General features: G+C 46.6%; 94 protein-coding genes (2 of these 94 only partly in view). 26 read left to right on the top strand and 68 right to left on the bottom strand.

Going from position 1 to position 115,343, the window contains the following annotated elements:
• The 9 genes from GO493_RS16295 to GO493_RS16255 all read left to right on the top strand — a co-directional run.
• A protein-coding gene (locus tag GO493_RS16295) for a hypothetical protein (RefSeq protein WP_232538869.1) crosses the window boundary here: on the top strand, positions 1-164 show its 3' portion. Its footprint begins 64 nt before the window's first position; only the last 164 of its 228 coding nucleotides appear in the window; the start codon falls outside the window, past its left edge; its stop codon occupies positions 162-164.
• 57 nt (positions 165-221) lie between these two features.
• Positions 222-1,976: an ABC transporter ATP-binding protein gene (locus GO493_RS16290; protein ID WP_157307267.1), complete on the top strand. Its 1,755-nt coding sequence runs from the start codon at positions 222-224 to the stop codon at positions 1,974-1,976.
• A gap of 44 nt (positions 1,977-2,020) precedes the next feature.
• Positions 2,021-3,364, top strand: coding sequence for an NAD(P)/FAD-dependent oxidoreductase (locus GO493_RS16285; protein WP_157307266.1), 1,344 nt, complete (start codon positions 2,021-2,023; stop codon positions 3,362-3,364).
• Between the two features lie 139 nt (positions 3,365-3,503).
• A complete protein-coding gene (gene xseA / locus GO493_RS16280; protein WP_317165432.1) occupies positions 3,504-5,003 on the top strand; it encodes an exodeoxyribonuclease VII large subunit in 1,500 nt (499 codons plus the stop codon).
• Positions 4,981-5,187 carry an exodeoxyribonuclease VII small subunit gene (xseB, locus tag GO493_RS16275; protein WP_157307265.1) on the top strand — a complete coding sequence of 69 codons (207 nt, stop codon included), beginning with the start codon at positions 4,981-4,983 and terminating at the stop codon, positions 5,185-5,187. Before xseA ends, xseB begins: the two co-directional genes overlap by 23 nt.
• A 369-nt stretch (positions 5,188-5,556) precedes the next feature.
• Positions 5,557-6,804, top strand: a complete 1,248-nt coding sequence (locus GO493_RS16270) for a TolC family protein (RefSeq protein WP_157307264.1) — start codon at positions 5,557-5,559, stop codon at positions 6,802-6,804.
• Positions 6,805-6,808: 4 nt separating this feature from the next.
• Complete coding sequence (locus GO493_RS16265; RefSeq protein ID WP_157307263.1) at positions 6,809-7,819, top strand: efflux RND transporter periplasmic adaptor subunit; 1,011 nt, start codon at positions 6,809-6,811, stop codon at positions 7,817-7,819.
• A 17-nt stretch (positions 7,820-7,836) separates the two neighbouring features.
• On the top strand, positions 7,837-8,142 hold the full coding sequence (locus tag GO493_RS16260) for a DUF190 domain-containing protein (protein WP_157307262.1): 306 nt from the start codon (positions 7,837-7,839) through the stop codon (positions 8,140-8,142).
• Between the two features lie 16 nt (positions 8,143-8,158).
• Positions 8,159-11,299: an efflux RND transporter permease subunit gene (locus GO493_RS16255; RefSeq protein WP_157307261.1), complete on the top strand. Its 3,141-nt coding sequence runs from the start codon at positions 8,159-8,161 to the stop codon at positions 11,297-11,299.
• 255 nt (positions 11,300-11,554) lie between these two features.
• On the opposite strand, the gene GO493_RS16250 is transcribed toward GO493_RS16255, so the two are convergent.
• The 32 genes from GO493_RS16250 to GO493_RS16100 form a co-directional block, all read right to left on the bottom strand.
• Positions 11,555-12,373, bottom strand: coding sequence for a hypothetical protein (locus GO493_RS16250; RefSeq protein ID WP_157307260.1), 819 nt, complete (start codon positions 12,371-12,373; stop codon positions 11,555-11,557).
• Between the two features lie 115 nt (positions 12,374-12,488).
• Positions 12,489-12,938, bottom strand: coding sequence for a response regulator (locus GO493_RS16245; RefSeq protein ID WP_157307259.1), 450 nt, complete (start codon positions 12,936-12,938; stop codon positions 12,489-12,491).
• Between the two features lie 67 nt (positions 12,939-13,005).
• Entirely contained in the window at positions 13,006-14,508 is a 1,503-nt protein-coding gene (locus GO493_RS16240) for a S41 family peptidase (RefSeq protein ID WP_157307258.1), read from the bottom strand.
• A 373-nt stretch (positions 14,509-14,881) separates the two neighbouring features.
• Complete coding sequence (locus GO493_RS16235; RefSeq protein WP_157307257.1) at positions 14,882-15,646, bottom strand: hypothetical protein; 765 nt, start codon at positions 15,644-15,646, stop codon at positions 14,882-14,884.
• Positions 15,647-15,782: 136 nt separating this feature from the next.
• The gene (locus tag GO493_RS16230) at positions 15,783-16,733 is read right to left on the bottom strand and encodes a hypothetical protein (protein WP_157307256.1); all 951 of its coding nucleotides are present in this window, start codon (positions 16,731-16,733) and stop codon (positions 15,783-15,785) included.
• A 27-nt stretch (positions 16,734-16,760) separates the two neighbouring features.
• Complete coding sequence (locus tag GO493_RS16225; protein WP_157307255.1) at positions 16,761-17,495, bottom strand: DUF5018 domain-containing protein; 735 nt, start codon at positions 17,493-17,495, stop codon at positions 16,761-16,763.
• A gap of 12 nt (positions 17,496-17,507) precedes the next feature.
• A complete protein-coding gene (locus GO493_RS16220) occupies positions 17,508-18,293 on the bottom strand; it encodes an HmuY family protein (RefSeq protein WP_157307254.1) in 786 nt (261 codons plus the stop codon).
• A 31-nt stretch (positions 18,294-18,324) separates the two neighbouring features.
• Positions 18,325-19,023 (bottom strand): HmuY family protein, encoded by a 699-nt coding sequence (locus GO493_RS16215; RefSeq protein ID WP_232538868.1) that lies wholly within the window; start codon positions 19,021-19,023, stop codon positions 18,325-18,327.
• A gap of 8 nt (positions 19,024-19,031) precedes the next feature.
• The gene (locus GO493_RS16210; RefSeq protein ID WP_157307253.1) at positions 19,032-21,155 is read right to left on the bottom strand and encodes a TonB-dependent receptor plug domain-containing protein; all 2,124 of its coding nucleotides are present in this window, start codon (positions 21,153-21,155) and stop codon (positions 19,032-19,034) included.
• Positions 21,156-21,363: 208 nt separating this feature from the next.
• Complete coding sequence (locus GO493_RS16205) at positions 21,364-22,386, bottom strand: HmuY family protein (RefSeq protein ID WP_157307252.1); 1,023 nt, start codon at positions 22,384-22,386, stop codon at positions 21,364-21,366.
• Positions 22,387-22,435: 49 nt separating this feature from the next.
• Positions 22,436-24,508 carry a TonB-dependent receptor plug domain-containing protein gene (locus GO493_RS16200; RefSeq protein WP_157307251.1) on the bottom strand — a complete coding sequence of 691 codons (2,073 nt, stop codon included), beginning with the start codon at positions 24,506-24,508 and terminating at the stop codon, positions 22,436-22,438.
• A 256-nt stretch (positions 24,509-24,764) separates the two neighbouring features.
• Positions 24,765-25,082, bottom strand: coding sequence for a DUF6686 family protein (locus tag GO493_RS16195; RefSeq protein ID WP_157307250.1), 318 nt, complete (start codon positions 25,080-25,082; stop codon positions 24,765-24,767).
• Positions 25,083-25,187: 105 nt separating this feature from the next.
• Positions 25,188-26,558 carry a S8 family serine peptidase gene (locus GO493_RS16190; RefSeq protein ID WP_157307249.1) on the bottom strand — a complete coding sequence of 457 codons (1,371 nt, stop codon included), beginning with the start codon at positions 26,556-26,558 and terminating at the stop codon, positions 25,188-25,190.
• A 5-nt stretch (positions 26,559-26,563) separates the two neighbouring features.
• Complete coding sequence (locus GO493_RS16185; RefSeq protein ID WP_157307248.1) at positions 26,564-27,205, bottom strand: hypothetical protein; 642 nt, start codon at positions 27,203-27,205, stop codon at positions 26,564-26,566.
• Positions 27,206-27,257: 52 nt separating this feature from the next.
• Positions 27,258-29,426 (bottom strand): TonB-dependent receptor, encoded by a 2,169-nt coding sequence (locus GO493_RS16180; protein WP_157307247.1) that lies wholly within the window; start codon positions 29,424-29,426, stop codon positions 27,258-27,260.
• Between the two features lie 32 nt (positions 29,427-29,458).
• Complete coding sequence (locus tag GO493_RS16175) at positions 29,459-30,400, bottom strand: hypothetical protein (RefSeq protein WP_157307246.1); 942 nt, start codon at positions 30,398-30,400, stop codon at positions 29,459-29,461.
• A gap of 6 nt (positions 30,401-30,406) precedes the next feature.
• Positions 30,407-30,679, bottom strand: coding sequence for a hypothetical protein (locus GO493_RS16170; protein ID WP_157307245.1), 273 nt, complete (start codon positions 30,677-30,679; stop codon positions 30,407-30,409).
• Entirely contained in the window at positions 30,663-31,649 is a 987-nt protein-coding gene (locus GO493_RS16165) for an ATP-grasp domain-containing protein (protein WP_157307244.1), read from the bottom strand. Before GO493_RS16165 ends, GO493_RS16170 begins: the two co-directional genes overlap by 17 nt.
• Positions 31,646-32,674 carry a lysophospholipid acyltransferase family protein gene (locus GO493_RS16160; protein ID WP_157307243.1) on the bottom strand — a complete coding sequence of 343 codons (1,029 nt, stop codon included), beginning with the start codon at positions 32,672-32,674 and terminating at the stop codon, positions 31,646-31,648. Before GO493_RS16160 ends, GO493_RS16165 begins: the two co-directional genes overlap by 4 nt.
• 12 nt (positions 32,675-32,686) lie before the next feature.
• Positions 32,687-33,997: a phenylacetate--CoA ligase family protein gene (locus GO493_RS16155; protein WP_157307242.1), complete on the bottom strand. Its 1,311-nt coding sequence runs from the start codon at positions 33,995-33,997 to the stop codon at positions 32,687-32,689.
• A 5-nt stretch (positions 33,998-34,002) separates the two neighbouring features.
• The gene (locus GO493_RS16150; protein ID WP_157307241.1) at positions 34,003-35,013 is read right to left on the bottom strand and encodes a beta-ketoacyl synthase chain length factor; all 1,011 of its coding nucleotides are present in this window, start codon (positions 35,011-35,013) and stop codon (positions 34,003-34,005) included.
• Positions 35,010-36,224 (bottom strand): beta-ketoacyl-[acyl-carrier-protein] synthase family protein, encoded by a 1,215-nt coding sequence (locus GO493_RS16145; RefSeq protein ID WP_157307240.1) that lies wholly within the window; start codon positions 36,222-36,224, stop codon positions 35,010-35,012. The genes GO493_RS16150 and GO493_RS16145 overlap by 4 nt, the downstream gene beginning before the upstream one ends.
• Positions 36,225-36,258: 34 nt before the next feature.
• Positions 36,259-36,528, bottom strand: coding sequence for a phosphopantetheine-binding protein (locus GO493_RS16140; RefSeq protein WP_157307239.1), 270 nt, complete (start codon positions 36,526-36,528; stop codon positions 36,259-36,261).
• Positions 36,512-37,174, bottom strand: coding sequence for a 3-oxoacyl-ACP synthase (locus GO493_RS16135; RefSeq protein WP_157307238.1), 663 nt, complete (start codon positions 37,172-37,174; stop codon positions 36,512-36,514). The genes GO493_RS16140 and GO493_RS16135 overlap by 17 nt, the downstream gene beginning before the upstream one ends.
• Positions 37,175-37,178: 4 nt before the next feature.
• A complete protein-coding gene (locus GO493_RS16130; protein ID WP_157307237.1) occupies positions 37,179-38,312 on the bottom strand; it encodes a beta-ketoacyl synthase N-terminal-like domain-containing protein in 1,134 nt (377 codons plus the stop codon).
• Positions 38,313-38,343: 31 nt separating this feature from the next.
• A complete protein-coding gene (locus GO493_RS16125) occupies positions 38,344-39,933 on the bottom strand; it encodes an HAL/PAL/TAL family ammonia-lyase (protein ID WP_157307236.1) in 1,590 nt (529 codons plus the stop codon).
• A 4-nt stretch (positions 39,934-39,937) separates the two neighbouring features.
• Positions 39,938-41,158, bottom strand: a complete 1,221-nt coding sequence (locus GO493_RS16120; RefSeq protein WP_157307235.1) for a site-2 protease family protein — start codon at positions 41,156-41,158, stop codon at positions 39,938-39,940.
• A gap of 114 nt (positions 41,159-41,272) precedes the next feature.
• A complete protein-coding gene (locus tag GO493_RS31260) occupies positions 41,273-41,395 on the bottom strand; it encodes a hypothetical protein (RefSeq protein ID WP_262885967.1) in 123 nt (40 codons plus the stop codon).
• Between the two features lie 53 nt (positions 41,396-41,448).
• On the bottom strand, positions 41,449-41,625 hold the full coding sequence (locus GO493_RS16115; protein WP_157307234.1) for a hypothetical protein: 177 nt from the start codon (positions 41,623-41,625) through the stop codon (positions 41,449-41,451).
• A 94-nt stretch (positions 41,626-41,719) separates the two neighbouring features.
• Entirely contained in the window at positions 41,720-41,857 is a 138-nt protein-coding gene (locus tag GO493_RS16110; protein WP_157307233.1) for a hypothetical protein, read from the bottom strand.
• Positions 41,858-41,950: 93 nt separating this feature from the next.
• Positions 41,951-43,123 (bottom strand): lanthionine synthetase LanC family protein, encoded by a 1,173-nt coding sequence (locus GO493_RS16105; protein ID WP_157307232.1) that lies wholly within the window; start codon positions 43,121-43,123, stop codon positions 41,951-41,953.
• Between the two features lie 13 nt (positions 43,124-43,136).
• Entirely contained in the window at positions 43,137-43,292 is a 156-nt protein-coding gene (locus tag GO493_RS16100) for a hypothetical protein (protein WP_157307231.1), read from the bottom strand.
• A gap of 190 nt (positions 43,293-43,482) precedes the next feature.
• On the opposite strand from GO493_RS16100, the gene GO493_RS16095 reads away from it, so the two are divergent.
• The 3 genes from GO493_RS16095 (at position 43,483) to GO493_RS16085 (ending at position 48,555) form a co-directional block, all read left to right on the top strand.
• Positions 43,483-44,604: a sensor histidine kinase gene (locus GO493_RS16095; protein ID WP_157307230.1), complete on the top strand. Its 1,122-nt coding sequence runs from the start codon at positions 43,483-43,485 to the stop codon at positions 44,602-44,604.
• A gap of 3 nt (positions 44,605-44,607) precedes the next feature.
• Positions 44,608-45,342 carry a LytR/AlgR family response regulator transcription factor gene (locus GO493_RS16090; RefSeq protein WP_157307229.1) on the top strand — a complete coding sequence of 245 codons (735 nt, stop codon included), beginning with the start codon at positions 44,608-44,610 and terminating at the stop codon, positions 45,340-45,342.
• 87 nt (positions 45,343-45,429) lie between these two features.
• A complete protein-coding gene (locus GO493_RS16085) occupies positions 45,430-48,555 on the top strand; it encodes a lantibiotic dehydratase (protein WP_157307228.1) in 3,126 nt (1,041 codons plus the stop codon).
• Between the two features lie 108 nt (positions 48,556-48,663).
• Here GO493_RS16085 and GO493_RS16080 read toward each other — a convergent pair whose 3' ends face one another.
• From GO493_RS16080 to GO493_RS16065, 4 genes are read right to left on the bottom strand one after another with little or no spacing between them, the layout of a single operon-like run.
• Positions 48,664-49,698, bottom strand: coding sequence for a hemin-degrading factor (locus tag GO493_RS16080; protein ID WP_157307227.1), 1,035 nt, complete (start codon positions 49,696-49,698; stop codon positions 48,664-48,666).
• Between the two features lie 3 nt (positions 49,699-49,701).
• A complete protein-coding gene (locus GO493_RS16075) occupies positions 49,702-50,550 on the bottom strand; it encodes a heme ABC transporter ATP-binding protein (RefSeq protein WP_157307226.1) in 849 nt (282 codons plus the stop codon).
• Positions 50,547-51,605, bottom strand: a complete 1,059-nt coding sequence (locus GO493_RS16070; RefSeq protein ID WP_157307225.1) for a FecCD family ABC transporter permease — start codon at positions 51,603-51,605, stop codon at positions 50,547-50,549. Before GO493_RS16070 ends, GO493_RS16075 begins: the two co-directional genes overlap by 4 nt.
• Before the next feature lies 1 nt (position 51,606).
• Positions 51,607-52,449, bottom strand: a complete 843-nt coding sequence (locus tag GO493_RS16065; protein ID WP_157307224.1) for a heme/hemin ABC transporter substrate-binding protein — start codon at positions 52,447-52,449, stop codon at positions 51,607-51,609.
• Positions 52,450-52,992: 543 nt separating this feature from the next.
• Here GO493_RS16065 and GO493_RS16060 point away from each other — a divergent pair.
• Positions 52,993-53,244 carry a hypothetical protein gene (locus GO493_RS16060; RefSeq protein WP_157307223.1) on the top strand — a complete coding sequence of 84 codons (252 nt, stop codon included), beginning with the start codon at positions 52,993-52,995 and terminating at the stop codon, positions 53,242-53,244.
• Positions 53,245-53,247: 3 nt separating this feature from the next.
• Here GO493_RS16060 and GO493_RS16055 read toward each other — a convergent pair whose 3' ends face one another.
• A complete protein-coding gene (locus GO493_RS16055) occupies positions 53,248-54,114 on the bottom strand; it encodes a DUF4249 domain-containing protein (RefSeq protein WP_157307222.1) in 867 nt (288 codons plus the stop codon).
• Positions 54,115-54,118: 4 nt separating this feature from the next.
• Positions 54,119-56,743 carry a TonB-dependent receptor gene (locus GO493_RS16050; RefSeq protein ID WP_157307221.1) on the bottom strand — a complete coding sequence of 875 codons (2,625 nt, stop codon included), beginning with the start codon at positions 56,741-56,743 and terminating at the stop codon, positions 54,119-54,121.
• A gap of 164 nt (positions 56,744-56,907) precedes the next feature.
• On the opposite strand from GO493_RS16050, the gene GO493_RS16045 reads away from it, so the two are divergent.
• Positions 56,908-57,927, top strand: a complete 1,020-nt coding sequence (locus tag GO493_RS16045; protein WP_157307220.1) for a quinone-dependent dihydroorotate dehydrogenase — start codon at positions 56,908-56,910, stop codon at positions 57,925-57,927.
• 233 nt (positions 57,928-58,160) lie between these two features.
• On the opposite strand, the gene GO493_RS16040 is transcribed toward GO493_RS16045, so the two are convergent.
• The 10 genes from GO493_RS16040 to dnaB all read right to left on the bottom strand — a co-directional run bounded on the left by GO493_RS16040 (position 58,161) and on the right by dnaB (position 71,844).
• On the bottom strand, positions 58,161-60,161 hold the full coding sequence (locus GO493_RS16040) for a glycoside hydrolase family 127 protein (protein ID WP_157307219.1): 2,001 nt from the start codon (positions 60,159-60,161) through the stop codon (positions 58,161-58,163).
• 59 nt (positions 60,162-60,220) lie between these two features.
• Positions 60,221-61,822: a RagB/SusD family nutrient uptake outer membrane protein gene (locus GO493_RS16035; RefSeq protein ID WP_157307218.1), complete on the bottom strand. Its 1,602-nt coding sequence runs from the start codon at positions 61,820-61,822 to the stop codon at positions 60,221-60,223.
• 9 nt (positions 61,823-61,831) lie between these two features.
• The gene (locus tag GO493_RS16030) at positions 61,832-65,053 is read right to left on the bottom strand and encodes a SusC/RagA family TonB-linked outer membrane protein (protein ID WP_232538867.1); all 3,222 of its coding nucleotides are present in this window, start codon (positions 65,051-65,053) and stop codon (positions 61,832-61,834) included.
• A 299-nt stretch (positions 65,054-65,352) separates the two neighbouring features.
• Complete coding sequence (locus tag GO493_RS16025) at positions 65,353-66,318, bottom strand: FecR family protein (protein ID WP_157307217.1); 966 nt, start codon at positions 66,316-66,318, stop codon at positions 65,353-65,355.
• Positions 66,319-66,504: 186 nt separating this feature from the next.
• Positions 66,505-66,762 (bottom strand): Txe/YoeB family addiction module toxin, encoded by a 258-nt coding sequence (locus GO493_RS16020; RefSeq protein ID WP_157307216.1) that lies wholly within the window; start codon positions 66,760-66,762, stop codon positions 66,505-66,507.
• A gap of 2 nt (positions 66,763-66,764) precedes the next feature.
• Positions 66,765-67,022: a type II toxin-antitoxin system Phd/YefM family antitoxin gene (locus tag GO493_RS16015; RefSeq protein ID WP_157307215.1), complete on the bottom strand. Its 258-nt coding sequence runs from the start codon at positions 67,020-67,022 to the stop codon at positions 66,765-66,767.
• An 80-nt stretch (positions 67,023-67,102) separates the two neighbouring features.
• Positions 67,103-67,681, bottom strand: coding sequence for a sigma-70 family RNA polymerase sigma factor (locus GO493_RS16010; protein ID WP_157307214.1), 579 nt, complete (start codon positions 67,679-67,681; stop codon positions 67,103-67,105).
• 183 nt (positions 67,682-67,864) lie between these two features.
• A complete protein-coding gene (locus GO493_RS16005; RefSeq protein ID WP_157307213.1) occupies positions 67,865-68,566 on the bottom strand; it encodes an RsmE family RNA methyltransferase in 702 nt (233 codons plus the stop codon).
• Positions 68,567-68,805: 239 nt separating this feature from the next.
• On the bottom strand, positions 68,806-70,164 hold the full coding sequence (locus GO493_RS16000; protein WP_157307212.1) for an MATE family efflux transporter: 1,359 nt from the start codon (positions 70,162-70,164) through the stop codon (positions 68,806-68,808).
• Between the two features lie 105 nt (positions 70,165-70,269).
• Positions 70,270-71,844 (bottom strand): replicative DNA helicase, encoded by a 1,575-nt coding sequence (dnaB, locus tag GO493_RS15995; protein WP_157307211.1) that lies wholly within the window; start codon positions 71,842-71,844, stop codon positions 70,270-70,272.
• A gap of 554 nt (positions 71,845-72,398) precedes the next feature.
• On the opposite strand from dnaB, the gene pheT reads away from it, so the two are divergent.
• The 6 genes from pheT (at position 72,399) to GO493_RS15965 (ending at position 78,896) form a co-directional block, all read left to right on the top strand.
• A complete protein-coding gene (gene pheT, locus GO493_RS15990; protein WP_157307210.1) occupies positions 72,399-74,831 on the top strand; it encodes a phenylalanine--tRNA ligase subunit beta in 2,433 nt (810 codons plus the stop codon).
• Between the two features lie 43 nt (positions 74,832-74,874).
• Positions 74,875-75,183 (top strand): hypothetical protein, encoded by a 309-nt coding sequence (locus GO493_RS15985; RefSeq protein ID WP_157307209.1) that lies wholly within the window; start codon positions 74,875-74,877, stop codon positions 75,181-75,183.
• A 19-nt stretch (positions 75,184-75,202) separates the two neighbouring features.
• Complete coding sequence (locus GO493_RS15980; RefSeq protein ID WP_157307208.1) at positions 75,203-75,496, top strand: cell division protein ZapA; 294 nt, start codon at positions 75,203-75,205, stop codon at positions 75,494-75,496.
• A 308-nt stretch (positions 75,497-75,804) separates the two neighbouring features.
• A complete protein-coding gene (gene rny / locus GO493_RS15975; RefSeq protein ID WP_157307207.1) occupies positions 75,805-77,370 on the top strand; it encodes a ribonuclease Y in 1,566 nt (521 codons plus the stop codon).
• Positions 77,371-77,466: 96 nt separating this feature from the next.
• Complete coding sequence (locus GO493_RS15970; RefSeq protein ID WP_157307206.1) at positions 77,467-78,069, top strand: 3-keto-disaccharide hydrolase; 603 nt, start codon at positions 77,467-77,469, stop codon at positions 78,067-78,069.
• The gene (locus GO493_RS15965; RefSeq protein WP_157307205.1) at positions 78,069-78,896 is read left to right on the top strand and encodes a purine-nucleoside phosphorylase; all 828 of its coding nucleotides are present in this window, start codon (positions 78,069-78,071) and stop codon (positions 78,894-78,896) included. The genes GO493_RS15970 and GO493_RS15965 overlap by 1 nt, the downstream gene beginning before the upstream one ends.
• Positions 78,897-78,944: 48 nt before the next feature.
• Here GO493_RS15965 and scpB read toward each other — a convergent pair whose 3' ends face one another.
• From scpB to GO493_RS15945, 4 genes are all read right to left on the bottom strand, one after another.
• Positions 78,945-79,919 (bottom strand): SMC-Scp complex subunit ScpB, encoded by a 975-nt coding sequence (gene scpB, locus GO493_RS15960; RefSeq protein ID WP_157307204.1) that lies wholly within the window; start codon positions 79,917-79,919, stop codon positions 78,945-78,947.
• Positions 79,920-80,044: 125 nt separating this feature from the next.
• The gene (gene atpG / locus GO493_RS15955; RefSeq protein ID WP_157307203.1) at positions 80,045-80,929 is read right to left on the bottom strand and encodes an ATP synthase F1 subunit gamma; all 885 of its coding nucleotides are present in this window, start codon (positions 80,927-80,929) and stop codon (positions 80,045-80,047) included.
• 129 nt (positions 80,930-81,058) lie between these two features.
• Complete coding sequence (locus GO493_RS15950; protein WP_198315731.1) at positions 81,059-81,970, bottom strand: WG repeat-containing protein; 912 nt, start codon at positions 81,968-81,970, stop codon at positions 81,059-81,061.
• A 59-nt stretch (positions 81,971-82,029) separates the two neighbouring features.
• A complete protein-coding gene (locus tag GO493_RS15945; protein ID WP_157307201.1) occupies positions 82,030-82,611 on the bottom strand; it encodes a DJ-1/PfpI family protein in 582 nt (193 codons plus the stop codon).
• A gap of 122 nt (positions 82,612-82,733) precedes the next feature.
• Here GO493_RS15945 and GO493_RS15940 point away from each other — a divergent pair, with 122 nt between their 5' ends.
• The gene (locus tag GO493_RS15940; protein WP_157307200.1) at positions 82,734-83,018 is read left to right on the top strand and encodes a type II toxin-antitoxin system RelE/ParE family toxin; all 285 of its coding nucleotides are present in this window, start codon (positions 82,734-82,736) and stop codon (positions 83,016-83,018) included.
• 24 nt (positions 83,019-83,042) lie between these two features.
• Positions 83,043-83,336 carry a HigA family addiction module antitoxin gene (locus GO493_RS15935; RefSeq protein WP_157307199.1) on the top strand — a complete coding sequence of 98 codons (294 nt, stop codon included), beginning with the start codon at positions 83,043-83,045 and terminating at the stop codon, positions 83,334-83,336.
• Positions 83,337-83,409: 73 nt separating this feature from the next.
• Here the strand turns inward: GO493_RS15935 and GO493_RS15930 are convergent, their stop codons facing one another.
• Positions 83,410-85,020, bottom strand: coding sequence for a RagB/SusD family nutrient uptake outer membrane protein (locus GO493_RS15930; RefSeq protein WP_157307198.1), 1,611 nt, complete (start codon positions 85,018-85,020; stop codon positions 83,410-83,412).
• A 19-nt stretch (positions 85,021-85,039) separates the two neighbouring features.
• Positions 85,040-88,036 (bottom strand): SusC/RagA family TonB-linked outer membrane protein, encoded by a 2,997-nt coding sequence (locus GO493_RS15925; RefSeq protein ID WP_157307197.1) that lies wholly within the window; start codon positions 88,034-88,036, stop codon positions 85,040-85,042.
• Positions 88,037-88,318: 282 nt separating this feature from the next.
• On the opposite strand from GO493_RS15925, the gene GO493_RS15920 reads away from it, so the two are divergent.
• The 3 genes from GO493_RS15920 (at position 88,319) to GO493_RS15910 (ending at position 92,412) form a co-directional block, all read left to right on the top strand.
• Complete coding sequence (locus GO493_RS15920) at positions 88,319-89,650, top strand: 3-keto-disaccharide hydrolase (protein ID WP_232538866.1); 1,332 nt, start codon at positions 88,319-88,321, stop codon at positions 89,648-89,650.
• A 290-nt stretch (positions 89,651-89,940) separates the two neighbouring features.
• The gene (locus tag GO493_RS15915; RefSeq protein ID WP_157307195.1) at positions 89,941-91,710 is read left to right on the top strand and encodes a DUF885 domain-containing protein; all 1,770 of its coding nucleotides are present in this window, start codon (positions 89,941-89,943) and stop codon (positions 91,708-91,710) included.
• A 348-nt stretch (positions 91,711-92,058) separates the two neighbouring features.
• A complete protein-coding gene (locus GO493_RS15910; RefSeq protein WP_157307194.1) occupies positions 92,059-92,412 on the top strand; it encodes an MmcQ/YjbR family DNA-binding protein in 354 nt (117 codons plus the stop codon).
• A 106-nt stretch (positions 92,413-92,518) separates the two neighbouring features.
• On the opposite strand, the gene GO493_RS15905 is transcribed toward GO493_RS15910, so the two are convergent.
• From GO493_RS15905 to GO493_RS15845, 13 genes are all read right to left on the bottom strand, one after another.
• A complete protein-coding gene (locus GO493_RS15905; RefSeq protein ID WP_157307193.1) occupies positions 92,519-93,304 on the bottom strand; it encodes a sulfite exporter TauE/SafE family protein in 786 nt (261 codons plus the stop codon).
• Between the two features lie 367 nt (positions 93,305-93,671).
• Positions 93,672-94,703: a DUF6340 family protein gene (locus GO493_RS15900; RefSeq protein ID WP_157307192.1), complete on the bottom strand. Its 1,032-nt coding sequence runs from the start codon at positions 94,701-94,703 to the stop codon at positions 93,672-93,674.
• 190 nt (positions 94,704-94,893) lie between these two features.
• Positions 94,894-96,261, bottom strand: a complete 1,368-nt coding sequence (locus GO493_RS15895; protein WP_157307191.1) for an alkaline phosphatase family protein — start codon at positions 96,259-96,261, stop codon at positions 94,894-94,896.
• 48 nt (positions 96,262-96,309) lie between these two features.
• Positions 96,310-97,524, bottom strand: coding sequence for a metabolite traffic protein EboE (gene eboE, locus GO493_RS15890; protein ID WP_157307190.1), 1,215 nt, complete (start codon positions 97,522-97,524; stop codon positions 96,310-96,312).
• A complete protein-coding gene (locus GO493_RS15885; protein ID WP_157307189.1) occupies positions 97,511-98,674 on the bottom strand; it encodes a 3-dehydroquinate synthase in 1,164 nt (387 codons plus the stop codon). Before GO493_RS15885 ends, eboE begins: the two co-directional genes overlap by 14 nt.
• Positions 98,675-98,805: 131 nt before the next feature.
• Entirely contained in the window at positions 98,806-99,729 is a 924-nt protein-coding gene (gene eboC, locus GO493_RS15880) for a UbiA-like protein EboC (RefSeq protein WP_232538864.1), read from the bottom strand.
• A gap of 89 nt (positions 99,730-99,818) precedes the next feature.
• Positions 99,819-100,805 carry a TatD family hydrolase gene (locus tag GO493_RS15875; RefSeq protein ID WP_198315730.1) on the bottom strand — a complete coding sequence of 329 codons (987 nt, stop codon included), beginning with the start codon at positions 100,803-100,805 and terminating at the stop codon, positions 99,819-99,821.
• 108 nt (positions 100,806-100,913) lie between these two features.
• The gene (locus GO493_RS15870; RefSeq protein WP_157307188.1) at positions 100,914-101,801 is read right to left on the bottom strand and encodes an EboA domain-containing protein; all 888 of its coding nucleotides are present in this window, start codon (positions 101,799-101,801) and stop codon (positions 100,914-100,916) included.
• Between the two features lie 364 nt (positions 101,802-102,165).
• A complete protein-coding gene (locus GO493_RS15865; protein WP_157307187.1) occupies positions 102,166-103,641 on the bottom strand; it encodes an FG-GAP repeat domain-containing protein in 1,476 nt (491 codons plus the stop codon).
• Positions 103,642-103,760: 119 nt separating this feature from the next.
• Positions 103,761-105,557, bottom strand: a complete 1,797-nt coding sequence (locus GO493_RS15860) for a RagB/SusD family nutrient uptake outer membrane protein (protein ID WP_157307186.1) — start codon at positions 105,555-105,557, stop codon at positions 103,761-103,763.
• Between the two features lie 61 nt (positions 105,558-105,618).
• Positions 105,619-108,870, bottom strand: a complete 3,252-nt coding sequence (locus tag GO493_RS15855) for a SusC/RagA family TonB-linked outer membrane protein (RefSeq protein WP_157307185.1) — start codon at positions 108,868-108,870, stop codon at positions 105,619-105,621.
• A gap of 496 nt (positions 108,871-109,366) precedes the next feature.
• Positions 109,367-109,981 carry a peptide chain release factor H gene (prfH, locus tag GO493_RS15850; protein ID WP_157307184.1) on the bottom strand — a complete coding sequence of 205 codons (615 nt, stop codon included), beginning with the start codon at positions 109,979-109,981 and terminating at the stop codon, positions 109,367-109,369.
• Between the two features lie 3 nt (positions 109,982-109,984).
• The gene (locus GO493_RS15845; RefSeq protein ID WP_157307183.1) at positions 109,985-111,385 is read right to left on the bottom strand and encodes an RtcB family protein; all 1,401 of its coding nucleotides are present in this window, start codon (positions 111,383-111,385) and stop codon (positions 109,985-109,987) included.
• Positions 111,386-111,675: 290 nt separating this feature from the next.
• Between GO493_RS15845 and GO493_RS15840 the strand changes: the two genes are divergently transcribed.
• Positions 111,676-112,062: a transmembrane 220 family protein gene (locus GO493_RS15840; RefSeq protein WP_157307182.1), complete on the top strand. Its 387-nt coding sequence runs from the start codon at positions 111,676-111,678 to the stop codon at positions 112,060-112,062.
• Positions 112,063-112,127: 65 nt separating this feature from the next.
• On the opposite strand, the gene GO493_RS15835 is transcribed toward GO493_RS15840, so the two are convergent.
• Positions 112,128-115,343 carry the 3' portion of a ThuA domain-containing protein gene (locus GO493_RS15835; RefSeq protein WP_157307181.1) on the bottom strand. The gene runs 201 nt beyond the window's last position, so the window shows 3,216 of its 3,417 coding nt (coding positions 202-3,417); the start codon falls outside the window, past its right edge — the gene reads right to left on this strand; it ends in the stop codon at positions 112,128-112,130.

Raw genomic sequence — 115,343 nt, 5'->3', positions numbered from 1 at the left:
CTTTCCTGGGCATTGCCGGACTTATATTAGGCGCCATAAACTTCCTGAACACCAGTGGCGGCACCCGCAGTGTAAAAGCCATTCTCATCTATTCCATCCTGGGGGCAATATTCTTTTTTGCCGGTATAGGGCTTATCAGGAATACAAAGGACAGGCCATCTTAGGTTCTGCAATTATGACCGTTTTCTCCCCGATGGTGTAGTTTTTGCACCCCAACCGGCATGAAGATCTTCTGGAATTATATGCGTCCCCATCGCTGGATGATCCTACTATCCCTTTTACTGGCCGGCCTTGCCCAGATCGCTACCATGATTGACCCTATGATCTTTGGCAGGATCATAGACGACTATGCCCTCCATCCCGGCAATCGCCCTGAAGGCGAGCTGGTAAGCGGGGTACTTTTCTGGCTTTTTGTAGCTATTGCTGTGGCTATGGTAGCCAGATTGTCACGATCGTTTCAGGATTTTGTCATGCGACTGATAGTACAACGCTTTGGGATGCAGATCTTCAACGACGGGCTTAAGCAGACACTCCGCCTCTCCTTCCAGGAATTTGAAGAACAGCGCAGCGGTGAAACCGTTACACTGCTACAGAAAGTGCGTACAGATACAGAAAGGTTCATCAACGCTTTTATCAACATCCTGTTTTCTTCTCTTGTAGGAATAGGGTTCCTGGTGTGGTACGCTATCAATAAACACTGGGCCCTGGTACCGGTATTCGTGACAGGCGTGATAGTGCTGGGCGGATTGACCGGTATGCTAAGCCGGAAAATGAAAAAGGTGCAACGTGCTATTAACAGGGAAACGCTGAAGCTTTCCGGCTCTATTACTGAGTCCCTGCGTAATATAGAGCTGGTAAAAAGCCTGGGGCTTACTTTCCCGGAGATCCGCAGGTTACGCACTTTTACCCGCAACATATATGATCTTGAAATGAAGAAGGTAAAACAGGTAAGAACATTGTCCTTTCTGCAGGGCACTACTCTCAACCTGCTCAGGCAATCTATCCTCTTCATTCTTCTCTGGCTGATTTTCCGGAAGGTGTTAAGTCCGGGTGAGCTGATTGCCATGCAGTTCATTTCAGCCACTATTTTCAGTCCGCTACAGGACCTTGGCAACATCATCCTTTATTATCGTGAAGCGGAAAGCTCTCTGCAGATCTTTGATCAGCTTATGCATAAGCCTGTGGAAGAAAAACCGGAGAATCCCATAGAGCTGGGGCCTCTTGAAACCATCCGTTTCGAAAATATCGTATTCAAACATCAGACAGCCACACAACCTGCCCTGGATGGCATCAGTTTCAGCGCCGCTATCGGAGACACGATCGCCTTTGTGGGGCCATCCGGCTCAGGTAAGTCTACGCTTGTGAAGCTGTTACTGGGCTTATACCCACCGGTATCCGGGCAGATCAGCTTCAATGATATTCCGTCAGACGATATCCGGTTTAATCAGCTACGCCGGCAGATAGGCTTTGTATCGCAGGACACACAGCTGTTTGCCGGCACAATCAAGGACAACCTGCTCTTTGTAAAACCAGACGCTACTGATGAAGAGATCATTACTGCCTTACATAAAGCCTCCTGCGCCCAGTTGCTGGCCCGTTCTTCCCATGGTATCAATACCCTGCTGGGAGAGGGCGGCATGAAACTGTCTGGCGGGGAAAAACAGCGTATCTCTATCGCCCGTTCACTGATCCGTAATCCCCGGCTGCTCATTTTTGACGAAGCCACCTCTGCACTGGACTCACTTACAGAAGAAGCTATTTCCGACACAGTACGCGGTATTTCCGCCCGCCGGGAACAGCTGAACATACTCATTGCCCACCGGTTGTCTACTATTATGCACGCAGACACCATTTATGTACTGGAGAAGGGTAGAGTTGCAGAAACCGGCACTCACCTGGAGTTGCTGGAACAGAAGGGCCTTTACTACGCTATGTGGCGCCAGCAGATAGGGGAAAGAAGGAATATAACACTATAGCATGCTTTTTGTGCCCGTTCCATAACTCACAAAATCACTCACTTATGGAGCCTATCAGGCAGCTAGCCCTTAATATTCCAGCCACTACCAAACCCCGGGTAGTGATAGTCGGCGCCGGTTTCGGCGGACTGAACACCGCACAGTCATTGCCGGACGAGAAATTCCAGGTAGTGTTATTCGATAAACACAATTATCACACCTTCCAGCCCCTGCTCTACCAGGTGGCTTCTGCCGCTTTACAGGCCGATGCCATTGCCGGGCCGTTACGCAGCCTGTTCCATAACAGGAAGGACTTTCACTTCCGGATGCTCCGCGTTCTTTCTGTAGAACCGGGTATGAAAGTAGTGAACACCACTGCAGGCCCGCTGGAATATGATTACCTTATCATATCCAGCGGTGCTAAAACAAATTACTTTGGCAATGAGAACATGCAGAAATATGCACTTCCGTTAAAAACCATTCCCAATGCACTGAATTTCCGCAGCCAGCTCATGCAATTGTTTGAATGGGCCAGCCTGAATGCCAATCCAGATATAGAAGATCACCTGCTCAACATAGTACTTGTAGGCGGAGGCCCTACCGGGGTGGAAATGGCCGGCGCCCTGTCTGAACTGCGCAAGAAGGTGCTGCCTAAGGACTATCCACGGCTGGACTTCAGCAAGATGAACATCTACCTGCTGGAAGGCCTGGACAGGTTGCTACCGCCTATGTCTGCCAAAGCCAGCGCACGAGCGAAAAAAGATCTTGAAAAGATGGGTGTGATCATTAAGCTGGGAGCTATGGTGCAGGATTATGACGGGGAAACGGTCACTCTTAAAGACGGGGAACAGATCAAAACCTATATCGTGATATGGTCTGCCGGCGTTACAGGCGAGCTGACGCCAGGTATTCCACCGGAATGGGCTGAACGCGGGCGGCTGTTAACAGATACCCATTGTAAAGTGATAGGCAGTAATGGCATTTTTGCTATAGGTGATGTTGCTCTTATGAAAACGGAAGATTATCCGAAAGGGCATCCCGGTGTAGCGCAGCCGGCTATACAGATGGGAAAATATATTGGTAAGAACCTGGATGCTATACATAACGGACGTACAGTAAAACCTTTTAAATACTTCGATAAAGGATCGCTCGCCACAATTGGCAGAGGTAAAGCAGTAGCTGATCTTCCCGGAAATATATTCTTTGGCGGGAGACTGGCATGGTTCATCTGGTTATTTGTGCATGTGCAGTTCCTGGTGAGCTTCCGTAATAAGCTGCTGGTGCTGGCAAACTGGACATGGAACCTGTTCACATTTGATAAAGGCAACAGGCTGATCATACGTCCTTACATCCGTAAGGGAGATGAAAGGGCGAAAGCGGTGTTCGCTGAAAATGAAGTGGGCAGCTAGTTAACAACCTACTTATCAAAATGTTAATATTTAGACATTTAACCTGGCATTAACTTTCCGCAGCAATACAATAGCATAATATTGCGGTCACACACCAATGTTAACCGTCATAAAATTTCTATAGTCAAGTTTTCATAACGTGGAATTTAATAACGGCCGCCTGTCCAGGCAGCCGTTTTTGCTGTACCTTTATGCCGGTTTGGATACTCAACATTACATAACATTATCACAATTAGCCGCAACAATACAGGGCACTATCAGAAATGCCTTTACGGGATACAGTGCATGGGTGGTAGCAGATATTACCAGTCATTCGTTTTACCCGGCAAAGGGTTATCATTATTTTGACCTGGTAGAAAAAGATACCCGCAGTCACCAGTTAACAGCTAAAATCTCTGCAACGGCATGGGGTAATGGCAGTATGCGCATCAGGGAATTTGAGAGTGTAACCGGTCAGCGTTTCAGCAATGACATGCAGGTGCTGGTAAAAGTAGCGGTAGAATATCATCCGGTATATGGATTGAAATTATCCCTGCTTGATATTGATCCCAGCTTTACCATAGGCATGCTGGAGCAGCAGAAACAGGCTACTCTGCAACGTTTGCTGACAGAGTGCGGAGATATTGTGCGCAAGACACCTGAAGGTTATATCACTTTCAACAAGCAGCTTTCATTAAGTCCGGTAATTCAGCGGATAGCCGTGATATCTTCTGCATCTTCTGCAGGCTACCAGGACTTCATGCATACACTGGAGGCTAATGCTTACAGGTATACTTTTCATGCAGACAATTACTTTGCTGCTGTACAGGGAGAAGCTAATGCTGCGCAGGTATGCGCACAGTTTGACGCTATTGCTGCTTCGGGAAAGAGTTACGATACAGTAGTGATCATACGTGGAGGTGGCGCCCAGACGGACCTGCTGTTGTTTGATCAGTATATACTTGGCAAAGCAGTGGCAGGGTTTCCGGTACCTGTAATAACGGGTATTGGTCATCTGAAAAATGAGACCATCACCGACATGCTGGCTCACACCGCCACTAAGACTCCTACCCGTGCGGCGGAACTGATCATTGCGCATAACCGTACTTTTGAAGAGTCTTTGCTTTCCGTTCAAAAGCACATTATCATACGTATGCAGCAGATGCTGTCAGGCAGGCAGCAACAGTTAGCGGCCCTTCATGCCGGCATTGTCAATCATTCCAGGGATATACTCTCTGTTTCTGTTGAAGGGCTGGCCCGTTGCCGGCAAATGATACCACAGGGCGCAAGGCATTTGCTGCTGAAGCAAAGGTCTGCCATGGCGCAGCTATCGGGACAGGTACTGGTCAAACCCGGACAGGTCACCGCAGCGCGTATCCAGGAGCTGTCACATATTAAAAAGGACATACAGCTATATGCACGTAAACTGATGCAACAGCAGCAGCAGCAATTACAACACCATGAAACGGTAATAAAGATCATGAGCCCCCAGTCGTTGCTACAGAAAGGATTTGCAATGGTGTATCATAACGGGGCGATCATGACAGGCAGCAGCCAGCTCCAGGCAGGAGATAAAATAACTGTCCGGATGACAGATGCTGACGTACATGCTACTATTAATAGTAAAACAATCAACGATGGAAACGAACCTAACATATGAAGCAGCCTTTAAAGAGCTGCAGCAGATAGCCAGGGAAATAGAAACGGAATCCGTTTCTGTGGATGTACTGGCTGCCAAAGTAAAACGTGCTTCTGAATTAATAGCTTTCTGCCAGACCCGTTTGAGGGCTACTGCTACTGAAGTAGAAAATATTATCCAGCAAATGGAGGACAAATCCCTTTAAGTTATGTGTTTATTTTTTTGATACAGAGCGTAGAATTGCTCACAAAAATCGCTTTTGCCTTCGGCAAAAGCGATTTTTGTGAGCGGAGGTTTTGGCCTGCGGCCGGCTGAAATTTAAGTTGCGCGCAGCCAAATGGCCTATGTTTCAATATCACCTTTTTAAGGTGGGCAACATATAACCTTTACATATCATACCTCCTAAATCCTTACCTATAGAGAACTTCCCGACCATCCCCCTCAGATATCCACATACCCCGGCTTTAATAATTTCATTAAAAGCAGATTAAAATCAACCGCCTATATTTTATGGCACACAACCATTCTTGACATTTGTGTGTAATTAATGCAAATCGTGGATAAATATCAACCCATGAAGCGAATGCTTTTTCTGGCTGTGGCACTCTCCTGTATACATTCTGTTGCCTCAGCCCAAACTTCCGTTACCCTGGCATCTTCAATAGATATGGCCAGGACCAGCAGCCCGGTGCTGAAAGCCAGGTATATGAATATCAATGCTGCACAGGCAGACGTTACCACTGCTAAGCTCCGGCCTAATCCCACCCTGAACAACCAGACCTTACAACTTGTCAGCTCAAGTCATTTTGCGCCCGGTACGAGGTGGTATTCCAACAATAACAGGCAGGTATGGTACCAGGTAACAAAACCTATACAATGGCCTAATCAGAGGAAATATAAGATAGAAACGGCCGACAAGGATGTTGCGCTGGCCAGCAATGCCTACAATGAGGAAGTGCGTAATCTTTCCCTCTCCGTAGGTAACAGCTGGATTTCCTGCTGGGTGCTGAAAAAGCGTCTGACCCTGCTGAATGACAGTAAAGCGAACCTGGACACCCTGGTACAGATCAATGAACTGCGTTATAAAAACCAGGTGATCACACAAACAGACCTGGAACGTACCAAGGTATTACTGCAGCAGTACAACCTGCAGCTGAACGTTTTCCAGCAGGACTACCAGAATGAACTTCAGAACCTGCGGCTGCTGACCGGAGCTACAGACTACATAGATATCGATACCCTTTCTGCCGTACAGACTATCGTGCCCTCTGCCACGCTGGACAGCCTTATAGCCCAGACGCTGGAGAACAGGCAGGACGTGATACTGGCTAAAAGCACTATCGACGAGCGTAACAGCAATATCAAATACCAGAAATCCCTTGCTGTACCACAACCAGAGCTGGGGGTGATCTATAACCCGCAGAACTCTGTGCCTTACATTGGTTTCTACGGTACTATAGACCTGCCTTTCTTTAACCGTAACCAGGGAGAGATCAAAAAGGCGCATATCCTTCAGCAACAGGCGCAGCAGGAGCTTTCTTCCACACAGCGGCAGGCGCAGACAGAAGTGGTTACCGCCTACAATACCTACCAGCTGCAGAAGAAGAACATGCAGCAGTACGAAGCCATACTCAAACAATCACAACAGATACTGGACAACGTAAAGTATGCATACCTGCGCGGGGGCACCACCATCATTGACTTCCTCGATGCGCAAAGGAACTGGTATGATACGCGCCTGCTGTATTACGATTCGCTGCAGGCATATTACCAGAGCTACATACAATTATTATTTGCTACGGGCCTTATAAACCAATTATAACATTATGCAACGCATTACAGGATATTTCATGGCCGCGTCCCTCCTGCTGGCAGGATGTGGTCACAAAGCACAAAAGCCTGTGGTTACGGACGATCCGGGACCAACTATTACCAACAACGGGCAGCAGATCAGCTTTCCTGATACCACTTCCTCCAACTTCTTTATTGTAGAGCCTGTGGGAGATTCTGCCATGAGCGGCACCCTGCATGCTCCCGGCAAAGTAGCAGCCACGGTGCTACGTTCACAGGAAGGAGGACAGAACATAGTACTGTTTGACAATCCCGAACTGACCAGTCACTACTCTGAGTTATTCCAGCATAAGATCAACATCAATCATATCCAGGAGATCAATATCAAACAACGGAAGATAGAACTGGACCGTACACAGGACCTGTTTGATCATGGCGCTGCCAGTGGTAAAGATATCCTTGAGGCCAAATCAAATCTCTCTATAGAGCAGACCAACCTGGCCAATGAGAAGACACAGCTGATAGAGCATGAATCAGCCCTGAAAGCCGCCGGTTTTGACCCTGAGGCATTGCCTCACGCGGCGGCAGGTAATGCTTATATTATCTGTGACATCCCGGAAAACCAGCTCAGTAACGTCAGCAAAGGCACTCCCTGCACCATTGTGCTCTCGTCCTTTCCTGACAACGCATACAACGGGAAAGTAGAGGATATTGCCGATGTGATAGATAATGTGACACGTATGGTGAAGCTGCGCATCCGCCTGGCAACACCGGATACTGATATACGTGCAGGTATGTTTGCCATGGTATCTTTCCAGGTGAAAGGAGATAGCCAGAGTATTAACATCAACAAGTCTGCATTGATCACGTCTGAAGGACAGAGTTACGTATTCGTAAAAACCGGCCCGAATACATTCACCAGGAAAGAGGTTCGTACAGGTCAGCAGATAGGCGACCGTATAGCCGTATACAGCGGATTACAGAATGGCGACCAGGTAGTTACCAAGGGTGTAATGCAGCTGAAAGGGCTCAGCTTCGGGTATTAATCAACAAACTATTTAACATGCTACAGGCACAGATCTTTATAGATAAAGATGAAGTATTCGGCGCTCAGCCACTGTATGAGTTCATCGTCCAGTTCCTGCTCAGGCAGAAAATAGCTGGCGCTACCGCTTTCCGTGGCGTAATAGGTTTTGGTGAACATCACCAGGTAAAACGGCCTGACAGCCTTTTCAGCTTTGATGAACCACCCATGCTCATCACCTTCATTGATGAAGATGATAAGGTAATAAATGCGCTGACCGCCCTCCGTAAACGTGTGAGCAGTGGTTTCATCGTAGTCAGTAAAGTTGAACGATTCCAGATTTGATTGAAATAAACCAGCAATGATTCGCAACCTTTTAATATTCTCTCTTAAAAACAGGTGGGTAGTGATCCTGATGGGACTGGGCCTTATGGGCATCGGTTACTGGTGTTTCACCCAGCTGAAAATAGAAGCCTACCCGGATATTGCAGATACCAATGTGATCATTGTGGCCCAGTACCCGGGACGCGCGGCAGAGGAGGTAGAGCAACAGGTAACCATTCCTATAGAAAGAGCGCTGCAGAACACTCCCAATGTACTGGACCGCAGGAGCCGCACTATCTTTGGCCTCAGCGTAGTACAGCTCACCTTTACAGACGGTACGGACGATTACTTTGCCCGTCAGCAGGTGAACGAAAGGCTGGCAACGGCCGAGCTGCCGGATGGCGTATCTCCTGAGCTGGCGCCGCTTACCACCGCGGTAGGGGAAATACTCCGCTATGTTGTAGAGGCGCCGCCCAACTACACGCCTACTGATATCAGGGACCTGCAGGACTGGGTCATTAAACCTAACCTGCTACAGGTACCGGGCATTGCTGATATCACGACTTTTGGCGGACCACTCAAGCAATTCCATATCCTCACGGCACCGGATAAACTCCGTAAATACGACCTCACCATGCAGGACGTGATAGATGCTGTACAGAAGAACAACCAGAACACCGGCGGTAATATCATTAACCGTGGTGAGCAGGGTTTCGCCGTACGCGGGCTGGGGGCCGTAAAAACGGAGCAGGACATCCAGAATATTGTGCTGAAAGCCGCCAACGGCATGCCGGTATACCTGAAAGATGTAGCTACTGTTGAAATAGCGCCCCCTCCGCCCAGCGGGGTAATGGGATATACCATCAATGCTACCAAAACCAATTCCAGCAACGGAGTGGAAGGCATTATACTGCTACGCCGTTATGAGAACCCCAGTGAGGTGTTAAAGCTGCTGAAAGATAAGATCAAAGACCTGGAACAGAATGAGCTGCCTAAAGGTGTACACCTGCGTACTTTGTATGACCGCAGTTTCCTCATAGACCACTCCCTCGAAACGGTAGGGCATACCCTGCTGGAAGGTGTATCTATAGTAGTGATCATACTCATCTTCTTCCTGGGAAGCCTGCGTAGTGCACTGGTAGTAGCGCTCACCATTCCGTTCTCCTTATTGTTCGCATTCATACTGATGCGGCTTACCGGCATACCGGCCAACCTGTTATCTCTCGGAGCCATTGACTTCGGTATTATCGTAGATGGCGCCTGCGTTATGGCAGAACACCTGATACGAACGTACCGCACGGCATCGCCGGAAGAAAAGAAACGGGGTATTATTTCACTTACCCTCCGTTCTTCACAGGAAGTAGGCAGGGAGATATTCTTCTCCGTTACCATCATCATCCTGGCTTATATGCCTATCCTGCTGATGACACGTGTGGAAGGCAAGCTCTTCTCCCCCATGGCGCTGACACTGGCATTTGCGGTAATAGGGTCTATGCTGGCGGCGCTGACACTGATCCCTGTGCTCATCTCCTTTGCCTTTAAGAAAGCATTCAACAACACGGATAAACCGCTTAAAGAGCACAAGAACGTGGTGCTGGATTTTCTTTCAAGGCAATATGCCAAAGTGCTTGGACGCACGCTGAAATGGCCTAAAACAACTGTTATTGGTGGTTTTGCTGTAGTGCTCTTCCTCGTTGTACTGGGCGCCAACCTGGGGTCTGAGTTCCTGCCTGAACTGGATGAAGGTTCTATATTCCTGCGTGGTAACTTCCCTTCGGGCATTACCATACAGGAGAACGCCAAATACTCTCCAAAGATCCGTGAAGTGATCGCCAAATATCCGCAGATATCTTTTGTGATCACACAGGCCGGCCGTAATGATGACGGTACGGACCCATTCCCTGCCAACAGGAATGAGATACTGGTAGGGTTGAAAGAATATAAATTATGGAGTGATACCATCTCTAAAAAAGAGCTGGTTACCAGTATCCGGCATGACCTTGAAAGAGCCATGCCTTCCGTGAAGTTCTCCTCCGGTCAGCCTATCATAGACCAGGTAATGGAGATCGTAACGGGTAGCGCAGCTGATCTGGCCATTTCCATTGTAGGGGATGACCTGACCATGATGCGCGCTAAAGCAGACAGTATTGCCGACATAGTAAAACATATGCAAGGCTCTGAATCAGTGAACATTGAACAGGAAGGCCCGCAGGAACAGATCGCTATCAATATCAACAGGGAAAACGCTGCGCGTTTCGGTATCAATGTAGCGGATATACAAAGTATGATCGAAGCGGCTATCGGAGGAAAGACCATTTCTACCTTATATGATGGCACCAAACGTTACGATCTTGTGATCCGTTACCTTCCCGGAGAACGCAGTACCATTGAGGCTGTCCGTACCCTGCAGGTCCCTTCCGCTACCGGCGCGCTCATACCAATGAACCAGCTGGCTGACATCTCTTACGTACAGGGGCAAACGAACATTTATCGTTATAACAGTAAACGCATGGTGACAGTGCGTACTAACATCCGCGGGCGCGACCAGGGAGGTTTTGTGAGTGAGATCAGTAATAAGATAGATAAGCAGCTGCATATTCCCAAAGGATACAGTATTGTGTACGGGGGTCAGTATGAGAACCTGGAAAGGGCCGGTAAACAGCTGATGCTGACTATCCCGCTCACTATTATCATGGTGTTCCTGGTACTTTTCATCCTGTTCCGGAATATGCCGCAGACATTTGTGACTGTAAGCTGTATCTTCTTTGCATTGGCTGGTGGTATAGTGGCGCTGCTGATACGGGGGTATCACTTCAATGTATCTGCCGGGGTAGGGTTTGTAAGTATTTTTGGGATATCGGTAATGGCGGGGGTGTTGCTTGTGTCTGCCATTAACAGGCTGCGTGTGAAGGAGAATTTACAGGATAGTGTGTTTATGGGATCGAAAGAGCAGTTAAGTGCATTGCTTTCTATTCTGATAGTGGCTATTGCGGGTCTGATACCGGCGGCTACGTCTTCTGGTATAGGTTCTGATGTGCAGAGGCCGTTGGCTACGGTGATTATTGGCGGGTTGACGAGTACGTTGGTATTTGCGCCGTTGTTGATACCGCCGTTGTATTGGTGGGTAGAAAGGAACAGGTCTCCGAAGGTTGTTAAGGAAGATGAGGAGATTGATTAAGAAAAAATCCCTGGCACCTTCGGTGCCAGGGATTTTTTCCTGGAAGAGCTTGCGGCGCTTTTTAAAGGGATTTTTGCTTTAAAGGGTTGTGTGATTTTAGATATTTCTTTCAGATGATTCTGCAGACTTTTTCAGAGAGATTTTGTTTTAAAAGCTTGTGCGCCTTTTAGAAATTTCTTTCAGATGATTCTGCAGACTTTTTCAGAGGGATTTATTCTTAACAGAAGGGCGGACCTGCGGTCCGCCCTTTTTGTATTATTCTGTAATAATTTCACACTTGATCTTAGCACCTCCTTCAACCTTCTTCGCAATCTCACTACCTCCTTCCTTCACAAGGCAAACTGAAAAGTTCTCATCTTCTACTTTAGCTACCGCTACTTTACCCAGCGTTTTCTTACGGTGCATCTTTTTCCCATCTACTGTCAGCTCAGTTATCTCATACACCCTGAACTCATCTCCTTCTTTCAAACCAGCCAGGCTTCCTGCAACCAGCAAAACCCGGATAGCATCCCCATTACTGTTCTTTTCTTCTATCTGGGCAATAGATACTGCCGTTTTCAGGTTCTCCAGCACAAACCTGTCAATAGCAGGTGTAACCTCTTTCAAGGCATCTTCAAAAGCTGTTCTGCCTTTACCTGCGGCAGTGAAGCGGCTGGAAGCCACGATATCCCCACTGGCTACATCCACTACATTCAGATCAAATAATACATCGGCAACATTTACAGTGCTGATATTTAAAGGGAGGTTGCCTGGTTTCGCTTCTATATTGGCTTTCAAGACGTTACCCGTTATAACATAAAGAGCACCCATGGATTTAGCCTGTGAAAGTGCTCCTGCATCAGGGCTGGCTTCGCCAATACCGGCTCTGATCTGTTCCAGTTTATCTCTTTCCATCAATGAGAATCCCCGTACTTTCAGAGCAGCATCATACACAACATTCTGAATAGCAGTAATATATTCAGGATTGCCGTTACTTTTGAATGGAGCTACGCCGATCAGGTTTTTCTTTTGTCCGAAGGAAGAAGATGCGAAAACAACAATGCCGCATAATACGGATAGGATTCTTTTTGTCATGGTTAAGATTATTTGAAATAGCCATCAAAATTACGGACTATTCCAATGTATACATATTTTTATTTATAAATATTTGATTTGATATACAATGCCTTTAGCATTTGTAGAATAAATTCTATGGTAGCTGTACAACGGTAAACCAATAGGCATGAAGTGTTTTGGCAAAGGAAACAAGGTCAGAGAAGTTGGAAGGCTTAATGGTATAGCTGTTCACTCCAAGCTCATAGCATTTGGCAACATCCCTGGCTTCTGTAGAAGTTGTAAGGATAATAATGGGTAACCATTTCAGTTTAGTGTGCTCTTTTATTTCCCTCAACGCTTCCCGTCCGTCTTTACGGGGCATATTAAGATCAAGCAGGATAATACTGGGAAAAGGATACTTTTCCTCATCCGCATATTTTCCATGCCTGTTGAGGTAATGCATCAATTCTTCTCCATTCTCCACAAAACGCAGTTCCGTATCAGCGCCGCTCTCTTCAAATGCAACTTTAATAAGCTCCCGGTCATCTGCGTCATCATCTGCTACTAATATGCATTTCCTGGTACGCTGCACCTTCTTGATCATTCAGTTTCAAAATTTAACGGCTAAAATTAACTAAATAAAGTGGCAAAACGGGCATAAGTAATTCGCTCTATTTCAGCTTTAACCGATCTTCTATCATACCTGTAAACGGTATCGGCCCCATATTTACCTGAGGCTGCACCTGTTCTGCTCCTACTCTGCCGGAGGGATGTCCGGTAATATAATCCAGAGCGACAGCCAGGCAGCTTTCGAGAGGATGTCCAAAATCGTGTGTTACATCGTCAGGAGCCTGGAAATCAGGCGTCATACCATGAAAATAGTCTCCTTCTCCCTTGCCGTTCTGCATAGAGAAGCTGGACAGGTATACAGTGTATTTATCGATCTTTATTCCGAAGAAACCTACCGGTTTTCCATAAGTCTGCGATCCTACCAGTTTTACCGGCAGCCAGGCTTTCAGGCTGTTTATAACCAGCTCACTGGCGGAAGCGGTGTTACCACTTACAATGAAAACCACCTGCTTTATACCTTCCAGAACACCGGTATTACTGAATTTATAAGTATTGCCGGAAACGGTATAGTTAAGATCTGCGTAAGTGGCCCAATGACCGTTCACCTGTACAGGTTTACCTTCAGAATTTAAGTACAGCTGTTGTTTCAGGATAGGCGCTTTACCACCCTGCAGCAGGTCATTGAAGTACTCAACATACATCACCTGATTGTTCAGGGAAGATGGCGCTATCTGGTTTACCAGCTCTTCTGCTGTTTTTGTATATCCTCCGCCGTTATAACGAAGATCTACTACCAGGGCAGTTACCCCTTGCTGTGCAAAGTCAGCAAATACTGCGTCCAGCGCTGGTTTAGAGCTGGAAGCTACAGAGAAACGGCTGTAAGCTATATATCCTACTTTCTGTGTTCCGCCGGCTATTAATACAGTAGATTTAAATACCGGATTAGTAGTATAGGCTACCTTTTGCATGCTTACATTACTGGTAGCTCCGTTACGGCTGACAGACATAGTAAGGTTAGGCTGGGCAAAAGCAGATTCAATAAAGGCAGAAGAGCCGGAATTAATAGTAGTTCCATTGATGCTCAGTACCCTGTCTCCTCTTTGCAATCCTGCATTGGCGGCTGGCGAAGCCGGGTTGACATAGCGGATGTAAACGGCTGAGCTGGATATAGCGGTCAGCGCAAGGCCGTAATCGTCTCCTTTATCTGCCAGGGTCACAGCACCCATAGTACCGCCGGTACCACCGGTGCTACTACCTTCTATCATGTAGGAATATTTAGGATGACCATTAGTACCGGAGTACTCATATGGCTCACTCGTATTCGGATTGATCTTATACTGGGTAATGGCGTACAGTTCCTGCTGATAATTGCTGAGGCTTCCACTTCCGTTGGCGAAACGGCGGGGGTTGAAAGTAGCGAAGTCAGGAAGGGCGTCGTACCATAGGTATACCTCTTTGGCGTACAGGAACAGGGAATCCGTGGTTAGTTGTTCACGGGTACCTTCGGCGGGAGGTGTTGGCAGGTCACTATTTTTGTCCTTTTTACAGGAATACAATAAAGTTGCTAGGATCAGGATCCCGGCTAGGGAATAGCTCGTTTTCACCCTGGAGTGTTTAAAGTGTCTACTAAATACAGATCAGAGATATGAAAATACGAAAAAACTGTTCGCAAAAATCGCTTTCGCCTTCGGCGAAAGCGATTTTTGCGAGGGGGGGAGTGGCCTGCGGCCGGCTTTTTCTTTAGGGGAGAGGGAGTTTGGTCTTGAGGGAGAGAAAGCTTTTTTTAAAAGTGGAAGAAGAATCTGGACTGTAAGTGTTCCTGCATGGAAAGAAGGGCTTATGATATATGGAAGATGGACTTGACCTGCGGGAAAAAGGGCCTTGATCTGCGGGAAAGAGGGATTTTTATGAAAAAACCCCGGTCTGTGGACCGGGGTTTTCCAAAAGTTAACCTCTATACCGGGTAATTCCTGGTGATTATTGCACTTTATATCTGAAGTGCAGATAAGGATAGTTACTGGGAGTGATATACGCGTTAGGTGTACGATTAGAATATACGTCCTGTAATTCAACATAATACACATCTGCATTTTTGGTAGTCACTCTCAGGGTAAGCGCAGAGCCGTTCTCTACCAGTGGCAGCGCCACATGTCTCCTGATGTTGTAGTTATACCATCCCGGAGTGGTGGTATTGATGGCAAAATTGGTAGTATCTGTACGGTTAAAGCCTATCTTTTTGGAAGCTATAGTCGTCCAGGTAGGGGTAGCAGTCCCGCTTACAACATTATCGAAAGAAGCGGCAGCATACTCCAGGGTAGCTCCGCTACCCAGTACTGTTACATCTGCATTGGCAGTTCCGGAGAACTGGAGGTCAGCAGAATCAGCAATACCTACACCATCATTCAGCTCAAAGCTGTAGTAATAAGTTGAATTGGCAGTATGAGGGGGATTGCCGGAATTGTTGATGGTGCCTTGCAGGAAATTAGCCACTGAGTAAACACCGGAAGTGTTTAATGACAGTGTACCAAATGTCTTGAACGAAGTAAAACTTGCAGAAGAGCCCGGGCTCACTACCACACCGGTAGTATTACCGTCTATCAGCTGTGTGGAACCAGGGGTAACATTGTCTTTCTGGCAGGAAGCGGCAAAAACTGCCAGTGCGCCTGCGGCCAGTGTCATGAATAAACGATTGCTTTTTGTAACTTTGCCCGCTGAAACAGGGGCGGCATCTGAAATTCTCATTTTTTCTTGTTTAAAATGTTAGGGTATTTAGGTTGCCTTACCTGTTGTCGCTATTTCATACCCGGGCATCGCAACTGCCCGGGTATTTATTTTGCAACAAGGATCTGACTACCCCGTATGTTGGTTAACTCTTTTCCTATTCAGTAACGGTCAGCGTAAAGTTGGCTACCAGGTTGGTTACCCCGCCTGCGTCATTATTGTACACAACCAGTACGCGGTTATAAGTACCGGCAGGATTGGAAGCCGGCATCCTGAGTGTTACATTGGTAGCTGTATTGCTCACCACTTCCAGGTTATAGAATGTATTATTTGTGCTGAACCTGGCCCTGGAAGAGGCTATATTACGCAGGTTGCTGCCTGTCAGCGTAAAGGTCTCCCCTCTTTTCACAGTAACGGCCGTCGCCGGTGTAACCAACGCAGGTACGCCGTAATTCACCCTTACAAAGGCCCTGCTGCTGGTAATTGTCTGTACCCCACTGCTGATCCTCACTTTGTAATAGCCTGTATCCAGTCCTTCTCCCGGCACTGTAGCTATAAACACCGGGGTATAGCTACCCGCATATTCCAGGCTGGAAATGATCAGCGGAGTGGTGCCTCCTGCTCCGGAAACCAGGAAAGCATGTGTTTGGGTTGTATCCATGATCACGTTATATACATAGTTGGTAAGCGTCAGGGAACCGCCCATAGCAGTGGTCAGGTTTGTTTCATCATTCAGGGAAATAGCTGCCTGGTTAATGCGCAGCTTCAGCTTATAAGCAGCCTTTACACCACTTTCTGACGTAACAGTATAGGTAATACTATCAGCCAGTGTTATGGCCTGTCCGGAGACGGGTTGTACGCTTGCCTTCTCAGACACTTTAATAACGGGCGTAATAGTGGCGGGCACCGCTGTTGCAGATGGCCAGTACAGGATCAGCTCTCCGTCGCTGATAGCTGCCTGGAGGCTATCACCTTCTCCTATTGGCACCACAAATGAGGTGACTTCGTTATATGGATAAGGCGTTGTTTCTGTTTCCTTCTTACAGGCTAATGAAAATAACAGGATACCTGTTATTACCGGCCCATTGTATCTATTGAAAATTGTCATGGAGATCTTTCTTTGAATGAGCAAAACTTATTTAACCTGGTGTGCTATATAAACAGGGTTTTCCAATATTACCTGCCTGCTGTAGTTCACCACTCTGATCCTGTATTTACCTTCAGGAATATTAGCCTCATAAGGCATATACACACTGAAAGATCCATTCACTCCATCGCTGGTGGCAAATGCGCTGGTAGCTACGGCGGGGTAAGCTTTGTTATCGGCTGACAGGAAGATCACTTCGGGTTTTACCGTCAGCGCACTGTTTACAATGAAGTTCTTTCCTCTCAATGTGTACCTGCTCTGTACATCGTAAGGCGCTTCGTCCAGTGTATAGCTGGCCAGGAGAGTATCCTGTTCCGGCGCTTCCATGCCTAATTCCGGTTGTTGTGTTTCCAGCAACAGGGAGTAGGTTGCCTTAGTGCCATTCTTTGCAGTAACGGTATATTGAAGGGGAGCAGCGGCAAAGAACAGGCTATCCAGGTCTTCTACCAGTGTATTGCTACCGGGAGTGACTGTTGCCCCATCAGACACTTTAACTTCCGGTTGCAGGGAAGTAAGGTAATAGTAGTAAGGAATGTAAGCGATGATCGTTTTCTTCTCATCATTGATCACGCCATAGATAGGATCGCCGGATACATTGGTGATCTTATACTCCAGCACACGATTGGTGGCCAGGGCCGGAGCATCTACTGTTTCTGTTTTTGTACAGGCTGTTGCGGCCAGTATAGCCGTCAGGCCTGCCAGTATCTGGTATTTGAGTTTCATCGCTGATTTAGATTATTGTATGTTCAGGTTCTTGCTGCCATCTTTCTGAATAGCATATTTGAAAGTGATAAAGCCGGGACGGTAGGAACGTGTTGGTTTTTCCGGCGCCCCTTTATATATGCTGTAGATGATCAGCTTTGCATAGTTCCCTTTTGCTGTTCTTACTACCAGTGTACGCGGCATGTTATAGCATACATGCGTTACTGAATCATATGGCTGATCGGGGAACATAGTACCATAAAAATCATAGTATGCCCACCCTGAACTACTGCCACTGAAATAATCCAGCCCTATAGATTCGTTAGTTTTAAATTCATTGTCATTGACAGGCACTGTCTTTACTCTTGCAAAAGCCGTATCAAAAAGACTGCGTGCAGGAATGCTTTTCAGTACCTGGCCGGCGCCTCCATAGTAACCTGCATCTATCTGCTGGTCTATCACCATATAAATGCCTCCTTTACCCGGACCGCCATAACCCGGAGAATACTGGGCAGTACCATTGTTTGCGTAAATACTGCTGTTGTAGGTACCGGTAAACACAATGTCCCAGTTGCTGGTCTGTACCTGTGATGCAGGTACTACACGCTGATCTTCCAGGCTGTAATAAAATGGCTTTGCGGCTGCAGATGAAGTGGCTGCAGTATCTGCAGCAACGTTTGCAAGAGTGTAAACACCTGTTTCTATGACAACGGTAGAATCTTCCGGCTCAGGGGCCGGTTTGGTATCATCATTGTTATCGGAACAGGATGCTGCAAACAGGAGCAGTCCCATGCTCACTAAATAGGTACGTAACATCATTATACTTCTTCTTAATAGTTGATTAATGCGATCAGGGGGTACGAAGGTTCCTGCTGCCATCTTCCTGTACATAATACCGGAATGTGAAATAAGGTGCAGGCCAGTGAAGATCTGTTACTGCCGGAGGGTTGCCCTGGTATACATTAAGCAATTCCAGTTTGGCATATTTTCCTTCTGCAGTACGTATGATAAAAGTGCGGTTCTTAATAGGTATTGCCAGGTGAGTGCTGAGTGAATAAAAGAACCATCCTGTATTATATGCCTGTGGATAGCCATCCCATCCTACAAATTTCAGGTTGTTTGTTTCCATGTCTTCAGGTGCGGGCGCTACCGTTACTTTTGAGTAAGGTGAATCTACTGCTATTATCAGTCCTTTTCCGTTGCCTCCATATCCTGGTGAAACAGCATCAGCTCCATTGTTCACATATACCATGGCATTATAAACACCGGTGAATGCAAGGTCCCAGCTGTTGCTTTGTTTATTGGCAGCTGAGCTGTCCCATGATTGCAGCTTTGCTGACAGCCTGAAGAAGAAACTGTTGAAAGGACGGCGTTCTTTCCCTTCCACGCCATCTGCTACGGAAGCCTTTGTATCTCCTGCCAGGTCATACACAACGGTGCTTACACCGTCTTCATAATTGGTTTTTGTATCATTGTTCTCATCTTTCTTACACGAAAGGAGACACATCAGCAATACGACAGGTATTGCCATAAGGGTTTTAATACGCATTGGACTGTTTATTTAAAGAATCGCCATTTCAGTCCGGCCATCAGGATACGGCCCGGCTGTCCCGGCATAAGCATGTCAGTATAATTGGTCAGATTATCCGCTGTTACCTGTATTGATAAATGTGATTGAAATAATTTCTTTTCCAGGGATGCGTACAGCATACTGTATCCGGCTATGAAAGTATCGTACCGGTCAAGGAAGCGGTTGTTGTTTGCATCATCATAGCCGGCTTTGCTCCTGTAACTGACACGGAAAGTAGCGCTGACGCCCCAGGGAGCATATTCGTAAAAACAACGCAGGTTGATCATATGGCGAGACCTGTTTTCAAGCCCTATGTAATCACTCACCCGGGATGCACGGGTTTCTCCTGTATTACTGTTACGTATTTTATTGTAGGGATATCCGCCTGCACGGATGGAATCCATAATGCCCCTGTCTTTTGCATACAGCAGCTGATAACCTGCTGTGACTTCCAGTCCCTTCAACGGGCGGAGGGATACGCCTCCCTCCACTCCTGCTGTATACGAACGATCAATATTTATATAGGAATAAACAGGCTGGTAATTGGTCCTGGTGGCTATCTGCACAGTATTGATAAAGTTGTGCAGGCTATTGTAGAAAACATTTACATCTACGCTTAGATGCTGATGCGGCTGATAATTCATTCCTACGTTGCACGAGACTGATGTTTCCGGACGCAGGCTGGCGTTAATATCTTCCGCTATGGGCCTGATCTCGCTGATCAGTCCTGCAGCCTGCATTTCTGCCAGGGTAGCAGTTACTTCTTCAGTGCCCAGCACGGTATACCCGGCCTGCGGATTGGTGAACACCTGGTACCGTTTTTTGAAGTCGGGTGTTTTGTATCCTGTCCCTATTGCCGCTTTCAGCGTAAGTTTTTCCGATGCAGTAAAACTGATGCCTGCACTGGGGTTCAATCTGCCACCATAGTAATCATGATGATCATACCTGCTGCCAATACGGGCATTCCATTTATTATGAAATTTCCAGTCGCCCTGTACATAAGCATACTCACTTCTCATATCTCCCGCTCCTGAAAATTCAGTGTCATTCATCTGTTCAAAGTTCATACCTGCGCCGCCAATGAAAGATAATTTTTCAGATGGAGTATAACCTACCTGTTCTTCCAGCCGGTGGAAATACTGTGTAAAGTCGTTGTCTTTCAGCTGCATCTGTTTGCCTGTACTGACATCCTGTCCTGAATGATAACGGGTCAGGTAATACTGGCTTTTCAGCCGCCAGCCTTTTCTTAATGAAGATTGCAATACTATGGAACTGTTAATATCACTTTCCTTCAACACATCTTTTGTGCTATTAGCTGTCTGCCCGGAGCCATATACTGATTCATTCAGGGAATTGCGCAATGCCCATCGTCCCGAGACGTTCAGGGTATGCGCGTTATTCAGTTTATACCGGGCCCGGGCCTGGAGGCTGTAACTGTCATATGGAGGCGCTGTAGCGCCACTGCTCAGATAAGCGTTCACGTTATAACCGTCTGTATGATAATAATTACCTGACAATGAAACGGCTCCTTTATTCTTTGCGAAGGGCAGTTCTCCTTCCAGTGTGGCATCCTGTGTATTCCGGGTACCATAGCGCAGTATAGCTACGCCTTGTGCGGTGGTGACCTGTTGCCGGGTAATAATATTTACCACTCCACCTAATGCTTCACTGCCGAAGAGGCTGGATGATGCGCCCTTTACGATCTCTATTCTTTCTATATCTGATACGGTGATACGTGACAGGTCAAAGTTACCTGCATTACGTCCTATCATGGGCTGACCATCAATGAGGATCAGTATATAGTCTGAGTTAAAGCCCTGCATCTGCATACCGATGGCGCGTGAGCCGGCGGCTATGTCATTGACAATAGCAATACCTGTCTGTTCGCGCATCACTTCATCCAGGCGGCGGCTACCCATCATATCCAGGGTTTTCCTGGTAATGATGGTTACCGGCATGGCGGCTTTGCTTGTTAATGTTTCCAGCTTTACAGCTTTTACTTCCACACCACGCAGTTCTCTTGCTTTTGCAGAGCTGTCTGACTGCGCCAGTAATCTGCTGCTGAGACATAACAATGTAATTGAAATGTATAGATCCTTTCTGGTACACATAGATAGGTCAATGATGCTTCTGCCGGGTTGCTGAAGGCAGGCAACTATGCCAGGGTTTAAATTTTTGATCGTAATTGTACAGGGCGGAGTAGTGATGGCAAAATTAGGAAGTAGCCCTAACTGTTATATGACGAAAAAGGAAAACGATTTACGCAATCGGGAAATTAATAAAAAGGGGAGGCTGCGCCTCCCCACTTATATCAAATGATTAACTGGCTGATTGCACAAGTTTATACTCAATAACAGGATAACCTCTTGTACCTCCATCGTTCAGGCCCATGCTTACAAACTTCAGCTTGTAATAGTTGCCTGCAGCGTCTTTAACAATATAATAGAGGTTCTTATAAATGCCATTACCGGTAGTAGCTCTCCAGCTGCTGCCAATGGCATCACGTGCAGACACGAACGTTTGTGCGGCAATATCAGTTGCGGCAAAATTACTATAGCTGATAGTTGCAGTATCCATTTTGGCGGCTGTTACTCCTGCATACTGGTTGATCACTACAAAGTCGGAGAAGAAGTAGGGAATGGTTGCGGTATAATAAGCGGCATAAGACCAGGCGATGTCCCATTCTGCTTTCTTAGGTTCTACTTTTACTGTAGCTCCGTTTTCGAGAGAAAAGAAAGTGAAGTTGTAAGTAGCGTCTTTTGTGATAGCAGCTGTTTTAATGGTTGTTTCCCCCAGCTTTGCATACTGCAGGGAATAACCGCTACCTGAACGGGTAATACGGACCTTGTACCAGGTAGAGGGATCTGAGGCAGATGCTGTTTCAGGTTTTACCAGGTATACCACATTGCTGCTTTCTGTGGCAGACACTTCTGCAATAACGGTTTTGGTAAGATCTCCAAATACATCGTCTATCATAGACAGGGTACCTGCCCCCTGCCCTATGGCAAGGCTAACGCCCTCCGCATCAGAAAGGCCTACTGTGCTGATATCTGTTTTAGTGAGTGCTACAGCGCTCATAGAAGTAAATCCGTTCAGGACCACGCGGTAGTCTGATCCGCTGTAAAACCCGAGTGACCAGCTGGTGCGTGCTGCGGCAGTGGCGGAATCAGCGCTGAAGTCTACGTATACAGTGTTAGGGGAACCAGTGCCGCCACCTCCGTTCAGTGTTAATTCCGAACCATCTGATGGTGGTATTACCACTGTGGCATCCTCGTCTTTGCTACATGCACTAAGAAAACCTGTCACTACTGCCAATACGAGGAAATGTCTGCTTAATTTCATAGAAACTGAATTTTAATTGTATTTATTTATCAAATAGTTAAAGCCTTTACTAATTATGGTTCCAGTTAAAGCTGATGCCTAAAAAATAAGACCTGCCATACCACATGGAGAGCAGTCCGCCTGTAGCGTGAGCCTGTCCCGTATTCAATGAATTATTATTGATATTGGTATTATCCAGCAGATTCTTCACGCCTGCGTTGACAGAGAGGTAGCTGGTAACAGACCTGGTGGCTGTTACATCCAGCTGGTGAAAAGAAGATGTTTTCACTTCGTGCAAAAAGGTGGACCCATCTGTATTGGTCACCACTTCATATGCAGGTCTTACGCCATTGAATTTATAAGAGAGGTTTACAGCCCCCTTCAGTTTCCTGAAGTAATATGTTACATTACCATTCGCTTCCGGCGTCCACATGAACTCCGGAGAAGGCTGCGTTTTGTTATATGCTTCATCATCTGCATACTGGTTATATCTTCCTATATAAGAGAAGCCCAGGTTTACCTGCAGGTCTTTCCAGTTCAGCACACCGCTCAGTGTTCCGCCTGTTGTTTTAAACTTACTGATGTTTACATAGGTGGAAGTGTCTGAAGAACCGATAATTGCTACATCTATCCTGTCATTAAAATCATTGTAGAAACCGGTACCTGTTACATTCAGCCGCAGGTTACCCTGATGCAGGGCCTGCCAGGTCACCGATCCTGTGTAGCTGTTGGAGTATTCTGCTTTCAGGTCCGGGTTGCCTTTAATGGAATGGCTGGCGTCAAAGAAATAGAAATACAGCTCCCGTAAGGCAGGAGCCCTGAAGCCCCTGGCATATGACAAGCGCAGATCTACATCTTTTCCTAATGCAATTTTTGTATTCAGGCTGGGAATAACAGGAGGCGCATCATATACTGAATTTTTACTGAGGCGTACTCCCGGCCTGATATTGAGCCAGGATAAGGGCTTGATCTCTGCAGAGAGGAATGCGGAGTAGTCTGTAATATCCGGATTGCCTTCAATACGCTGCCCGGAAGAGGCATCTCTGCGGTATTCTATACCCGGTTGAAAAGAAAGAAGGGAATTTATAGTATACTGGGCTGTGCCGCGGAAAAATGCTGTATTGAATTCAGAGACATCCTGTGTTCCGGCATCGGGAGAAAGTGTTTCGGTTCCGGTCACAAAATCTTTAATAGTTGTCCTGGTACGCCTCTGATATTGCTGGTAAGAAGCAGATCCGTTCAGGCTTAACCGGCTGTTCAGCTGCCATACTGCCTGTGCCTGGTGAGTGTATCTTTCGGTGAGATAACGCTGATCTGTGGCTTTGCCGTTATCATAGTTAATATCTCCCTGGCTGATGATATCTTCATTCAGGTAATCCAGCCGGTACCAGGCTTTCAATACTTTATTGCTATAGCCGAATGTACCATTGGTCAGCAGCTGGTCTTTGGGCTTCCATGCTTTCTTTCTGCCTGTCAATGTATCTGTCCATCCGCCAAAATCATTACGGGTAATACCAGCGCCGGTAAAGAAACCGTTCTTTGCCCATTGCAGGTTAATATTCTCATTATGTACACCTTTTCCATCCAGCAGCGCATATTCTTTACCTACAGTTTCTTCCTGCACTCTGGCGGAAACAGACAGCTGGCTACCGCCTGTATGTTTCTTTGTAATAATGTTGATCACTCCTGCCAGCGCATCTGTACCATATACTACAGACATGGGTCCTTCTACTATCTCTATGCGTTCTATCGTACTCACGTCTACCTGGCTGAGACTTTGCCTGGTGCTGCCACGGTCAACCAGGGGTACACCGTCCAGCAGGATCTTCACACTGGCTCCTGACATACCCATGATCTCCACATCGGTTTCACCGAGAGTGGCATCGTTAGAGAAACGTACGCCCAGCTGGTTATCCAGCACACCCAATACATTGGTAGCGCCACGTAACTTTATGTATTCAGCTGATATGGTACGTACCTGGTAAACAGAGTTTTTAAGTGATTGCGGTATGTACTGCCCTGTCACCACCACATCCTGCAGGCGTACAGAATCAGTCACAGCAGGGGCGTTCCTGTCTGACTGTGCGCATACGGTGTTACAGAGTGCAAGCGTACATGCAAGCACAATAAGACCTGATCTCATAAAGTATAGTAATTGACCCTCAGATAAATTGGCATGCAGATCCCTCCCGCTACGTTGTCAGAGACAACACAACAGGCTATACAGGCGTCATGCCGGTGCTGTTAAATAATCTTACTTGTATTGCAGGAACTGTTGCGGAGATCACAGCTATGCGCAATACGGAACATTGGCGGAGTAAATGTACATGCAAAGAAAACATGTACGTCTCTTTTATATTTATCTGATCAGGAAAATGATTTACGCAAAAAGGAAAAAGTTATTCTATCAGTTCATATACTTCCTGCATCAGGATAGATTCTGCGATAGCTTCTCTGAGCTCTATCCATTCCTGCTGAGTGAAAGTAAAACTGATATCCTTGCAGGGGGCATTTACTATTACTCTCTCTTCGCCATCGGGAAATAACATACAACAGTCATAGAAATCCTGCCGTTCCAGCATGTTCCGGAACTGCAGGAAATCATGTGGTGTAAAGTTAAGCATCAGGTTATTGTGCCAGATATATACTGTACGGCAATGAGCGCAATGACTGATATGGGCATTTTTCTTTGAACACAATGTTCTGATGTTACACATAATTCTGATTTTAAGCGGCATTAAGCCATTAGGGTTCCATAGGATAGCGAAATGCTTTGGACGGGGCTGCTAACAAACAACGGATGTTTGCGGCAACGCTGTATTTTAATGTATATCAAAAGTAGGATTAACCACCAGGGTAACATGCTCAAATGAGGAAAATGATTTTTCTAAACGGGAAAATCCGGATAGTAGAGCATTCTTCAATGCAACGGCCTTCATTCCGGGATGTTCAGACAACATCCTGGCTGCCATACCGGTCACAACAGCAGCAGCGATGCTGCTTCCCTGCGCCTGTCCATAGCGGTTATTACTGATGGTCACAGATACTTTCTCTCCAGAAGCAAAGACATCTACTTTACTTCCATAATTGGAAAAAGGCGCCACCTGTAATTTTACATTGAGTGCGCCTACAGTGATCATATTAGGATAAATGCCGTCTTTATCTCCATTGGAAGGGTAATGAGACACCGTATCAAGGTTAAGCCCTTTATTGCCGGCTGCGTGTATGATCAGCACACCTTTTTGCGCAGCATGCCGTATAGCGGCGGCTACCCACTCTTTATGAGGAGAAATATATTTGCCGAAGCTGGCATTGATGATCTGCGCACCATTATCTGCTGCATAACGGATAGCCAGGGCGATGTCTTTATCCCGTTCATCGCCGGCAGGTACTGCCTTCAGTACCATGATACGTACATTACCGGCTATTCCGTCTATACCTTTTTCATTATTACGGTTAGCAGCAATTACTCCACAGATCTGCGTACCATGAAAATTGGCTGATTCAAAAATATTGTTGTTCCCGTAATGGCTATCTGAAATGTCATCACAATTATCTCCTGTAACCTTCCGCCGGGCCTCATCGGGATCGTAGTCCAGCTGTATCTGCCGTTGTAATTGCAGTAATGACTGTTGTTGTGCAAGGAGCAGACGATGTATAGAGGTAGTATCATCCAGTCGTTGCAGCCAGAGGTACAGGTCGTCAAAAGAAGTATCTGTCTCTGCCTTTTCTTTTGCCTGTGCTACTGTGAGATTATCAAGCAACCGCAGCTGCCGGTACCGCTGTTCTTTTTTATTATAAGCGTTTGTACATTGTTGTTGCCAGTCTTTTACTGCTTTCTGAAGAAGTGTTCTTTCTGCGGTGCTGAGCAGAACAGTTGTTCCTCTTTTCTCTTTCATGCAGGTCCTTAACGGCTCGTCCAGTTCTGTAGTAACGCTGCTGCCGTCTTTTCCTCCCAGGAAATTCCAGCCATGTATATCATCTATATAACCGTTGTGATCATCATCTATACCGTTGCCGGGTATCTCTCCGGGGTTGGTCCACCATTTGCCGAGCAGGTCTTCATGTGTAGTATCTGCCCCGGTATCTATCACGGCTACTATCACCGGGGAAGCTTCTTTAAACTGCTGCGCTGACAGCGTATGGCATGTCAGCACAGCAGGTATGGCAAGCAAATGGAGGATTGTTCTCATACAGATTATTTCATGTTGCTGAGCAGGTTCTGTGCAAGTGGCTGTCCCCAGTGAGGGTTGTTTGTTTCAGCAGGCGCCTGTGCATAGAGTTCCACTGCTTTTTCCAGGAGCTTTTTCGCCAGTTTCTTATCGCCACCAAACTGTTCCGGGGTAAAGAAGGCTTTCTGACCCAGCAGCAGGTATACACGAGGGTTATTTGCATCTATTTTTCTGGCCGCCATCAGCATCTCTTCCGCTTTAGCGCTGTATTGTGGTCCGCGGGCCATGAAGTCAACATTGATCCTTGAAAAATTGATAGCAGCGTTCAGGCAGAGAATGTCTGCATTTTTAGGATTTAATGCGGCAGCGGCATCGGAATAAGTTTGCGCCTTGTCAAGAATGGCATCGATGCCTTCAGGATCTGTTTGTTTTTCAGCCAGGCCCTGCAGGCTCATGCTTGCATAGTAATACAGCAGCCAGTCGTTCTTCTCAACGCTGAGCATACGTTCAAATGCGTTGGCTACTTCCTGGAAAGTGCTGATCTTCCTGGCGGTGTCCAGGACAGCAATGTTCTTTTTTAAAGCGGCCTGGTAGGCGCTGGCATCCTGTGCCAGAGTTGTGTTGAACATGCCAATAAGCATGAATGCGGCAATGAATAGTTTTTTCATGATTAACTGTTTTAAAGGTTTTAAAATTTACAGCCCTGCGGGCCTATAGAGATTACATTCGTCCGTTAATGATATCTTCTCTCCTATCCACTCCCAGGTTCACAAACAGGCCCAGGAAGAAGAAACGCTGAGTGGGTGAAATAACAGGGGTCCTGATACTGTTGTTGTACGGGGAATACCTGTATCCATACACCTGGCTGTTGCCCAGTACATTACTTACCGTGAATACTATTACCGTAAATGTGCGGCGCAGTTTAGGCAGGTAAGAAACGGTGAGGTTTACGTTATGATAATCTTTTGTACGGTCTGACAGGTAGTTCTTACTATCCCTGTTGGGATTATAATAAGGCCTCCCGGATGAATAGGTGTAGCTCACTCCTACCAGGGTCATCACATCTGTGAACAGTTTCTTTACGGCCAGCGTAGCGGTATGATTAGCTACGAATGTGGGCTGCGTCAGTACCGGGTAATCGAGGTACTTTCTTTTTGAATCGGTGAAGGAATAAGACAACCAGTATTCTACGTTCTTAATGGATTTATCTCTCCAGAACAGTTCCGCTCCTTTTACATATCCATGTCCGCCGTTGGTGGTATCAGGTTCTGTCTGTACCAGGTGGTGATAGTCTTTATAGTATCCTTCCATGCGGAAAGTATGGTCTTTCAGCTCCTGCTGGAAAGTGGCAATATAATGGGTTGATTTCGTAAAATCGAGTTTCTCTTTATTGATCAGTATCTCTCTGTCAGGGCGCTGGTAATAGTTGCCCCATGCAAGGGAGAACTGGCTCCTTTTGCTGAGCAGATAAGAGGCGGCCAGCCGTGGTGCGATGTTGCTTTTATTCATCAGGGCGCTGTGCTCTGCACGTAACCCGGCACGTAATGCCACTTTATCTGTGATATAGGTATTGAATTCTGCAAAACCGGCGCTGTAGGTATCTTTCTGGGAAAGTATGTCACCACCGTCCTGCTGCCTGTCATTGATGAACTGTACGTCTGTACCGAAGTTCAGTGTGGAGTTGGCGAACAGGTAGCGGGTAAACAGGAGGCGTACGGCGTAGGCGGAAGCCCTGTCACGAACACTGTCAGCATACAGCTTCTGCTCTGCAAATGTGGTATCGATCTTTATCCTGTTAATGTCGTTATTAATAGCTATACCTGTTTCCATCTTCCAGTTGGAATTCAGTTTGGTGCGATAGGAAATATTTGTGTACAGGTTATTGTTGTTCAGTCTGAAGTTGCTGCCTGTATATACATCTCCCTGCTGTTGTTCTGTAATACCTACCCTGCCTATGCCATAGCTGGTATATATCTTCAGTATGCTCTTATTGCTGAAGCGGTGTTTGAAGTTAACAGCGCCGTCCAGGAATTCCGGGGCAGTTGAGTAAGAAGGTGTAGGTTTAAACATTTTATAGTATCCACCCAGGGAAATATAATTGAATGAAGCACCAAATGTTGTTTTCTTATTGTTAGCCAGTTTCTGGAAGCCTAACCCGTTCTGTATGGGAGAAAGGGAGAGGTCAGCATAGCTTTTATCCGGCATGTCTTCAGATTCCAGTGCCAGCACGGAAGAAAGAGCGCCGCCATAGATGGCCGAATAGCCGCCGCTGCTAAAGAAGGTACCTTTAAACAGTCCTGGTGCAAAGCGGCTCCTGGAAGAAGTGTTGGGGGCAGCACTGTAGGAGAAGTTATTCACCGGCAGCCCGTCAAACAGTATTTTGGTCTCTGTGCCGCTGCCACCGCGTATGAACAGGCCGTTGCTTTCGTTCACCTGCTGGGCGCCGGGCAGTGTTTTCAGGGCAGAGATAATGTTGCCGTCAGTAGCGGTGGTCAATACATCTATTTTCTGCATAACTACAGAGCGTACTTTATCTGCCGCTTCAAATCCTGTCGGGGAAGTGACTACTACAGACTTCAGCGTGATATTCTTTTTGACAAAGACAACATCTATATCTGGCAGGGAATCTCCGGCAGGCAGGGTTACCTGTACGTCTTCATAACCATCTGCATGTACTTTCAGCAATAAAGATCTTCCGCCGGCAGTTTCAAAACTGAATGATCCGTCTGCAGCCGAGGTGGCTCCGTCAAAGCTGCCGGCCACCATTATATTCGCGCCCTTCAGAGGGGTGACGCGCTGGTACGTAACCTTTCCTGTAACGCGCACCTGCGCGGTAGCTGGTGCTATTGCAACCAACGCAATCATCAGGAATAAAATAGTGAATCTCATAATACTGTTTTCAGTGGGTTAAGAAAATAATGTCAATCCTGTTCCTGTCCGTCATCCACTTTAGCATAGCGCAGCGGATCTCTTTGAGCCCGGGGTACTTTATCCGGCGATATCAGCCATTTCTCTCTGAATTCACTGCTCCTGATCACTGTTGAAAGCACATGGTCATTTACGTTACCGAATACTTTCCCGTCTGACTGGCTGTTGCGGATGTTACCCCATTTATCTATGTATACCCTGCGATTGAAATAAGGGTTGTGTTGTTGCGCTTCCATGAAGTAGTGCATGTTTATCACATGCTTGTCTTTATATGAGCTGGGACCATCATTCCATTCATCGATGCCGCCGCTGGTCCAGCCTATACCTGAAGAAGAAGGTTTCTCTGCTATTTCCGGTGCGTTGTACACCAGCAGGTGTTCCAGCTTGCCGTAGTTCTTATGGTACTCTTCCAGCTTCTCCATGCTGATCCAGGGTGCATACTCTGTGATACATGATACGGAGCGGAACACGGCTGTGTTCAGGTAATCCAGTAACCCGGTTATCTGGCGTTGCGTGAACTGATCCAGGTGCATTCTTAGTTCCAGGTGTTTGCATAACAGCTGGTCCAGCTGCCGCAGCACGGGCTGTAAAGCGTAGTACTTTTTGTTTACGTCCAGTACAGCTATATGCAGGTGTGCAGGCAGATGCCATTGCACGGGTACATCGGGGAAACGCTGTGGTTCTTTGGTAAGAAAGCCCAGGTCGTTAGACACCAGCGTCTGCATATAATTGTACACCAGCTCCGGCTGGGCGGGCGCATAACGCAGTCCAAGCTGTTCTATGGTATGATGCGGAGTGTCTTTCAACACATCATACTGCACGCGGGAGATCATTACAACTGTACCTGCGTGCAGGTTGTAGATCGCGCTACGGTCCCCTCCGTTTACAGGGACGTTGTGTGCATACAACTTAAAGTAAAGGTTCAGCGCTATCATACGTTCTTATTTTACGGTTAACGGATCTGTTGTTTCATCATCCTCCTTCTTCATTGCCGGCTGCTGTATATATTGCTGGTACAGCACTTCAGACAATGGTTTATAAGGCCCCTGCATCATGAACTGCCGGGAGAAATGCCGCCGGCTGCTGCCGTAGCGTGCCCCGTTATACAGCTCTCCCACATCGGCAGTGTTCATCTGCCTTATCAGCCGGTAAGTGACCGGCAGGGACTTCAGACTTTCCTCATCCAGGAACGGATGGTTAATGAACTTGTTCATATTGCAGATCGTGTTTAATCAGCCATTCAGCTATGTTCTTTTCCAGGTAATAATTACATTTAGCGGACTCTGACAGGTACTGTCCAAGCGGGTTCACTTCCAGGAACACATACCGTCCTGTCTCATCCCTGATAATATCCAGGCAGCCTATATTTAACTTTGCTTCCTTCATAAAGGCGCGTACCTTTATTTCCATTTCCTCCGGTAGTTTATAAGGCACAAAATGCGTTTCAGATTTACTGTTGTTCAGCTTACGGTCTACCTCCCTGCTCTTGTTGGCATTCAGCACCGCTGTAGCAAAACATTCTCCATCCAGGAAAAACACCCTGATCTCATATTCTGCTTTTGCTCTCTCCTGGAACAGGGTTGGAAAAAAATGGTCAGGCAATGAATCAATGAACTGCCTTGTTACCGGTGCGGTAAAAATGAAATAGGTGTTCTTGCCATCCTCATAATAATCACTGCCTTTTACCGGTTTGGTGATGAGAGACTCTCCGCACTGTGCATAAAAAGTATTCAGTTCTTTCTTTGAAGTAAGCACCCTGGAGGCTGGTACTGTCAGGCCTGCGCGGTTGGCCATTTCCAGCATCACCAGTTTGTTCACCTTTGTTCTCTCATAGTAGGGCAGCCATTTCTTTCCTTTCATGATATAGAAGAGGTGCTCTACGATGTTGTGCATTTCATACTGTATCTCTGCTCTCAGCTGTTTTGCAAAAGGCATGTTCTTCTCTATGCGCAGGTTCATCTCTTCTCCATAAAACCGGCGGTACCAGATCACGGATACTTCCTGCTGCATACTTCTGCCATTGATATAGATATCTCCTGCCACTACATCTATTTCGTAAGCGATCTTACCTGAAAGCAGGTCGTTCATAGACACTTTCACAAAATCAGCCCCGTAGTACAGCAGCCAGTCTATAACCGGATCTGTTCCTAATTCATGCTGGTCATATCCTAATACAAGTATCATAACCCGTGTTTTATTATTAAGATCTGCTTGCTGATCAGTTCTTCAATCAGTGAAGGCTTTATCAGTACTGCCAGGGTTTCTCCTTTTGCAGGCAGGTGTTTTAACCGCCTGAAATGTTCATACAGCGTTGCTGATATACTGAAGCCTGAAAAGCTTTCTTTATCTGCCAGGTAGTATTTATTATCCTGCTGGTACAGCCCATACCTTTCTGCGTTGAAGCCGTATTCGTATTCCGGGAAGAATGGCCTGGCCATTGGGAAAGCGGTCTGTGCTTCCGGCAGTTTCATAAAGTAATGCCAGTGTGGCCAGGATTCCCATTGTGCAGGATCGTATGTGATATAAGGTTCAAAGAGGGAGAAGCATGTTGTCAGCGCTTCCTGGCTGAAGGCATCCATGTTCTTCACCTTTTTTTCCGGCTGTACGGGGGCATAGAAGGTAGTGTCTATCCCTCCGTCCGGCTGTCTTACTGCTATTACCGGTACGATGGGCACATTTGCCAGCCATGCGGTATATGCCATGCCTTTGCGTACAAAGCAGGTCCTGTCCAGAAAGGGTATTTCCTTAAATGCTTTCCGGGTGATGAAGTCCTGCGGAGCGATGTGTCCTCCGTCCAGCATAATGAAGACTGACTGGCCGTTGGAAAGACGTTCCAGGAAATCTACTCCTGCATCCGGTTTTCCGGAATCGATATAATCTATGCCTTCCGGCAGGTATTGTTTCAGGGAGGCCTGGGCATTGCCTGACAGGACACAGCTTACGCCAAGCCTGTTCAGCAGCATAGCCAGGTGATAGTAGGGCCCATAGTGGAAAGAGCAGAATACAAATGGCTGTCCCTGGGCTTTTTCTATAACATTATGTTCATCTGTGATCCTGTGCAGGGCCATTACATCATCTGTGGTCATAGCCATGTCGGCACCATGCCATTCGCGGTTGTTACAGAAGCGTTCATAGAAATCGTCTGTGCTCTGGCGGCCCAGGAGGTACTGGGTATTGGCCTGTATAAAAACATAATCCTTTGTTTCCATGGCGTTGAAATTTTAAACCAATACAGGAGTTTGTGTTCGCCTGTCTATGAACTGTGTCAGTTTCCTCAGGCTGACGGAAGCCTGTAATGCTCTTATTTCTTCTGCTGATGCAAATTTTATCTGCGGCGTTACCCTCAGTGCTGCCTGCAGGTGTTGTTTGATGGCTGCAGCTGTTTCGTTGCGGGTATCTCCGCAATGGATATGCAGCACTACTTCATCTGTATCCAGTTCGTTATTGAAAACTTCTACTACATATTCTTTGACAAACTCCATCCTGTTCAGCACATCAAAGATGGCGGAAGGATAAAGCGTGGTACCTTTCAGTTTTATCATTTGCTTTTTGCGGCCCAGCACGGGTCCGATGCGTTGTGTATGGCGGCCGCAGCTGCAGGGGGCGGTATGCCTGGTACAGATATCGCCGGTCTTAAACCGTAACAGCGGCATGCCTGTAATGCCCAGGGTGGTGATGGTCAGCTCTCCCGGCTGTCCTTCCGGTACCGGCTGGTCCTGATCGTCCAGTATTTCTGCTATCAGTAGTTCCGGCTGATGGTGGCCTCCTTGTCCGGCGGCACATTCTGTAAATGCAGCCCCCATTTCGGTGGCAGCATAGGTGGAGTGCAATGCAACGTCCCATTTGCTCACAATGCGTTCTCCCAGGGCGTTGAGAGAGAAACCGGCATTGCGGATATTCTCACCTACACAGATCACTTTACTTACACTGGTGGTATTGGGATCTATGCCATGTGCAGTTGCGTATTCCAGCATTTTCAGGAGGAAAGAAGGTACTGCTATCAATATATCGGGGCGTAGTTCCATGATGGTGTTCCATTGCATACCCGGCAAGCCGTTGCCTGCGCGGATGATGCCGGCTCCCATTTTCCGGGCGCCCAGGAAATAGGCCATCCCTGCCATAAAGCGTTTATCCATTGTTACCATCAGCTGGAAAACATCTCCGGCAGTGGCGCCTGCGGTAGTGAAAGACAGGAACTCGTTGTATGCCAGGCGGTCCAGGTCATTGTCTGTCAATCCGAAGGTGACCGGCCTGCCTAATGTGCCTGAGGTGTTTACAAAGTCTATTATCTCCTTACGTGGCACGCACTGGAAGTCGGCGTTATGTTGTTGCAGATCTTCTTTTGTGGTGACAGGCAGGTATACCAGGTCATCTACTGTATGGATCAGGTCTATATCCACGTTCCTCGCAGCAAATACACGCCTGTAGTAAGGAGAATTTGCCTGCAGGTAATGCAGCAGCTCCCTCAGCTTTCTGCTCTGGTACCGGTGTATCACATCGGCCGGCTGTCTTTCCAGGTAAGGTATCTTCATGGCGTTTAATCATTAGGGTGAATAAATGGATCTGATACCAGGATAAAGCTGTAATACCTTCCCTGCCATTGGCTGGCTACCAGGATGCGTTTCACTTCCTGAGGCGGGTTGTTTACTTCCGTGATGCTTTCCGGATATTGCCCGTTTTGCAGCACCTGTACTGCCAGCCATAATGCGAAGGCTGTAGCTGTGTAGTATTCGCCGCAGTATTTCTTGAAGGGTATCCTGGGTAATGCCGCAGGCATCCTGTCTGCCAGGGGTTGTAAAAGGGTATCTTTTTCCTGGTCTGCGCTGGTGCCCAGCAAGAGCAGGTCTATATCGTTAATATCGCAACCGGACCTTTCCAGGAAATTGTTCAGCTCTTCCTGCAACCAGGGGCCGTCTCCGGGATTGTACAGCTGCAGCACCTGGTCTACTTTACAGAGGGGGGTGCTGCCGGGTTTGCCTGAAACCAGGAATGCGGCGGCGCCTTCTCCGGGCAGATAGCCGGTGTGGCCAGCTATCCCGCCATCTTTCAGCCAGTCATAGTAGAGGGGGAACATCTCATCAGAAGCGCCTATCAGGAACTGCTGTTCTTCATTTTCCATGGTATGCAGCAATGCGTCCATCAGTACGTTCTCGAAAGAGAAGCCTCCGTTATAATAAGTTGAATTATATCCTTTGCATTGAATGAGCTGCGCCAGCTGCCCGCTGATCGTATTATGCGAAGACTGTACGAATACAGCGGGGTTAGCCAGCGCTTCGTTATTTGATACCAGTTCTTTCAGGAACCTTCCTGCGCTTTCAAAACTGGCAATGCCTGTTCCCCATATAATGCCATCTACCTCACGGTGTTCCAGTGTGTTCAGGCACTCCATTGCTGTATACAGCCCCATTTTTGAATGGCGGCACATTCTCCTTGTCTGCGCCGGTTCTCCCAGCACAGCATATGAAGGATCTGCCGCACGATGGTAAAGCGGCTCCGGCTGCCGGTTCAACGGCGTAATACCGGAAGTATGTTGAATGAACAGGCTCATATAGAATGCGTTTTAGGTTGGGAAAAGATGATGGATGAACTTACTCCGCCAAAGCCGAAGGAATTGGACATAACATGCTGCATGCCTGGGGCGGCTGTCAGCGTTGTAACCGGTTTGATGTTCAGCGCTGAGATGGGCTGGGAGTAATTAAGGTTTGGAAATATCTGCTCATGTTGCAGAGACAGGATAGAAATAACAGCTTCTATCACGCCGGCTGCCGCCAGTGTATGTCCTGTATAAGGCTTGGTGGAGCTGAAGCGCAGGTCCGGGCGGTTAAATACGCGCTGCATGGCAACTCCTTCCGTCAGGTCGTTGTTGGGTGTAGCGGTGCCGTGGGCATTGACATAGTCGATATCCGACGGTTGCAACAAAGCTTTTTCAAGGGCCGCCTGCATTGCCATGTATCCCCCGTTGCCATCGGGCGAGCTGCTGGTAGCATGATAGGCGTCGTTGGTATTGCCGTAACCGCTGACGCGTGCAATGGGTACATGTTTTGTCTTGTTTAATGTTGAAGAGGATTCCAGCACCAGGTAGGCGGCGCCTTCTCCGAGGTTGATACCGCTGCGTTGTTCATCAAAGGGGCGGCAGGGAACAGTATCCAGCAACTGCAGGGAGTTAAATCCGTTCAGAGTGAACCGGGTATAGGCATCAGCGCCTCCTACTATTACACGGTCCAGTAGTCCCTGTTCCAGCAGCCTGGCGCCAAGTATAATAGCGTTGGCGGAAGAGGAGCAGGCGGTGCTGATAGTGGCATTGTAATGCCGCAGGCCCAGTTGTTCAGAGAGCCAGGCGGTACAGCTGCCTCCGTCGTAAGTGTGCATGAAATGGGTTTCCCCGTTGGTCTCACCAGGATGGAACAGCTGGTGCTCAGCCCTGTCCATGCCACCTACAGTGGTAGAAGAGATGAGCCCTGTACGCAAACCGGAATGGGCGTGAATGTCCTGCTGGGAAAGGATCTCGCGGAGAGCAAGGAGGCTTAGCAGGTTAGTGCGGCTGATCCCCTCTGCCGATCTCAGGCCGGCCAGGATGGCCAGCTCATCGTTGGTGGCCTTTACCTCTCCTGCCAGTACATGCTGGTGATGGCGGGTTTCAAGGTATTGCACGGGTTCTACGCCTGAGCGGCCTTCCTGTAAGGCTTCAAGGGTAGCAGTGCGACCGTAGCCCAGGGAAGAGATGATGCCCATTCCGGTGACGAATACTGTTTGTTTCATGTGATGAGATTTTTTGCTTTAAGAAAAGATCAGCTCAGCCTTCTGCAGGTACTGCCTGATGCTCCTGTATATAAGTTGCCAGTGTTCTCAGCGAAGCAAAGGCAGGCTTCATACTTTCACCTTTCGGCGCCTTGATGCCGTAGTATTTTTCCAGCAGCATAACCAGCGCCAGCGCATCGATAGAGTCCAATCCCATGCCTTCATTGAATAAAGGAGCATCGGGATCTATACCGGCGGGATCCAGGTGATCAAGGTTCAGTTCATCAATGATCTGAAGTTTGAGTGTTTCAATCAACGTTTCCATATGTCAGGATTTTAGAATTGTGATATAATGCTGTTAATGATCCGGGAGTATGTGGCAGCAATCCTGCGCTCACCATGGAATCTTCCACCATGTAGAGGAATGCTTCATAGCCATTTTCATCAGCTTCTACCCAGCCTGAGATCACAGCCTGTGCGGCACCCTGCTGCATCAGGCAGTCCAGGTAACGGTGATGCATATCTGCGTCAAATCCTTCTGACAGCAGGAAGGTGGTATCGCCGGTAAGCTGATGACGTATGCACATTTCACCTACCATGATATTGGGCAGCGTATAAACGAATACAGCAGGATTAGGAAAGAAGTTCCAGGGGTCGTTGATAGTTTCCTGGTGAGCTTTGTCAGACAGGATACTGGATTGCCTGTTGGAGAACAGCAGGGCAATATCGCCTGCATCTGTCCTGTTAACGATACCGGATTGCGGTATCATGGTCTCTGCTGCACAGAAACATAACTTACTCAGCGCATCCATTTTAAAGAACCTGGGATATTCGCATCCCAGCTGTTCGTAAGTATATCGCAGGAAGTGATGGATATCAGCATTCCCGGAGGGCGCCGCCAGTACTAATTCCCCGTTCAGCAGTACCTGCTGATCCTTTATTTTGCAATAACTGGTAATTACTTGTGCCATTTGTTTAACATTTTTCAAATAATACAACAGCGTTATTACCGCCGAAACCGGATGATGTTTTAAGGCATCGCTGCATCTGCTGCGTAGCCGGATATAGAATAGGTGAAATATGATGTGTAACCCCGCTGTTCTCAAACCATTTCATAGGAATAAAAGTGTTCTCCAGCAGACTTTCCATAGCCATGGCAGACTCCAGTACGCCGGCGGCGCCCAGTGTATGCCCGAAGTAACTTTTCAGGCTATGCATCGGCACATTGTCCAGTCCTGCGCGGAAGAATGCACAGGCCTCCATCTCATCATTGTAAATGGTGGCGGTGCCATGGGCAGAAATGAAATCTATGCTGTCCTGTTCTGCACCAGTGGCTGCCAGTACCTGCTGTATGGCGTTGTACAGGCCTTCTCCTGTTCTTGAAGGTGCGGAGATATGAGTGGCGTCATTACAGATAGCGCCTGCAGTGAGCCTGATCTTATCTCCCTTTCTCAGAGGGGGTTCCTTACCCAGCACAATAGTAGCGGCAGCCTCTCCCAGGTTGATCCCTGCCCTTGCCTGGTCAAAAGGCCGGCAGTAATCATTGCTGGTAGCCTTGAAAGCATTGAAGCCGGAAAGGGTGAACGTCGATACCAGATCTGCACCGGTGATGATCACATACCTGTAGGCACCTTCAGAGATGAGCCGTTGTGCGGCTATCAGTCCCTGTAAACCGGAAATACAGGCATTGGAAATGATCATGGGTTTGTGATACAGGGAAAAATGGTCTTCTATCTTATGGACCAGCGGATATAATACTTCGTCTTCTGTATCCACATCTGCCAGTGCATTGATGTCTGCCTTGGTAGTGCACAGTATCCATAACAGGTCAGGCGAGGAGATGTCCGTTTCCAGTTCATGACGAACAGATTCCACAGAGAGAAAGATCATCTTTCCCAGCTTGGTATACTCTCCCTCTCCCCCTACTGCTGTAAATGCCTCGTCCAGTTTAGTTTCATCTATCACTGACGTGCAGAATGGCTGTGTGTCAAAATCAAAGGCATGCATGTCCAGGCCACTCCTGCCTTCCAGCACTGCTTTGAAGTTTTCAGCGGTAGTAAACCCCAGGTTACTCACAATATTGGTGGTATGTACATAGCATACTGACATGATCCGGGTTTTTAGGCGTTATAAAAACTGGTTAAAGTGTTGCTGTTGCACCGGCAGCTTCTGCATGCTCTTCCTGTGCTAACCACAGGTCGTCCAGGCGCAGCTGCTGTATGAAGTTCTTCACCTCATTGATACGGGTGTACATGATGTCATCCTTTTCAAATACCGGCACTATCTGCCTCAGCTTCCTGTACATTTTGCCGGTGATGCCGGAGAGACGGTCCTGTGCTTCCAGGTAATCTACTGCCTGCAGGATGGTGATCAGGTGGATGGCTATTACTTCGTAGGTATTCTCTATCACTTTGTTGCAAAGCAATGCGGCATTGGTGCCCATGCTCACTATATCCTGGTTATCATTATTGCAGGAAATACTGTGGATGTATACTGATGAGGAGAGTGACTGGTTCTCTGCCACGGTAGAGGTAGCAGTGAACTGGGTGCCCTGCATGCCCAGGTTCAGTCCCAGTACGCCCAGGTTCACAAATGGTGTGAGCCTGCCGTTCAGTTTATTGTTCATCAGGAAGTTCAGCTGCCGTTCGCACAGCATGGAAAGCTTGGTCACGGCCAGTTTCAGCTTATCCATTTCAAGCGCCACATAATCTCCGTGGAAGTTGCCGCCGTGGTACACAGAACGGCTGGCTACATCTATTACGGGATTATCGTTCACAGAATTCAGCTCGTTGATGGTCACTTTCTCTGCGTTGAGGATAGTATCCAGGATGGGGCCCAGTATCTGTGGCACACATCTCACAGAATAATATTCCTGTACCTTCTCCTGGATAACTTTTTCAACAATTTCTTTTTCATAGAGGTGATCAGCACGTTTCTTCACTGAAGCACTGTCGCTCAGCAGCTGTTGCATAATGGCGGCAATGCGTTGCTGTCCGTCATGCCATTTCACGCTGTTCAGTTCTTTTGAGTAGTGATCTGTATAGGCTTCTATCAGTTCTGCAATGATGCAGCTGGTGAAGACGGTCCAGCAGAGCAGGTTACGTGCTTTCAGTACGTTCACCAGCCCTATTCCGGTCATGGCAGATGTGCCGTTGATCAGGCCCAGTCCTTCACGCAGATGGATCTTCAGCGGGGTGATATTATTATCTCTGAATACTTCTTTTGTGGGCACCTTTTTTCCATCTACAAAGCTTTCTCCCTCTCCTATCAGGCACAGGGCCAGGTGAGCCAGCTGTACCAGGTCTCCGCTGGCGCCTACGCCACCGTGCTCCAGCACCAGGGGAGTAATATTCTTATTGATCATTGAGCTGAGAATGTTGGCAGCATCGGGATGTACACCGGAGTAACCACGGGACAGGTTGCTTAAACGGGCCAGCATCAGGGACCTCACAAAGGTGCTATCCAGCGGTTTACCGGATCCTGCAGAGTGGGAACGGATAAGATTATACTGCAGGTTGATCTGGTCTTCCGCATCTATGCGGTATTGGGCCATAGGGCCAAATCCTGTGTTGATACCATAAATAAGGCCGCTGCGGGAAAACTCTTTCAGGAACTCATAGCTGCCGTACATGGCGCTCATGGCTTTATCGCTGATGGTTACAGGTTTTCCCCTGAATACGACATTATATATATCTTCAATTGTCAGTTTGTTTTCTCCTATAGTAGTCATGTTATTATAGATTTTGGTTTAAATATTTTTTGGTACGGGTTATAACAGAAGTAGTAAGATTATACAGAAAAAAAAGGTTGATACCTGCGGCGAAGAACACTTTCAGATAATGTCTGACCACTTCGAACATTTCTCCTTCAGGACGTTTATAGAGCAGGCCGGATATATCATGGTAGTTCTTTATGGTGAGCCGTGTCAATGCAAACATGAGAGCGGCCATAATGCAGAAGTATAGTAAGCTGTATGCGAACAGCGGAATTTCTTTTTTAAAGGGCGTATTGTTTCCGGTATCTTCTCCCTGTAAGTAACGGTGGTAGAAGTATTTCGGATAAGCCCGCGCCTGGGCTGTAAGGTTAGGAAGGTCGAACCCGTCGCTGTAAAGCCAGTACCCGTCATTACGCAGGAATGGGTTGGTGGCATACAGGCACATCAGGGTGTTGGTGACAAAGAAGGCCTTCACTACTATACTGAACAGAGAATGATGTTGTACCAGTGCATATATTGCCAGCAGCACCAGGTTGATGATCAGCTGAAAATAGATGCCTCCGCAGTTCACCATCACACGTTTCTTTTTGTCCAGCAGCCATATCTTCGTCACATCTGCAAAGAATACAGGGAATACCAGGTAAAACCCCAGGCCTATTTCCTTTGTAGGCATATTGAAGCGGGCGGCTGCCGAGGCATGTCCCATTTCATGCAGTACACCTACTATTGCCACAAATGCGTAACTGCCAACTATGAAATAAAGAGAGTCTTTAATGGTTACCGTACCTCCGGCAAACCATTGATGAAAGATCAGGTAGAACAGGAATGAAAAAGTAGCTATACCACCTACCAGCATCAGTGGTATCATGAGCGATGTGCTGAATAAATGTTTTCCTGTCTGCGCCCAGCGGTTTATCTGTTCTGTTCCCAGTAGCCGTATACGTCCGCGGATATATTGGCTGGCACCTGTCCCGTTTCCGTCCTGGTCATAGATCTTGTCCAGGATATCCTGTTTCAGTATGGTAGCTATGCGCTGTTCTTCCAGCTCTGCGCCATACTGAGCGCGTACATTTTCACGGATGCCTGACAGGCTTACTCCTTTCTGCAGGTCCCGGATAATGTGATACAGGATGTGACCTATATACAGCACTTTACCGTTACTATACAGGGCGTACCTGTTATTTTCCAGCGCGTGCAATTCCACTGCCCTGAAGGCCATGGTTAACTCAGGATAAGACATTGTGAAAAAATGAAGGTGAAAAAAGGGGGTGAAGTGTTTTACCGGGGGGAAAAGAAAGGAAGGAAAAGGAGGGCTGTACGGTCTTATACAGCCCGCTATTCCTTCTCGTTCTTTTCATTTTGCTGCTGACTGGAGTGGCTGAGGATGCAGGTCCTGGAGCTTTACCGTGCTCAGTTGTACCGTCTGTTGCATGTATTGATGCCTTGCCAGATGCGGTGTGGTGTCTGAACCTCTCATTCCTTCTGATAACCTTACGGGGTTAGATCCTGTCAGCAGGGAAGATGATCTGATTAGTTAGCTTCAACTGCCGCTTTCTCAACGTCCAGGCTCAAGCTTTCAGGAGCAGCGGTTGTACTTACCTGTACTGTTTCCAGTCTTTCTTCTAAAACAACAGCTGAAAGACCATCCTGGTAAGAAGCTTCGTAGTTAGCGGTTTTTTCCGGGTAGTTTGCGTTTTTCTGTGACATGTGATTTTGGTTTAAAGGGTAAATAATTGAATTGATGTTTAAGGGTTTAATTTGTGGTCGCCTAAGCGGGCCGGGTTAAGCTGAGATGAAAGGCTTATACAGCGGCAGCGCTTTCGTCATCCAGGCTCAGGCTCTCAGGAGCAGCAGTTGTGCTAACCTGTACAGTTTCCAGTCTTTCTTCCAGAACTACGGTTGACAGTCCTTCTTCAACGGTTACGATTTTCTTGTCCATGATTTGTGTTTTTAAATGTTGATTGATAAAATGATTGCCTACTCTTTCAGGTTTTCGGCTTCCCCTTTTTATTTATAATTGGCCAACAATAAATCACAGTAATAATACCGGGCTCCAGCTGCTCATTTTGTTATGGGTATGAAATGCCAGCGTTAATCCTACTCCTGCCAGTCCTTCCAGGATTTCTTTCTCTTTTCCGGCAAACCGGTCTTCAGCCAGGTCTTTATCCAATAGCCGTAAAGTTTCAGAGATCCAGTACCGGTAGCCTTCCAGCAGGCTTTCATTACCTATCATTTCAAACAATTTCCGGTATAGTTCCGCCACGCCGGCGGCGCCGTTCATGATACTGGCATTGTATACGCCTGTATCCTTTTCTTCTCTGCGCAGCAGGGTGTTCAGGGCTATGAACGTTGCAATGCGGGTATAGTGTTCATTTTCCAGCAGCAGGCCGGTCTTGTAAAGCAGTATGGCATGTCCGGGGTCACTATTCCGCCACCAGAGGTGGTTATCGTAATGGGCTTCCCGCTGCTCATTATCTATAAGGTAGGGGAAGATGGCGCTTCGTCCTGACTGCTGGTCTACTTCCTGTCTCCATCTTACCAGCTGCTGTACGTTCTCTTCCAGGAGTTGCGCCAGCAGTTGGCTGCTTGTAATGGCTGTTAGTTTCTCCAGTACTGTCAGTATTCCTGCAATTCCCAATGCCAGTCCTGTATCTATTTTCCCTTTTTGTCCGAAAGGAGCCCCTGGCTGCCCGAACCGGGCTTTGATCCACTGTTCCGGGAGGGCTTCCCAGGCTTTCAGGAAGGTTACCCTGGAAGTCATATGTCCCGGCAGGGCTAGAAAGTAACTGACCATTCCGGTCCATCCGTCCAGGTATCCCCACGATGCCCATTCCCTTGTCAGCCACCCGGAGGCCATCAGCCTGCCGTTAAACCGTTCTATCCGTTCGTACAGCCATCCTGCGGGCCCCTGTCCTTTATGTATCCTGTTCACCACGTCTGCAAGACAGTTCAGGAAGAAAGGCGCTTCTTTATCGGCCGTTATTGCTTCTGTATCCGCTATTTCCAGCCACTGCAGCACACCTTCCAATACTTCGTCCTGCTTTTGCCTGTAACTGCTCCGGCCCGTGATAACAGAAAGATGATGGTAAAACAGCGCCAGGGATATGTCTCTCAGGGTGAACTGCCTTGTGTCTTCAAAATGCCTGTCTATGGACTCTATTATGCCGGTCAGGTGTGGATCGCTTATGGAAACAGATTCTATCATCGGATTTCTTTGCTTATACCAGGAAGGTCATTCCGGTAAGGGTGGTAGGTAAGGTCTCAGGGGAATTTCTTCTTCCGCCCTTGATTTGTACGTCATTTATCATTATTTTTATAACAACCTTCTTTTTCAGTTGTAATCTGCTGTTTGCATTGTTGATGTTAGTTTTCATACAAAAAGGGGATTTTAAAGTTTGTAATTAGTTTTTGATCAAAGTTTTTGCCCGTTCTTAGCTTTCGTTCCCTTCTCTCTCTGTGTGCCCGGCTATCTGTGCTTTGATGACTCAAAAATCGAAAGAAGTCCGAACAAGCTAAAATCCGTTACACCAAATAGCCCAATTCGTACACAAAACCTCTTTTTTGATGAAAAATCCCGGAAATACCTCTCCGGTCATAGCACAGGAAAAGGGACAAATACCCGCTACCAACGGACGTTTACGTATATTTTACCTCCATTTGCTCATCTGGGCCCTCTATTTCCTGTATGAGAATGGCATGGTGATCCTGCTGGACCCTGCCAAACTGAATCTTGTATCTACAATCCTCTATTTCTGCCTCAATGCGTTCATTTTCTATGTAAACAGCTTTATACTGATACCCTGGTTTGCCTATAAAAAGCGCTATATCCTGCTGGTGCTTGCCACTATTGGCCTGGCCTTGCTGTACCTGGTGCTGAATTATGGCCTTACACGCTTTATGGCAACTGTTCACATCGCCACCATGTATGCTATATCTTCCATGCGGGAATTTGTGATATTGCGCCTTATCCGCTTCATTTATTTCATATCCATCAGCTATGGTTACACCCTGGCTATCAACGCTATACACGCAGAAAGGAACATGCGCCGGCTGGAGCAGGCCAGGAATGAAGAGTCTCAGAAACGCATACAGCTGGAAAAAGAGGTGTTGCTGTCCAACCTGAGCTACCTGCGCTACCAGATCCAGCCTCATTTCCTCTTTAATACCCTCAGCTTTATCTATACACAGGTGTTCAAATGCTCTAAAGAAGCTTCCCGCAGCGTTATGCTGCTGTCAGACATTATGCGTTATGCCCTGCATAACCCGGAAGATGGCAAGACCAGCCTGGAGAAAGAGATACAGCATATCCGCAACCTGATAGAGATACACCAGCTGCGTTTTAATGACCGGCTGTACATCAACTTTGAATGTGATGAGGACCCTGCCATGAAATACATGCGCATCCTGCCCATGCTGCTCATCACCTTTGTGGAGAACCTGTTTAAATACGGGGAAGTGAACGATCCAAACCATCCCGCTGTGATTAAAATCAATATACATGATGATACAATGCACTTTCATACCAGCAACAGGAAGATCCCTGTTTCTTCCGCCATGATCAGTGGAAGTATAGGCCTCGCCAATGTGAAAAAGCGGCTTGACCTGGAATACGGACCCACCAGGTACAATCTGCAGATCAATAACCTTGAAGAACATTACGCACTCGACTTAACCTTAAAATTGTAGCCCATGCTAACCTGCATTATCATAGATGATGAGCAGCACGCACTTGACCTGCTGAAAGAATACATTTCACAGGTGCCTTACCTTGACCTGAAGGAATCTTTTGACAAGCCGCTGGAGGCTCTTCATTACATTAATCAGAACAGTGCAGATCTCATATTTGTAGACATACAGATGCCCCAGCTTTCAGGCCTGGAATTCATTAAGCTCACTAACCGTCAAACCCGGATCATCATCACTTCCGCCTTCAGGGAATACGCGCTGGAAGGCTTTGAACATGAAGTAGTGGATTATCTCCTGAAACCAATATCTTTTGACCGCTTCCTGAAGGCCGTACAAAAAGCCATGAACCAGGTAGCCTTTGACGATGATGATAAGAAAGGAGATAAACAGGGAGACTTCATCGTAGTAAAAACAGATGCGAAGAACAAACTCCTGAAAATAGACCTGAAAGAGATATGCTATATAGAGGGACTGAAAAACTATGTAGCTATTTATACAGACCAGCAGAAGGTGATCACGCTGCTGAACATGAAAGACATTGAAGATACCCTTCCTAAAGATCAGTTCATCAGGGTACACAAATCCTATATCATTGCTATCGAAAAAGTAAAATCCATTGATGGCAACCAGATATTCCTGAAGAATATAAAAGAAGGGATATTACTGAGCGACACATACAAAACGGCTTTCCTCAATATACTGAAGCAAAATCTGATAGGAAATAAACGTAAGATCTGAGCGCGGAGCAGCGGGGGACAGGCTGCACTTTATCCGTAATACCGGTACTACGCCCATACCTGCCGGTGCAGTGTAAATCGTTTTCCAATGAAATTATCCTTTTTTCCTACGCTTATGTTGCGGCTGCCTGCCCTTCCATTCAACAGGCAGGACGCTAACAGCAAAGTGCCTGAACTGCGTGCTTTGCTGAACAACGATGCTTTCATGGAAAGCATCAGGGTAGCATCTTCCGTCCTGTATGAAGAATGCCTGAAAGTAAGGGAGACGGGTACGGTGGATAAAGACCCGAAACGTACCAGTAAGCTCATCTATACGCTTGTTAAATACTATAACCGTATGCGCAGCCGCTGCACGCCCTTTGGCACTTTTTCTGCCTTTGGGCTGCTGCAATGGGGAGAAAGAACAGACATCATTACCAACAATGCTACATGGGAAAAACGTCTGCGGCCGGATATGGATTTCCTGTGCAGCCTGGCCAGCCAGCTGCAACAGGACAGTGCTATACGCCGGAGCCTCCGTTATTTTGCCAATTCATCCCTGTATAAGCTGGGAGACGAGTACCGTTACTATGAATGCTACTTTGAAGAGCAGCAGAAGAAATACCAGATCAGTGCAGTAGAAACCTCTTCCCTGCTTGACAACCTGCTATTGTTATGCCGCGAAAGGAATGGCGCCACTTTCACAGAACTGCTCACATACATCTGTGAGGCAGAAGATGTTCCTGAAGATGAAGCGGCCGGCTACCTGGAGGCGCTGGCAGATAACCAGGTACTGGTTACTGACCTCACCGTACAGATCACGGCGGGTGATTACCTCCGGCAGATAATGCGCGTAGTGGAAGCAGCAGATATGGGAAACATGACAGTGCAGCTGAGAGAAATATCCCGCTTATGTGCGGATGAAGGACAGGATATGATCTCCCGGTTAACAGCATTATCTACCATAATGGAGAACATGGGGATTCCGTGCGACCGTAATAAGCTTTTCCAGGTAGACAGCAGGGTATCTCTGCCCGATGCTACACTGGACCAAGCCCTCAGGGAAGAACTGGCCGGCGCAATACAGGCGTTACATGTGCTGTGCAGCGGCCGCAAAGGCTCTCCCTGGCTGCAGGGCTTCAAGGAAAAATTTGCCGCCAGGTATGAGAACAGGCCGGTATCACTGGCAGAAGTAACAGATCCTCATACGGGCATTATCAATACTAATGATGAAGGGTACGTTGACTATGGCGATCCCTGCCTGAACCAGCTTAACCAGTATTCTTCCTCCTCTTCACAACATGGCGGCATGCCGGCTTCCATACCGGATATTATCAGGGATTTCCTTACAGAGAAATTATTATACGCTTATAAACACGACGTATATACAATATCCCTTACTGACAGCGATATTCAGCAACGGCTGGCTGCTGCGCTGCCTGTCCCTCAGCCATTGCCTGATACATTTGCCGTCATGTTCCAGGTGCTGGCAGATCCTCTTGCACATATATTCATTGAAAGTGCCGGCGGCAATACCGGCACTTCCCTGCTGGGCAGGTTTGCCCGAAAAGATGATGATGTGCATGCGCTCCTGAAAGAAATTGACCAGTTTGAAAGAAATAGCCACCAGGATAGTATACTGGCGGGAATTGTTCACCTGCCGGAAGACCGTATAGGCAACGTACTGCTGCATCCGGCCACCCGGCAGTATGAGATACCATACCTGGCGCTTTCTGCCGCTCCGGCTGAGCAGCAGCTGCCTATAGATGATCTCTATCTTACCCTTCAGCAGGATACGTTACAGCTATATTCACATAAGCTGCAAAAGCCGGTCATCCCCTATATTGACAATGCCCATAACTACGAATACAAGACGCTGCCCTTATACCGGTTGCTGGGGGAATTGCAAAGCGGCTCCCGGCAAAAGCAGCTTACCTTTTCCTGGAACATCCGCTTACCGGGCGTCCATTTCTATCCACGGGTACAGTATAAGCGTATCATTCTGAGCCTGGCCAGGTGGGAGTTTTCCGGAGAAGAGTTTGCCGGCTACCAGCAGCTACCGGAAGAAGAACGCATACGAGCCTTTCAGCTCTTCTGTGAAAAATGGAAGATACCCCGCTTCTTCCTGCTGGCAGAGGCAGATCAGACACTACTGGCAGATCGTGAAGATGATCTCACTATACATACCTTCCTCTCTGAGGCAAAGAACAGGGAAACCGTTATACTGAAAGAAAGCCCCGATCCGGCGCCAATAGTGAAGGATGCGCAGCATAATATCTATGCCCATCAACTGATTACCATAGCGCAGGCGGGGCCAGAAACGGCTGCCGGCAAAGCGGCCCCGCAGGTACATACCACCGCTGTGCTGACAAGAGATTTTCCACCGGGCACAGAATGGACTTATTATAAGATATACTGTAACCCGGGCAAGGCCAACGATATGTTGTGCCAACTGCTGCTGCCACTGGCAGAACAACTGCTGGAAGAACAGTATACAGATAGCTGGTTCTTTATCCGCTATGCAGATCCGCATCCTCACCTGCGCATCCGTTTCCATCTGAAAGATGTATCCTTTGCAGGGCAGTTAAAACGGATGTTGTATGATCAGTTAAGAGAAGCTTTCAGGGAGAGGTTTATCTGGAAGATACAGGCAGATACTTATAACAGGGAGATAGAACGTTACGGACTGCACACCATGACAGATGTGGAACAGCTTTTCTTTTCAGACAGTGTGTTCATTGGCCGTGTTCTGCAATGGCAGTGGCAACAGCCGGATGCAACAGTGCTGTTACTGTCTGCGCTGCGTTACACGGATGAGCTGCTGGATATGTTCGGATTTACATTGCCGGAGAAGATCGCATTTTCCCAGATCATGCAGGAAAGCTTTGATAAGGAGTTTGAAACAAACAGGCCGGTGAAAGATATACTGAACCGTTACTTCCGTAACCAGACCAGCCGTATGCAGGACTGGCTGCAAGAGGGTGAAGACCTGTCTGCATACCCGGCATTAATTGAGCTGATAACATGGAAGCAGGCACATATGGCTCCGGTGGTAAAACGTATTGTTGAACGGATGTCTCCTTCTCTCAGGCAGTCATTGCCGGGAAGCCTGATCCATATGCACTTTAACAGGTTGTTCCCGGTAGCACAGAGAAGGTATGAAATGATTGCGTATACGTTGCTGAATAAGTATTATAAATCATGGCAGGCAAGGAAACCGAAGGAGACGGTGTAGTATACTTTTGTGATTCGGAAAGGCCGGAAAATTTCTTTCGTCTTCGACGAAAGAAATTTTCCGGAGAAAGGGACTGGCCTGCGGCCGGTTAAGGTTTAACGACGGGATTTATAATCCGGCAGCCAGGGCCTTCCAGTCTTCTAATTCAGGATTTCCTGGTTTTCGTTTTCCAAAAAACTGTGCAATCATCTCTCCTGCTGCGTCAAACACTTCCAGCGATGTAATGATCCCATCTGCAGAAGGTTTCTCCACAATCCATACCTGTGCTATAGCATCCGTTTTCAGGTGCAGATTAAAATCAGGGTCCATCACATTGATCCATGAAGGTATCTCTACTATTTTCTGTACTGTTCCGGTATGTATCTCTATATTTCCGGGATTCCCTACAAATACCATAATCTCCAGGCCGCTGGCAGCCGCTTTTTCCAGCAACGCCTTCACGCTATCTGCCTTAGCCCTGCGTGCAAACCGGCCTTCTGCAATTTCCAGCGCACGCACTCTTGATATCTTATGTTTCATCAACAGGGGAAAGAAATCATGTGTATCCTGCAAGGCAGCCCATCCTTCCAGGAAGGCAGCTGTATCTGCATCTTTATCGTTATACACCGGTACAGCAGGCGCTGGTGCTACAGGGATGGCGAGTGGTTGCTCTGTCGCCAGGAAGTCCTGCGCCAGTTGCTCCCATGCAACCAGGTTGGTATGGTCAGTAGCATAGATCTTGATAATGGCATTCCCCTGTGCGTCGAAGATCTGCCAGGACCTTTTAAACCCTGTTGTTACATCATCAGATACAATGAAACCATATTTCCAGCGGGAGAAGAACATCCGCAGATCTATATCTTTGCCTAATACGGTACCTACATGTTTGTTAGCTGTGTCTACTGTTTCAAATACGCCTTTACGTTCTATTACACAATGTTCATTGCGGGTCAGCACCATAACTTTTCCCAGTTCCGGCATACGCTGCATGAGGGCAGGAAAATCAGGGCGAAGGTGTTTTACAGCTTCGCCGGAGCAGGCTGCCACCAATCCGCCTTCACTCACATGCAGCTGTTGTGCCGCATCCCTTATCCTTACCTTTGGGTTCTGTTCACGGAAAGCTATCCATTGCTCCCTCAATGTCTGTGTTGCAGTTGTGTTCATGTTTTACGATACGTTTATTGCCTTTGGGGCAGGTGATTGAAATAAACCGGCGGCAGCGGCGGTAACCACCAGCGGGTAATTGTAGTGCGGATGTTCAAGTACATTTACATCCACACCAAAGCAGTCTTTAATATGCCGGGGAGTTAACATTTCTTCCACTGTTCCCTGTGCATACATGGTGCCGTTCTTCAGCAACAGTATGCGGCTGGCGTAAGCAGCAGCCAGTTGAAAGTCGTGCAGGACAGCCACGACAAGCACTCCCCGGGAAGCCAGCGTAGCCGCCAGCTGCAATGATAACTGCTGATGCAGTATATCCATTCCCGTTACCGGTTCATCCAGCAGCAGCATTTTCCTGCCTGTATAATCAGCGGTATGCAGGTCAGGCGTTTCCAGCAACTGTGCCAGTACGCGCGCCATCTGCACCCGTTGTTTCTGTCCGCCGGAAAGCGTGGTATACGCTCTTTCTCTCAGATGCTGTACCTGCATTACTTTCAGCGCATAGCTGACTATCTCTTTATCTGAAGAAGAAAGACCTGATCCGTACACAAACCGTCCCATACCCACTACTTCCTCTACGGAGAACGGCTGAGTAAGCATTATCTGTTGTGAAAGCACGGCCCTTACAGCGGCCTGTTCCTTTACAGGCATGCTGCGTAGTTCCCTGTCTTTTATTGCTACGTTGCCGGTATAATGCGGATATTCTCCGGCTATTACTTTCAGCAATGTGGATTTGCCGGCGCCGTTTGCGCCCATGATCACGCACAGTTCTCCGGCCTGTGCATTAAAGTGCACCTTGTCCAGGATAGTTGTCTTTCCTAACTGCAGCGATATATCTTTTACACTCAACATCATGCAAGTATTGTCCGTTTCTCTTTAATGATCAGCCAAAGGAAGAATGGCGCTCCGATAATGGCGGTGATAATACCTACCGGCAGTTCTGCCGGAGCAACGATGGTCCGGCACAAAAGATCTGCTACAGTAAGCAATACTGCGCCTGACAGGGCAGCACCGGGTATGAGTATCCTGTAGTCCGGCCCTGTAAACTGCCTGACTATATGTGGTACTATCAACCCTATGAACCCGATAACACCTGCTACAGCTACTCCCGATGCCACGGCCATAGTGGCAAGGACCACCAGTATAGCTTTCAGCTGCGGTACTTTCACGCCGCTGTGCATGGCCTCTCTTTCTCCTAATGCCAGCAGGTTCAATGCAGGCGCCAGGCGTGGCAAAAAGATCAGCGGGATGACAATAAAAGGTGTGATACCCAGCACGGTTTGCCAGCTGGCGCCTCCCAGGCTGCCGAGCGACCAGAACGTGATACTTCTCAGTTGTTCATTGCTGGCCAGATAGGTCATTAATCCTGTTACTGATTCACATAATGCCCTCACTGCTATACCGGCCAGCAACATGGTAGAGATGACTGCCTGTCCGCCATTGCGGGCAATACGGAAGATGAACAGGGTAGTTAGCAGGGCTCCTGCAAAGGCAGCTATGTTCAGGGCATAGAAATTAAATGCCGGGAAACCGCTGAATACAGGTAGTGCATGCTGGACTATGATCATTACGACAGCCGCCATGGAGGCCCCTGAGCTGATACCTATCAGCCCGGGATCTGCCAGCGGGTTGCGGAACAACCCCTGCAATGCGGCTCCTGCCACACCCAGGCCTGCTCCTATCAGGACACTGAGCACTACCCTGGGTAAACGGATCATCCACAATACCCCTTCCATGTTGGCTTCATAGCTTACAGGCAGCTGTATCCCTATGCGTTTCAGCAATATGGCCACTACCTGAATGGGGGAGATATGCATAGCTCCCGTGCCTGTAGCTATTATTATCATCAGCACCAGCAGTATTCCAAGGAAGGTAATGCTGCCGGTGTGTTTAAATCTTTTTATGTTCATATCAGGAATTAAGCTTCCCGGAAAGTTCCTTCACTGCCTGCACCACACGAGGGCCAAAGCCCGTCAGCAGCTGTCCGTCCATCACAATCACTTTCTTTTGCTTACCTGCGGTTGTCTGGGGGATGCCCTGCACTTTCAGCAGTCCGTCTATGCCACCCATACTTTTCAGGCCATCTTCAAACATCAGGATCACATCGGGGTTTGCTGTTACCAGTGCTTCCGGCGTGAGTGGTTTGAAGTCATTGAAACTACCGGCCGCATTCTGTGCACCGGCCAGGGTAATGATCTTGTCTAACGGTGTTTCCTTACCGGCTACCATCATAGTGCCTGCTCCCCGTGCATAAATGAATAACACTTTTTTAGATTGCTGTTTTACCTGCAGTGATTGTTTCTCTTTATCCAGCTGTTTGCAAAGCTCAGCGCCTTTTGCTGGCACATTCAGCGCGGCTGCTATTGCCGTAATGAGCTTTTTGGTACCGTCAATGGAAAACTCCTGTTTAACCTGTACTGTTTTCACACCTACAGCTTTAAACTGTTCTATCACTGATGGCTGTATAAAATTGTCTGTTGCCAGGATCAGGTCTGGTTGTAATGCCAGTACCGGTTCTGCAGAAATATTACGGTTGTGCCCAACTTTAGGCACCTGGTTCATAGATGCAGGATATGTGCTGGTTACGTCCACTCCTGCAATTGCTTTTTCAAAACCCAGCGCGCATACAATTTCTGTAATGGCGCCGTTCAGCGATACAATACGTTTTGCTGCCTGCTGTGCACTGGCGTTCATTACCAGCAATAAGGCAACAGCAAAGAATAAGATCGCCCTGCGTATCCCTGTAAAGTTCATGATGATGAAAGATGAAAATTGAAAAATGATATGAAAAATAATGGTTGACCCTACCCGGGGTTTGGGCCAACCATCGCTCACCGCGAGCACTTTACTCCGCCATGCTCCGGCAAGTTTCTTTATAATAATGATGTTAAGGTTACAACTGTCCTGTAATCCCGCATATCCTTCAGGATATGATCAGATATTTCAGTTCAGATAAGGCATAGCCTCCCTTTCCGTTCTATCATCAGATCCTGTACAGGCACAACAAATCCTGTATCGGAACCTCATGATATTCCGGGTGTGTAATAGTTTACCGTGATGAATTAAAAATTATTCTCTACCAGCCATTTTGATATAAGGATATACCAGCGTGGTACTGACAGGTATGCGGCGGAGTAATTGAGTAATGCAAAGCTATGTCATAGAAATGTAACCAACTAATCGAATCGGGAAAATTTTATGACAATCTTTACGCAAAAAGAAATATGGAGGTTAAACCAAATAGTTTCTGAGGTTGTTTATTATACATTACCTATCACCGGAAAAAACACTACCCATATGGATTGGGATGAAATACTGAATCCACTATCGCCATACTACCAGAGTGCGATGCAGGAACAACAACAGCTTGTGAATCTCCAGGATGGACTGATATCATCCGCTAAAAGCCTTCTGGCATCAGTCTATCCGCAGATATATCACCTTGAATCTGCAGGTTATACCGAACTTGATAACACAATTATTTCGGAATGTGTGAAGCTTTCGTGCAGGTTGAACGATATCATCCTCAAATACCAGATCGAAAGATAACTGCTATTGTACTGCGAAAGCCAGCCAGCTGGTGTTAATTCCCGCAACAATACCATACCCGTTCCCCACATTGGAAAAAATGCTGCTTGCATCCAGAGACAGGTCTATTGAACCTCCCAGCCGCTGCTCATAAGTAGCCTGCAGGTACTTATAACCGCCCGCATTCAGGCTGTTGACTTCTACCATCATATAGTCTGACGATACCCGTTTGCTGGTTTGCAATACAAATAACACCTCTTTTCCATTCACTCTTTCATCATTGATCATTACCTCGCTGTAATAGGTGTCTCCGATAATATCGATGAAACTGTTATTGAGTGAAGGGTCCAGCCTGAATTTGACAGTGTCTTTCTTATTGGGCACCATCACCCCTCCCACCATTTCAGCATTATACATACGGATACGGTAATAGTTCGTTTTTGCAACATCGTCTGTCAGTGTAAATCTCACCCTGTTTGTGTTCTTCTGTGCACTTCCGTTTTTGATTGCAGGTTTACCGGGCGTACTATCTTCTGCACTTACACTGGTCAGCCCGCTATCAGCAACATTCAATGTATATTTCTTTCCTTCCTTTGCTACTGCATTGGTTACATAATACCCGCGGCCATTGATCACTTTCCAGTATACCGGCAGGCGTGTTCCGTCTTCCAATATTTCCACTTCGGCATTTTCCAGCGCAGGAAACTGCAGGTTACCATATTCTTTTACCGGTTTGCTTTTGGTAACCCGTATATAGATCAGGCTATCCGGCTGGATAAAACTGTTCAGCACGATCTTATCGCCGTCATATGGAATGGGGATCCTGGATTCTTTCTGACAGGCTGCAAGTAAGCCCGACAGTAATATAATGTAAATGATAGAATAGCGCATCTGCTTAAAATTTTACTGAGTAAGTTACACTGGGAAGAATAGGCAGGATACTTATCTCTGAGAGGTAGCGTTCCTGTTTTTTCCTGTCCGTAACAATTACGAAGAAGAATGGATTATGTTGATTATAAGCATTGTACAGGCTGAAAGTCCAGCTTTTCACCCACCACTTTTTCTTTTTGCTGTAAGTAGCGCTGATATCGAGCCGGTGCATGGATTGGGTGCGGTACTGGTTCCTTTTGCCCATCCAGTCCAGTATGGGTACGTTATCCGGGAAGTCATAAGGAGAACCATCTCCCACACCTTCATAGCTGCCTGTTGGCAGCGTCAGCGGTAGCCCGGAGGTATATTCCCAGCTGGCGGAGAGGTCCCAGTGTTTGCCCAGCCGTTGGTTCAGCACCAGCTCCAGGTCGTGACGGCGGTCATATTTATATGGGAAATATGTGCCTCCGTTCACTCCGGGAAATCTGCGTTCAGACCATGAAAGCGTATATCCTATCCATCCGCGGGTAGTACCCTTTTTCTTTTCCAGCATGATCTCTCCTCCATAGCTCCGTCCCCGCCCGGACACTACTTTATCATCCCAGTTACCTGGCGATGTATTAATGAACGGTGTATACTCCTTGTACTCTATCACGTGGTCCATGATCTTATAATAAGATTCCAGGGAGAAAGTATACATCCTGTTATTTGTTGTTTTAAAGACACCTGCTGATGCCTGCCTGGAATACATAGGCCGCACCTTACCTGTGGAAGGCACCCAGAGGTCAGTGGGAGAATCGATACCCCCACTGGTAAGCAGGTGGAGATACTGCGTCATATGTGTGTATGAGGCCTTCAGCGACCAGTTCTTTGGCAGGCGGTAAATGGCTCCAAGCCGGGGTTGCAGGGTTCCGTAAAAGGTACGTTGCACCAGGAAGCCGGAAGTATGCAATCCTATATTCATCTGTAATGATGGCAGTACTTTCCACTCATCTTCTGCATACAGCAATACTTCCCCTCCCACTGTAGATCCTGCCCCATAACTGGTATCCACAGTTTTTTCCCCCGATCCCTTGTCTTCAAACCGGGATACTCCCGGGGTAAAAATATGAGTAATAGCCCCGCCTCCGAATTTAAATGTATGGTTAGGACCAGGCCGGTATTCCAGGTCCATCCTGATCACCGCGTCCTGCATCCGTGAGTAATACTTACCAAAGAGCTTTATGGTATCTTCACGACTGACCGGCTTATAATTGTAGGAATAGTCTGTATAGAAATAATATTGAGAGTAGTTACCTGTAGTATTGGCAAATAATTTAGGATTGAATACATGGTTCCATCGTAATGTACCGGTATAATTCCCCCAGCTGAACCTTGTTTTTGTTGTTTCATAAACAGTATCCTGCTGACTGACGCCTGATGCCCTGTTCAGCACCAGCTTATCCTGTCCGGTATAAACGCTGAAATGGATCCTGTCCCTTTCAGAAAAGATATGATTCACCTTCAGATTGGCATCATAGAAATATACGTATGCCCGGTTCTCATCGCCATTCTCTGAGGTTGAGTTGAACAGATTGTCTTCCAGCAGGTCTGTATAGGAACGTCTTCCGGATACAACAAAAGAAGTTTTGTCTTTTTTTATGGGCCCTTCTACCATAGCCTTTGCCGCTATCAGCCCTATAGCCGCCTCTCCATGATATTGCTTCATATCTCCGTCTTTCAGGGATATATCCACAACAGAAGATAAACGTCCTCCATACCTGGCGGGGAAGGCGCCTTTATAAAATGCTGCGTCCTTTACAATATCAGGGTTGAATACGGAAAAAATCCCGAACAGGTGTGAAGCGCTGAATACAGGGGTACCATCCAGCAACACCAGGTTCTGATCAGGGCTTCCGCCTCTCACATTCAGCGCGCCACCTCCATCTATTCCGCCTGATACTCCGGGGAGAGCTACAATAGCGCGCATCACATCTGCCTCACCCAGTAACCGGGGCATGGATTTTACGTCTGCCGGAGATACGCTCATCCTGCCGGTAAGCAGGTTGGTCTGGCTCCTGGCATATACGCTGTCTGTCACCACTATTTCCGGTAAACTGTTCTTTGGCGTCAGCACCACTGAGACCTGCGATTTTCCCACTCCTTTCACCGCCAGCCGCTGGGGTACATAACCGATATAGGATACCCACAGGCTGCTGGTGTCCCGGGCCAGTGTAAGACTAAAAAAGCCATATTGATTGGTAATGGTTCCCGCTTCCTGCCTGGGAGAATAGATAGTGGCGCCTATCAGCTTTTCGCCGGTACGTATGTCCTGTACATACCCGCTTACTGTATACACAGGATGTTTTATTTCTGTGAGTACTATTTGTTCTCCTATGCGGGCAAAACGGATATTGTAAGGGTCAAAAATTTCTTCCAGGGCCTTTTTTAATGGTTTATTATGAATGTTGACAGTTATTCTGCGGGACAGGTCAACTATATTCCGGCTATAGGAAAAGCGTATCCCATATTCCTTCTCCAGTAGCCCGCAAACTTCCTCTAATGGCCTGTCTTTTAATACTACTGTCACCTTCGTGCGCCAGTCCCATCCAAACACCTGACCAGGAAGACATATAAACAGTACTCCCAGCAGTATTTTTCCTAATGACATATTGTTTTATAAATTATCATGCTTTCAATACAAAATTGCCGGTCAGGCGAAATATTGGGTATTATTCAGGGCGTAAATATATAATATTAAACAGGATATACTTAGTAGTGTGGGTAATCTAAATCATCTTGCCACTGTTGACTAATTATTATCTTTGTGCCCGCATGTACAATCTTATCAAGAAAATATTATTCCGCTTTGAGCCGGAAACCATTCACCACCAGGTAATGAAGGGCCTGCAGATATTGCATGGCCTCCCGTTGGGGAAAAAACTGATCCGTTCTTTTTGTCAGCCGGCAACCGGGTTGGAAAGACAATTATGGGGATTAACCTTCAAAAATCCCGTAGGTCTTGCCGCAGGATTTGACAAAGACGCCAGGTATACCGATGCCCTGGCTTGCCTGGGGTTTGGATTTGTGGAAATAGGTACTGTCACGCCTGTGGCTCAGCCGGGCAATGATCAGCCCCGCCTTTTCCGACTGCCTGCTGATAAGGCACTGATAAACCGTATGGGTTTTAACAACGGAGGTGCTGTAGCTGCTGCCAAAAGGCTGCATAAACGCTCTTCAGATATTATTATTGGTGGTAACATTGGTAAAAACAAGATCACACCTAATGAAGATGCTATCAGTGACTATGAGAAGTGCTTTCATGCGCTTTTTGATGTTGTAGATTACTTTGTAGTGAATGTCAGCTCTCCCAATACTCCGAATCTGCGTGCCTTGCAGGAGAAAGAGCCGCTGAAACAATTGCTCCATCATCTGCAAACGCTGAATAACCTGAAAATCAAATCCAAGCCTATACTGTTGAAAATAGCGCCGGATCTGACAGACAGTCAGCTGGATGATATTATTGAAATTGTAAGGGAAACGAAACTGGCAGGACTGGTTGCTACCAATACTACTATCAGCAGGGAGAATCTTGCAACGCCTGACAGTGAAATAGCTGCTATTGGCGCGGGGGGGTTAAGTGGGTTGCCGGTGAGAGAAAGGGCTACTGAAGTGATACGTTATATTCATAAAAGCAGTGGGGGGAGTATTCCTATTATAGCTGTTGGTGGGATCTTTACTGCTGAAGATGCGCAGGAGAAACTGGATGCAGGGGCTTCACTGGTACAGATATATACAGGGTTTATTTATGAAGGGCCTACTATAGTTAAAAAGATATGTAAGGGGTTGAAATAAATTTTAGTTGTTTATAGCGTAGCACAAAAAAACGCTTTCACCGCAGGTGAAAGCGTTTTTTTGTGGGGGGCGCTGCGCAGCTTTTTTTGTGCTGCGCACGGCAGAAACTTAATTTTAGCTTAGGCTGTATGCAGTTTGCTTTTCCAAGCGTAGTTCGAAGTTTTTTCTGTGCTGCGCACGGCCAGAAACTGAGTTTTAGTTTGTGTTTCTGCACACGGCTTAATGAATCTCTTTTATTTAGTTAAAAGATCTATATCCTTTACCTGCTGTGGAAACCACACATTCATCTCCCCTTCTCCCCTGTTGGCCCAGGCATAATAAGGGATCAATGTCACTTCTGCAGCAGTTGTTCTTATTTCCTGTTGTTGCTCATTCACATCTACTCTCTTCCCTGTACCTTTCAGCACCATCACACCATTCAGCAGCTCCGGTTTCATTTCCGGTTTAAATCCTGCCGGCAGGAACAGGTTGCTGGTACGACCTTCATTATCCTTCCATTCTGCGCAATAGATCAATGGCCCACGCTGTATAGCTATTCTGCCAATATCATCTGTCAGCCTGTTATCTGCTATAACTTCCTTCACCTGCATAGGCAGCTGTACTTCCACTACATCTTTCTTCTTCCATGTTCTTTTGATCACGGCATATCCCTGCTCTGTTACATACTGCACGGGAGTACCATTTACTTTGATCACTACCGGAGATGCAACACTGTCCCTGAAGGCATATAAGCGACCCGGTATGGCCTTACCCTGCGCCCATCCCGGGATCCTGATCCTTAATTCAAAATCTGCCGTTTTCTCCGGCTGAATAGCAAATGACAGATCTCCGTTCCAGGGATAATTATTTGACTGAACTATCTGCACTTTCTGTTTCTCTACCTGCAAAGAAGCTGTACTGCTGATAAACAGGTTCACATATACGGACTTCCCTTTCTGTGCATACATATATCCCGGTAAAGAAGGAAGGAATCTCGCCATATTGGTAGGACAGCAGGAACATTCAAACCAGCCGGAGCGTGCAGCTTCCAGGCTGTGATGCGTACATCCTTTCCTTACCTGCATGGCATTTGTATAGAAGAAAGACTTACCGTCCAGTCCCACACCGCTTATCAGGCCATTGTAGAGTATCTTCTCCAGCATATCCACATACTTTGCATCGCCATGCAGCTGGAACATACGCTGGTTCCAGAAAGCATTACCGATAGCGGCGCAGGTCTCATTATAAGCCGTTGCATTGGGCAGTTCGTAGTTCTCACCAAACCTTTCCCCATCAGGAATAGCGCCTATCCCCCCCTGTACATAGATCTTTTTGCCTGTCATATTATCCCATATCCTGTCTATTGCATGCAGATAGGCGGTATCCCCATCAAGTGCAGCTATATCTGCCATTGCAGCATAGAGATACATAGCGCGTACTGCATGCCCTACAGCCTCACTTGCCTGTACTACAGGCACCTGGTCCTGCCAGTACTTACCATTCTCCCACGGACTTTTACTTTTAGCACTATACTTACGCTTTCCTCTTTCATCAATGAAGAACCGTGCAAGAGAGAGGTATTCTTTTTTTCCGGTGATGCGGTATAAGCGGACCAGTCCCATTTCCACTACTTCATGTCCTGGCGCCACGCCCATCTTACCAGGGCCAAAGGTAGCTACCAGCAGGTCAGCGTTCTTCAGCGCTATATCCAGAAAATTCCTTTTACCTGTAGCCAGGAAGTGAGCGCTGGCAGCTTCAAACATGTGCCCGGAATTATATAGTTCATGGCTGCCGTCATGCTCTTTCACCCAGCGTTCCGGTCCTGACCAGGCATGCGGGTGGGCAGGATCTATTGTTCTTGCTGTATAAAGATAGCCATCCGGTTCCTGTGCCTTACCCACTATTGTGATCAGTGAATCCACGTATTTGTCCAGCTTTTTATCTGGCGTTACGGCCATAGAATAGGAAGCACCTTCTATGGTCTTGTAAATGTCCGTATCATCAAAGGGGAATGTTGTACAGAACTTTCCTTCCTTAGCTGCCGCCATGTCAAAATTCTTCACCCTGCCAGTGCTTTCACAACGGGCAAAGGAGGCAGGTATGGTGACAGTATGATTCACCTGTATGCGGGGCAGCCAGAAATGGTCTGCCAGCTTTACCGCTGTAAAATCTACCGGCCGTACAGGGTAATCTGCCTGCTGGGCATACATGGGTATTGCATAGAACAATACCAGAGATAACAAGCTCTTCTTCATTTCTTTTATCTTTTTATAATCAGCCTGGCCGCCCTCCGGCCGCCAGGCCAAAACACTATCTAATATCCATCATTCTGCTGAAGATTAGGGTTCTTATTCCGCTCTACCCGGGGAATAGGGTATAAATTCCTGTAATCGCCATTAGGTGTATGTGAGAACCACGATTTCTTTGTAAATACCTTAAACCTGATCAGGTCCTGGCGGCGCCTCCCTTCCTGGTTAAATTCCCATCCCAGCTCATCCAGGAAACGTCCATACGGGATGTCAGCGCCTCCTTCATTTGTTGTGGCGAGGTGATTTCTAAGGCCATAATCATACACGCTTCCTTTCAGCAGATCTGCACCTGTTACAGTTGCCTTAGCAGGATTCTGAGAGAAACTGCGGGCCCTTACTTTGGTTACTTCCACTGCCGCGGCATCAGCGTCTCCGTTCCTTAACAGGCATTCTGCCTTCATCATCAGGACATCTGCATAACGGAACAAAGGCCAGTCATTGCTTAACTGTACAGATGCCCGCTGCTTGATCTCAAATTTTCCCAGGCGGAAACCATGTATCTCTTCGGACTGATCAATGCCCGGTACTTCGTTGATAAACGCCAGTGGTTTATCAGTGTATGCACCCATTGTACATGCCAGCGGTTCGCCGGCAGCGCTGTACTGCTGTCCTTTTATCCAGTTGTCCCGGTAACGGTCATCCTGCGTATCAAAAGTACTGATGAACTGAGGGATGGCACAGATGCCGCCCCAGGGAGTAGACTTCAGGTTATATGTAGCCTGGCTGGCAGGCTGCAATGTTTCCATGTGAATATCAAATGCGTTCCAGTTTGTTACATAGGTTTCATCAAAAGGCAACGCAAAGATGATCTCTTTGGAATTCTCATTATCTGTTACAAACACATTACGCTGGGTAGGCTCCAGTATAAAACCGGCGCCGGAATTGATGATAGCGTCACATTCGGCAATGCACTCTGTCCAGGCGGAAGTACCGCTATATACCTCTGCATTCAGGTACATTTTAGCCAGCAGCGCATGTGCAGCCCACTGGTTGAATTTGCCATAAGTGCTCTTATCGTTTTTGGCGCTCAGCAAAGGCAGGTTGTCTTTAATCTCTTTTACAATAAAATCGTATACCTGTTTACGTGTGTTCTGCTCCGGCAGGTAACCATCCGGCACCTTAAAGTCAGTAACGATAGGCACATTGCCATACATATCGCACAGCACATAATAATAAGACGCTCTCAGTACACGCAGCTCTGCCAGTATAGCTTCTTTACCGCTGGTAACAGGTACAGTGCCGGATTCTATCTGGTAGATCACCCGGTTACAGTTGGTGATGCCGGCATAAGTGCGTGCCCATGTATTCACAATGGTGCCATCATCCGCCGTCCATTTATGTTCATGCAGGCGGCGGTATATACCTCCATCTACCCAGCCGTTAGGGCGTGCGGGGATCACTACTTCATCTGTAGATGCTTCCTGTGCACGGAAATAGCCATCCCAATCGTTCAGTACTATTCTCCAGTTCACGTAAGCTGCACCTACCAATGCATCCAGGTCCTGTTCCGTAGGCACAAACTGATCACCGAGTATCTCGTCATAACTTGTATCCTTAAGTTTTGTACAGGCTGATAACAGCAACAGTAACACTAATATTTTTTTCATAACGGTAGATTAGAAGTTCATGTTTACACCAATAGTAAATGTTCTGGCAGAAGGATATTTATCCCTGTCGTCATTGCCGGGAGCCAGCCCTACCCTGTTCACCTCCGGATCAATTCCCTTATAACCGGTTATAACGAATGTGTTGAGTGTGGAAGCATATACACGGGCACCATGTATATACCTGTTCCTGATATTCTTAAAAGTATATCCCAATGTGATGTTATCTACTTTCCAGAAATCGCCGTTCTCCACATAATAGCTGTTAAATTCCAGCGGCATGTCCTTACTCAGCACAGCCTTGCCAAACACTTTATCGTATGCTGATTTCAGCCTGTTATATTGCTGCAGACCCGTATTTTCCAGGTACATACGCTGGTAGTTCAGGATCTGGTATTTGAAAGCACCACGCATCGTGACAGCCAGGTCAAACTGTTTGTAACGCAGGTTGTTGTTCCATCCTGCGTAGTATTTCGGCAGACCGTTGCCCAGTACTCTCTTGTCTTCGAAAGCGTGCTGATAGTCGTCATAGCTCACCGGTTTACCATCCCTGCCTTCGTAGATCCATTTACCATCTGCAGAGATATCCAATACTTTAAAGCCGTAAAAGTCGCCTATCTTATCACCTATCCTCACAATGTTGGTGAATGTCTGAATAGGTTCTCCGGTGCTACCGGTAGTAAAATAGTTGTTGGTCGTTTTATAGATATTGTTGGAGAGACTTACCAGCTTATTGGAGTTGGTAGAGAAGTTCACGCTGGAGCTCCACTCAAAATCATCTGTCTTTACAGGAATAAAGTTCACGATCACTTCCAGGCCTTTGTTCTCCATCTTACCTACGTTAGCCCTGGTAGAGGAATAGAGGTTTGGCGGAGAAGGCACCTGGTAGTCATACAGCAAACCATTGATCCGGCGGATGTAATAATCCACGCTACCGCTGATACGGCCACCGCGCATGGAGAAGTCCAGGCCTGCATTGGTTTCATGTTTCTCTTCCCAGCGCAGATCTGCATTCGGGTTCTGGGAAGGGCCCAGTGTCTGGATCCATACACCATTGGAATATACATAACTGCCGTAGCTGAGGATGGTTACTCCAAGGAAAAGATCCGTAGGCTGGGTGCCTGTAACGCCGTAGCCCACACGTAATTTCAGATCATCGAACAATGTCTGCTTTTTCATGAAGGCTTCATTGCTGATACGCCATCCTGCTGATATAGCGGGGAAGTTACCCCAGGGTTGTTTCGTGCCATACAGCTGGCTGGCGGCTTCATGACGTAAGCTTGCCAGCAACAGGTAGCGGTCATCATAACTATAGGTAGCCCTTCCAAAGAAGCCGATCAGGTTAGTTTCTGTCTTGGTGCTGAATTCAGGCGCCAGTCCTTCTTTAAGGGCCTGTCCTATGCCGATGTTATTATAGGTGAAGCGGTCTGTAGGGAAATCCCAGTTCTGCATCCATGCTTCACGGTACTCTCTTTCCTGGTAGCTATATCCGCCCAGTACAGTGATCCTGTGTTTACCGGCATTGACATTGTACTGTGCAGTCAGCTCCATGAGGCGGTCAATTGCCTGTTCTGTTCCTACAGAAGCATATCCATTTCTGCCGTCACGCAGGTTGGAGATATGTTTTTTGCTTTCTGAATAGCCTCTTTCCTCGTTATATCTGGAGTAGGAAAAGAGCGCAGAGAGTTTCAGGCCGTTTACAGGCAGCAAGGTAATAGTACCGTTCATACGGGAGTTCTGCCTGGTATTCAGACCATCGCTTTCAAACAATCTTGATAAAGGATTCTCGTAGTTGAATAACCCGGTCTGTTCAAACCAGTTGCCGGCAGAATCGTACACAGGTGATGTAGGGTTACGGATGAGCGCCTGCCTGTAGGTATAACCGTTGAAGCTGAGGCCATCTCCCGTAGTGGTATATTTATTATGCGAGTTCAGGATACCAAGATTGATGCGCAGTTTATCGTCCAGCATGCTGTGGTTGATATCTACCCTGCCGGTGAAGGTCCTGTTATCTGATTTTTTGAAGATACCTTCCAGTGAGCGGTAGTTAACATTGGCCAGGTAGTTGGTCTTACTGTTACCACCTCTGAAGGTGAGGTTATGCACATGGGTAATGGGCGTCTGGGTCATCTCTTTCAGCCAGTCAGTGTTGCTGCCCAGGTCCCAGGAAGCGTCCCGGGTACCGTCGGCAATCTGCTTACGGTAATCTGCTGCAGTGAGCATTTCCGGCTTGCGGGCAATGGTCTGTGTGCTGACATAACCGCTGTAATCTACAGCGTTGCTGAAAGTACCACTGGCTCTCCTGGTGGTGATGATGATCACGCCATTTGTACCGCGGGTACCATAGATAGCTGCGGCAGAGCCGTCTTTCAGCACATCCATTGATTCGATATCTTCCGGGGCTACGGTCTTCAGATCGCCGGGAATCCCGTCTATCAGCACCAGTGGGTCGGCGTTAGCACCCAGCAGGGTAGTATTACCTCTCAGCAGGATCTGGGAACCGCTGGTAGGGTCGCCACTGGGTGAGGAAATGGAGAGCCCTGCTACTTTCCCCTGCAACAGCTGGCCTGCGTCCAGCACATTACCTTTTACAAAATTTTCTGATTTAACGGTGGCTACAGAGCTGGTAAGGTCTCCTTTACGCTGACTGCCATAGCCTATCACTACTACATCTGCGAGGGAGTTATCGCTCAATGCCAGCTGGATGTTCAGCTGACTGCGGCCCTTTACGGCAACTTCCTGCGTGCGGTAACCTATATAGCTCACTACAAGCGTATCGCTATCACTATGTGCATCTAATGAGAAAACACCTTTTTCATTGGTGATGGTGCCTGCCCGGGTGGATTTCACTACTATGCTTACTCCTGGCAGGGGAGCGCCTTTTTCGTCAGTGACGATACCGGAAATCACTTTCTGCGGAGCTTCAGCTTTCTTCTTTATTACAATGTATTTTCCGTCCTGTATATACTGAAGACCATGTGGCGCCAGCAGTACATCCAGCAATTCTTTCAGGGAACGTTCCTTTTCTTCTACCGGCTTTATTTCCACACTGCCGGCTACTGTGCCGTCAATAACAAAGAGGAAAGGCGTTCTGTTTTCTATGCGTTTCAAGGCCTTATTCAGCGAGCCTTCTTTGATACTCAGCTCCAGCCTGACCGTATTCAGGTCCTGCCCTTTTGAATGACGGGCTATGAGCAACAACGAGGTTGTACATAACACCGTTAATGTAATCATCACAATACGCATTATCTTAAACAGCAGATCTAAGTAATGTAAATGGAAAAGTATGGGAACAGGCTTCCCCGCCAAAATACCGTAGTATTTCATATCTTTAATTGCTTTTTGTATGATGTAATAGAATACAGGGCCGTAGCGCTTGTTTGCATGTAAGGTTTGCAGACTCTGATGCAGGCAGCGCTATGTTATTTTTTTCCAGTAAATGGAGAAAAATACTCAGGTAGAATTACTAAAAGAATTGGTTGTTCTTTCCATAACGGGATTATCATTGTTTGGTAATAAAATGCTGTTCTATATCACTCGTGGCACCCTTCGCCGGATATGTATACTTCCTTGTTATCTTCGCTGATACGGTACGTGGAATTGTTGATCCGGCATAACAGGCCCAGTATCCTGGGTAATGTGGCCGTACTGTCAAAGCTGGCCATGAACGTACATTTCTTCAGAGATTCCTGTTCAAAATAGAACGTTACGTTATAGCGTCTGCCCAGCGTGTTGGCAATTTCTTCAAATGATCCGTTGTTGGTTTCAAATGTCCCCTCTATCCAGGCATTATATGCTGTTGCTTTCACAGTTCTTTCCACTACTACCTCATCATTGACCGGCTGTTCTGCCAGGGTGATCTGCCTGTTGGAAGTAAGCACTGTTTTCCTTTTATGTTCATCCTGCACCTGTATCTTCCCTGATGCCACAGTAATTGCCACAGTAGCTTCTCCTTTATATGCCTTTATATTAAATGAAGTGCCAAGTACAGTAGTGACATACCTGCCTGCTTTCACAATAAAGGGACTATCTGCCTTCTGTACTACATCAAAGAACCCTTCTCCTTCCAGTACTACTTCCCGCTCCCGTTTATTTATCCTGTACTGCAAATGGCTATCGGCATTCAGCCATACTACTGACCCATCCGGCAGCTGTATCTTATTGCGCTGTGTTTTCGGCACATATATTTCCACCTGCTGTTTCTCTGGGCGGGCTATTGTTTCAGACCGGTACATATATGAAATACCACCTGTCACAAACAATACAGCAGCGGCAGCTGCTGCTGCCATACGCAGGTACACTATTTTCCTGCTCCGGCGTACCTGTATTATCTTCCAGATATTTGTCCGTATCCTGTTCTTTGCTTCAGTATCTTCCACTACATCTTCACCGTCTTCCTCTTCCTTTCCATACCACTGCAGCAGGAGCTTTATTTCCTCTTCCGTAGCGGTTCCTTCCTGCCATTTTCTGGCCAGTGACCGGATATATTCATCAGGCATTGACAATAAGTTTCAGTGATCAGATATATAGTAAGAGTAAATAAGGTGGGGGTACCCCCTTGCTTTGGGGGAAATTTTTTTTGAGGGCGACAAAATAACAATGGAGCGACAGTTATGCTATCGCTCCATTGTTATTACTAAATTAGTTCAAACAAACATTAAAGCATTTCAACTTGAAAATCAGATTTAATCATAATGATATCTACATTGTAAAATATGTATCCGATTCTCATAAACTTTGTAGACTAACCTATGCTCATCTGTTATTCTGCGAGACATACAGCCTGCGAGGTTTGCTTTTAGTGACTCTGGTTTTCCTATCCCATTCATAGGATCACGAAGTGCTGCCTTAATGAGATCATTTATTTTCTTTACGATCTTTTTGTCCTGAGCTTGCCAATATGTATAATCTTCCCAGGCATTTTTGTCCCAACTTAAATTCATTCTTAGTCGTTTGACAATTCATGTGATTCATATTCATCAGCATCGGCTCTTTTTAAAGCATCAAATAAACGTTCCCTGTTCTTTGTCGATTTCATTAAATGCAATGTTTCCATCATGGCATTATAATCATTTAAAGAAATGACAACAACACTATCTTCACTCTTCCCTCTCGGCACAATTAAAGTCTCATTATTCTGAGTAACATCGTCCAAGTGAGATTTTAATCCTTTACGGAACTCAGAATAAGTTACTACTTGCATAAAACATGTATTTTGAGAAACAAAGGTACAAAATTTTGTACAATAAATTGTACAACTCTCAAGATTCTCTTAGGATTCTTTCAGAGTACCCATAAATACAATGTACCCAGTTTTAATCTTAACGTTTTCAGCGCTTTGGTAAGATGTCCTTCTGCGGTTTTGGGGGAGATATTAAATGCTTCAGCAGTCTGCATGACGGTATATCCCTGCAGCTTGTTATGACGGAAAACCTGTTTGCTTTTTTCCGGCAGCTCTTCAGCCATACTGTCTACCAGTTGTAATAACAGGCGTGAATTAACAATATCTTCTATATTATTATTTGTGGTCTGTTCTTCCTGCCTCATTTCACCCATACGGGCAGCGATGGTCTGTTGCCGGGATATATAGTGGAATACGGCATAGCGGGTAATGGCCAGCAGGTAATTTTTGAGTGAGTCTACCTGTAATTCATGTCTTTTTTCCCAGAGTACAATAAAGGCATCCTGTACTATTTCTTCAACAATCTCTTTAACATGTAAGCGCTTGAGTGTGATGCGGAAAACCAGGTCCCAATACCGGTTATACACTTCGTTGAAAGCGTCAACGGAATCAGCCCTGATCAAGTCCCACAGGTATTTGTCCGTATAAGTGGAAGCCGGATGTATGCGCGCTTTTTTCACGTGAAAAGTATAAAGAATTCAATTGTTTTTCTCACACCCTTTAAGTGTGTAAGCTACAATTAATTAACGAAAATACCAATACTGGTTTCAATTTGGCTATGCCGGTCAAAAATAAAAATCCCGTAAAAACCGCCTCTGACGAAAGCAATTTTTACGGGTATGAATAATATTCGGACAGGTATGTTACCCTACATTCACTGCATTCATCATAGTACATCCCACTACTCCGGCAGTTTCAGTTCTCAGCCGGGTATTACCTAATGATACTGGTTGAAACCCTCTTTCCAGTGCAGCGCTGATCTCTTCCGGGGTGAAGTCTCCTTCAGGGCCTATCAGCAGCAGGCTATCCTGTCCGGGTTGCATGGCTTGCCAGAGGTGTTGCTTTTGTTCCGGTAAACAATGTGCAATGAACAGCTGCCTGGCGGGAGGTTCTTTCACCAGTGTATCGAATGGCGCCGGAGCATGCAGTTCCGGGAGATAATATTGTTGTGATTGCAGCATGGCTGCTACCAGGATACTCTCAAAGCGATCTGCCCGGAATTTCTCTTTTTCTGTGCGCTGGCTAACCAGAGGGATGATCGATTGTATACCTATCTCAGTGGCTTTTTCCAGGAACCATTCTATTCTTGAAGTATTCTTGGTGAAAGATATGGCGATCCTTATAGGAGCGCTCACCGGCGGCATCAGTTCATATTGTTTTATCTGTACTACGCATTTTTTGCGGTTATCGTCACTGATAACGGCAGTGTACCTGCCTCCACGGCCATCTGCCAGCAGTACCTGGTCACCCTGTTCATGCCTGAGCACCTGTATGCAATATTTGGATGTTGGTTCATCCATGGTATAAGAACCAGCATCCGGAGTGAGATCTTTCGCGTAAAACATATCTGCAAATATAGTTGTAGCGGGTCAGTGAGGGTAAATTGCGTAAAGAAAATGCTTTTACCTCCGGCAAAAGCATTTTCCCCGAAAAAATATTACAGGTAGTCCACGCATAGATACTGTATGAATACTCCTACTCAAAGCCTACTATAAAGTATGGATAGTGTATGGACTGCGGTATCACTTTGGCGCCACAGTGCTTTCTAAAAGAAAGTACTATTTTTGATCTGCAGGCTTTAAAATTAGGCGATACTGCTACTCATTTTCAGCCAATTTTCTTTTGTGCGGTTCTGGAAACGGAAGAACAACAATACGGAAGCTGTCAGCAACCCTATCAGCAATCCCCACCAGATACCCTGAATCCCCCAGTTCAGGTAAATACCCAGAAAGTAAGCGCCCGGCAATCCTAATACCCAGTAAGCCAGCAGGGTAATAATAGTGGGCACTTTCACATCTCCCAGTCCGCGGAGTATTCCCAGCCCTACCACCTGTGCACCGTCAAACAACTGGAAGAATGCGGCAATAATAAGCAGACCGGAGGCAATATCTATCACGGCAGGATCAGAGATGTACATCAGTGGCAATACTCTGCACCCCAGCATGAAGATCAGTGCTGTGGCGCCCATCAGGATCAGCACCATATGGTAGCTGGCAATTGCAGAAGAGCGAAGTTCCTTCCATTGCCTGGCGCCGAAATGGTTACCGCTCTTAATACCTGCGGCAGCGGAGATACCGCTTGCCATCATATAGGTAATAGAAGCCAGGTTGATAGCTATCTGGTGGGCCGCCTGTTCCCGGGCGCCTATCCAGCCGGCCATTATGATAGCGCTGCTGAAGGCGCTTATTTCAAACAGGTACTGCAAAGCTACGGGCATACCTATTCCCAGCAGTTTGGCTATAGTACCAGTGGATACCTGTTTGCGCCAGAACTCTGTGAGATATTCCCTGAAACGGGGCGACTTCAGTACATACCAGGTCATGGCAACGGCCATAAGCACCCTGTCTGTCAGCGTACCAATTCCCACGCCGGTAACCCCCATTTTAGGGGCGCCGAAAAGACCGTATACCAGGGTAATACCTACCAGTATATTGATAACATTACCAATGATGCTGATATTCATTGCCTGGCGGGTAAATCCCAACCCTTCAGCAAACTGCTTGAATGTCAGGAATATCATCAATGGGAAAAAGGATAATCCAAGTAATTGCAGGAAAGGCACAGCTCTTACTGTTACCTCTTCCTCCTGTTTCAGCAGGTGCAGGTAATGGCTGCCGGCTACAATTACGGAAGACAGCAACAGGCCCAGCACCAGGTTGATAAGCAGGCTGTGACGCAGCAGGTATCCGCAGATGCCTTTATTACCGCGGCCATGTTCCTGTGCAATAAGCGGGGTCAGTCCATAGGAAATGCCTATGCCCATAACCATCATAATGGAAAACAAACTGTTGCCCAATGCTACGGCGGCCAGGGGAACATCGCCGGTATGGCCAATAATAATGGTGTCAGAGAGGGCTACCAGGGTATGCCCTAATTGGGAAATTACAACGGGATATGCCAACCGGAAGTTATCCTTGTAATAGCTACGGTATTTAGTCCACATAAAACATTATTGTATCATTTTCATCCACGGGGAAATGAAAATCGGTTAAACTAAAAAGGCGCCTCATTTGGAAGGAGGCGCCTTTTTTGAAAACAATTCAAAAATTTAAAAAGGAGCATCTTCAAATCCTTCATCAAAATTCATGTCGTTCATCTTGGAACCTTTCTGGATATAGAGCTTCGCCTCGTCGTTTGGTCCGCCGCCGGATTCATGTCCGCGCATACCTGCAAATGCGTTGCTGCTGCCACCGCCCGGGTTTTCCAGGCTACCATCATCTTCAAAGCGCTGAAACTCCAGTACTGCGCGTAGTTTGATGGTATCCAGCTGACCGTTACGGTGTTTCGCTATACGTACGTGCGTTTCACCTTTATTGGCCTCGCCCATTTCATTGGTGTTGATCTCATAATATTCCGGACGGTAGAGGAACATTACCATGTCAGCATCCTGTTCGATAGCACCGGATTCACGGAGGTCACTCAGCTGTGGCATTTTATTGCCATCTTTTCGTTTTTCCACATCACGGCTCAGCTGGGACAGTGCGAGAATCGGAACGTGCAATTCTTTTGCAAGACCTTTGAGATCTCTGGATATCTTACTGATCTCCTGTTCACGGTTACTGTTCTTTCCATCTGCGCTGCCGCTCATCAGCTGAAGGTAGTCGATGATGATCACACCTACGCCGTGGTTATGTACCAGCCTTCTGGCTTTTGCGCGCAGCTCGAAGATGTTCAGGGCGGGAGTATCGTCAATGAAGATGGGCGCTTTTGCCAGTCGCTCAATACCATGTGTCATGAGCTTCTTCATTTCATATTCTTCCAGTTTACCCCTGGTGATCTTCTCCAGTTTTATTTCTGACTCTGCCGACAAGATACGTTGTACGATCTGGCCGGAGGACATTTCCAATGAGAAAACCGCAGCGCCTTTCGGGAAGCGGGGATGCAGGGCAGCATTCCTGGCCAGGTTCAGTGCAAACGCTGTTTTACCTACCGCGGGACGTGCCGCGATAATGATAAGGTCTGTTGACTGCCAGCCATAGGTTACTTTATCCAGTGACGGGAAACCTGATGGTACACCTGTGATATCGTCTCCGCGGTTACGCAGATCTTCGATACGTTTCATGGTGTTTACCAGTACGCGGTCAATACTGTCGTAGTTTTTGCGAAGGTGGTTATTGGTAACTTCAAAGAGTTTGCTTTCTGCGGAGTCCAGCAGGTCAAATACGTCTGCCGTATCTTCGTAAGATTCGCTTAGAATCTCGCCGGAGATACGGATCAGCTCACGCTGAATAAATTTCTGCAGGATAATACGGGCATGCGCCTCAATATTGGCGGATGAAACCACCATATTGGTAAGACGGGTAATATAATAAGGTCCCCCTACTATCTCCAGTTCACCCATTGAACGGAGTTCTTCTACAACAGTCAGGATATCTACCGGCATGGATTTACCTGCCAGCCGGGTCATTGCGGTGAAGATCTTTTGATGAGCCTCTACATAGAAACATTCCCCCTTCAAAATCTCTACTACTGTGTCAAAAGCGCCTTTCTCAAGCATAATGGCTCCCAATACAGCCTCTTCCATCTCCTTTGCCTGTGGCGGAATCTTGCCGTACATCATGGTAGATACGTCAACGGACGGCTTACGTCGTACGTTACGGTCTTTCTTAAGATTGAGATCCATCTATAGTTGTTCCTGTTAAACTGTTAATCAAAAAGGTTACATGTCATGGCTATCCTTTGCTTTCTTTACAATTTTTTGTACCCACTCAAACGTGTTCCGTTTTATTAAATTGTAAACTTTTTTGGGCCGTAAAAACTAAGGTAACCGCATTTTTCCATTTTCTAAAGATTGTAAAGGCATAATAGTTTATAAGGTGACATGCACAGGTTATGCACCCGCAAATTGTCAGTTATACACTGACTATCGATTCCTTATTCACCAAATCCACAAATAATCCCCATACAAAGGTGCAGATATTCACAAACAATGTTGAAAAAGATTTTCCACATCAGATTCACGATTTTCACATTTCACTATTACGGTTATTGGATAACGGGTAACGTGTATTCTTTGCATTTTATCAGCAAGGGGCGGATATGTACAATCTGTCATCCATTTATGACATATTCTCTGTTCCCTGTATCACTGAGGGGTATAACCCACACTTTTTCGGGCCGCATCTCTCCCTCTTACGCTATAATTACACTAACTTTACGGCACTTATATCAATAAAAATGACTATTTCTTACAATTGGCTGTGTGACTATTTGCCGGTTAAACCCACACCGGAGGAACTATCTGTTATACTGACGCGTATCGGACTGGAGGTAGAGAGCCTGGAAAAATTTGAGGCTATAAGAGGCAGCCTCGAAGGACTGGTAATAGGAGAGGTATTGACTGTAGCCCAGCACCCTAATGCTGACAAGCTGAGACTGACCACCGTAAATACCGGCAACGGAGAGCCCCTGCACATTGTTTGCGGAGCACCTAATGTAGCTGCCGGCCAGAAAGTAGTGATCGCTCCTATAGGCGCCACCATCTATCCTGCCAGCGGAGAACCGCTCACTATGAAGAAAGCCAAGATCCGTGGTGAAGAAAGCCATGGTATGATCTGCGCTGAAGATGAAATAGGCCTGGGCAGCAGCCATGATGGCATCATGGTACTGGACCCGGCACTTACACCCGGTACTCCCGCCAGCGAAGTGTTTAAACCTGCACAGGACTGGGTATACGAAATAGGGCTTACTCCCAACAGAATGGACGCGATGAGCCACCTGGGCGTAGCAAAAGACGTATGCGCTTACCTGAACAATGCAGAAAACACACTGTCTTACAAGGCATTAGCTCCTGAAATATCCTCTCTGCCGGAAGCCGGGGAGAAATACCCTATCAGTATTACAGTAGAGAATACAGAAGCCTGCCCAAGATACAGCGGAGTGACCATTACCGGTGTGAAGATCGCACCTTCTCCCGACTGGCTGAAAAACAAGCTGCTGGCTATAGGCGTAAGACCTATCAACAATATTGTAGATATTACCAACTTCATCCTGCACGAAACAGGGCAACCACTGCACGCTTTCGATGCTGATGCCGTAACCGGCAGAAAGGTGATCGTAAAGAACCTGCCACAGGATACGCCTTTTGTTACCCTGGACGGCAAAGAAAGGAAGCTGGACGCTGCAGACCTGATGATATGCAACGGCAACGGGGAAGGAATGTGCATTGCGGGCGTTTTCGGCGGACTCACATCCGGCGTGACAGACGCTACAAAGAACATCTTCCTGGAAAGCGCCTGCTTTGCGGCAGCCAGCATCCGCCCAACCTCTTTCCGTCATGGCCTCCGTACCGATGCAGCAGCCCGTTTCGAGAAAGGTGTGGACATTTCCGGTACCGTATACGTTCTTCGCAGGGCAGCAGCCATGATCTGCGAGCTGGGCGGCGGAAAGATAGCTTCAGACTTCACCGATATCTACCCTCAGCCTAAAGCGCAGATAGAAGTGACCACTACCTGGTCTTATATTAAAAAACTGAGCGGCAAGGCCTACCCTGCTGAGAAGGTAGTGAACATCCTGAGCAGCCTGGGCTTTACCATTCTGCAGCAAACGGAAGAGCAACTGCAGGTAGCGGTACCTTACAGCAAACCAGATATCAGCATCCCGGCAGATATAGTGGAAGAGATCATGCGTATTGATGGACTGGACAATATAGAGATCCCTTCACAGGTACTGATTACTCCTTCCTCCAACCCTAAACCGGATAAGGAAAAAGTGCGTGAAAAGGCAGCTAACTACCTGGCATCCAACGGGTTTAATGAGATATTCACGAATTCTATCACCAATAGTAAATATTTTACGCCTGAAGTGCTGGCGCGTACGGTAAAAATGATCAACAGTCTCAGTGCGGACCTGGATGTGATGCGCCCTTCCATGCTGGAAACAGGCCTGGAAAGTGTTGCGCACAACATCAACCGCCGCAACGAAGATCTGCTGTTCTTCGAATTCGGCAACACCTATGCTGTTTCTGAAGATGGCAAATTTGGACAGACTGCCCACCTCAGCCTTTACCTGACAGGCCGTAAAATTGCCGAGAACTGGCTGAATAAAGCCCAGCCGGTAGATTTCTACTTCCTGAAAGGATATATTCAGAACCTGCTGCAGCTGCTGGGCATCTCTGGCGCACAATGGACTGAATATGAAGCAGATGGACTACAGAATGGCTGGCAGATCAGCGTGCGTAATAAGCCGGTGGTAGCGCTGGGAGCAGTGAGCAGCCAGAAGCTGAAACAGTTTGATATTAAACAGGCGGTATGGTTTGCAGATATTAACTGGGATAATGTATTGGCATTACTGCAAAAAAGCGATAACTTTTACAAAGAAATTCCAAAATTCCCGGCCGTACGCCGCGACCTTGCGCTGGTGCTGGACAAACAAGTGAAATTCTCTGCTGTAGAAGCAGCTGCTAAAACAGTAAAATCAGCCCTGCTGCAACAACTGAACCTTTTCGACGTTTTTGAAAGTGAAAAACTGGGAGCAAACAAGAAATCCTACGCTGTAAGCTTCACTTTTCAGGACCCACAGAAAACACTGACAGATAAGGAGATAGATGCAGTAATGGACAAATTGAAGAAGGCTTTTGAGGGACAATTGCAGGCTGAGATACGGAAATAATCAATAACCGGTACTGACCGGAGGAGCATAGTTACAGTATAATATGGCGTTGGAGCAATACATACAAAGAATAGATGATAAACTGCACCTGTTGCTGAAAAAGTTACAGCAGGTGCAGGCAGAAAATGTATTGCTGAAAGAGCAATTGCAATCGCAGGACGAGACACTGGCTGCGCAGCAGGAAACGATCGCGGCGCTGGAGAACAAGTTACACCTGGCAAGAATTGCAGGTGCTACACAGGGTCCAGCTACGAACAAAGAGGATGATGAGGAATTTAAAAAGGAAATGCGTAACAAGATCAATGATTATATCAAAGAGATTGACCGCTGCATTGCCTTGTTGAACAGCTAGTTAATTTAAACAAACCAACATGGAACCACTGATCCCCATTAATATTGTAGTGGCCGACAGGTCCTACCGCATTAAGATAAAGCCGGAAGAGGAAGAAGAAGTGAGGCGTACCATGAAGGAAGTGAACGAAAAGATCATTGAATTTAAAACCGCCTACGCCGGCAAGGACCTGCAGGATTATATTGCCATGGTCCTTATCATGTACGCTACCCACCCTGTTACCAGTGGTGGTAAGGTACAGGCCGGTCTGGCGCCGTTCCTTGAGGAAAAGTTACAGCACCTGGAAGCACTGCTGGACAATTCACTCAAATGACCGGAGGGACAATTTCCCGGAAAGATGTAAGGATAAAAGGAAACTGAAAATATTTTAAAAAAGTAGAATAGCAGCTAGTAATGTATTGAAAATTGTATGCTTTATATCAACCGCTATATCAATGCTTTATACACCTGCTAAACACAGGAGCAACCTGTAACCTTCCATACATCTGCATATCCGGACTTTGGCCCGTCGTTTCGCACGTTCTTTTTTGTATTTTCGCGAATCAAGTTCTAACCCTCTACCTTTCCACGGAACGGGATGTGGCCATGAATGCAACATAAATCAAGTTTAAAAATTTTGTAATGGACGTTACTTTAATGACGACAATAGCCGCGATAGTGGCATTGATCATAGGTATTTTACTAGGGAAAGTGATTTTTGCCAAAAACACACAACATAAAATCCAGGAAGCTGAGTTACAGGCCCAGAAAATAGTAACAGAAGCACAGCTCAGTGCTGAGAACCTGAAAAAAGACAGGTTACTGGAAGCAAAAGAGAAATTCCTGCAGTTGAAAAGTGAGCATGAGAAAGAAGTTTTACAGCGTAATCAGAAAATAGCAGACTCAGAGAACCGTATCAAGCAGAAAGAGCAGAGCCTGAACCAGAAAACAGAAAATCTCCAGAAACAGATCCAGGAAAACGAAGCTATCAAGGATAACCTGACCCGTCAGATGGAACTTGTAGCTGTTAAACGTACAGAACTGGAAAAACACCAGGAAGAACATATTCGCCGCCTTGAGAAAGTAGCGGCGCTGACAGCTGAAGAGGCGCGCCACCAGCTGATAGAAAGCCTGAAAGAGGAAGCCCGTTCCCAGGCGCTGGCACATATCCAGGAAATTATCGAGGATGCCAAGCTGAAAGCGAACAAAGAAGCGAAAAAGATCATCATACAGTCCATCCAGCGTACTGCGGCAGAGCAGACCATCGAGAACGCCATCACCGTATTCAACCTGGAGAGTGACGAGATCAAAGGCCAGATCATTGGCCGTGAGGGTCGTAACATCCGCGCTATTGAAGCGGCTACCGGTGTTGACCTGATCGTTGACGATACCCCTGAAGCAATTGTACTTTCCTCTTTTGACCCTCTGCGCCGTGAGATTGCCCGTCTGTCCCTGCAGCGCCTGGTACAGGATGGCCGTATCCACCCTGCCCGTATTGAGGAAGTAGTTGAAAAGACCAAGAAACAACTGGAAGAACAGGTAATGGACATAGGTGAAAGGACTGTGATAGAACTGGGTATCCATGGCCTGCATAAAGAACTGGTTCGCCTGGTAGGTAAAATGCGTTTCCGCTCTTCCTACGGTCAGAACCTGCTGATGCACTCTAAAGAAACCGCTAACCTTTGTGCTGTAATGGCAGCTGAGCTGGGTCTGAACCCCAAACTGGCAAAACGCGCCGGTCTGCTGCATGACATTGGTAAAGTACCTGACGAAGAAACTGAACTGAGCCACGCCCTGCTCGGGGCCAAACTGGCTGAAAAATATGGTGAGCACGCAGCAGTTGTAAACGCGATCGGCGCTCACCACGATGAAATGGAAATGCAATACGTGATCTCCCCTATCGTTCAGGCATGTGACGCCATCAGCGGCGCACGTCCCGGCGCACGCCGTGAGATCATGCAGAGCTACCTGCAGCGTATAAAAGACCTCGAAAACCTGGCACTGGCACACGACGGTGTGGAGAAAGCTTACGCTATCCAGGCAGGACGTGAACTGCGTGTAATCGTTGAAAGTGATAAAGTAACTGACAACGATGCAGACCGTCTCTCTTTCGAGATCGCTAACAAGATACAGACAGAAATGCAGTATCCTGGTCAGATCAAAGTAACCGTTATCCGTGAAAAACGTGCGGTAAATGTAGCCAGGTAAACTGACGTTCATACTACTTAAAGGCGCCTTGTTCAAAATGAGGCGCCTTTTTTAATTTTAAATTTTTACCTTTTTAGCCTAAAAAACCTGGTCTCAATGAAAAAACTCATCCTGCTGGCTACAGGGCTGATCATCTGTAGCACTTTCACGTTTGCACAAAAGGCCCAGTCTCTCTTTAACGGTAAAAATCTCGATGGCTGGAAGATCTACGGTACTGAAAAATGGTATGTTGAAAATGGCACCCTGGTATGTGAAAGTGGTCCCGACAAGGAATATGGCTACCTGGGAACAGATCAGCAGTTCAAGGATTTTGAGCTGACACTGGAATTTAAACAGGAAGCCGATGGGAACAGCGGTGTCTTCTTTCACTCTTCCATAGAAGGTACAAAGATCACCGGCTGGCAGGCGGAAGTTGCGCCTAAAGGACATTCCACCGGCGGCATCTATGAATCCTACGGCCGCGGATGGCTGATAAAGCCTGAAGCAGATAAGGAACAATACCTGAAAGAAGGAGAATGGAATAAGATGAAGGTATGGGTAAAAGGGAATGAGGTAGTTACTTACCTCAACGGGCATGAAATGATCAAGCTTACAGATGAGAAGATAGGCGCCGCCAACGGACAAATAGCGTTGCAGATACATTCCGGCGGAGGCATCAAGGTAAGATGGAAAAATATTCAAATCAAAGCACTCAAATAATGACGCATCCGTTACAACAGCAGATCGACGCTGCCGTTTCCGCTCTCAGGGAATTCGATTTTGACAAAGCCCGCGTAGGTATTGTGCTGGGTACTGGTCTGGGCCAGCTTGTCAATCATATAAAGATCTACAAAAGCATTCCTTATAATGAGATCCCTCATTTTCCGCTGTCAACAGTAGAATCGCACAAAGGGCAGCTGATCTATGGCACGATTGCCAATACACCGGTTATTGCCATGCAGGGACGTTTTCATTATTATGAAGGATATACCATGCAGCAGATCACCTTCCCTATCCGTGTCATGAAAGCACTGGGCATCAGTCATCTGTTGCTGAGCAATGCGGCCGGCGGCATCAATGCTGCCTACAAAAAAGGCAGCATTGTACTGTTGGACGATCATATTAACCTGCAAACAGAAAACCCGCTTCGTGGCCTTAATTCTTCGGTTTTTGGTCCACGGTTTCCGGATATGAGCCGTCCTTACAATCCTGAGCTGGGTAAGCTGCTGCTGGATGCAGCGGGTAACCTGGGGCATCAGTTATTTACCGACGGTGTGTATGCAGCTGTTACAGGGCCTAACCTGGAAACAAGGGCGGAATACCGCTTTCTGCGTACTATCGGAGCTGATATTGTGGGGATGAGCACAGTGCCGGAGGTGATTGTGGCTAATCAGCTGCAGTTACCCTGTGCGGCGGTTTCTGTAATTACAGATGAATGTGATCCGGATAACCTGCATCCAGTGTCTATTGAAGAGATCATAGCGGTGGCGGGAACTGCGGATATTACACTGAGTGATATTTTTGCTACAGTGATAAGCCAGTTGTAAAAACTAAAAAGGCTCAGTAGTAGTTTGTACTATTGAGCCTTTTTAATTTTATTTTTTGTCATCGTCTTCGTCTTTCTCTTCATCATCTTCGTCTTCTTCATCGTCTTCAAATCCGGCATCTTCTTCGTCATATTCCTGGTCTACACCATCGTCATCAATTTCCTCATCGTCTTCGTCGTCATCATCGTCTTCATCATCAAAACCGGCATCTTCATCTTCATCCTCGTCATCGTCCTCATCTTCGTCTCCAGGGCCGGCTGAGGCCTCTATTTCCGGAGTTTCTTCCTCTGTTACCGGTAATTCTTCTTCTATCACAGGCAGTATTTCTTCCTGTATAGCAGCATGTTCGTTCAGTTCGGGCATGCCTTCCTTTTCTACGAGTTCGCCATTTTCAGATACTACCATGCTGAGGTTCTCATCGTCATTACCGCTACCTGCTTCGAGGCCGGTCATGAGTGTAGGCTGTATACCTTCATCATCGAATACTTCTTTCAGCTTAGGCAGGTCTTTGGGCGAGTTTAATCCAAAGTAATCCATAAAAGCTTTTGATGTTGAATATAATAAAGGTTTTCCGGGTAATACTTCACTACGCCCGGAAATAACAATAAGTTCTTTTTCAAGCAGTTTCTGAATGGAGTAATCTGTACTTACCCCGCGGATATGTTCAATTTCCCCTTTGGAAATAGGTTGTTTATAGGCAACAATAGCCAGTGTTTCCAGTGCAGCGGTGGAAAGACGTTTCAGGAATTTCTCCCCGTTCAGCTGTGCAACTGTCTGGTAATATTCTTTTTTGGTGAGGAACTGGAAACCACCGCCGCTTTCCCTTACTTCAAAAGCATAGAATTCAGAGCTGTACTTTTCCCGGATAGCTTCCAGGGCAGTCTCTACCTGCTCCAGTGTAGCCCTGTCTTCCAGGAATGCCAGGGCATTATTTAACAGGTCCATTATTTCCAGCAGAGGCAGAGGTCTGTCTGCTGCAAAAATCAATGATTCTACGTGCGGTATGATCTGTGAAATTTCCATTATCCGGTTTTCAGTAGCAGTATTAATGCCAAACAAAAAAGTCAAAGGCCGAAAATACAGCCTTTGACCTTTATGAAGAAATCAAAATATTCTGATGTTAATTCGATGTGTATAAGTTGCTAAGATCAACCTTCCAGGGCAGCTGCACCGCTCACGATCTCAGTCAGTTCTGTTGTAATTGCGGCCTGACGGGCACGGTTGTAAGAGATCTTGTAGCTACGCAGGAGCTCGTTAGCGTTCTCTGTAGCTTTATCCATTGCTGTCATACGGGCGCCATGTTCAGAAGCATTGGCATCCAGCATAGCTTTGTACAGCTGGGTGTTGAGGATCTTAGGCATCAGCTCTGCGATCAGGGTATTCTTCTCCGGTTCGAAGATGAAGTCTGCGCGGGCTGCTTTGGAATCTGTATTCTCCACTCTTGCTACCGGCAGGAATTGTTCAGTTACAAAACGCTGGGTAGCAGCGTTTTTGAACTCACTATAAATGATATCTACTGCATCATAGGTGCCATTTATAAAACCTTCCATTGCAAAAGCAGCGGCCTGTTTTACATGATCGAAATCAAGATGGGCAAACAGGTGCCAGAATGTATCGTTCAGTTTATAACCGGTTTTGGAGAAATGCTCGTAACCTTTCTTGCCGATAGGCAGGATCTCAACATGGCCTTTGGCAAACTGCTCTTCGTACTTCTCGCGGATCACCTGTTTAGCCAGTTTGATCAGGTTCGAGTTGTAAGCGCCACATAAGCCCCTGTCCGACGTAATAACTACGATCAGTACCTTTTCCACCGGACGCTGAGCGGCCAGTTTCAACTCAATGCTTCCTTCGCTGCTTGATACGATGTTCTGTAACATCTCTTGCAGTTTCAGGGCGTAAGGACGCATCAGCAAGATAGCATCCTGTGCACGACGCAGCTTGGCAGCACTTACCATTTTCATGGCTTTTGTGATCTGCAGGTTGGACTGTGTAGATTTTATTCGGTTGCGAACTTCTTTAAGCTGACCGGACATAATGTTTTATGTATTACTGATTTTTGTATGATAATAAGGCCTTCTGAGCCTTTTGAATTTGGCTGCAAAGGTAAAGAATTTCTTTTTATTAAGGATGGAATTATCAGTTCTGTTTGCTCGCGGGTGGTATCAGTTCCTGCGGATAGGCACAGATGATTCCAGCACCTGCGTGTTCTGCAGCCAGGTCTCTTTTCCGGACCTATCCACATATCCGATCTGTCCGTTCAGCCTGACCATCCCTTTACCGTCTTTGTATACAAACGACTGGTCATATTTCTGAGGGATAACCACCTGGTTGTTCCTGTCAATGAACCCATATTTGCCTCCGGAGGCGGCAGCTGCCAGTCCTTCGTTAAAATTACCGGCCCAGTCGTACACGATAGGTATGACCAATTCTCCCTTTGTATTGATAAATCCGTATTTTTTATCCTGCCGTACCCAGGCCAGCCCTTCTATGAACGCGCCCACTTTCTCATAGGGCGTCATCAGCACTTTACCTTTTACCAGGTCTACCCTGCCGCATTTTCCGTCAAGATATACTACTGTATTATCATTTGCTACCAGCCCGACGTTATCATAGACAGGTTTCAGCACCATTTTCCCTTTAGCATTCACCAGGCCGTATTGTCCGTTCAGCACTACCAGGGTATATCCTTCCTTGTTGTCCCGCAGGTCTTCATACATGGGTTTGATGATCTCTTTTCCTGTACTGTCCAGCAGGCCTTTCTTTCCTTTCAGCAGTGTCAGCAACAACGGCTGATGATCGTAGGTCCCTTTTCTGATCCATACTGAATCATACTTCAGGGACGACTTCTTCCCGTTGGCGAATACAAAACCGAATCTGCCTTTCTGTCTGACAGGCGCTGCACCATACCTGAAATCGCCGGCCGAGTCGTAAACAGGGGCAATAACCTCCTGACCGGCAGCATTACTGAAACCGTATTTTCCGTCCCTGGAAATCTTTACCAGGTTATCACTTGTCTGAGCTTTGCCTGCAAATGCAGGGAACAGCAGGCATAGGAAGAGATGATACTTTTTCATAGGTAGCAATTGTGCTACCAAAAATAACAAAAAATCAGGCATTTAGATATGGCAGAACCTTACAATTCTATCTTCGTGCCTAATACTTTCAGAAAAGCGGCTATCCATTGAGGGTGGGCCGGCCAGGCGGGAGCGGTTACCAGGTTACCGTCTGTCACGGCTTCGTATACATTTACCGCTTCATAATGCCCTCCTGCCAGGGATACTTCCGGCCCGACGGCAGGATAAGCCGTTAGTCTTTTACCGCGCACCACATCTGCAGCTGTCAGTACCTGGATGCCATGACAAACAGCTGCTATGGGCTTACCTGTTGCAGCAAAATGTTTTACGATCTCTATCACTTTACCATTCAGTCTCAGGTATTCCGGGGCTCTTCCTCCTACAATAACAAGTGCATCATACGTGTTAGCCTGTACGTCGGAAAAAGATGCGTTCAGTACAAAGTAGTGCCCGCGTTTTTCACTGTAGGTCTGGTCTCCTTCAAAATCATGAATAGCTGTAATGATCTTATCTCCTGCGTTCTTATCAGGGCAAACTGCGTGGACGGTATGACCTATCATCTGCAGCATCTGGAAAGGAACCATTGTCTCATAATCTTCTGCGTAATCTCCTGTGAGGAAGAGTATTTTTTGCTGTGCCATATGGGATTAATTTTTTTAGGGTGATAGTGTAAGTTAGTGAATTTGAAAGCAAATTTGGAAGAAGAATCTGTAAACTGTAACTTTACACTATACACCCCGGAATGTTATGAAAAAATTCGAGAATGATACGAAACCTAAAAAACAAAGGATTAAAACTATTCTGGGAGAAGAACGATTGCAGCAGACTCCCAACAGAATGGGCCAGCAAAATAGGACACATGTTAGCAGTGCTTGATCTGGCTGATGTTGTTCCTCAGGATTTCGCTGCATTCATTGGTTGGAAAATTCATCCATTGAAAGGAAACCTGAAAGGGTTCTGGAGTTTAACTGTTTCAGGCAACTGGAGAATAATCTTCAGGTTTGAAGACGGTGACGCTTACGATGTAGATTTTGTAGATTATCATTAAGTATTACTTTGAAAATTGAAGCATATGAATCGCAAAATGCCCTATCCGCACCCAGGTCTTGTATTAAGGGATAACGTGATCAACGAATATGGATTAACTGTTACTGAAGCAGCCGCTATGTTGAAAGTCACGCGCCCTGCGTTATCCAACGTACTTAATGGCCGTGCAGATATTTCACCGGAAATGAGCCTTAGAATAAGTAAAGTCTTTGGTGGCACGGCCGAGATATGGATGAATATGCAGGTTGCTTATGACCTGGAACAATTGCGCCCTAAAATTGAAAAACTAAATCTTAAAGCATATAGTGCGCAGATATAAAACGTTTCATCCTGAAATGGCATTAAAACAGCAACGCTTTCACGTGCGTGAAAGCGTTGCTGTTTTAAATAAATCAATATCCTTTATTCTGCGGGAACTCATTACTTGTCCTGTCTATCTGGTCTTGCGGAATAGGCCTTAGTGTATGTTTCTCTTCAATATTAGGCCCTCCCTGCGGGTTATGTAATCTTACACGTTCAAGGAGTTTGTGTGTGCGTACCAGGTCAAACCATCGCATCTGCTCTCCTACCAGTTCGCGTCCGCGTTCATCCAGGATGAAATCGATGTTTAACTGGTCTTCTGTGATCTTCATAGCGTCTTTATGTGCAGTTGTTTCTCCTTCTGTAGCACCTACTCTGGCAGCACGTGTACGCAGCGTGTTGATATAGCTGACAGCAGTAGCTTTATCACCTTTATACATCAATGCTTCTGCAGCAATCAGGTAGTCTTCCGCCAGGCGGTAAGCAATGAACGGACGTACACCGGAAGCCTGGTTATCTGGACGCAGGGCGTCTGCAAATTTGTTGAGGGAAGGATACAATCTTTCTGTGTAGTTACGCGGAGGTACCATGAGGTAGGTCTTGCTTTTGATCACCGCATCTGATACATCATATCCCGGCATATACACAATAGTATCGCCAACAGGGATCTTGCCTGCAGGGTCATTGGCATACCAGGTGGTAGTAAAGAATTTATCATAGCGGGTGTCATGTACTCTTTCCTTATAGAGCGTATCCAGCAGGAAGCGTGTAGGGCGGAAGCGTTTCCAAGGCGTACCATTAGCCAGATCACGTTTCATACCCAGTATGTCATACTGCATGAGGAAGAAACGGCAGGCATTATTATCTGTTGAGTTGTACAGCGCATCAGTAGTATACTGCACAGCAAAGATGGTTTCCTGGTTATTTTCTTTACCCTGTGCCCATACCTGTCCAACATCAGGCAATAACTGAAAGCCATAAGCAGAGATCAGCTTTGAAGCATAAGTCGCGGCACTATCATAATCTGATGCACCGGCAACCTCAGAAGTAGCGCGGGTCAGGTACACTCTTGCCAGCAGATGCTCTGCTGCAGGTTTGGTGGCACGTCCCCATTCCGTTTGTGTAACAGGTAATACCTGCACCGCATAATTCAGATCTGCAATGATAGAATTATAGATATCTGCAACAGGGTCACGATGTGCTTCTGTAAGGATCTCTTTATTTTCCTGCAGTCTTAATGGAACAGGGCCAAACAACTGCAACAGGATAAAATAATAATTAGCCCTGCAGAAACGCGCCTGTGCTATGCCAGAACGCTTTACCGCACTATCCAGCTCGGGTACCAGATCAGCCCTTTCCTGTACAGCGTTACAGGTGTTGATGGTCTGGTAGAAATTATTCCATATATCCCTCAGATGGATATAACGGGCATCCAGCTGGGAAGTGTATTGATTCGCGAATTTAAAGTCGCCATCCGAACCATTGGTATAAGTATCAGTACCAAATACTGTCACTGTCATACCACGTTCTGTACTGTAAAAACTGCGTAATGCTGAATAGCTGCCATTCACGGCGGTCTGAAAACCGGCAGGAGTGTTATAGAAGTCGTCTGTTACCGAAGATACTACTTCTTCATCCAGCATTTTATTACAACCTGCAACCACGCATAAACAAAGGCACAGGCCCCACAATATATTTTTCATGATCGTTCTTTTTTGATAATTAGAAAGTAGCATTTACACCAAACTGCAGCATCCATGTAGCAGGAGCATCAACACCGATGGTATTTACATCTTCAGGATCTATCCCTTTATATTTCTGCCGGTAGGGCGCAAGGATCAGCGGTTGCTTCACATCTACAGAGAACCGTAAAGCCTGCATCTGCCAGCGTTTCATTATACGGTCAGGCATGGAATAGCCTAAAGTGATATTTCGGATCTTGAAGAAGGAACCATCAAAATAACTCAGTGTATTATAGTTATTGGGGCGTTCCTGGTTAGCATTTGGACGGGGGAAATCGTTCGTATGATTATCCGGCGTCCAGTAGCTGACATCCAGGTTGTTATAACGGCCATACAGGGTATTATAAGTAGAATAGAAATCGCTCTTTACTTTACTACCCATACGTGCAAAAGCCACCACAGCCAAGTCCAGACCTTTGAAAGCAAAACGCTGCGTCATACCTCCGGACCATTTAGGCTGCGGAGTACCCAGTATCACGCGGTCTTTATCGTTCAGCAGCTTGTCTCCATTCACATCGGCCAGCTGTATCTCTCCCTGATGTTGTTTATATACCTGAGCAGCAGTTTCATCCTGCCAGATACCTACTTTCTTATAATCATAGTATACATAAGTAGGCTGACCTACAAACCAGCCATTACCTACATCCTGAGTTTTTCCTTCTCCCAGGGCAAGGATCTTTTCCCGGTTCAGGAACATGTTCACATCCATTGACCAGCGGAACCCGCTCTTCGTTTCAATGTTAACTGTAGACAAGCCGACTTCAAGCCCCTTGTTCTGTGTGGTACCCGTGTTTTCCAGCACATAATCCACACCATTGCTATATGGCAGGAAGCGCTGTAACAGCAGATCTGTGGTTTTCTGTTTATAGAGATCTATGGTACCGGAGATCCTGCCTTTCAGGAAACTGAAGTCCAGGCCAATGTTGGTAGAAGCGGTCGTTTCCCAGGTCAGATCGGGGTTACGCAGTAAAGTAGGCTGGAAACCAGTAACGCCTTTATTACCGAATGAATAAGGATAACGCCCCAGCGATCCCTGTGTGGCATATGGAGGAATACCGGTGTTACCGATACGGCCATAACTACCACGCAGTTTCAGGAGCTCTACTCCGCCGGCGCCTTTCATAAATTCTTCGCTGGTGATATTCCAACCTACAGCCACTGAAGGGAAATATCCCCATTTATGTCCTGATGCAAAGCGGGAAGAACCGTCTGCACGTAATGTGAGTGTGAGCAGATAGCGGTCATCATATCCGTAGTTGACGCGTCCCATATAGGAAAGGATAGTCCAGGTACCCAACTGGCTTCCAATTCCTGTTACGTTTGCCGCCTGGCCAAGGTTATAATATTCCTGCCATTCTACCGGTATACCTCTTACTGCCGCAGTGGAAGTATCTTCCCGCTGACGTTGCACACTATAAAGACCGGTGAAGTTGACATTATGTTTCCTGTTGAAGGTCTTATTGTAAGTAAGCAGGTGCTCAACTGTATATGCCCATACAAACTGTCCTTCCTTGCGGGCAGTGGCATCGCCACCACCTATCAGCAGGTCTGTGTTTTTCTTTCCCTGGAAAAGGCCATAGTTATTCTGCATAACGTCTGTACCCAGGTTCAACCTGTATTTTAGTCCGTCGAGGATAGTTACCTCTCCATACAGGCTATTAAAGAAACGCAGGTGGCTCAGTCTTTCGACACGATTCCCATCTACATAATCCAATAGCGGATTAGGTTGCTGGTTATCGCCTGTAGGGTAGGTGATCAGTTTACCATTATCATCGTAGGGAGCAGCGATAGGCAGCATTTTCAGTGAGGCGGTCATCCCGTTATAGGTGCCTCCTTTACGCATGCTGTAGGTAGCCAGTGTGGATGCTCCTACCTGTATACGTTTGCCAATTTTCTGATCAATACTGACATGCAGGTTATAACGTTCGTAGCTCTGTAGTTTTAATACCCCCTGATCTTTGAAGTAACCGCCGGTTACAGCGTATTTAGTATTTTCTGTTCCCCCGCTTACCCCGAGTGAATGGCGGGTTTGCCATCCCTGGTCCAGCATTAGTTTCTGCCAGTCAGTGTTTATCCCTTTTTTAATATTAGCCAGTTCGGTGGCATTGAAGATCTTAGCGTCTGAGGCTTCCGGGTTATTATCATCATACAATCCGGACGCCCTGTTGGCTTCCCTTTTCATGGCCAGGTACTGGTCGCTGTCCATCATATCTGTACGGCCCAGTGTGTTTACAAATCCGTACATGCCGTTGTAGGTTACTTCCGGCGGGCCCATTTTTCCTTTGCGGGTGGTGACCAGCACTACGCCGTTAGCTCCGCGGGAGCCATAGATGGCGGTGGCGGAGGCATCTTTTAAGACATCCATGGAGGAGATGTCCTGTGGGTTAATATCGTTGAGGGTACCTGCAAAAGGTATTCCATCCACAACATACAACGGATCGTTGCCGGCGGATAAGGAGCGGGTACCTCTCACTCTCACCCTGGGCTCATCGCCCGGCTTATTACTGTTGTTCAGAACATCAATACCGGGAGTACGTCCCTGCAGCGCCTGCTGGGCATTGGTAACCGGCACTTCCATAATGGACTTGCTGCTGATGGAAGAAATGGAACCGGTCACATCTTTTTTCTTCTGCTGACCGTATCCTACTACTACGACCTCATCCAGTTTTTTCTGGTCGTCAGATAGCTGAACATCAACGGTGGTCCGGTTGTTAACAGGAATTTCCTTTGGCAGGTAGCCGATGAACGAGATTACCAGGATGGCATCGCCCGGTACTTTCAGCTTGTAGGTACCGGTGGCATCAGAAACTGTTCCTATTTTCTTTCCTTTGACCGATACTGTGGCTCCTATAATAGGTGTGCCATCAGGGGCCTTGATCCCTCCGGTAACAGTGAAGGTTTGTTGTGCGAGGAGGGCTCCACTCCAGCACAGGAGACAGAATAAGGTCGTCACCACTTTCAATAACGTGTAGTTCATACGTAGAATTTTAAAAAAAGTAACAGAATGCATCGCCCTGAAGGATCCGGGTTTTGGTTGTTTTTCCAGGTTTTCCTAACGTGTTTTCAGGGGACGGGGTAGTACAAGTTAAGCAGATTAGTTATAAATTGCAAACGATTGCATAAAATCAACATGAAAAAAAACCGTTCATCACATTTAACCATGCAATCGGTTGTAGAAGTTCTTATCATTAATTACTTTTAAGAGTACTTTTGGTCTATGGTTATGAAAAACACGTTATTAGTATGCAGTGCCATACTTATGAGCAGCTTTGCTCTGGGGCAACAAAAAAAGGTGCAGTGGCAAACACTTTTTAACGGCAAAAATCTAAACGGTTGGAAACAGGTCAACGGAACAGCCATTTATGAGGCAAAAGACGGAGTAATTACAGGTACCTCCGTAACCGGCAGTCCTAATTCTTTCCTTGCCACCGAAAAAGACTATGGTGATTTCATCCTTGAACTTGAGCTGAAGCTGGATGCAGCGATGAACTACGGGATACAGTTCCGCAGTGAAAGCAAGCCTGACTATAATAATGGGCGGGTGCATGGCTACCAGATGGAAGTGGACCCGAGTGACCGCGCCTGGAGCGGGGGCATTTATGATGAGGCCCGCCGTGGATGGTTGTATCCGCTGGAGCTTAACCCCGCAGCGAAAACTGCTTTTAAAAAGGAAGGATGGAATAAATATCGTATTGAGTGCCGTGGCGCTGAGATCCGTACATGGGTAAACGGCGTGCCTGCAGCACACCTGATAGATAATATGACCCTGAAAGGGTTCATTGCCTTGCAGGTACATGCTATTTATAAAGCGGACGATAAGGGTAAACAGATACACTGGCGTAATATCAGGATCATAGAAAATCCTGCACCTTCCCAGTATACTCCATATGATAACATTTACGTTGTTAATGAGTTGCCAAATGATATTTCTGCACAAGAAAAGAAGAATGGCTTCTCATTGTTATGGGACGGTAAGACAAGCAACGGATGGCGTCGTGTAAACCAGGATAAGTTCCCTGATAAAGGATGGGGTATTGAGAATGGCGAGCTTACCATTCATCAGTCAAACGGTGATGAAATGGGTTCCGGCGGCGACATTGTTACCACTAAAGAATATGGCGCTTTTGAACTGGAGTTTGATTTCAAACTGACAGAAGGAGCCAACAGTGGTGTTAAATATTTTGTAAAAGAAGACTACGATACGAAAGGGAAGTCGGCCATAGGGCTGGAATACCAGGTATTGGACGACGAACGTCATCCTGATGCCAAACTGGGCCGTGATGGTAACAGAACACTGTCATCCCTGTACGACCTGATCACCCGTAAGGATAACAAACAGGCTATCAAGAAGATAGGTGAATGGAACCATGGCAGGGTTGTCGTATATCCGAATAATCATGTTGAGCATTGGCTTAACGGGTTTAAAATGCTGGAGTACGAAAGGGGTTCCAAGGAATTTAAGGACCTGGTGGCTATCAGTAAATATAAAAATTGGAATAACTTTGGCCAGTGGCCCGAAGGACATATTCTGTTACAGGATCATGGGAATACTGTATCATTTCGTAGCATAAAAATCAAAAATTTAAATTAGGTTAACAAGTTTACTTTGTTAATTGAAGTAATTTTGCATCCGGTCTGCCTTGGCTCGCTGAAGCAGATGAGTTGATAAATTTTGAAAAAATGCGGTATCCGCATCATTATCAACCAATTAAAGAGTTTTCATTGTTCACTGTTCTATATAAAACATTCCGATTCTTCGGAGTGTTTTTTTTTATATTTAATGTTTGTCAGCTTTATACAGGGATGGTTTGAGAGTGATTTAGCTTTACATAGTATATCAATCTGAGTTTTTATCATTAATCTGATCAACATAATCTAATCATGTTCAAAAAAACCCACTATTTTTTGCTGGCAGTCATACTGCTGGCAGCGGCCTGTACACAGCAAGGCAAACAGGCCGGAAAGAATGACGCGGATTCCCTGCATTCCCTGGTTCAGCGCTATTATGATGACAAGATGAAGTTGTTCCCACTGGAAGCAACCGTGAACGGAGAACATGAGCTGGACGGAGAGCTACAGATAGATATCAGCGAAAATTTCAGGGCCCGGCTGGACAGTCATCTTACCAGGTATCAGGCTGCGTTACAGGGAATTGATACATCTTCCCTGGATGCTAACGACCTGATCAGCTATTCCATGCTTTCAAGAGAGCTTGCCATCGCAAAAGAAGGCCTCCGCTTTCCTGACCATCTGATGCCTATCCAGCAGTTCTGGGGTCTTACGCTCACATTGCCTCAATATGGTTCCGGTACGGGAGCTCAGCCATTTAAAAACAAGGCTGATTATGAAAAGTTCATGAAAAGGATGAAAAGCTTTGCTGAGTGGAGTGATACAGCCATTGCCAACATGAAAAGGGGTATTGCGACAGGCTATGTACTGCCAAAAGCACTGGTACTGAAGGTCATTCCCCAGTTGGCAGATCTTTCTCAAAAAGACACGGGGAATATATTCTACGCCCCACTAAAAACATTGCCACAGGAGCTGGACAGTGCAGCTAAAAAAGCACTCAGCACAGAATACGCAGCTACTATTGAGCAGTACGTACTCTCTTCTTACAGCAAACTGCATGATTTCTTTAAAAATGAATACCTGGCAAAAGCCCGTACTACAAGCGGCTACAGCAGCTTGCCTAACGGTAAGGAATGGTATTCCTACCTGATCAGGTACTGGACCACCACCAACCTGACGCCTGATGAGATCTTTGCTACCGGCGAAAAAGAAGTGGCGCGTATCCGTATGGAAATGGAAACCGTGAAAGCCAATGTTGGTTTCAAAGGAGACCTGCCTGCTTTCTTTGAGTTCATCCGGACAGACAAGCAGTTCAGGATATTCAGTACACCGGTGCAGGTACTGGACTCTTTCAGAGCTATAGAGCAAAAGATAATGCCGGCGGTGAGGCAGCTGTATGGCCATCTGCCGAAAACAAAATTCGAGGTAAGGCAAACTGAGGCATTCCGTGCGGCGTCTGCCAGCGCTGAATATATGCAGGGTAGTGCTGATGGTACCCGTCCCGGCATCTTCTACGTACCTATCCTGGATGCGCGTACTTTTAATTATACCGGTATGGAATGTCTTTTCCTTCATGAAGCCATCCCGGGCCATCACTTCCAGATCTCTATCCAGCAGGAGAATGATTCCCTGCCTAAATTCCGCCGCTTTACGTGGGTAGGCTCTTATGGGGAAGGTTACGCTCTCTACTGTGAGAGCCTGGGTAAAGACCTGGGATTGTACACCAACCCTTACAGTTACTTCGGGCACCTGTCTGATGAGATCCACCGCGCTATCCGCCTGGTGGTGGATGTTGGTATGCACTATAAAGGGTGGACCCGTGAACAGGCCATTAAATATATGATGGATAACGAGCCCCTCAGTGAAGCTGAAGCTGTGGCTGAAATTGAGCGTTATATGGCTATTCCGGGCCAGGCGCTTTCCTATAAGATAGGCGAGCTGAAGATACGGGAGTTACGGGCCAGATACAGTCAGCAGAAAGGTAGTAGCTTCAGTATCAAAGACTTTCATGATGAACTGCTGAAAGACGGCTGTGTTCCTCTGAGTGTGTTAGAAGAGAAAATGGCCAGAAGATTTAAATAGCTTTTTTTAAAATAGATTAGGCCCACAGCCACCAATATATTATTCATTTATTCTATCTGAATAATAAGTGTAAAATGGTGCACTGTGGGCCATTTTTATGGTTTTCAGTTTCAAATTATTAACAGAAAAATATACGCCCGCTTTGGGAAAAGATACTTAAATTTATAGTGGGAATATTTTTAGATATCAGGGATAACCATCAAGGTCTTAGGGTAGTTACCACATTCATACTGCTATACAATTTTACAACACTAAGGACTCAGCAACGGCCTTTGACCATTCTTATTGTTTTTTGGCTTTTATAAACTCCATGCAAAATATTTTTTAACTCTTTAAGCTGCCAGTATTATGTTTGACATGACCCTTAATTACTGCCTCGCATTTCCTTCAGTTACGAAGGAAGAAAAGTGGGATGAAGATCTTCGCTTTTTTGTCGGAGAGAAACTGTTTTGCATGATATGCAAGAACCCACCTCACCAGGTGTCACTGAAATGCCGCCTTGAGGACTTTCATCGCCTTATTTCACAACCAGGCATTGTTCCTGCTCCTTACCTGGCCCGTTATCATTGGGTGCAGATCAAGCAGCTGGATACCTTACCAATACCCGAGCTGCAGTCACTGTTACAAAATGCATATGATCTTGTAGTTAATACACTGCCTCCGGAAGAACAGGAACATATTCTGAAAGAAAGAGTGAAGTAGCGATCATGGCTTATGCCTGATACTGTATACCCGGAAGTTCTGCGTATAGCGCCTGGCAGCGTTTATCCGAACTAAAATTATAATGGCTCCCGGAGGGAGTCATTTTTTATTTCCAGAGTGTATAGATAATATCGTAGATACCAAAGAGGATAAGAGTACAGGCAAAGAGCTTCTCCAATACAGGTGATTTCATTTTTACCGCTGTCTTTGCACCCAGGTAGGAAGATGGAATAGCTGTCAATGCCAGCAGGAATGCTATCAGCCAGTCTATATGCCCCAGCCACCAATGCGCCAATGCGCCGGGCACTGAAAGTAATGCAGAGAGTACAATAGAACATGCTAACGCCTGTTTGATAGGCATCTTCAAACGCTTGATAAAGAATGAACTGAACAAAATACCACCGGCATTAGCCAGTAGTCCTGACAACAAACCTATACCAAGTGAAGCCATGATCAGCAAACCGTTATTATCTACAGCTTCTACCGTATGTTCTGCTATATCATGCTTTTTCTTTATGAAAGAGTATAAGAGCGAAATGCCAATAGTAACAATAAACAATGCGGTAAATATCATCAGCGTTTCTCCTTTCAGATAGCTGCTTACATAAGCACCCAGGATAGTAGCTGGTATACCTGCCAGTGCGCCCGTCATGATGACCCGCCTGTTAAACAGTTTTTCCCTGCTATATACTGTTGTGGCAGAAAGGGTACTGGTTATAGCTGCAGGTAAGGGAGAAGCTAACGCATAAAATGGGTTAATGCCGGCAAATATCTGTAAGGCTGGTGTGCTGATTGCACTTCCGCCCTTTCCCAGCAAGCCGGAAAGATAGCCAACGATAAGGCCTATAAACAATATGGCCAGGTAATCAGTTTGTTGTAGTAATGTGAGCATAAATACTTCCTTCAGCAAATAGATAACAATGTCAGAGGTGAGCTGGCATGTCAGATCGGTCGGTTTAATTACAGGTATCCTTTGTTGTTACATCGATGTTCTTACGGAGGACAGTTCAAAAGTACAGCGTTGCAGAATCCCGGCAAAAATTAGGCTGGGCTTGTGTTATTACTAAAAGTTATGGCTGATAACCATATGTTATAGTTAAAGCAGTGCAGGGTTACAGGGCAATAAGCCTACAAAGTCTAGTAAATCTATGCTATCGATTATTTCAGTTAAGAGAAGTAATATGAGGGTTATTTATCCAGTAAAAAAGCGTTTGCCTTTATCAGGCAAACGCTTTTTTATGAAGCCAACTCAAAGTTATTTACTGCTGGGATTTTAATACATTGTCATTCACTTTCCTGTTCTTCAGGATATTAACATAGCGTAAAGCCAGGCGGTTACCATAGTTCTCGTATGATTTCTGTGCCCATTGTATGGCAAGGTCCAGATCGCCGTTTATTTCACAGATAATGGCCATATTATAGCAGGCCCTTCCTGCTATTTTGCTGCTGGAAGAAGTAGTTTCTTTCTTCCACAATTCTGCTGCCCCATTCCAGTTGCCGGTCTGGGCTTTACGTTTTCCTATTTTAAAATTGTCAGTTCCTTTGACATAGTAATCTCTTGTAACCCTGATCCAATAGGGTATCAATCTGTGCGCATATTCCTCTCCTGCCCTGCTGCTTACATCCTTCAACGCTTCCTTCCTGTTAATGATAGCCCCGGCAGCAGCTACAGGATTTATACCTTTTCCTGAAAGCGTGAGCTCTCTTGTTAAAGGATATTCATCCAGCAGCACCCTATTTGCCGGATCATAGATCCTCCAGCCAGTCTTAATAATGGTGAGCATATTGGCATGATGTTCAATCCCCGGAACATTGCCCAGCGGTGTTTTCAAGGAAACCGGCACTGCAGCATAACTTATCTTTGAGTCTGTATCAAAGAGCTCCAGCACAAAAAGTGCGTCCATCTTTTTCTCCCGGCATATCTTATCCACAATATCCCAGGATAATGGTGCGGAGAACTGTCCCGGTACATTTGATTTCAGATCAATACTGTTCAACGCTGCAACATTCGTAAACCTGTTGCTTTTCACCAGCTCATTTGCCAGTCCATTAATGCTTTCACGGGAAGCCAGGATATCAAGACTGTCTCCTTCAACAGATAACACCTTATCCACTATGTCAAGTGCCCTATTCTTATCAGACGGGATACTTCTGTTAATAATGCCTACATTCTTAATGTCTGAAGGTATTGTTACAGGCGCTGGTTGTAAGACGCTTATATACACCAGGTTTGTTGAACTACAGGAAGATAACGCGTATGCGATCAGGATTACTGAAAATAGTTTTTTCATAGATAGGTGATTTGCCCCGTATTAGTTTTCTATTTATTGTCCACGAAAATGCTGACAGTATTTTCAGGAAAGATAGTAAAATATATTATTATACATAAATATTTAACAACAGGGGGAAAACGGTGCAAAAAAAAAGCTTTTGCCATAGGCAAAAGCTTTTTTGAGACAGCTAAAACTTTAAAATCGTTATTTATTTCATCATTGCATTCCATATCACTTCATACACATCTGTTGCCTGTAACTGCTTCGCTGTGCCGGAGTTTCCAGATATCAGTACCGGGTGATATTCTGTTCTTTCAGAAATTCTCCCGTGCGATCCTTTTATCAGCGTTGCATCCAGTGGTATGACATTCATCAGGTACCGGAAGCCCAGTTTCTTCTTTAACAGTTTAAATCCTGCTTTCAGCTTGATAAGCGGGTCTGCCGGGTTCATGAACATTTCGACAGGGTCATACCCAGGTTTGCGGTGTATGTCCACTAAACGTGCAAAATCGGGCGCTTTGGCATCATCCAGCCAGTAATAGTAAGTGAACCAGCTATTGGCGTCTGCCACCAGCACTAATTCTCCGCTACGGGCATGATGCAGATGATGTTGCCGTTTACCTTCCCGGTCAAGTACCAGCTGTACGCCAGGGGTATTCTCGGCTATACTGCGTACTTTTTTATAACAGGAAGGATCATTGACATATATGTGCGCTACCTGGTGATCTGCGACAACAAATGCTTTTGAAGCGCCTGCATCCAGCAGCTCCAGTCCACGTTCTTCCCTGATCTGCAACAAACCTTCTTCTCTGAACCTGCGGTTCAGATGGATGGGATTATTCACATCAGTAATACCGTATTCAGAGAGAATGATGACCTCGCAACCTTTCTTTTCATAATGCTCTACCAGCTGTTTACATACCGTATCTACTTCTCCCAGCTCTTTACTGATACGGGGAATATCCTGTCCGAATTTCTGCAGGCAGTAGTCGAGGTGAGGAAGGTAAATAAGTGTCAGCGTAGGATCATAAAGGTTATCTGTGATCATGGACGCGTCTGCTATCCACTGTGTAGATCTTATATTGGCAGTAGGCCCCCAGAAGTTGAAGAGGGGGAATGTACCCAGTTCCTTTTGCAGATGGTCTCTGAGCGAAGCAGGATGTGAATAACAATCCGGCATCTTTCTGCCGTCGGAGAGATAATTTGGACGGGGAGTAACGGAATAGTCGGCGGTAGAGTACATATTATACCACCAGAACATTTTGGAACAGGTGAAGGACGGGTCCAGTTTCTTCGCCTTTTCCCATATTTTGGGAGATTCTACCAGTTTGTTGGATTGTTTCCAGAACTTCACTTCCGCATCCTGCCTGTCATACCAGCCGTTGCCTACTATTCCATGTTCTGCGGGCCATTTCCCTGTTACGTAAGTGCTTTGTACAGCTGTGGTAACTGCGGGCACCATTGGTGTAATGGTTGATAAATGATGCCGCTTTACATAATCCTGCAAAAAGGGTGTATGCTCCCCTATAAGGGAGGAAGAAAGCCCAACTACGTCAATAACTACTGTCTTTTTCATGATAACTCACCGTTAGAAAAAATCCAGGATAAAGCTATACTTCCTGTTTCATAAATCCAACTGTTGCAATACCCAGCTCAACTCACGGGATATTGACTGGTCTATCGGCGCCTTTAGTTCGGCAGGCAATACATCCCATGTATAGGTCTCTACTTCAAGATGTTGTGTAAAGGCCTGCCGGTGTTGTAAACGTAAAACCTCTTTAATGTCTGACTGAGTAGAAGAGAGTACTCCGTAGCTGTCTACAAATACCGGCACGTGAAAATGAGAACGCCATTCTTCTACTGTAGGATTATCTGCATCTTCCAGTGCCTGCGGCAGATCGGGATAATGTACGAAGCTGCCTGCTTTGCGGGCAATGACCTGGTGCAGGTAGGTAGGCTCATTAAACTCCCTGAAGGCATTGATCAATGGAGCTCTTTCAGCGGGAGCAGCTGGCAGCAGGGCTTTTAATGCGGCGCTGATCTGCAGCTTGCCTATTTTCAGGTTATGTTCTTCAAGACGTCTTAATACTGCTGCGGGAGATTCATATACCAGTGCAAAATGACACACGTCATAACACAGACGGATATGTGTTTTAACGTTCTCGGCTGCGGCTTCTTCACTCAGTCCAAATTTATCCTGCAGGTGCGGAGTAGCTAATGGTAACAGGTATCCCAGGTACCAGTCGAGGAATTCCTGTGTGTTCTCCATCATACCGTCCGGTTCCGGCTCTATATCCAGGTGCATGAGCGGCCCTCCACTGCGATGAATGCTGACCAGCTGTTCCAGTACTGTGAGCAACCGGAGGGTAGCTGTTTCCATTACCGCCTGTCTTTCTGATTCACAACGTACATGCCATAGCTTATAGGATAAGGGAGAGGTGGATATGCCTCCTTCCATGCCTTCCGGCAGTAATGCTGCCAGGATACGGAAAAGCCGGATGGTATATGCTACTCTTTCTGCGGTTGTCCAGTCGGGTGTATGTACGTGATCTTTTACTACTGTATGATGGAAGCCTCCGTAAGGGAAGCCGTTCATGGTAAACACGTAGCAATTTTTTTCTTTCAGCCACTGCCTGAATTCATTCAAAGCAGTTTCCTTGCTTAATTCCAGGCTCGCGGTATCAGATAAGCGTAAGCCGATGCCAAACGGTTTGTCTGGCGATACCTGCGCTTTTACCGAGGGGATATATTGCTGCAACTGTTTGAAATGAGCGTTCCAGCTTTCTCCCGGATGAATATTCGTACAGTAGGTCAGATAACTCTTATCACTTAGTTGCATAATTCTCTTTTAATAGTTCCACGGCCTTGTTCAGTAACGTTTCATCTATTTCATGCACTTCTGCTCCCTGTCCTATTTTTTTAAGCAGGCAGATAGTAAGTCTTCCGCCCAGGTGCTCCCGGAATTCCTGCAATCCTTTCAATACGGGAGATGGCGTGCCCTGCTGTTCTTCCAGTAAAGGATGATATACGGGTAACCGGAAGCGGTGTAATAAACGTACAATACGCCAGGCTACAGTTTCATCTATCCATCCTAACAATGAGGTATATACGCTGTCAAGTGCAATACCAACAGATACCGCTTCACCATGCCTCAGTACAAATCCTGTCAGTTGTTCCAGCTTGTGTGCGCTCCAGTGGCCAAAGTCCAGCGGGCGGGAAGAACCGCTTTCAAAAGGATCTCCTCCACCACCTATATGTGCTACGTGTAATGCAGCGCAACGGTATACCAGTTCCTGCATGAGGGGCAGGTCACCATTTACCAGTACGTCTGCATGTTCTTCCAGCCATTCAAAGAATGCCGCATCCCGGATCAATGCTACCTTTACCGCTTCAGATATTCCTGCACGCCAATCTTCCGGCTGCAGGGTGGTCAGAAAGTGTATGTCGTTAAATACAGCTGCCGGCGGAGCGAATGTGCCGAGGAAGTTCTTCTTCCCTTTGTAGTTGATCCCGTTCTTCACTCCTACTCCGGAATCGTTCTGAGATAATACCGTTGTAGGTATCCTGATGTGGCGTACGCCTCTGTGAGATACTGCGGCTACCATTCCTGCAAGGTCCAGTACGGCGCCGCCGCCAATTGCTACAAGGAAGGAGTGCCTGTCTATTCGCTGCTCATCTATTTTATCTACCAGGCTGTAGAATAAAGCCTGGTCATTTTTGCAGGCTTCTCCACCAGGCACCAGTATCACATCTCCAGCCAGATCAAATGATGTAATATGCTGCAGGTAAGCTGAGATCTGTGAAATGAGTTGCGGGTGACTGGCTGCTACGCCATCGTCCACTACAAATAACAGCTTCTTAATAAGTGCTCCAGAGGCCTGTGATAGCAGGTAATCCCTGAAGACATGGTTATCCGGACTAAAGAGATATCGGGTAAAAAAAACCTTATAAGAAAAATCTACTTTGAATGATTGTTGTATACTCTGCATTGGAATTTTAGCTCGTCTTATTTTACGTGAATTTATTCGGACCTGTTACGAGCCAGTAAAATACAAAATTATTTATGCTGCAATACAATACGAATGACGAATAACGCTAAACACATGACAGGTGGAAAGGATCAGGTAACAGCGAACATTCTTGCCAGGGCAAGTGATAGCGGCAATAAGATCAGTACCAGCAAGGCATGTGGTAATGTAGAAAACGCGGCTACCCAGGCTGCATTCATGGCAATCAATGCTATGATACCTCCTTTAACGGCTTTTCCTATGTTAGGTGCTGATGGCTCTTTCATGGCCTTAAACAATGGCTGGTAGATCATGAAAGCAAACAGTGCAATAAAGGGCACTGTTCCCCATATATGTTTGTTCATGACAGCCAGTACCAGTATTATACCGCATACCAGGGCGTAACATACTGCAGAAATCCTGAGTGTAAGTGGCTTCCCGCCATGTACTTCTCCTTTGCTGATAGCTGTGACAGCTGCAATATATACTACAGGTATCAGCCCCAGCCACCAGAAGCCGGAAAGTACGGAGGGTACGACACTGATGCCCATGAGGAGGTTTAGTCCGCGGCAGAGTCCCATATTAACAATCCCCCAGTTATGGTGTTTGCCCCATTTGTTGTATACTAATGCAAGTATCATAATGGCAAGGGCAATGAAACCGGTGCTTTTTCCTACGGAAAAGGCTGCCAGTCCTCCTACGAGGAAGAGGTAGCTACCAAGGACGATGGCCTGGGGGCGGGAAATTATACCACTGGGAATAGGGCGCTCGGGCCTTTCTATCCTGTCCAGTTCTGCATCTATGACGTCATTGAACACCACTCCTCCGCCGTAGAGGCCTATAGTGGCCAGGAACAGGCAGATCATGGGGAGCAGGTGATCAAGGTAATTGGCAACTTCAGCACCCAGAAAGCCGGAAATAGCAACTCCGGCCAATATATCTGCTATTGCAGTGATAATATTGGCGGGCCGCATCAGACGTAAATATCCTAACAATTTGCTTACTATGTAATTCACCGGGCTACGGGTTTTCTCCATTGCGTATTACGAACAGCAGCTTGTGGAATGACAGCGTTAATTGCCCCCATACCAGAATAAGTTGTTCTTAACGCGCAATTCGTAACTGATTATCTAATAATATTAGACTGTTTATCTATTCTTGGTTGCTGGCCGCCTCTCAGGACTGTACTTCCATTAAACTTCAACCGTTGATCGATGTCTTTAACCGATTCAAAATCTGCTTCATCGATCTGACCGCTCTGGGCGAAAGCAGATATAGCATTGCGGAAAGTTACCAAATGAATATCATTCAAGTCAATACCACTTTCGTGCATGAGAGCGGCGGTTTTAGGCACTGCAAGCGGATCGCTGATGCCCCAGTCGGCAGCAGAATTTACCATTATGCGTTCACTACCATACTGTTTTACGATCTCTACCATTCTTTCATTTCCCATTTTGGTGAATGGATAAATAGTAAATGCGGCCCAGAAACCACGGTCCAGCACTTCCTGGACGGTTTCTTCATTGTTGTGGTCAACTATTATCATTTTTGGGTCCAAACCATGTTCCAGCGCAATGTCCATACTGCGTTGCGTGCCTTTCTTTTTATCGCGGTGAGGGGTATGTATCTGTACTGGCAAACCCGCTTCCTTAGCCAGTTCCAGCTGTGCGCGGTAGTATTTTTCTTCTGCTGCGGTCTGGTCATCGAAGCCTATTTCACCTACGCCTACCACACCTTCTTTGTAAATAAAAAGTGGTAGTATTTCCATCACGGCTTCGGCCAGCTTCTCATTGTTGGCCTCTTTGGAATTCAGTCCTATCGTACAGTAGTGTTTGATACCAAACTGTGAGGAACGGAAACGCTCCCACCCTATCAGGCTATTGAAGTAATCCCTGAAGGTATCAATGCCTGTACGTGGCTGTCCCAGCCAGAAGGCGGGCTCTATGATAGCTGTTATTCCTGCATCTGCCATCGCCTGGTAATCGTCTGTGGTACGCGATGTCATATGGATATGCGGGTCGAAGAAACGCATTCCTTTAATTCTTTCCATATACGCGGGGGAAGCGCTTACCGGCTGAAATTCCTTCCCGGTTAACTCATGACTGCAACACATGTCAGTTTCTGTTTAATTGAGACCTGTTAAATAAATTCGTACCTGTTTACCGGAGTGGCCGGCAACAGTACAAGTTAACATTATATACATTGAAGGTGTGATACACGTTTATGCTATACGGGCAGCAACGGTATCCCAGGTAATCGTTTGCCGGGCAATTTCGTCCTGCATTCCGGGGTGCTTTTTCAGCAATTCCCTGGCAGGGGCATAGGAGCTGGCAAAACATGCTAAAGCGGCAGCTTCGTGCTCTATATTGTTTTCAGAATTCCAAACCCTTTCAATGTCTGCAAAGTAGGTTTGGTCAATAAACGGGCCAATCAGGCGCCATAATTGCGGATTTACCGTCCTGCCGGCGGCCCAGCGTTCATGCGCATAATCGCTAAGCACTGCAGCGAGTTGAGGGTTGGCACGTCTGTCTAAACCTATTATCCGGTGTATTGGCTTTTCTGTAAAAATAGCCTTCATTACCAGCTGGTTCCATGCAGCTTCCTGCAGATATTCTGCGGGATAGGCATTCTCCAGCATAATGGCGTCCTGCACGGTACCAATATTAGAACGGATACCTTCAGCTGTACGGGCTGTCCAGGCTCCTGGCCATGCCAGCAGAGGTAATGCTCCGTAAAGAGCAGCCAGCTCATTCATATCGGCAGCATCAAACAGGCCTTCAATGGTTTTTATGTACACTTCCCTGTCATCTGCCGGGAATTGTAATAACCACCATACCCTTGCCAGCCTGTCTAACGTATATCCTTGTATGAAAATGTTATTGGCTGCGAGTAATGCAGCATCTTCAGGAGAAAGACTGATAACCTGTTTTCCGGTTTGTCTTGAAATTGCGGTGAATGTAAGGTTAAACTGAAGGATGCTGCCGGCTTCCTCTAACCGGGCCTTTTGTTGTTGTAACCAGCTAAGCACCTGTTCCGTAACGTTTTGTTCAATTACCTTATAGAGAGTATCGCATACTTTATACCTATCATAATGATATACATTTTCCATCGCACAGGTTGATTTATACAGCGCTAAAATTAAAAGAATATACTAATAATTCCAGCTAAAGAATGACGGAAGGTGTGTAAAATAAAAGAGAGGCACGCTGTGCCTCTCCTTCCGCCATTCTAAAACCTGATTAGTTCAATCAGGAGTATCTTAAAAAACAATATCCTGCAAAGAGTATTGCCTGAAAATTTCTAATATATAACCCGGAAAAAATAATAATGCCACCTGGAGTTGTAGCATCGATTTAGATTTTTACCTGAAGTTCTTATGCAATATAAGTATTTTATTTGTTACAACTGCAATTGATTGCGAAAAATCATCATCTACCGGCTTGCTATTTTTAAACAGAGTAGCTGTAACTCATTCATTTTGTTTTATTTTGAAGCAGAATAAGGGGTGTGTTAATATTCCAGTCGGGGTGAAAATCTTCTTGTATCATAAACCCTTTTGAGTAGTTTCCCAGCACAATATCAATGTCTCCGTCCCTGTCAACATCTCCTGCGTCCATACAGATCCATCTTCCCAATGCCGTTATTTCCGGGAATACACAAGGTTTAAACTGCATTGTGCCTGTTTGATCAAAGAGGATGAAACGCTCTGCAGGGTGGTGTTTATGGTCTGCAAAGAAAGCGATAGTGGCAATGTCCTGGTCCCCGTCCTGGTCGAAATCTGCCGCAATGGCTTTTGTGCAGCCGTTGATCGGGTAAAACCAGGCCTGTTCATATTTAAAGTCTCCTTTGTTGAGGTAGATATATACGCCGTGGAAGGGTTTCAGTTCCATGGAATAGTCGCCGTTATCGCCGGAGGTATAGATAATATCCGGTTTTCCATCTTTATTGAGATCGGTGACCTGAAAGCTGGTAGAGCCGTATACGGGCGGGAACTTCAGCAGGTTACGCTGTTTGAACCCTCCTTTTTTGTCGTTCTGAAACAGCCAGATACCTTCATCTCCGTAGGCAAACAATGCCATGATATCCGGCCAGCCGTCGCCGTCAAAATCGTTTACAATGGCGTGGATGGCACCTGGTACTTCCCATACAGGGCGTTTCTGGTAATCGTTCTCTGTTGTTTGCCGGAGGACATACAGGCCTCCATAGTCATGTCCGAAGCCGCAAACGAGGTAGTCTGTCAGTCCGTCCCTGTTAAAATCTGCAGGGAGGCTTTGGACCGGGCGGGGTAGTCCCAGGCCTATTGTTTTTACCTGTTCTGCGGCAGGGGCATGGGAGTATATTTCCCATAGCGTGCCCTGTGGCGCATCTATTGCCCGTAAATTACCTATGCAGGTCAGCAGTGCCGTATCTGCGCTACGCCAGGAAATATCTACTGCGGGAGATTGTAACGCCATTACTTCATGGGGCGCCAGAGTGCTGTCCCAGCGTGATAGTTCGCCGTTCTCTCCAGATGAGAAGATACTGCCGTTAAAAGGATTGACTGCTACCATTGTAGTGGAGGCGGTGTGCGTAGTATCCTTCCATTGTGGTTTTCTTATGCTGAATAATGCCGGACCTTCCTGTAAGGGATCTGCTTTTGCAGCCTGCAGGCTGTCTGGCGCCAGGGTTTTATAATAGGCTACTATGGTTTTCCAGTCTTTAAAGCTGATAGTGGCCCCTTTCTTTTCAAAGTATTCTGTTCCCTGCCAGACGCCAATCCCCAGTTTTTCTCCCATAGCGGGCAGCACATGTTCTGTCCATGTCTTTTTATCCAGTAATGCCGGTGAAACAGGCAGGTGGCAGCTGCCGCAGTAACGTTCTGCGAGGGCTTCTCCTCTTTCTGTTTCTGTGGTGGTGCGAGTGGTGCATGCTGACAGCATGAGTAAGATCAGGGGAAATAGTGTCTTCACAATACTAAAGTGGAATTTGGTTGATTGACATTCAGCTATTCTCAAATATACTTAAAAACAGGAAAGGTCCCAGCATGGCCGGAACCCTTCCTTTTCCTCTTCGTTAAAAATAGACTCTCTTAATAGCCTTCATTCTGCTCAAGCGTCAGTGCGCCATCCTTGAAGCTCAGGTCAATCTGACGCTGAGGAACAGGATAGTAGTCATTACGAACCGGTACAAACTTCGCCCCTCCAAGATCTGTAGTGATTTTGGACTCATAGGTAAAGTATTTGGTCAGTTCTGTCTGAGCTGTACCCCAGCGAACGAGGTCAAAATAACGCTGACCTTCCATTGCCAGTTCCAGTTTACGCTCAAAATAAATTGCTTTTAACGCATAGGCTTTACCACCACCTGCAAAGGCTCCTGCCGGATATGGAGATACGAGATAATTAGCTGCAGGAGTATTAGAGAAACCTCCCATTGGTTTGCTGTCGTCGATGTACTTGTACACCTGTGTCTGCGGATTGGCGGCTCTTGTCCTGACCATATTCACATACACCTGTGCAGCGTCATAGTTACCTAATTCTGCTTCTGTTTCTGCTGCCTGCAGCAGTACATCAGAATAACGGATCAGCACAATATTGATAGCGGAACCAGGCGCCCATGTATTAGGATCTTTGTATTTATCCTGGTTATACTGCCAGTAAACATTCTTCTTGGGAGCATAAGGACCGGCATAAGTCTGATCACGCACCCATGAACGGCCGGGATGATTTCCCCAGTCCAGGTATGGTATTCCCCGGCGACCAACTGTCCAGTCCAGTCTTGGGTCCAGCGTACCGGCATCGGGCGTGAAAGGAGAGGTAGACAGTATGCCCATATCGCTCTTTACTGCATGATCATTGTAATCATCCAGGTAAGGCAGGCCCTGGCCATTGGTACGATAAGAGTTTACCAGTTCCTGTGTAGGCTGATAGAATCCGCAGCAGCCGAAAGGACTGTTGTAGGGGAAGTTCAGCATTTCACCGGCATTGGAATTAGCTATCTGCCCTGTACCGTTGTTAGCCGTCATCTGGATGGCAAATACAGACTCAGAATTGTTCTTCTTCTCAGAGTCGAAGTTATCTTCAAAGCGGGGCGTCAACGCATAGGTCAGGCCATTGGAAGTACTTCCCTGAGTAGTGATAAGATCGAACAGCGGCTTAGCATCTGCATATTTCTTCTGGAAAACATATGTTTTGGCCAGGTAAGAGGCAGCGGCCCATTTATTAGCACGTCCTACCTGATCCTGTTTTGCAGGAAGGTTATCATATGCGTATTTGAAATCAGCTTCTATTTTAGGCCATATATCGGCATTGTTAGGCTGTTTGTAATCCTTGATCATGGTCTCGTCCACCCAGGGCACTTTCTTAAATATCTTCCTGAGCTCGAAATAATAGTGACCACGCAGGAAACGCGCCTGAGCAGTTACGGCTGTTTTATCTGCTTCAGACATATCTGTTACTTCAGGTAACAGGGAAAGTATCACGTTTGTGCGTACAACACCATCAAACAATACCTTCCATTTTGTGTTGAAGAAACCATTGCTGGCATCAAACTGACCCGTTGCTATCAGGCTGATAGGTGGCTGGTCAGTTGCATCGCTACCTTTATGTGCATCGCCGGCAGCAACGCTACCATAGATCCAGTTGCTGGGAGCAGCTTCCCAGGGGTTACCACCACCGATAACGGCATTCCCATCCTGCTGACCGTCCAGTGCAGCATATGCACCTATCAGCAGCTGAGCAATACCATCTTTACTGGCAACATCACTTTCCTTCAGTGCTCCCCGCGGATCGCGCTCCAGGAAGCTCTTGCTGCAGGAGTCGAGTAACAGGCCCATGGCTATTACCGCAATAAACAATATATATTTTGACTGTATGATATTCCGTTTCATTTTAGATAGATTTTGATGATCTCTGAAATTCTTAACATAACCATTTACGTTAGTAAGAAGATTAGAACCCAACATTCACACCAACCAGGAACTGGCGTTGGTTCGGGTAAGCACCTTCGTCAATACCAAAGTTGGTGGTACCGCCTGTGATCTCAGGATCAATACCGGTGTATTTGGTGATAGTGAACAGGTTCGCTGCCTGTACATAAATACGGAAGCGTTCTATACCGGCGCGTTTTAATACAGATGAAGGCAATGTGTAACCCAGCATCATATTCTTGGCGCGCAGATAAGATCCGTTCTCAACCAGGAAAGAGTTAGGCACTGTGTTGGTGCTGAAAGAACCTTCATTTTCCTGTATAGGCGCTTTGGCATTGGTGTGGTCAGGCCTCCAGGAATCGTACAGTGCTGTTTTGCTCTTGGCGCCGGCAAAGGAAGGATAGAAGTCTGTCCACCAACGTACCTGGTTCCAGATCTCATTACCTTTTACACCATAGAAGAACACTGTGAAATCGAAGTTCCTATAGGTTAGTTCCAGGTTCAGGCCATAGCTGAAGTCAGGATTTGGGTTACCGATGAAGGTACGGTCAGCCTCAGTGATCTGTCCGTCTTTGTTGGTATCCTGATAACGGAAGCGGCCTACAGCAAGACCTGTCTGATAGATAGCATTGGGGTTGTTTGTAGCTTTCTGTGCTTCTTCATTAGCGGCAGTGATCTCCTGGGCGCTATTCCAGAAGCCGGCCACTTTATACCCGTAGAAGCTGGAGATAGGATGGCCAACAGCATTGCGGATAATGAAGTTACCATTGAAACGGCGGGCTTCCTGGTCAAAGTAAGGCGCATCCTGAGAGATGCTTACTATCTCGTTCTTGTAAGTGGTCAACGTAGCGTTAGCCTTCAGCACCAGGTCTTTTGTGAGGTGTACACCGGTAGCGGTAACAGAGATATCAATACCCTGGTTCTGCATTTCTGCGATGTTAACTGTAGGCGGATCAGTACGGCCGGCGGTTCCTGAAATTTCAGGCTTATACAGCAGATCTTTTACTTTCTTCTTGTAATAGTCTGCGCTTACTTCCAGTTTACCTCTGAAAAGCGTTGCATCGATACCGATGTTGGAGTTGATATTGCTTTCCCATTTAGCGTCCGGGTTACCGATATGTGTCTTCATGAAACCGGATACCAGGGTATTGGACGTACCGTTAATATCATAGAAGGAAGAGCCTTTGTTCAGACCATACTGAGTGAATGCGTTGGCAGATTCCACATTCAGCTGGTTACCCATGATACCATATCCGCCTCTGATCTTTAAGTCAGAGAGCCAGGATACATCTTTCAGGAAGCTTTCCTGAGAGATACGCCAGCCTGCGCTCACCGCAGGGAACCAACCGTACCTGTAGTTGGCGCCGAAACGGCTGGAACCATCACGGCGTATAACGGCACCGATCAGGTATTTGTCAAGCAAGCCGTAATCCAACCGGCCGAATACTGAGAACAGCCCGTCAGTAAAAGTACCACTGCCATTGGTAACAGTACCAGTACCGGTAGAGAGGCTGGTGAAGTTGGGGTCAAAGATGAAATATCCCTGTGTAGTACCAGTCAGGGTACGGCCACGGTTATCATATGCTTCAGTACCTACCAGTACTTTGATGTCATGTACTTTGTTGAAGTTCTGGGAATATGCCAGCGTGTTGGTCCAGGTCCAGTTGTAACCATTGCTGGAACCTTCGGTATAAGCGTTCACCTTGTCATTCTCTGCGTTCTCATATTCAGGGAAAGTGAAGTTATGAGTGGAAGCAGAATAGACCTCGCCACCAAAGCTTGTACGGAGAGTAAAGTGTTGCAGGATGTCTGCTTCAGCATATACGTTACCGAACAAGCGGTTACCGAGCCCCCTGTTTTCGCGGGTACGGTCCTGAACAGCCACGGGGTTGCGGGCATTACCCAGCTGTGCGCCGTTGGTGCTGAATGAGCCGGCGAAATTCCCTTTGATGTCACGTACGGGGATAATAGGTTGTTCACGGAATGCCATACCGATGGCGCTTCCTTCTGTCAACGGATCTATCTGTGGGTTATCTATTACGGAAAACTCCAGATTCTCGCCAATACGTACATGTTTGCCTACATTGAAGTGGCTGTTGGAGCGAATAGAGTAACGTTTTAAATAAGTGTTCAGCAGTGTGCCTTTCTGATTGAAGTAATAGAAGGACAGGTAGTAGCTGCCGTTATCTCCGCCACCGCTTACAGATAAGTTATGGCTGGTGATCATGGCTGGTTTGAATATTTCATGGAACCAGTCAGTACCGCCTTTATTGGCACGGGTGATGCGGTAGAATCCATCCAGGTCAGAAGGATTTTTATAGTTGGGGTTTACAAAATATTTGGCGGGATCTACACCAGGATCTCCTTCTTTCAAACCTCCAGGGGCAATATAATCAGGCAGTACGGGGGTAGCTCCGCTACCGTACAATGCATCATTATATACCACGTTGGGGTTTGTATTTTTCAGGGCCATCCATTTCAGATTGGCCATTTCCTGTGAGCTGAGGATGTCCCATACGTTGCCGCCTTTAGGGCGTTGGGTGCCATAGTAGGCATCGTATGTTACTCTGACCTTACCATCGGACTTTCCTCTTTTGGTGGTGATGATCACCACGCCGTTGGCCGCTCTTGCACCATAGATAGATGCAGAACCTGCATCTTTCAGTACCTGCATGGTGGCTACGTCGTAGGGGTTAAGGTCGATGATGTTCTGAGTGGGTACTCCGTCAATAACGTAAAGGGGGGTATTATTTCCGAAGGTATTCACACCACGGATGCGTACCTGTGGTTCTTCGCCCGGCTGACCGGAGCCCAGTACGGTGATACCTGATACCTGGCCCTGCAGCTGGTTGCTTACCTGTGCTGTGGGCTGGCGGCTGATCTGGTCTACATTTACGACAGATACGGCGCCTGTGAGGTCTTTTTTACGCTGAGTGGCATAACCGGTTACTACCACTTCATCCAGCGATCCTACTTTTTCGCTAAGGGTTACATTCAACTGGGCAGCGTCCCCTACCACTACTTCCTGTTGAGTGAATCCTACAAATGAGAATACAAGGGTTTCTCCTTTTTTGGCAGCCAGACTGAAATTACCACTGGGATCTGTAGCAGTTCCCCTGGCAGAATTTTTAACGGCAACGGTTACACCGGGCAAAGGGTTTCCGGACGCCTGGTCCGTTACCTTCCCTGTAATCCTGGTCTGTGCGAATGCGCTGTCGGCCAGCAACAACAATAGCCAGCACCACGCAATTGTGCGGTAGACATGTCTCTTCATAACGTGATACATTTTTTTTAGTTAATAAATGCCCTGTCCGTCCTCTTCCCTGCAGGGACGAAGGGCACAGAAAGATGAAACGAGCCAGTCATGGCCCATCCGGGTCTGAAAAGGGTTTTAGGTTTATTCCTTGCTGTTGACTAAAGTTTCTTTGCGGTCATTGCAACGCGTAAACAATGCCGCTAACGATGCTACATCCGGTCGATTCAAAAACGGGAACTAAAACTTAAACACACAAGCCCTCTGCTAACTACAGTTGATTGTCTTCATATACGTGCTAACATTAAATTAAATATTTAGGAAAAAAACATGGAATTAGATCTTGGTTTTTTAAACAAACACTAAAAATTCTATTGTTAACTATAGAACAAGGTATGACATTCGTTTAATTTAAGCAAGACCAACAGGTAAATTTTTAATCAGGAAATAAGAATAAAGTATCAGCAGCAAAACCGTGTATCCCTGTTTTTGCTGCTGATAACATTTACTCAAACGATTACAATCTCTCTGAGATCACTTTCACCGCCCTTCCTCTTTCCAGCTCATTATGTTCCTGCCACTGGTCCTGCTGTTGCTTTACCAGCTGTTCCATCTGCCAGGTCATAAATTTTGCTTCCAGTCTTTCCAGGCAAAGCTGTTTGTTCTGCAGCTGCGAACGACTGTCCATTGCCAGTACCTGGATACCGGAAGGAATGTGTGTACCCCTGACAGCGGTTTCTACTTTGTTTACGTGCTGTCCGCCGGGACCGGAGGCCCTGCAGGATTCCAGCTTTACATCTTTAGGATTCCACTTCAGCTGTTCCTTCATATCGAATACTTCCACTCCTACAAACCAGTTCTTACGTTTGTGGAATTTACGGTAGGGGCTTTCGGCTATCCATTGTACCGTTCCTTTCCATTGGCGGATGAAACTTTCCAGGTTGGTACCTTTTGCTTTCAGCAGGGCGGAAAGCAGGGTGCCTTTCAGATCACCCTTTTTACTTTCCAGCACTGTAATTTCTATTCCGGCCGCCTTGGCTTCCTTCATCATCAGTTCCACTACCCGGGCTACTACCCTGGTACATTCTGCTGGTCCGCGGCCGGATGTTACCTGTATAATTAAATTGTCCATCTGTTATTCTTTATGCATTCTTACAATACGGGGCATAAAGCGCCCCTCTACAGCTACCAGCTCCTGCTGTGCAGCTATTACCTGTTCTATGTCCTTATAGGCCAGCGGATTTTCTTCCACGCTGCCGCCTATTAAAGTGACGCCGGCAGTTGCCAGCATTTTCTTTAAACCGGAAACTGTCATACTCTCCCTGGCGCGTTTGCGGCTCATCGCTCTGCCTGCGCCGTGGGAAGCGGAGTATAAAGAGTGTTCCACACCTTTACCAGACACCAGGTAGGCGGCAGTGGTCATACTACCGGGAATAATGCCCATCTCACCTTTATGTGCCGGTGTAGCGCCTTTCCGGTGAATGATCACATTTCGTCCATCCGGCAATTCATCTTTCCAGGCAAAATTGTGATGGTTCTCTACAGTGACCAGTCTTTGTAATCCCAGCTGTTTCAGCATGTTGATATGGATCCTGTCATGACAGGCTTTGGCATAGTCGCCAGCCAGTGTCATGCTCAACCAGTACTCCTGCCCTGCTTCGCTATTCATATCCAGCCAGGCCAGTTGTTTTGCTTCGCGGGGCAGTCTGCAGGTGTCCATTGCAATGGCTGTATAATGCTGCGCGATGTTGGCTCCCAGTCCGCGGCTACCGGAATGGGATAACAGTGCCAGGTAATCTTTTGCTGGCAAGCCAAGGGAATTATCTTCAGATAATGTGATTATCCCTAATTCCACGAAATGGTTTCCGCTGCCGGAACTACCCAGCTGACGGGCGGCTTTGCTTTGCAGCTGCCTCAGCAGGTCTGTGGCATGGAATGCAGGATGGTCCAGTACGGGATGTTCCTGTTTTATTTCCAGGCCGCCTTCCATGCCGAAATGCGTGCATTCTTTCAGTGCCATTTTTACCTGGTAGCTGTAGCGTTTCAGGAAGCTTTCGCCTTCATCTATAATAGATAAAGCCATACGGCAACCGATATCCACTCCTACAGCATAAGGTATTACTGCATTGTTTGCTGCCAGCACGCCGCCTATCGGCAAGCCGTAACCGGTATGTGCATCCGGCATAAGTGCGCCCTGTACCGTTACAGGTAATGACATGGCTGTTTCCATCTGCTGCTTGGCGGAATGTTCTATCTCTTTTCCACCATAGATATGCAGTTGTCCTTTTTCCTGTAATAATGAGAATGACTGGTGATGACATTCCTCTTCTTTATCAACAAATGTCTCTGCTATCTTTCCGACAATCGTATCTGTTATAAATTGTTCCGGATGTTCTTTGATAGCTGTGAGCATAGCTGTCAGCTGCTCTTTTGTATGATGTTTGAAATGTTTTGAAATAATATTGATGACAAGGCTACGGGCACGGTCATCCGTGTAACCGAGCTTGCTCAGTTCTTTTGTACGTAAATTGCCCATGTGGGTATGTAATAAATTGTATGCTGATAATTATGTTAATTGCATGGCATACCCTTTCTGCGGATGCAGTTCATGGAGGCTAACAGGCATAGAAATGAGAAGCTGATGCTGTTAGGCAGCGGGCAGAAAGGGTGATATGTGAATACGTTCTGTCATGATTCCTTTTGTTTTTAGAAGTGAAGAAATAAGGAATACGGGCGCAAAGGTATGTTTTTTTCTGATTATCTTCGTTGTGGCTGCTGAAAATTAAATTTATTTTTCGCGACGGTGTGACTATCTAAATAAAAAAAATGAAAATCTTCAATATCATCTTTTGTATCCTCTTCATTGTTTTTGCAGGTCTTCAATATAACGATCCTGATCCTTACGTATGGATGCCTATTTATCTTTTCGGAGCAGTCTGTTGTTATCTTGCGGCGCGTAAACGTTTTTACAGAAGCGCTTATGTTATAGGAATTTTCATCTACCTGGCTTATGCAGCATACCTGTTCTTTGATAAAAACGGTGTCATAGACTGGGCTGTTGAACATCATGGAGAGAACATTGCGGGAACAATGAAGGCATCAACACCATGGATAGAAGAAACCCGGGAGTTCTTTGGCCTGGCCATTCTTATTATAGTGCTGATGATCAACTATGCTTATGCAGGGAAGCTGCAAAAAAAGCAGCAGCAATAAAACAAGAAATTAAAAAGCCGGCCTGGAAACAGGCCGGCCTTTCATAACCATCACTTTTACTTTATCTATTTAACCAACAGCTGGAAATTCAGGATTCCCAACGCGGTCTTCTCTGCCGCATCTGCAGCTTTGATACGGAAATACAGTGTATGCTTCTTTCCGTCTGCTACAGGCGCAAAGCTCATTATAGCTGAATTAGGCATTTTCGCTTTTGCTCCTACGCCTATTGTTACTTCTCCCAGTTTAGCGCCATCTATTTTATCCAGCATTGCTTCTACGATATAACCATATTGCAATGCTTCCTGTGTAAAGTATAATACATTGATACCACTGATACCGGCCAGGTCAAGATCATTGTAAGCCACCCATCCGTTAGAAGCTGGTATCAACAGTTTCATACCTTCTGCTTCAAATACAGATACGCCGTCTGATCTATCAAAACCATTTGCCGGCAGTTTCGGACTGCGTAAAGTGGCTGTGGCACTGCCTGTAATAGGACGAATGCCCGGGCCTCCTTTATCAGTATAGCTTGCCATCAGGTAAAGCACACCGTTATCTTTCTCCGGTTTGCCTGCTGTTGCGTCCACAGTTCCTATTGCAGGAAGGGAGGCTGGCTGTTTATTACCTCCGGCTAAAGACATCACATATTCCACCAGCTGATGCGCTTCCACCTGTGTAATAGTAGGATGTGCAGACATAGCTGTTTCTCCCCATACGCCGGCACCGCCTTTGATGATCTTGTCTGCCAGGTAGTCCGGCGCTTTAGGATCATCTTTATATTTCTCTGCCACTTCTTTGAAAGAAGGACCTATGGATTTCTCATCTGCTTTATGACAGGTTTTACAATCGCCGGATTCTACCATGTTCTTTCCTGCAATAGCGCCTGTAATAACCTGGTGGCCCTGCTGCGGGATACCGGCCTTATCACTTCCTTCCATATAATCTGCCCTGATAAAGAGATTAGCGGCATCTATCTTACCATCTGCAGTAGAACCATCTTCTTTATCAGTTACCGTAACGGTATAAGCTACCTTTTTGCCGGGGAAATAGAACATACTGTTGCCGGCAATGCTCACTTTTACTTCCGGTGTTTCGTTACCTGCATATAAAGCAATGCCCTTACTACGGGTGCTGGCGCCCTTATTATCTATCACCTCTACTGAAACGGCATACTCTCCGGGCGAGGTGTAAGTCACCTCTGTTTCAGGTTCTTTCGTCTCTCTCTTGTTGCCATTACCCAGGTACCAGAGGTAAGTGAGCTTATCGCCATCAGGATCTGAAGAACCTCGGGCACTCAGCTTTACTTTGAACGGCAATCCGCCGGAAAGTTTATCTGCGTGGATATCTGCTACGGGGGCACGGTTACCACCGTTGTAGTCAATACGGGCTAATCCGGCATCTTTATTCTTGCTGAACCATCCGTTACCATATTCCAGCAGGTAAAGACGGCCATCGGGCCCCATTTCCATATCTATGATAGCATTGAACTTCGTATTGGGCATGAAAGGCTCTGTCTTGGACAGGTTAAAGTCCTTGTCAAACGTCACAGCCTTGATCCAGCCACGCATCCAGTCATAGATAAAGAACTTGTTGTTATAATAATCCGGGAGACGGGTCTCTTTGGGATAAAATTCAGTATAGTATATGGGGCCAGCCATGGAATTACGTCCGCCGCTACCCATAGACGGGAAGTCGGGCGATTTTGCGTATGGATACCAGATAAATGCCGGCTGTGCAGGTGGCAGGTCTTTGAGACCGGTATTATTGCGGGAGTTGTTAACTGGTTTTGCAGGATCGAACGGAGGGCCGCTTTCACCGGTTTCATAGTTATACAGCCGGTAGGGATAGTTATTTCCTACAAACATAGGATAACCATAGTTGCCTGGTTTCTTAGCCTGGTTGATCTCATCGTATCCCCGCGGACCACGGTTCGGATCATCGTTATTGGCATCAGGCCCTACTTCACCCCAGTATACGTAGCCATTCTTTCTGTCTACCGAAATACGGTATGGGTTACGGGTACCCATTGCAAATATTTCCGGGCGGGTTTTGTCGGTGCCTTTTTTATAGAGGTTGCCTTCGGGGATGGTATAAGTACCATTTTCGTTGAGCTTTATACGGAGTATCTTTCCTCTCAGATCGTTGGTGTTGGCGGAAGTGCGGCGACCATCATATTGCAGGTGCCCAGGACGGTCATCCAGCGGGCCATAGCCGTTGGTCACGTATTTCTGTCCAGGTTCATCGAAAGGCGTGCTGTTATCTCCTGTAGAAAGATATAACAGGTTGCCCGGGCCGAAAGTAATAGAACCGCCGGTATGGCAGCAGATATTACGTTGTGAATATAGCTGGAGGATGATCTTTTCTGAAGATGTATCGAGCGTATTATTCTCAAACTTAAAGCGCGATAAGCGGTTTACAGAAGTATCTGCAGGAGAATAATAGATATATACATAATGGTTGCTGGCGAAATCGGGATCGGCGCAAAGTCCCAGTACACCTTCTTCTGCGTTCACATTAGGCACTTCTGCTTTATAATATACCTGCAGGAAACCTACCTGTGACAATTTATGTGTTGACTGATCGAAGTACATGATCTCTCCCCTGCGCTGTGCAATGAGGATATTCAGGTCGGGCAGTATAGTCATTTCCGTTGGTTCAAAGAATTCTCCGCTGATCAGCACATTCTTTGTGAAACGGTTCTCTTCAGGTACGCGTAAGGTTGTAGCCTTACTGTACTCCAGTACTTTATTTTTGCCTATTGCATATTTGATACCGCCCAACAGGTGTTTCAGGAAGTTATCTTCTTTATAGGATTCTTCGGTGTGCCCCAGTTCTGTGTAGAATGCGCGGCCACCGTCATATTCATGGTACCAGCTGATAGGATGATCAGGACCGTTGGCGCCACCTTCATACGTTTTCTCGTCCACTGTGATGAGTACGTGCGTATTCTTGTTGATCTTCTTAAAATTGTACCACTCATCAGTATGTTCCCAGGTATCGGGCAATTGTGCGGTAGCGGGGAATGTTTTGTCTTTTACTTTCAGGGTAGCCTTATGAGTACCGGCAGGATGGTTGTCGAAATAAGCGCCGGCCAGCAGGCCGTACCATCCCCATTCATATTCGGTATCTGTGGCGGCGTGCACGCCTACATAACCACCGCCGGACTGTATATATCTTTCAAAGTCAGCTTCCTGGTAGTTGTTCAGTACATCGCCGGTGGTGTTGAGGAAAATGACTGCAGCGTATTTCTGCAGGGAGTCTTCTGTGAAGTAGCCGGCATT

This window comes from Chitinophaga tropicalis, assembly GCF_009758205.1.
Taxonomy (GTDB): Bacteria; Bacteroidota; Bacteroidia; order Chitinophagales; family Chitinophagaceae; genus Chitinophaga; species Chitinophaga tropicalis.
The sequence above is the reverse complement of the archived record's forward strand: the minus strand, read 5'-3'. Positions and strand labels throughout refer to the sequence as shown.

Excerpts from the sequence above, each read along its gene's own strand:
- GO493_RS16250 (WP_157307260.1), bottom strand. The coding sequence starts at position 12,373 with ATGACAAAAAGAATCCTATCCGTATTATGCGGCATTGTTGTTTTCGCA.
- scpB (WP_157307204.1), bottom strand. The coding sequence starts at position 79,919 with ATGGAAATTTCACAGATCATACCGCACGTAGAATCATTGATTTTTGCA.
- rny (WP_157307207.1), top strand. The coding sequence starts at position 75,805 with ATGGACGTTACTTTAATGACGACAATAGCCGCGATAGTGGCATTGATC.
- GO493_RS16230 (WP_157307256.1), bottom strand. The coding sequence starts at position 16,733 with ATGACAATTTTCAATAGATACAATGGGCCGGTAATAACAGGTATCCTG.
- GO493_RS31260 (WP_262885967.1), bottom strand. The coding sequence starts at position 41,395 with ATGAGAGGTTCAGACACCACACCGCATCTGGCAAGGCATCAATACATG.
- pheT (WP_157307210.1), top strand. The coding sequence starts at position 72,399 with ATGACTATTTCTTACAATTGGCTGTGTGACTATTTGCCGGTTAAACCC.
- GO493_RS15945 (WP_157307201.1), bottom strand. The coding sequence starts at position 82,611 with ATGGCACAGCAAAAAATACTCTTCCTCACAGGAGATTACGCAGAAGAT.
- GO493_RS16100 (WP_157307231.1), bottom strand. The coding sequence starts at position 43,292 with ATGAAAACTAACATCAACAATGCAAACAGCAGATTACAACTGAAAAAG.
- GO493_RS16255 (WP_157307261.1), top strand. The coding sequence starts at position 8,159 with ATGATTCGCAACCTTTTAATATTCTCTCTTAAAAACAGGTGGGTAGTG.
- GO493_RS15870 (WP_157307188.1), bottom strand. The coding sequence starts at position 101,801 with ATGGAAAATGTATATCATTATGATAGGTATAAAGTATGCGATACTCTC.
- GO493_RS16110 (WP_157307233.1), bottom strand. The coding sequence starts at position 41,857 with ATGGACAAGAAAATCGTAACCGTTGAAGAAGGACTGTCAACCGTAGTT.
- GO493_RS16290 (WP_157307267.1), top strand. The coding sequence starts at position 222 with ATGAAGATCTTCTGGAATTATATGCGTCCCCATCGCTGGATGATCCTA.
- GO493_RS16260 (WP_157307262.1), top strand. The coding sequence starts at position 7,837 with ATGCTACAGGCACAGATCTTTATAGATAAAGATGAAGTATTCGGCGCT.
- GO493_RS16270 (WP_157307264.1), top strand. The coding sequence starts at position 5,557 with ATGAAGCGAATGCTTTTTCTGGCTGTGGCACTCTCCTGTATACATTCT.
- GO493_RS16210 (WP_157307253.1), bottom strand. The coding sequence starts at position 21,155 with ATGTGTACCAGAAAGGATCTATACATTTCAATTACATTGTTATGTCTC.
- GO493_RS16140 (WP_157307239.1), bottom strand. The coding sequence starts at position 36,528 with ATGGAAACGTTGATTGAAACACTCAAACTTCAGATCATTGATGAACTG.
- GO493_RS16050 (WP_157307221.1), bottom strand. The coding sequence starts at position 56,743 with ATGTCATTAGGAAAAATACTGCTGGGAGTACTGTTTATATGTCTTCCT.
- GO493_RS16235 (WP_157307257.1), bottom strand. The coding sequence starts at position 15,646 with ATGAGAATTTCAGATGCCGCCCCTGTTTCAGCGGGCAAAGTTACAAAA.
- GO493_RS16130 (WP_157307237.1), bottom strand. The coding sequence starts at position 38,312 with ATGTCAGTATGCTATGTACATACCACCAATATTGTGAGTAACCTGGGG.
- GO493_RS16020 (WP_157307216.1), bottom strand. The coding sequence starts at position 66,762 with ATGAATTTAAGTTGGGACAAAAATGCCTGGGAAGATTATACATATTGG.
- GO493_RS15940 (WP_157307200.1), top strand. The coding sequence starts at position 82,734 with ATGATACGAAACCTAAAAAACAAAGGATTAAAACTATTCTGGGAGAAG.
- GO493_RS16095 (WP_157307230.1), top strand. The coding sequence starts at position 43,483 with ATGAAAAATCCCGGAAATACCTCTCCGGTCATAGCACAGGAAAAGGGA.
- GO493_RS16170 (WP_157307245.1), bottom strand. The coding sequence starts at position 30,679 with ATGAACAAGTTCATTAACCATCCGTTCCTGGATGAGGAAAGTCTGAAG.
- GO493_RS15950 (WP_198315731.1), bottom strand. The coding sequence starts at position 81,970 with ATGAAAAAGTATCATCTCTTCCTATGCCTGCTGTTCCCTGCATTTGCA.
- GO493_RS16165 (WP_157307244.1), bottom strand. The coding sequence starts at position 31,649 with ATGATACTTGTATTAGGATATGACCAGCATGAATTAGGAACAGATCCG.
- GO493_RS16085 (WP_157307228.1), top strand. The coding sequence starts at position 45,430 with ATGAAATTATCCTTTTTTCCTACGCTTATGTTGCGGCTGCCTGCCCTT.
- GO493_RS15895 (WP_157307191.1), bottom strand. The coding sequence starts at position 96,261 with ATGAAAAAGACAGTAGTTATTGACGTAGTTGGGCTTTCTTCCTCCCTT.
- GO493_RS15900 (WP_157307192.1), bottom strand. The coding sequence starts at position 94,703 with ATGAAAAAACTATTTTCAGTAATCCTGATCGCATACGCGTTATCTTCC.
- GO493_RS15875 (WP_198315730.1), bottom strand. The coding sequence starts at position 100,805 with ATGTGTTGCAGTCATGAGTTAACCGGGAAGGAATTTCAGCCGGTAAGC.
- GO493_RS16080 (WP_157307227.1), bottom strand. The coding sequence starts at position 49,698 with ATGAACACAACTGCAACACAGACATTGAGGGAGCAATGGATAGCTTTC.
- GO493_RS16125 (WP_157307236.1), bottom strand. The coding sequence starts at position 39,933 with ATGACTACTATAGGAGAAAACAAACTGACAATTGAAGATATATATAAT.
- atpG (WP_157307203.1), bottom strand. The coding sequence starts at position 80,929 with ATGTCCGGTCAGCTTAAAGAAGTTCGCAACCGAATAAAATCTACACAG.
- GO493_RS16180 (WP_157307247.1), bottom strand. The coding sequence starts at position 29,426 with ATGAGATTCACTATTTTATTCCTGATGATTGCGTTGGTTGCAATAGCA.
- GO493_RS16045 (WP_157307220.1), top strand. The coding sequence starts at position 56,908 with ATGTACAATCTTATCAAGAAAATATTATTCCGCTTTGAGCCGGAAACC.
- GO493_RS15965 (WP_157307205.1), top strand. The coding sequence starts at position 78,069 with ATGACGCATCCGTTACAACAGCAGATCGACGCTGCCGTTTCCGCTCTC.
- GO493_RS15860 (WP_157307186.1), bottom strand. The coding sequence starts at position 105,557 with ATGAAACGGAATATCATACAGTCAAAATATATATTGTTTATTGCGGTA.
- GO493_RS15925 (WP_157307197.1), bottom strand. The coding sequence starts at position 88,036 with ATGAACTACACGTTATTGAAAGTGGTGACGACCTTATTCTGTCTCCTG.
- GO493_RS16105 (WP_157307232.1), bottom strand. The coding sequence starts at position 43,123 with ATGATAGAATCTGTTTCCATAAGCGATCCACACCTGACCGGCATAATA.
- prfH (WP_157307184.1), bottom strand. The coding sequence starts at position 109,981 with ATGGACAATTTAATTATACAGGTAACATCCGGCCGCGGACCAGCAGAA.
- GO493_RS16075 (WP_157307226.1), bottom strand. The coding sequence starts at position 50,550 with ATGATGTTGAGTGTAAAAGATATATCGCTGCAGTTAGGAAAGACAACT.
- GO493_RS16000 (WP_157307212.1), bottom strand. The coding sequence starts at position 70,164 with ATGTGGACTAAATACCGTAGCTATTACAAGGATAACTTCCGGTTGGCA.
- GO493_RS16120 (WP_157307235.1), bottom strand. The coding sequence starts at position 41,158 with ATGTCTTATCCTGAGTTAACCATGGCCTTCAGGGCAGTGGAATTGCAC.
- GO493_RS16160 (WP_157307243.1), bottom strand. The coding sequence starts at position 32,674 with ATGGAAACAAAGGATTATGTTTTTATACAGGCCAATACCCAGTACCTC.
- GO493_RS16145 (WP_157307240.1), bottom strand. The coding sequence starts at position 36,224 with ATGAAACAAACAGTATTCGTCACCGGAATGGGCATCATCTCTTCCCTG.
- GO493_RS16245 (WP_157307259.1), bottom strand. The coding sequence starts at position 12,938 with ATGATCAAGAAGGTGCAGCGTACCAGGAAATGCATATTAGTAGCAGAT.
- GO493_RS16065 (WP_157307224.1), bottom strand. The coding sequence starts at position 52,449 with ATGAACTTTACAGGGATACGCAGGGCGATCTTATTCTTTGCTGTTGCC.
- GO493_RS16225 (WP_157307255.1), bottom strand. The coding sequence starts at position 17,495 with ATGAAACTCAAATACCAGATACTGGCAGGCCTGACGGCTATACTGGCC.
- GO493_RS16135 (WP_157307238.1), bottom strand. The coding sequence starts at position 37,174 with ATGGCACAAGTAATTACCAGTTATTGCAAAATAAAGGATCAGCAGGTA.
- GO493_RS15915 (WP_157307195.1), top strand. The coding sequence starts at position 89,941 with ATGTTCAAAAAAACCCACTATTTTTTGCTGGCAGTCATACTGCTGGCA.
- GO493_RS15935 (WP_157307199.1), top strand. The coding sequence starts at position 83,043 with ATGAATCGCAAAATGCCCTATCCGCACCCAGGTCTTGTATTAAGGGAT.
- GO493_RS16060 (WP_157307223.1), top strand. The coding sequence starts at position 52,993 with ATGGATTGGGATGAAATACTGAATCCACTATCGCCATACTACCAGAGT.
- GO493_RS16200 (WP_157307251.1), bottom strand. The coding sequence starts at position 24,508 with ATGAGATCAGGTCTTATTGTGCTTGCATGTACGCTTGCACTCTGTAAC.
- GO493_RS16025 (WP_157307217.1), bottom strand. The coding sequence starts at position 66,318 with ATGCCTGATGAATATATCCGGTCACTGGCCAGAAAATGGCAGGAAGGA.
- GO493_RS16195 (WP_157307250.1), bottom strand. The coding sequence starts at position 25,082 with ATGTGTAACATCAGAACATTGTGTTCAAAGAAAAATGCCCATATCAGT.
- GO493_RS15885 (WP_157307189.1), bottom strand. The coding sequence starts at position 98,674 with ATGCAGAGTATACAACAATCATTCAAAGTAGATTTTTCTTATAAGGTT.
- GO493_RS16150 (WP_157307241.1), bottom strand. The coding sequence starts at position 35,013 with ATGAGCCTGTTCATTCAACATACTTCCGGTATTACGCCGTTGAACCGG.
- GO493_RS16175 (WP_157307246.1), bottom strand. The coding sequence starts at position 30,400 with ATGATAGCGCTGAACCTTTACTTTAAGTTGTATGCACACAACGTCCCT.
- GO493_RS16035 (WP_157307218.1), bottom strand. The coding sequence starts at position 61,822 with ATGAAAAAAATATTAGTGTTACTGTTGCTGTTATCAGCCTGTACAAAA.
- GO493_RS16205 (WP_157307252.1), bottom strand. The coding sequence starts at position 22,386 with ATGAAATTAAGCAGACATTTCCTCGTATTGGCAGTAGTGACAGGTTTT.
- dnaB (WP_157307211.1), bottom strand. The coding sequence starts at position 71,844 with ATGGATCTCAATCTTAAGAAAGACCGTAACGTACGACGTAAGCCGTCC.
- GO493_RS15905 (WP_157307193.1), bottom strand. The coding sequence starts at position 93,304 with ATGCTCACATTACTACAACAAACTGATTACCTGGCCATATTGTTTATA.
- GO493_RS15855 (WP_157307185.1), bottom strand. The coding sequence starts at position 108,870 with ATGAAGAGACATGTCTACCGCACAATTGCGTGGTGCTGGCTATTGTTG.
- GO493_RS16070 (WP_157307225.1), bottom strand. The coding sequence starts at position 51,605 with ATGAACATAAAAAGATTTAAACACACCGGCAGCATTACCTTCCTTGGA.
- GO493_RS16215 (WP_232538868.1), bottom strand. The coding sequence starts at position 19,023 with ATGCGTATTAAAACCCTTATGGCAATACCTGTCGTATTGCTGATGTGT.
- GO493_RS15920 (WP_232538866.1), top strand. The coding sequence starts at position 88,319 with ATGAGCAGCTTTGCTCTGGGGCAACAAAAAAAGGTGCAGTGGCAAACA.
- GO493_RS15910 (WP_157307194.1), top strand. The coding sequence starts at position 92,059 with ATGTTTGACATGACCCTTAATTACTGCCTCGCATTTCCTTCAGTTACG.
- GO493_RS16185 (WP_157307248.1), bottom strand. The coding sequence starts at position 27,205 with ATGAAAAAACTATTCATTGCCGCATTCATGCTTATTGGCATGTTCAAC.
- GO493_RS15845 (WP_157307183.1), bottom strand. The coding sequence starts at position 111,385 with ATGGGCAATTTACGTACAAAAGAACTGAGCAAGCTCGGTTACACGGAT.
- GO493_RS16285 (WP_157307266.1), top strand. The coding sequence starts at position 2,021 with ATGGAGCCTATCAGGCAGCTAGCCCTTAATATTCCAGCCACTACCAAA.
- GO493_RS16030 (WP_232538867.1), bottom strand. The coding sequence starts at position 65,053 with ATGATTACATTAACGGTGTTATGTACAACCTCGTTGTTGCTCATAGCC.
- xseB (WP_157307265.1), top strand. The coding sequence starts at position 4,981 with ATGGAAACGAACCTAACATATGAAGCAGCCTTTAAAGAGCTGCAGCAG.
- GO493_RS16190 (WP_157307249.1), bottom strand. The coding sequence starts at position 26,558 with ATGAGAACAATCCTCCATTTGCTTGCCATACCTGCTGTGCTGACATGC.
- GO493_RS15930 (WP_157307198.1), bottom strand. The coding sequence starts at position 85,020 with ATGAAAAATATATTGTGGGGCCTGTGCCTTTGTTTATGCGTGGTTGCA.
- GO493_RS16265 (WP_157307263.1), top strand. The coding sequence starts at position 6,809 with ATGCAACGCATTACAGGATATTTCATGGCCGCGTCCCTCCTGCTGGCA.
- GO493_RS16115 (WP_157307234.1), bottom strand. The coding sequence starts at position 41,625 with ATGTCACAGAAAAACGCAAACTACCCGGAAAAAACCGCTAACTACGAA.
- eboC (WP_232538864.1), bottom strand. The coding sequence starts at position 99,729 with ATGGAGAAAACCCGTAGCCCGGTGAATTACATAGTAAGCAAATTGTTA.
- GO493_RS15985 (WP_157307209.1), top strand. The coding sequence starts at position 74,875 with ATGGCGTTGGAGCAATACATACAAAGAATAGATGATAAACTGCACCTG.
- GO493_RS16005 (WP_157307213.1), bottom strand. The coding sequence starts at position 68,566 with ATGTTTTACGCGAAAGATCTCACTCCGGATGCTGGTTCTTATACCATG.
- GO493_RS16220 (WP_157307254.1), bottom strand. The coding sequence starts at position 18,293 with ATGATGTTACGTACCTATTTAGTGAGCATGGGACTGCTCCTGTTTGCA.
- GO493_RS16055 (WP_157307222.1), bottom strand. The coding sequence starts at position 54,114 with ATGCGCTATTCTATCATTTACATTATATTACTGTCGGGCTTACTTGCA.
- GO493_RS16040 (WP_157307219.1), bottom strand. The coding sequence starts at position 60,161 with ATGAAGAAGAGCTTGTTATCTCTGGTATTGTTCTATGCAATACCCATG.
- GO493_RS15970 (WP_157307206.1), top strand. The coding sequence starts at position 77,467 with ATGAAAAAACTCATCCTGCTGGCTACAGGGCTGATCATCTGTAGCACT.
- GO493_RS16155 (WP_157307242.1), bottom strand. The coding sequence starts at position 33,997 with ATGAAGATACCTTACCTGGAAAGACAGCCGGCCGATGTGATACACCGG.
- GO493_RS16090 (WP_157307229.1), top strand. The coding sequence starts at position 44,608 with ATGCTAACCTGCATTATCATAGATGATGAGCAGCACGCACTTGACCTG.
- GO493_RS15980 (WP_157307208.1), top strand. The coding sequence starts at position 75,203 with ATGGAACCACTGATCCCCATTAATATTGTAGTGGCCGACAGGTCCTAC.
- GO493_RS16015 (WP_157307215.1), bottom strand. The coding sequence starts at position 67,022 with ATGCAAGTAGTAACTTATTCTGAGTTCCGTAAAGGATTAAAATCTCAC.
- eboE (WP_157307190.1), bottom strand. The coding sequence starts at position 97,524 with ATGCAACTAAGTGATAAGAGTTATCTGACCTACTGTACGAATATTCAT.
- GO493_RS15840 (WP_157307182.1), top strand. The coding sequence starts at position 111,676 with ATGAAAATCTTCAATATCATCTTTTGTATCCTCTTCATTGTTTTTGCA.